Genomic DNA, 115343 nt, shown 5'->3' on the forward strand with positions numbered 1-115343 from the left:
GTCCTTGCCGATCAGGTAGTCGGCCAGCTCATGCACGGCGGCCTCCACCGTCAGCGCGCGGCCCTCGACCACGGGTTCGCCCCAGCCGGTGACGCCCTCATCGGTCTCGATCTTCAGGAAGCACCAGCGCGGCGGGACGATATAGGTGGTCAGCTTGGTGATTTTCATGGTTGTCGGCTCCCATTCGCCTTTCTTGGATCAAAAAGACGCCCTCGCGGATCGTCGCGCCGTTCCGGCGCGCTCCTCCCCGCCTGACGTTCCCATGGGCATCCATAATCCGGCTTCCCCGCCGCGCCAAGCGTGGTTAGTAAAATTTAGGAAATATTTAGTTGCGTTTCTCCAGGAACAGGCTTCCACAGCTGAGCGTTAGCAGGGACGTCGATCTTGCTAGGAGGCCTGAACCATTGTCCCATTTCGCCTATGGTCCCGTCATTCATGAACACGGCGTACTCTTCAGGCTCTGGGCGCCGCTGCGGGAAAGTGTGGGTCTCCGAATCGATGGAGGTCCGGCCCAACCAATGACGACAACAGATGGCGGCTGGCGTATCCTCGATGTGCACGGGGCAAAGGCAGGAACCCGCTATTGTTTCGTGCTGGAGGATGGCCTCGAAATTCCCGATCCAGCATCGCGATATCAACCCGAAGGCCTCAAGGGGCCGAGCGAAGTTGTCGACCCTCTCCACTATCTCTGGCGAACGCCTGACTGGAGTGGTCGCGCCTGGGACGAAACGATCCTTTACGAACTGCATGTCGGCGCCTTCACGCCGGAGGGAACCTTCAGGGCGGCGGCTGACAAGCTCGCCTATCTTGCCGAACTCGGCGTGACGATGATCGAATTGATGCCGCTCGCCGAATTTCCCGGCCGCTGGGGATGGGGCTATGACGGCGTCCTGCACTACGCGCCCTTTTCTGTTTATGGGTCGCCGGATGATCTCAAGGCTTTTGTCGATGAAGCCCATCGGCTTGGGCTCTCGGTCATGCTCGACGTGGTCTATAACCATTTCGGTCCGGACGGAAATTACATGGGTCTCTATGCGCCCCTGTTCACCGAACGCCACCACACACCATGGGGCGCGGGCATCAACTTTGATGACGCCGATTCCAAGCTGGTGCGCGAATATGTCATCCAGAACGCGTTATACTGGATCGACGAATTCCGCATGGACGGATTGAGGCTGGACGCGGTGCATGCGATCGACGACGCCAGCGACGAACATCTGCTCGACGAATTGGCGCGGCGCGTCAGAGCGGGGGCTGGCGACAGAATGATTCATCTCGTCGTCGAAAACGAACATAATGATCCCGACTTGCTCTTGCGCGATGACGATGGCGCGGCCGTCGCTTATACCGCGCAATGGAATGACGACATCCATCACGCCCTACACGTGGCCGCCACCGGCGAAACCATCGGCTATTACGCCGATTATCAGACGCTTCCCGAAGACCTGGGCCGTGCGCTTTGCGAGGGTTTCATCTATCAGGGGCAGGATATGCCCTATCGCGGCTCGGCCCGGGGCGGAGTGAGCGCGCATCTGCCGGCCCAGGCCTTCGTGGCCTTCATCCAGAACCATGACCAGATCGGCAATCGCGCCTTCGGCGATCGCATGGCGGCCTATGTCGAACCGGACGCGTTGCGGGCCATTGCCTCGATCTATCTCCTGTCGCCACAGATCCCGATGCTGTTCATGGGAGAGGAATGGGCAACAACCCGTCCATTTCCCTATGTCTGCGATTTTGGCGAAGAGCTGAACCGAAAAGTCCGCGAGGGCCGCAGTAAGGAAATGTCGCGTCTTCCCGGCTTCGAACCCGAACATGCCGACAAGATCCCTGATCCGACTTCGGAAGAGACATTTCTCTCCGCCAAGCTCGATTGGGAGGAATGCACCGATGATCTCGCTGGCAACTCATTGGACTTCTATAAATCGCTGCTGGCGATCCGACGGGAGAAAATCTTCCCTCTCCTCAAGCAAGCTTGCCGGGCGGCACATTTTCAGTCGGTTGGATCTCGGCTGGATGTTTCCTGGCGCTATGACGACGCGACGCTCGGCTTAAGTGTCAATCTCGGCGCAACGGCCATACCGGCGCGTGACGAAGCGCAGGGCGAAATCATCTGGCGCAGCCATATGGACAGAGACGGTTTGCGCGCGCCGTGGTCCGTCATCTGGACCATCGAACCTATTTGACACTCATTCGGTGCTGGCTGTCGGCTCGGGATCGATGGCGTCGTCACCGCTGATCAGGCTGGACAGGCCATAGATGACGCCCGCCCAGACGAGCAGCGACAAATTCACCGCCAGGATCAGATAGCCCATCCGCCGCGTCATCCGTCCCGCACCTGTCCATATCCTCGTCGTTTGCAGTCATCGAGCATCCGCCCTCATCTGCGGAACATTCCGGGCGGCGAATGGTTCAGGAGAAGCAGGATTTACAGGAGCGAACCGATGTCCGACACCCGCCGCCCCGAACCTCCCCAGCCAAAGCAGGAACAGTCCCCGCCCGGCTTTACGCCGAGCATGGATCCGCCGCCGGATCATGGCGAACAGAGTTATCGCGGAAATGGGCGACTTGAAGGCAAGGTCGCGCTGATCACAGGTGGAGACTCCGGCATCGGCCGCGCTGTGGCCATCGCTTTCGCCCGAGAAGGCGCCGATATCGCCATTGCCTATCTCCGGGAACATCGCGACGCCGATGACACCGCGCGTCTGATCGAGGAAGCCGGGCGGAAGGCGCTGACCATTCCAGGCGACATTTCCGAGCAAGCGCATTCCATTGCAGTGGTCGAGAAAGTGGTCGGCGAGCTCGGCGGGATAGATATCCTCGTCAACAACGCCGCGTTCCAGCGCACCTATGCCGACATCGCCGATATCACGGCGGAGGAATGGGACACGACGTTCCGCACCAATATCTATGCCCCCTTCTACCTGTCGAAGGCGGCAATTCCGCATATGAAGCCGGGCGCCTCGATCATCAACACCACGTCGATCCAGTCGAAGCAGCCCTCGCCGCACTTGCTGGCCTACGCCTCGACGAAAGGCGCGATGCTCAATTTCACCGCTGGCCTGTCGGCCATGGTGGCCGACAAGGGCATCCGCGTCAACGCAGTTGCGCCCGGCCCGATCTGGACGCCGCTCATTCCCTCCACCATGCCGCAGGAAAAAGTAGAGAATTTCGGCAAGCAAACGGCGCTGGGACGGGCGGGGCAGCCAGCCGAACTCGCCGGCGCCTATGTGCTGCTTGCCTCAGAACTCGGCAGCTACATGACCGGCGCAGTCATCCCGGTCACCGGCGGCGAGATCATGATCTGACCGCCCTCCCCGCGCAGTTTGGACACGCCATGACACACCCCACTTCGATTACCGCTTCCAGGGACGCGGCAGCGCCGCCGCGAATCTACTTTGTTCATCCGCTGGCGATGAAGAGCGAAGACCATTGGCGGCGCATCTTCCACCACGCGCATGATCTGGGGTTCGACAAGATACTAACCGCGCCCATTTTCGCGCGGCCTCCTGGCGCCAGCGTGTTTGTGACCTCGGATTATGCACGGGCCGATCCGGAACTCGGTCTCGGATCAGATGCGGATGCAGCCCTGAGCCGGTTGGTCGCCCTCGCCGCGGAAGAAGGGCTTGGGCTCATGCTCGACATCGTCGTCGACGTCGAGCCAGATCCTCGCGGTCCCCGCCCCTTCGATCCACGTATCGGGCCGATTCGCCGCGGCGGCAGTCGGTTGGACATCGCCGACGAAAAGACGGCTGCGATCTGGGGCGACCGGCTAGCCCGCTTCAGCGCTCTGGGTGTTTCCGGCTTTCGCTGCCAGGGAATTGCACATGCGTCGACGTATTTCTGGCGAGCCATTATTGACCGAAGCCGCGCCGAGGACGATAGAGCGATTTTTTTGGCCTGGACGCCTGGAACCGATTTCGACATACGCCGCCGGCTGCGAGGAGCCGGTTTCGATGGATGTTTCTCGTCGTTTGCGTGGTGGGATCTCGAGGCGCCTTGGTTTGCCGAAGAATATGAGTTGCAGAGGGATCTCGGCTGGCAAATCGCCTTTCCCGAAGCGCCCTATGGCAAGCGCGTCGCCCATGGGGCTGAAAGTCGGGAGATTCTTGAACGGAATGCGCTGCGCGGCGTCCGACTAGCCGACCAGATCGGCGATGGCCTCATGATGCCGATGGGTTTCGAATTCGGCGCAACCCGCCCTCTCGATCCGCTACGGGGAGATGGCGGCTTGCAACATCTTCAAGTGTCTGGATGCTTCAATCTCACGTCCACCATTCGAGACCTGAACCGCGCCGCAAAGCGATCCGTTTCAACATCCAAGGGGCCATTGCAGATCCTGGCAGCCTCCGGGACGCCTTGCCTGACGCTCCTCAGAACGGAAGGGCCGAGCTTTTCGACGTCCGACAGGCTCACGGCCATACTCGTCAATCGCGATCTGCGGCTGGGCGTGTCAGCGCCATTCAACGCCTTGCGCGAGGCATCATCCGGCTTCTTGCCGCTCAAGCCGGCTATGGGCGACGGCGCCGCTCTCAATGCGCTGGCGCGGCTGCGGCCCGGCGAGATCAAGATCTATGTCGGCGAGCGCGGCCAGCCGATCCGGGGCGCGATCCGGGTGGCGACTGCCGACACAGCCGTGGAAGATCCGCGACTCGCGATCGAGGCGGTGACACCCAGCGTCGACACCGGACGTTTTCCGGTCAAGCGCATTGTCGGCTCGCTGGTTCGCGTCGAGGCCGATGTTTTCGGCGACGGCCATGATCCCCTTTCGGCGGCGCTTCTTTGGCGCGCCGCCGATGAGGCGGCGTGGCGGGAAACGCCGATGACGCTTCTCGGCAATGATCGCTGGACGGCGGAGTTCACGCCGCAGCGTCTCGGTCGACACGAATTCCAAATCGAGGCCTGGCGCAATCCCTTCGCCATCTATCGCTATGAACTTCAGAAGAAACATGAGGCGCGGCTGGATCTCACGCTGGAATTGCAGGAGGGCGCGGCCCTGATCCGCAAGGCCGAGGATCGGGCGGACGACCCGCTCAAATCCCGCCTTCGAGCTTTTATCGAGCGGCTGGCCCAGACAGACAGCGCCGAAAGGGTGGCGCTGCTGCTGTCCGACAATGCTTTTAAATTGATGGCGGACGCAGATGCGCGCCCGTTCCGCACCCGCTCAAACGTCATTCCTCTTGACGCGGAACGTCGCGAAGCGGCCTTCGCGAGTTGGTACCAGATCTTTCCGCGCTCCCAGAGCGGCGATCCGCATCGGCACGGCACATTCAACGACGTGATTCGACGCTTGCCCGCCATCCGCGACATGGGCTTTGACGTTCTCTACTTTCCGCCGATCCATCCGATCGGCAAGACCAACCGCAAGGGGCGCAACAATTCTCTGACGCCAGCGCCAGATGATCCCGGCAGTCCCTACGCGATCGGATCACCAGAAGGCGGCCATGACGCCATTCATCCCGAACTCGGCACGTTCGAAGATTTCCGTCGACTCGTTGCGGCGGCGCGAGATCACGGGTTGGAAATTGCGTTGGATCTCGCCATCCAGGCCTCACCCGATCATCCCTGGCTCGAAGAGCATCGCGGCTGGTTCGACTGGCGTCCCGACGGCACCGTGCGTTATGCGGAGAACCCGCCGAAGAAATATGAAGACATCGTCAATGTCGATTTCTACGGGCCGGACGCCGCGCCTTCCCTCTGGATCACTTTGCGCGACATCGTCCAGACATGGATTGACAACGGCGTGACACTGTTTCGGGTCGACAACCCGCACACCAAGCCTTTTCCATTTTGGGAATGGCTGATCGCCGACATCCGCAATCGCCATCCCGAAGCGGTGTTCCTGTCGGAAGCCTTCACCAGGCCGAAGGTCATGTATCGATTGGCGAAGATCGGCTTTTCGCAGTCCTACACCTATTTCACCTGGCGAAATCTGAAATGGGAACTGGAAGAGTATATGCGCGAATTGACGGAGAAGCCGCCGCGAGACTTTTTCCGCCCGCATTTCTTTGTCAACACGCACGACATCAATCCGGACTTTCTTCAGAACGCGCCGCGGCCGGCCTATCTGATCCGCGCCGCGCTGGCGGCGACGCTTTCCGGGCTCTGGGGAGTCTATAACGGTTTCGAACTCTGTGAGGGCCGCCCGGACGCCAAGCGCAAGGAATACGCCGACAGCGAGAAATACGAAATCCGCGCCTGGGATTACGATCGGCCCGGCAACATCAAGCGCGAAGTCGCCCTCCTCAACCGCATCAGACGAGAGAACCCGGCGCTGCACTCGCATCTCGGCCTGACGCTGCTGCCTGCCTATAACGACAATGTGATGTTTTTCGAGAAGGCCAGCGAGGGCCGCGAGAACGTGCTGCTCATCGCCGTCAGCCTCGATCCGCATGCGCCGCAGGAGGCCGATGTCGAAATCCCGCTCTGGAAGTGGAACCTCCCGGACGATGGCGCGCTTTCGGTGGAGGACCTGATCGGCGGCCATCGCTTCGCATGGCGCGGAAAATGGCAGCGACTGCGGCTTGATCCGCAGGGGCTGCCCTTCTCGATCTGGCGCGCAAGGTGAGGAGACGCCCATGGACGAACATCTCGATCCGCTCTGGTACAAAGATGCGATCATCTACCAGCTGCATATCAAATCCTTCTGCGACGGCAATGGCGACGGCATTGGCGATTTCACCGGCCTGAACCAGAAGCTCGATCACATCGCCTCGCTCGGCGCGACCGCCATCTGGCTTCTGCCCTTCTTCCCCTCGCCTCGCCGCGACGATGGCTATGACATTGCCGATTACGGCAATGTCAGCCCTGACTACGGCACGATGGAGGATTTCCGCGCCTTCGTGCAGGCCGCCCATGAACGCGGATTGAAGGTGATCATCGAGCTGGTGATCAACCACACGTCCGACCAGCATCCATGGTTCCAGCGCGCGCGGCATTCGCCGCCGGGTTCTCCCGAACGCGATTTCTATGTCTGGTCCGAAAGCGACCAGAAATTTCCGGAAACCCGGATCATCTTCATAGACACCGAGAAATCCAACTGGACCTGGGATCCCCAGGCCGGCGCCTATTATTGGCATCGGTTTTACTCGCATCAACCGGATCTGAATTTCGATAATCCGCGGGTGATGGAAGAGCTTCTGAAGGTAATGCGTTTCTGGCTCGAAACCGGGATCGATGGCTTCCGCCTCGACGCCATTCCCTATCTCGTCGAGCGTGAAGGCACCAACAATGAGAACCTGCCGGAAACCCATGAAATCCTGCGCCGCATTCGCGCAGCCCTTGATTCCACCCATCCGGGCGTGATGCTGCTGGCCGAGGCCAATCAGTGGCCGGAGGACACCCGCGACTATTTCGGCAATGGCGACGAATGCCATATGGCATTCAATTTCCCGCTGATGCCGCGGATGTATATGGCGATCGCCAAGGAAGACCGCTTCCCGATCACCGACATCATGCGCCAGACGCCGGAGATCCCGGACAATTGCCAATGGGCGATCTTCCTGCGCAATCACGACGAACTGACGCTCGAAATGGTCACCGACGCCGAACGCGACTATCTCTGGAACATCTACGCCGCCGATCGCCGCGCCCGCATCAATCTCGGCATCCGACGTCGTCTTGCGCCGCTGATGGAGCGGGACCGCCGCCGCGTCGAACTGATGAACGCGCTGCTGTTGTCGATGCCCGGAACGCCGGTGATCTATTACGGCGACGAGATCGGCATGGGCGACAATATCTATCTCGGCGACCGCGATGGCGTGCGCACGCCGATGCAATGGTCGCCTGACCGAAATGGAGGCTTTTCCCGCGCCGACCCCGCACGGCTGGTGCTGCCCGTGATCATGGACCCGCTCTACGGCTATGAGTCCCTGAATGTCGAGGCGCAAAGCGTCGACGCGCATTCTCTGCTCAACTGGTCCCGGCGGATGCTGGCGCTGAGGCGCAAACATATCGCTTTCGGGCGCGGCAAGCTGACGTTCCTCACCCCGCAAAACCGTCGCCTGCTTGCCTATCTGCGCGAATATGAGGGTGAGACGATCCTTTGCGTGAACAATCTCTCGCGCCTGCCGCAGGCGGTGGAGCTCGACCTCTCAGCTTTTCAGGGGCGAGTGCCGGTGGAGCTTACAGGCATGTCGCCCTTCCCGCCGATCGGCCAACTCACCTATCTCCTGACGCTGCCGCCCTATGGCTTCTATTGGTTCCAGTTGCTCGCGGAAACCGAGGGACCTGCCTGGCGAACCGAGCCGCCGGAGCAATTGCCCGACTTCACCACGCTGGTGATGCGGCGCAGTCTCCTCGACCTGCTCGATGACGGCAATTGCAGGACGACGCTAACCCGCGACATATTGCCGACCTATCTTGGCAAACGACGCTGGTTCGGCTCCAAGGGCGAACCGATGGTGGGCGCAGAGATCGTCGCGGCCACCGAAATGCCCTTCTCCAACGATCTCGTGTTGACCGAACTGCGCGTGCAGCTGGCGGGGCACTCCGAGACCTATCTGCTGCCGCTCGCGGTCGCCTGGGACGACGCCCAGCCACAGGCGCTGGCGCAACAGCTTGCGCTCGCCCGTGTCCGCCATGGCCGGCGGGTCGGCTTCCTGACCGACGGTTTCGCCGCCGAGGCTCTCGCCCGGGGCGTGGTGCGCGGGCTTTGCGAGCGATCCGTGCTGTCGAGCAAGACGGGATCGCTGGAGTTTCTCGGCACGGACGCGCTCGACTGCCTGAGTCTGGTCGACGACATGCCGATCCGCTGGCTGTCGGCGGAGCAGTCCAACAGTTCGCTGATCCTCGGCGACATGGCGATGATCAAGCTCATCCGCCACATTTCCCCGGGCATCCATCCGGAAGTGGAGATGACCCGGCATCTGACCGAGGTTGGCTACGCCAACACGCCACCGTTGCTCGGTGAAGTCGCACGCGTCGACGCTGACGGCGAACGTTACACGCTCGTGATCGTTCAGGGCGCCATCCGCAATCAGGGCGACGCCTGGACTTGGATGCTGAACGAATTGCGCCACCGTCTGGAAGACGTCATCGTCAACGCCTCAGGCGACGAAGAAACCGGCGTGGAAGAACGCGATCCCTTCCGTGGGTTGATAGAGGTCGCGGGCGTGCTTGGCAAACGTCTGGGCGAATTGCACGCCGCCCTAGCGCTGCCGAGCGACGATCCCGATTTTGCGCCCGCGACGGCCGGCGAACACGAAGCGGAGGCCTGGCGGAAACAGCTTCAGACGGAGCTCAGCGGCTGCCTGGATTTGCTGGCCGATATCCGGCCGAATCTCGACCCGGCCTGCGCGCGCTATATCTATCCGCTGCTGGCGCAGCGCGAAAAGCTGATGGCCGCCGCTTCGGCGCTTTCAGGCTCCCTGGTAGGCGCGATCGAGACACGGGTGCACGGCGATTTCCATCTCGGTCAGGTGCTGGTCGCCGAAGACGATGTTTTTATTATCGACTTCGAGGGCGAGCCGGCGCGGGCGCTGTCGGAACGGCGCACCAAGACCAACCCGCTGCGCGATGTCGCCGGTCTGCTGCGCTCGATCAGCTATCTCGCCGCCTCGGCTGACTCTGATCGCGACACGGCGGCTGAGACCAACGAGGAGCATCGCACCCAATTGACCGAACGGTTCGAAAGCGAGGCGGAGACCGCCTTCCTCGAACACTACGCCGCCGCGCTCGAAGGCAATGCGGCTCTTTCGCTTTCGCCCGAACGGCGAGCCCGCTTGATCGATCTCTTCCTGCTTGAGAAAGCGGCGTACGAAATCGGCTACGAGGCCCGCAACCGGCCCCGCTGGCTTCCCATTCCGCTCAAGGGCTTCGCGGCCATTGCCAACCGACTGATGGAGGCGCATCGATGACAGCGCAGAATTACATGGGCGCGATCGATCCGAATGCGGTCGCGGCGCTGCTGGAAGGCCGCCACGGCGACCCCTTCGCCATACTCGGCAAGCACAGGGTTGGCGAACAGAGTGTGCTTCGCGCTCTTCTACCGGGAGCGATGCGCGTCGACATCTTCGACGCGGACACCGGCGCAGAAATCGGCCAGGCGGAACTCGTCCATCCCGGCGGCCTGTTCGCCGGGCCGATGCAGCCGGTCAATCGCTATCTCATGCGCATTCACTGGCCTGACGCAGTGCAGGAAACCGAAGATCCCTATTCCTTCGGCATGCTGCTTGGCGAACTCGACCTGCATCTCCTGGCCCAAGGGACCCATTACGATCTCGGGCGGATCTTGGGCGCGACAGCCATGACGGTCGAGGGCGTCGAGGGCGTCCGGTTCGCCGTCTGGGCGCCGAATGCGCGGCGCGTCTCCGTGGTCGGCGACTTCAACAGTTGGGACGGTCGGCGCCATCCGATGCGGCTTCGCCGCGAAGCAGGCGTGTGGGAACTGTTCGTGCCGCGGCTCGGGCCCGGCGACAGATATAAATACGAGATCATCGCGCCGACAGGCGAGGTCCTGCCGCAAAAGGCGGACCCGGTCGCACGTTCGAGCGAAGCTGCGCCCGCCACAGCGTCGATCGTCGTGTCCAGCCGCCCTTTTGCCTGGACGGACGAGGACTGGATGCGCCGCCATCGCGAACACCGCGATCTCAATGCGCCGATGTCTATCTATGAGGTTCACCTCGCCTCCTGGCTGCGGATCACCGAAGAGGGTGATCGCTCCCTGAATTGGGTGGAACTCGGCCAACGGTTGATCCCCTATGTGCAGGCGCTGGGTTTCACCCATATCGAGATGTTGCCAATCATGGAGCATCCCTTCGGGGGGTCCTGGGGTTATCAGCCGCTCGGACTTTTCTCGCCGACTGGCCGGCATGGCACGCCGGAAGATTTCGCCTATTTCATCGATCGCTGCCATGACGCCGGCATCGGCGTGCTGCTGGACTGGGTGCCTGCGCATTTTCCAACCGATGTCTGGGGACTGGCGCGTTTCGACGGCACCGCGCTCTATGAGCATGAAGACCCGCGCGAAGGTTTCCATCGCGACTGGAACACGCTGATCTACAATCTCGGCCGCAACGAGGTGAAGGGTTTCCTGATCGCCTCGGCGCTCGAATGGCTGGACCGTTTCCATATCGACGGGCTGCGCGTCGACGCGGTCGCCTCCATGCTCTATCGCGACTATTCGAGAAACGCCGGCGAATGGATTCCCAACCAATATGGCGGCCGAGAAAATCTCGAAGCGGTGGAATTCTTCAAACATCTCAACAGCATCATCCGCCAACGCGCGCCGCACGCCCTGACGATCGCCGAGGAATCGACGGCCTGGCCGGGCGTGACCGCGCCCGTGGAACAGGGCGGGCTCGGCTTCGATTTCAAATGGAACATGGGCTGGATGCATGACACGCTGGATTACATGCAGAAGGATCCGCTGTTTCGCGCCTATCATCAGGACCAGATGACCTTCGGCATGGTCTATCAATATTCCGAACACTTCGTTTTGCCGATTTCCCATGACGAAGTGGTTCACGGCAAAGGTTCGCTGTTTGGCAAAATGCCGGGCGACGACTGGCTGAAGCGCGCCAATCTCCGCGCCTATTTCGGCTTCATGTGGGCTCATCCCGGCAAGAAACTGATGTTCATGGGCGGTGAACTCGGCCAGATGACGGAATGGAGCCATGACGGGTCGCTGAATTGGGATCTTCTCGACGACCCCGGCCATGCCGGATTGCAACGCGTCGTCGCCGATCTCAACCATCTCTACGTCCGGGAGCCGGCGCTGCAATTCGGCGATCTCGACAGCCGCGGCTTCGAATGGGCGACGGCTGACGACACACGGAATTCCGTCATCGCGATGCTGCGATACGCCGAGGACCGGAAAGACGCGGTGCTGGCGGTTTCGAGCTTCACGTCGATGCCGAGATCGGGCTATCGCATCGGCGTTCCTTTCCCAGGCCGCTGGCATGTCATCTTCAACAGCGACGCCGAAATTTATGGCGGCTCGAACCAGGGCGACGCCGAAGTTTGGGCAGAAACAATTCCCAGCCATGGCCGTGAATTCTCGATCGCGCTCACGCTTCCGCCGCTGGCGACCGTTTATCTGAAAGACGTCACCGCAAGCTGACGGCGCTGCAGGAACAAATCCAGGCGGATTCCGTTGCTTCACCGCCGAGAGTGGACATCAGGGGGAGACGCGGCCTTTATGCGCATCAGCACTGCGTCGGAGCCCAGCTTACGGCATTTTCTCGCCGGCCTCGGCCGCGCGGCGGGCGGCGCGATCATCTTCGCGCTGCCGATGCTGATGACGATGGAAATGTGGCAACTCGGCTTCACTATGGAAATCTGGCGCTTGTGCCTGCTGCTGATCGCCACGATCCCGCTGCTGCTCGGCCTTTCCTATTTCGGCGGTTTTCGCCGCACGTTTTCGCTAAAGGACGATCTCGCCGATGTCTTCGTGGGATTGCTCGTCGCCGGCCTGATGTCCACCTTCGTGCTCTGGCTTTTTTCCGCGCTGACATTCGAGACATCGCTCCGCGAAGCAATCGGCAAAATCGCTGTCCAGATCGTGCCCGGCGGCATCGGTGCGATGCTGGCGCGCAGCCAGCTCGGAGGGGAATCCTCGACGTCCGACCTCCGACGGGCAAGATCCTCTTACTGGGGCGAAATCTTCCTGATGGCGACAGGCGCGTTGTTCCTGTCTTTCAATGTCGCCCCCACCGAAGAAATCATCCTGATTGCGTTTCAGATGGATGCGGGACGGGAAATCGCCCTGGCGCTGTCGTCGCTGCTGCTCATGCACGTCTTCGTCTACGTTTCCAACTTCAAGGGCGGCTCAGCGCGCGGCGCGGGCTCTCATCTTTCGGTTTTCCTGCGCTTCAGCCTGACCGGATATGTGCTGGCGCTGCTGATCAGCATGGTGATGTTATGGATTTTCGGGCGGAGCGACGGCTTGAGTTTTTACACCTTTCTCGGCGCGACGCTGGTGCTCGGTTTTCCCGCCTCAATCGGCGCCGCTGCGGCGCGGCTGGTGTTGTAGTCACGCGGAACGGAGGTCGACGCAATGAATGACCGGAGTGAAGATCAGGAAGATCTGCCCGATGACACGCCGGTGGTGGAATGGGTGCTCGCCGCCATTTCGGTCATCCTGTTCGCCTCCGGCTTCACCTATCTTGCCGCTCATGGCGTGACCGCCGGGGATGGTCCAGTCGAGTTGCGCATCGTCCACTCGCTTTCGCCGACAGATCCCCGTCGCGTCGATTTCGTGCTGGTGAACATGGGAGAGAAAACGGCAGCGCAGGTGCAAGTAAAGGGTCAGGTGCTGGAGAACGGCGCCGTTGCGGAGGAAAGCCGCGCCGTCATCGACTATGCGCCGGAAGGATCCAGCGAACAGGGAAGCCTGTTGTTTTTCCGTGACGTCCGGGGGCTTGAGTTTCGCGTCACCGCCGAAGGGTTCAACGAACCGTAACACGGAACAAGGATCGATCTTCGCGGTTGTCTCCATCCCAACACAGGAGAAGACAATGACCAACAACACACCGAAAAGCGGACAACCCGGAACCACCGACCAATGGCCGCATTGGGAGGGACCTCAAGAGAACACGCCGCGCGGCTATATCCCCGCCAAGGACGATCCGGAAACAGATCGCGACGCAATGGGCGAGAACAATCAAAACCCCCGCCGAAAGGATACGAGCGATGCGCTGAAAACGCGCGACGCCGATGGTTCCGAATAGAAAGAGAGATCGTCCTCCCCCGCGCCGGGCCAGATGGAGTCCAGACCTGGCCAAGTCCGCATTCCGCGCGGAGGAGGACGATCAATCAACAGGAAGCTCGGGGGAACTAGGGGGCAGTTCGCTTCCTGCGGGCACCGAACTTCTTTGAACCAGGTTGGTTCCCGATTTCTCTGAAAATTTCGCGCGGCTGGCGGCTCACTCCTGCATCAAGCGCTCCGGCATTATCGCCGCCGAATTCCGTTCGCCTTGCGGCGGGCTATCCTCGCAAGGCGCATTTTGCGTCGGAAGGTCGGCGTTTTCTTCCGCAAGCCTAATGTCCTTATCCTCATCCGACTGATCGCACGGACCTTCCGGCCTCGAACTCACATCTTCAGCGCTGGGATCGCCCGCCGTCCCAGTGCCGTTTTCCCAATCCGACACGGGATCGTCGGCGGGATCCGGATCGCAGGCATTGCTCATTTTCAATGTCACGACGACCCGGTCAATCGCGGCAATCGCTTCGTCGGCGCTCCATCCGGCCGCGTTCGCATTGGCGATCATCATATGGATCGCCCGTTCGACGGCTCCCGTCAGCGCCTTTATCCGTCTTTCATTCCAATCATGGGTCATGAACCTCTCCTTTGGCACATGAACCCCGCAGGTTTTCCGAAGTTCCCGATCCACATCTCTTCTGGGGAACCGAACGCATGGGATAGCGGTTTTACTCACAGAAAGACCACGACAATGATGGTCTCGAATAGAAGAGGAAACCCAATGGCGAGCAGAGATGATTTTCGCAACGACCGCAATCGCGAACGGACCAACAGAGATCGCGAGCGTTTCGACGTAGACCCGTTCTACGGCGCTCGCGGCTATCCCGATTGGGACCGGACAGGCTCGTTCCGGGAGCGTGAGGATGTAAACTTCGCCGACGGCGGGAGAAATCCTTCAGGGTTCGGACGCAGTGACTCTGGTTACGCGCAGCCGGAACATCGCTACCGAGAACGCGACCGCGACGATGACGGTCGACGCTACGGTCAGAGCGGTCGTGAGGAAAAGCGGGATTTCATTGATCGCGCTTCCGATGAGGTTGCCTCCTGGTTTGGCGACGAGGGCGCCGAACGTCGGCGAGAACAGGACCAGCACCGCGGCAAGGGACCCAAAGGCTATGTTCGCCGCGACGAACGTATTCTTGAGGACGTCAACGATCGACTGATGCAGGATTCCTATGTGGATGCGTCCGATATCGAGGTGATGGTCGCCGAAGCCGAGGTGACGCTTTCGGGAACGGTGGCGAGCCGTCAGGACAAACGGCGGGCCGAGGATCTCGCCGATTCTGTGTCCGGGGTCGCGCATGTTCAGAATAATATCCGCGTGAAAACCGGAACCATCGCCAACATCGTCAGTTGATGTGGGCGGATTGGCGGGCTCATCGGGCCCGCCTCCCAAGGAGCGAGACATGCCTGCAAAATCAAAAGCCCAGCAAAAGGCCGCCGGCGCAGCTCTTGCCGCAAAAAAACGCGGCGACGCGCCCAAAAGCGCGTTTCGTGGCGCATCCAGGAGCATGGAAGAATCCATGTCCAAAAAGCAGCTCGAAGAATTGGCCTCCACCCCGCGAAAGGGGAAGCCCGACCATGTCTCAAACGACTAGCCCGCGACAAGTTGTGCGTAGCGACGGGAAGGAAACATCATGCCGACTGGCCATTATCCGCAGATCATCTGGGACGTGATCGATCGCAGCATCACGATCATTGACGGAGACCGCGTGGTTGACCTCCGCGAGCGCTTCCGCAGCCGGGAAGACGGGATCCGCGCGGCGGAAGCCTATTGCCGCCGTCACATGCGCCGCGACGCGGACGCGATGCGCGTGGCGGGCTGAACCGCCAGCGTCTCTCGATTTTCAGGAAAGTAAAACCGCGCCGCGACCGATGCGAATGTCTTGAGGCGAGCGCGGCAGACCATACCGCGATCATAGGCGCGGATCACCAGCGAGATGAAGGTCTCCTGCCGGTCCCGGCATTGGGGATACCATGGCTCTCTCTCAAGCTCGCGGATCACGCTGCGCAGAAATGACACTTCCGAACCTGCGAAGACGCCTGGGCTGTGAACTCTGGTGTGCCGCGACATTCATTGTCCTCCACCACCGCTTCAGACGAAGCGTCTCACTGCGGTGGTTCTCTATTTGTCGCTTATTCATGTCGCAAATGAAATAACCAAATTTAGCCCATGGATTTTTAGGGATTAATAAAATTTAAACTTGAAACAGCTCGCGCGCCTCGGACGCGCGAACTGCTACGACATCATTATTTGGCCGAACCAGGCTCGGCCATTTTTCTGTGGGCGCTCGCCAATACGCCAGATGGCGTGACATTGGCGATGGCGGCCTGCAGCTTGTTCTTCACGCCGCTGACCACGTCGCCCTCGCCGTCCAACATCGCCCGGAAGCCGATGCGCGCCACATCGACGGGGTCGTCCTTTTCCGCCTGTCCGACAGACGTGTCGAGCAGACCGGCCCGATCGAAGAACCGCGTCTCGGTCGGCCCAGGCATCAGGCAGGTGATGGTCACGCCGGAATCTTTGAGTTCATCCCGGAGCGCGAAGGAAAAGCTGTTCAAAAACGCCTTGGACGCATTGTAAACCGCCTGGAAGGATCCCGGCATAAAACCGGCGATCGAACCGGTGATCAGGATGCGGCCACGTCGTTGGATGCGCATCATGCCGCCCACCGCATGGATGAGCGCCAAAGTCCCGGTGACGTTGGTGTCCACCACATGCCTGATGTCGACGATATCCTGATCGAGGAACGCGTGACCCAGCCCGCGACCGGCATTGGCCATCAGAATTTCCGGCGCGGCCCGGTTGGCTGTGATCTTGTCGACCAGTTGCGTTACGCCAACGGATGTCGCGAGATCGACGACAATCGAGGTCACCGTCGCGCCTTCGGCGCGTAGCTGTTCGGCGGCAGTGTGAACGGCCTCCTCGTCGGCCGCGATCAGCAGTTCATAACCCTCCCGGGCGGCGACTCTGGCAAGTTCGAAGCCTATGCCAGTCGAGGCGCCGGTGACGACGGCAAGTTTACCAATGCTCATAGCCATGTTCGTTCTCCTTATGGCTTAAGGACGACTTTGATGCAGCCATCCTTCTTGTCGCGGAACGTCTTGTAGAGTTCCGGGCCGTCCTCAAGCGACCCGCGATGGGTGATGACAAAGGACGGGTCGATCTCGCCCTCGACGATGCGGCGCATCAATTCCGGCAGGTAGCGCTGCACCGGCGTCTGGGCCATCCGGAATGTCAGGCCCCGATTGATGGCGGAGCCCATCGGAATCTTGTCGAGAAAGCCGCCATAAACGCCGACGATCGACACGGTTCCGAAGTTGCGGCAGCAATGGATGGCCTGGCGCAACACATGCGGCCGGTCCGTGCCCATGAAGGTCGCCACCTTGATGCGGTCGATCACGGAATCGAGGCTGGCCACCGACGACGCCTCCGTGCCGACGGCGTCGATGCAGGCGTCGGCACCGCGTCCGCTGGTCAGTTCCATGATGCGGTCATAGATGTCTTCATCCATGAAGTTGAGAGTGACCGCTCCCGCTTCGCGCGCGAGGTCCAGCCGTTCCGCCACAGTGTCGATGGCGATGACGCGTTCAGCGCCCAAAAGAAAGGCTGAACGGATAGCCATCTGGCCGACAGGACCGCAGCCCCAGATCGCGATCGTGTCGCCGCGCTGAATGTTGCAGAAATCGGCCGCCATATAGCCGGTGGGAAAAATATCGGAAAGGAACAATACCTGCTCATCGGTCAAACCGTCCGGCACTTTGATGGGGCCAAAATCCGCGAAGGGAACGCGGAGATATTCGGCCTGGCCACCGGAATAGCCGCCGAGAAGATGCGAATAGCCGAACAGGCCGGAGGGCGAATTGCCCCACATGGCCCGCGCCTTCTCGTGATCGGGATTGGAGCGCTCGCAGGCGGAGAAATAACCGCGCTTGCAGAAAAAGCATTCGCCGCAGGAAATGGTGAACGGCACGACGATGCGATCGCCGACCTTCAGGCTGGTATTGTCCTTGCCGACCTCGACCACCTCGCCCATGGTTTCGTGACCGACGATGTCGCCGCTGTGCATGTCGGGGATCATGCCGTCGAAGATATGCAGGTCGGAGCCACAGATGGCGCAGGCCGTCACCTTGATGATGGCGTCGCGGCCATGCTGAATTTTTGGGTCCGGCACGCTTTCGCAGCGTATGTCGGACTTTCCGTGCCAGGTCAGGGCTTTCATCACTCTCTCCTCGGTTGCGGCGGCAGTAGCTCGAAGCCGCCCAACCGGAGAGCCGTCAAAGCGTTCCCGCCTGCGCCATGCGATCAGCCGGAAATGCAAAAGCGCACCGGGTGGGCGGCGCGCTTTGCATGAGGGACAATGGCTTTTCGCCCTCAGGATCAGTGGGCGCGATCGCCTGACTGTTCTTCTTCCTGAATTATGGCGGTGTCGGCGGAAACCGAGAGGTGAACGCGGTTTTCCTGAACCGTTTCGACCAGCGACATCTCGATGAAGTGATGATGGCCTTCATGGCCGGCGCCGTGGCTATCGGCCTTGGTGAGCTTGATGCGATCGCCTTCCACGCGGTCGACCGTGCCGACATGGCGACCGTCCTTGCCGATGACGTCCGCATGTTCTCTGATATCGTGAATGGTCATGGTCGTTCTCCTTGAGGTTTTACCTCGGGAAAACGCAGGATCGGTCGTTTTGATCCGTCCTGTCAGATGATTGTAGGACGGCCGCCATTCTTCGGAATGAATTCGAGCGTCAGCCGGATCTCGACGATCGGTCGGCGGTTTTCGTCGAAAACCTCCACCGTGATCATGTTCAATGGTTCGCCGGGCAGTCCATCCAGCGCCATTTCGGCCAGCGCCTTGCGACCCTCCTCGACGGCCTGGGAATCGTTGTCGAATTCATAGGCGCGTTCGGCTGGGGACGCGCCGTCCCGGTCTAAGACAGAAAAGAAATATTTCGGCATGGGCGACACTCCTGGCATCACCCGTAAACACCTGACGCGGAAGGCGGTTCCGTTTTTAGCGCGCGGCGAGAGCCGCCTTGAGCGCCCGCACGGTGGCTTCGTCGGTGCGGCGGGTCTGGCGGGGGCTGAAGCCCAGGGCCACGACGCGTTCATCGGCCTCTTCCGCTTGTGTGGAAAGAGAGCCATGCACCTCGCGCACCGGCAGCCGATCAAGGATCTGGCCGATTGTATCTGGGGTCACCCCCGAACCGGGCATGATCGAAATACGCCCATCGGCGAGCCTGATAGCCTCGGCCAGATCATCGAGCCCCTCGGGCGCGGTCTTTGCGCGGCCGGAGGTGAGGATACGCTCGAAACCGTAGTCGACGGCGAGCTCGATCGCCAATGCGATATCCGGCACGAAATCGAAGGCGCGATGCAGGGTGCGCGGCATGCGGCCCACCGCGTTGGACAATTGCCTCAGCGCCTTGGCGTCGAGCGCTCCGCCGGCAAGATTGGCGCCGATCACCACGCCGGAAATTCCCGCCGAGGCGGCAAATTGGATATCCTCGCACATCAGTTCGATTTCACGCTGGGTGTAGACGAAAGCGCCGATGCGGGGGCGGATCATCGCATAGACCGGGACCGGCGATTTCGCCGCCGCGCTCATCAGACCGGCTGACGGCGTCAATCCGCCGGTTGAAAGCGCGCTGCACAACTCGATGCGGTCGGCTCCGCCTGAAATGGCGGCTTCAAGCCCCGCCAGATCATCCACGCACACTTCCAGCAGAATTTCGCTCATCCGCGTTCATGCTCCATCCCAACGCCGCCGCGCCGATCAAGCCCGCATCGGGTCCGCATTGCGCCTGGACCACCAGCGGCCTTTCGGAAACGCCGAGTACTCCGGGTTTCGTTTTCCGGTCGATGTTAGATAGGAGCTTTTCGGAATTTGCAAGGCCTCCGCCCACGGGTGCGATTTCGGCGCCGGTGATGTTGATGGCGAGCGCCAGAAGGCGGGCGACGAGATCACTGTAAATGTCCACTGTCCGCGCCGCTGCCGGATCATCCGCCTCCCAAGCTGCGAGAATCGCGTGACTGTCGGCGTTTGTTCCATGAAGATGGCGATGCAGGGCTTCCAGTCCTCGCGCACCGCCCACGGTGTTCAAACAGCCTTTGCGGCCGCAACCACACTCGAAGGCGGGAATGCGTTCCGGCGGATCGCCGGCTACGGCGGGGAGAAAAGCGCCATGACCCCATTCTCCGGCATAGCCGCCAGCGCTGTTGACGAGCCGCCCACCGCTGACGAGGCCGCCGCCGACGCCGGAGCCGAGAATCACCCCGAACACGACATGGCGTCCGCGGCCCGCCCCACGCGCAGCTTCCGCGAGCGCGAAACAATCCGCGTCATTGGCGATCAGAACCGGCAGTCCGAGCGCCGCTTCCAGCGCCGGAGCAAGAATCGTCTGGTGAAGCGCCGGGATGTTGGCGCAGGTCAGGCGTCCGCTATCGCGATCCACGATCCCCGTCAGGGAAATCGCCAGAGCCTGGGGACTCGACGGCGCAGCCTTGGTCAGGTCCACGATGGCGGAGACGAAAGCGTCAAGCGAATCGGATGGCGTCGCGATCCGACCGATGGGCTCAAGCTTCCCCGGCTCCGGAGACCAAGCCGCCTTGATGAAACTGCCGCCGATATCGAGAGCGAGGATCATGCCCCGTTTACCTGATCGCCTTGCCGGCTGCGTCGAAGCGATGGAGCGATTTGGCGTCAGGCGTCATATGGACGATCTCATCGGGCGCATAGGGATGCTCGCCGAACATGCGGACAGTGACCGTGCCCAGCTTCTCGGATTCGATATAGACGATGGTGTCGGCGCCGAGATGTTCGACATGCACGACCTTGCCGGACCACAATCCGCTGTCACGGGACAAGGTAATGTGTTCCGGGCGGACGCCGAGCGTCTGGTAACCGCTCTCGCCCAGACGGGCGGCTTCGATCAAGTTCATCTGCGGCGAGCCGATGAAGCCGGCGACGAACAGATTGGCGGGCCTGTTATAGAGCTCCATGGGAGAGCCCACTTGTTCGACGGCGCCGGCGCTCAACACGACGATTTTGTCGGCCAGCGTCATCGCCTCGACCTGGTCATGCGTCACATAGATCATGGTCGCCTTGAGGCGACGATGGAGCGCTGCGATTTCAAGCCGGGTCTGCACGCGCAGCGCCGCGTCAAGGTTCGAAAGCGGCTCATCGAAGAGGAAGAGGCTCGGCTCGCGCACGATGGCGCGACCAATGGCGACGCGCTGACGCTGGCCGCCGGACAATTCGGCCGGCCGACGCTCAAGGTAAGGCTCAAGCGACAGCATCGTCGACGCCTTCTTGACCTGCTCGGCGATCACGCCCGCCTCGACGCCGGCCTGCTTGAGGCCGAGCGTCATGTTGTCGCGCACGGTGAGATGCGGATAGAGCGCATAGGACTGGAAGACCATGGCGATGCCGCGTTTCGCCGGCGGCGTGACGGTCACATCCTTGCCGTCGATCAGGATCTGGCCGGACGAGATGTCTTCGAGACCGGCGATGGAGCGCAGAAGCGTGGACTTGCCGCAGCCGGAGGGGCCGACAAAGATCACGAATTCGCCGTCCGCCACGTCGAGGTCGATGCCCTTGAGCACTTCGAGCGGGCCATAGGCCTTGCGGATGGATTTGAGTTTCAGATTGCCCACTGGAAGTCTCCGTTCAAAGCGCGATCTGCTGGCCGGTGCGCACGCTCTCGTCGGCGGCGAGGCAGATGCGCAGCGATTGCACCGCGTCCTGCATATGCCGGTCGAGATCGAGATCCTCGCGGATCGCCCTGAGCACGAAAGCCTGTTCGAGATCGCAAAGGTCCTGATGGCCGGGTTCGCCCGCCATCTGCAGGAATTCGTCGCCGCTGACGAAGCGGCCATCGGGGCCGGTCTTGGCCGGATGGCGGCGGATCACCGAGGTCTTGGTGTGTGTGTCGATATCGTCGGACTTGGCGTTCTGGTCCATGACGATCGAGACGCAGCCCTTGGGGGTGATGATATCCTTCACGAAGAAGGCCGTCTCCGACATCATCGGACCCCAGCCGGCCTCATACCAGCCGACCGAGCCGTCCTCGAAGGTCACCTGAAGATGGCCGTAATTGTACATGTCGGCAGCGATCTCGTCCGAGAGCCGCACGCCCATGCCGCGCACACTGACAGGCTTGGCATCGGTGATCTGGCACATGACATCGACATAATGCACGCCGCAATCGACGATCGGCGATGTCGTCTGCATCAGCGCTTTATGCGTTTCCCAGGCCTTGCCGGAGGATTGCTGGTTGAGGTTCATCCGGAAGACGTAAGGCGGGCCCATCTCGCGGGCGAGCTCGATCAGCTTGATCCAGGAGGGGTGATGGCGCAGGATATAGCCGATCACCAGTTTTCTGCCGGTGGCGCGGGCGCAGGCGACGACGCGCTCGGCGTCGGCCACGGTCGTCGCAAGCGGCTTTTCGAGAAAGACATGGCAGCCCGCCTCCATCGCCTTGATCGCATAGGCGGCGTGACTGTCGGAATAGGTGTTGATCGAGCAGAGATCCGGCTTCAGCTCGGCGAGCGCCTCGTCGAAATTGGGACGGATCGCATGCCCGGCCAGCAGGTCCGGCAGTTGCACCGACGAGCGATTGACCAGGCCGACAATCTCGAAGCCGTCATTCTTGGCATAGGACTGGGCGTGGCTGAGGCCCATATTGCCGAGGCCGGCGACGAGAACTTTAATGGGAGAGGGCATTTCCGGTCTCCTTAGTGGGCTTTGCCAAGCGCTTTACGGCCGCGCCGATATCGTGTGCCAGAGCGAGCGACGTCGCTTCCGTGGTGCACTTGGCCAAATGAGCGAAGGCATGCGTGTAAGTCTGGTCCCGTATAATCTGGCGCCTACTCACATCCGTTAGACTGGCTTCCGAATCGAGGGCATTGCTCAGCGGCGAGTTGTCCTGGATGACAGAATCCGCACGCCAGAGAATGTGCAGGCCCGACACTTTGGGTCTACGCGTTGGCGACAATCGAAAGAATGACACGCCCGCATTTATGTAATGCTGCGGGCCCCATTGCGACTTCTGCAAATTGACGACACAGGTTATTTCCGGATGCGCTTTGTAGAAATAGACACTACCGACAGGTTTGAAGCCGTTGGCCAAAGCTGTCTCGGTCAATGCATCTATCACAATGCTCACCTCGACACTCATTTGACTGCTCCTGCCGTGATGCCGCGAATGAGCTGGCGCGAGAAAATCATGTAGAGGACGAGAACGGGCGCGATGGCGAGCGACAAGGCCGCGAGCACCGCGTTCCAATTGGTGACGAACTGGCCGATGAAGATCTGCGCGCCCAACGTGATCGTCTTGGTCGCTTCGGAGGAGGCAAGAATCAGCGGGAACCAGAGATCGTTCCAGATCGGGATCATGGTGAAGACCGCGACCGTGGCCATGGTGGGCCGGACCAACGGCAGCACCAGCCGAAAGAAGATCTTGTATTCGCTGAGCCCGTCGATGCGCCCGGCATTTTTCAGATCGTCGGAGACCGTGCGCATGAATTCCGACAGGATGAAGATGGCGAGCGGCAGACCCTGGGCGGTATAGACAAGGATCAGCGCCGTCCGCGTATTGACCAGATTGAACGCCACCATGCCCTGGAGAATGCCGATCGTGCCCAGGCGGATCGGGATCATGATGCCGAGCGCCATGTAAAGACCGAGCAGCGTGTTGCCGCGGAAGCGATATTCCGACAGCGCGAAGGCCGCCATGGCGCCGAACAGCAGGACGAGGAAAATCGACACTATGGTCACGATCAGCGAGTTCATCAGATAAATCTGAAAACTGCCGCCGCTCAGCACGGTGGTGTAGCCGACGAGATCGAAGGTGCCCGGCAGCGGCGGCTGCATCGGATTGCGGAAAATGGCGTTGCGCGACTTGAAGGAGTTCATAATGGTCAGGACCACCGGAAACAGCGCGATGGCCGTATAGGCGATCAGCACGGCGTGGGCGGCGGCGGCGCGGCCGAGGGAGGAGCGGGTTTTCGACATCGTGATCTCCTCAGAACTGATAGCGGCGCATGCGGCGCTGGATGGCGAAGAGATAGAAAGCGACGCCGGCGAGAATGATCAGGAACATCACCGTGGCGATGGTCGCGCCCATGGAGCGGTCACCGAGCTGCAGCTGGAAACCGAAGAAGGTGCGGTAGAGCAGCGTGCCGAGAATGTCTGTCGATCCATCCGGCCCGGCGAGCGCGCCCTGCACGGTGTAGATCAGGTCGAAGGCGTTGAAATTGCCGACGAAGGTCAGGATCGAAATGATGCCGATCGAGGGCAGGATCAGCGGCAGCTTGATCTTCCAGAACTGGCTGAAGCCGGTGATCCCGTCGAGTTCGGCCGCTTCGATCACTTCATCGGGAATGTTCAGCAGCGCGGCATAGATCAGCATCATGGGGATGCCGACATATTGCCAGACCGAGATCAGCGATACGGCAATTAGCGCGGAATTGGGCTTGCCGAGCCAGGGGCCGAACAGGAATTTGAGGCCGACAGTATCGAGCAAGAAAGGCGTCACGCCCCAGATCGGCGAGAGAATGAGCTTCCAGATGAAGCCGACGATCACGAAGGACAATAGCGTCGGCATGAAGATGGCGGTGCGGTAGAAGGTGGCGAAGCGCAGCTTCGGGATCGACAGAAGCGCGGCCAGCGCCACGCCGATCGGGTTCTGCACCAGCATATGGATGATGAAGAAGATGACGTTGTTCTTGAGCGCATTCCAGAAGCCATCAGACCATTTGGCTTCACCAAACAAAGTGGCGAAATTGCCAAGACCGACGAACGTCTTTTGACCCTCGACTTCGTTGAAGAAGGAGAGCCAGAGCGTGCTCGCAAGCGGGATGATCATCACCGCCGTATAGACCAGCACCGCCGGCAGCAGGAAAACAGCGATGTGCCAGCGGACGGGCCGCCGCGGCGCGGCTTCGGGAAGTGTGTCGACGTCCATTTGGCTCGTCCAGGTCAAGAGAAGATGTGGAAGGCGGCGATGGCCCCTCATCCCCCTGCCGGGACCTTCTCCCCGCTGGCGGGGAGAAGGAGGATGTGGCAAGGCCGGCGCTCCATCAGCCTTCTCCCCGCGTGCGGGGAGAAGGTGGCGGCAGCCGGATGAGGGGCATGTTCGCAGATCAGGAGGCGGCGGCGAAAGCCGCCTTCTCTTAGCTATTTACTTCGCGGGCTTGTACCAGCTGTCGAGGCCCTTCTGGAGCTTCTCGGCGGCGACCTCAGGCGTATCGGTGCCGTTGATCACATTGGCGGATTCGACCCAGGTCTCGTTTTCGAGGTTGGGCGTGCCGCGCGACAGGATCTGATAGGTCGAGCGGATGGTCGACTGGCACTTTTCGCGCCAGGAGACGAATTCCTGCGCGAGCGGATCCTGCATCTTCACGGCCGTCTTGTTGAGGCTGAAGAAGCCCGGCAGCGAATTGGCGTAGAGATCGGCGAATTCAGGCGAAGCGACCCAGGTGAGGAAGGTCTTGGCCTGTTCCGCATGCGCCGACTTGGCGTTCATGCCGACGGCGATGTCGGTGTGGTCGGAGATGTAGCAGGTGTCGCCATCCTTCTTCACCGGCGGCGCGAAAGCGCCCATCTTGAACTGGGCCTGGGTGTTGAAACCGCCGATTTCCCAGGAGCCGGCCGGATAGATGGCGGCGCGGCCGAGGGTGAACAGGTTCTGGCTGTCCGGATAGGTCTGGGCTTCAAAACCGTCGCCGAGATAGGGCTTCCACTTGGCGAGCGTCTTGTAGGGCTCGATCCACTGGGCGTCGGTCAGTTTCTGCTCGCCCTTGATCAGCGCGAGACGGCCTTCTTCGCCCTTCCAGTAGTTCGGGCCGATATTCTGGTAGCCCATGGTCGCGGCTTCCCAGAGATCCTTGGTGCCCATGGCCATCGGGATGTAGTTGCCGTCGGCCTTGATCTTTTCGAGCGCGGCGAAGAATTCGTCCTCGGTCTTCGGCGGGGTGATGCCGAGCTGGTCGAAGGCGTCCTTGTTGTAGATGAAGCCGTGGATGACCGAGGCCATCGGCACGCAGAAGGTGGCGGCGCCGTCATCCGTGGTCCAGGCGGACTTGGCGACGTCGGAGAAATTCTCCATGCCGGCATTCTTGGTGATGTCGGCGAGATAGCCCTTCTTGTAGAGATCGAGCGAAGCGTCGAACGGGCGGCAGGTGATCAGGTCGCCGGCGGAACCGGATTCCAGCTTGGCGTTGATGGCCGAGTTGTATTCGGTCGGCGCCATCGGCGAGAAGACCACCTTGATGCCGGGATGCTTGGCTTCGAAAGCCGGAATGAGCTTGTCCTTCCAGATCGCCAGGTCGTCGTTGCGCCAGCTCTCGATGGTGAGCGTGACGTCCTCGGCGCTCGCCGCCCCGGCATAGCCGAGGATGCTCGCGCTCAGGAGCAGAGCCTTGATTGTGGTGCGGGTCATGTTGTTCTCCCTCTTGTTGACGCCACTATGGCGTTTTTGAACCCAGTTTTAAGCACGTCCGAGGAGTTTGAGCGCGGCGCGCACATTTGCGCTTGTCCGGCTCAGGATCGCCTCGGCTTCGGATCTATCTTTAGCGCCAGCTGCAAGCAGGATGGCGGTCTTGACCGCGCCATCCGCCGCTTCAATGCATCCAGCTGCGTTGTCTGAATCGACGCCGGCGATATCGGCAACGATGCCGGCGGCGCGCTGACGCAATTTCATATTGTCCGCGACCAAATTGACCATGCGCCCGTCATGCACATGACCGAGATGGATCGCCATCAAGGTCGAGAACATGTTGAGCGCGATCTTCTGCGCGGTGCCGGCGCCCATGCGGGTCGAGCCGGAAATCATTTCGGGCGGCGTCTCCAGAAGGATCGCGGCGTCGGCGAGCGTGAGCAACGGCGTGCCGGCATTGTTGGCGATAGAGACGACGCATGCCTCCAGAGCCTTGGCCTCCTGCGCCAACGCCAGCGTATAGGGGGTCGAGCCGCTGGCCGACACGCAGATCACGCAATCGCCTTTGGAAATCTCCCGTCGGGCATCGGCGCGGGCAGCATCGAGATCGTCTTCCGGCGCGCCGGCCAGATTGAGCAGGCTTTCAGCGCCGCCGGCCAGCAACACGGCGATCCGTTCGCGCGGAATTCCGAACGTGCCGGGCAGTTCGAGCGCATCAGCCATGGCCATCAACCCGGAACTGCCGGCGCCGGCATAGACAAGGCGACGCCCCGCCTGAAGCGCATCGGCCGCGAGGCGAGCGCCTGCGGAGATGGCATTCACCGACGCAGCGGGCGTCAGGGCGGCCTCGGCTTGGGCGGAGGCGAGCAGCAAAAGCGCATCAAGCGGCGCGAGAGCGTCAATGCCCCTCGCCTTCTCATGCAACGCCTCTGTCTTCCGCTCAGCCATGCAATCCGTCTCCTCAGCGCCGGCATTTAATGCCAAAAAAATACCAATTGTCCAGCAGGAATTTACGAAAGGTAAAAATCCGTGATCTTCAGCGCGTGATCCCCACGATTTTATCTTTGAATAGCTTGGTTAATTTTCTTTCGTCGATTTTTTTGAAAGGGCCGCTTGGATATTGGTATTTTTTTGGTATTGTCTCTTCAGGAGGCGAGCAATGGCCAGATATTTCGTTGGAATTGACGGAGGCGGCACAAGTTGCCGCGCGGCGGTCGCGGATGCAACCGGCCGCATCCTTGGCATGGGCAAAAGCGGCTCCGCCAATATCATGACGTCAGCCGACATCGCTCTCGCCAGCATTTCAAACGCCACGCGCGAGGCTTTTTCCAACGCCGGCCTGAGTGAGAGCCTGATTGCAGAGACCCCGGCCTTTCTCGGCCTCGCCGGCAACAATGTCGAAGACGCGGTGATCGCCGTTTCCTCGCGCCTGCCCTTCGCCCGCGCGGTGGTCGATTCCGACGGGCTGATCGCGCTCGAAGGCGCATTGGGCGAAGGCGACGGCTCGGTGGCCATTCTCGGCACCGGCAGCATCTTCATCACCCGGCTGGGGACGGACATCCGCTATCTCGGCGGCTGGGGCTTCGTGATCGGCGACTTCGGCTCCGGCGCGCGGCTGGGGCACGCTGCCCTGCAGGAAGCGCTGCTCGCCTATGACGGCATTGCGCCCGCTTCGCCGCTGACAACCTCCATCTTAGTGGAATTCGATCACAGCCCACCGCGCATGGTCGCCTTCGCGAAGAAAGCGAGCCCCGGGGAATTTGGCCGTTTCGCGCCGCGCATTTTCGAATTCGCCAAACTGGGAGACGAGACCGCATCCCGGTTGCTGGCCACCGCGGCCGCCCAGATCGACGCCGGCCTCGACCGGCAGGCGGAGATCAGCCACGGCGGTCGACTGGCGCTGCTCGGCGGCCTTGCCGCCCTTTACGCAGATCATCTCGCGCCCCGTCATCGGTCGCGGCTCATGGATCCTAAGGCGGATGCGCTGACGGGCGCCGTGGCTCTCGCGGTCCGACGCTTCCAGGCGGAGACGGCCCATGGGTGAGCCACTCGCTGATCTTCTGCCGCTCGGCGCGCTGCAAAGCGAGGGTTCCGGCCCGCTCTATGTCAAGCTGCGGCAATGGCTGGAGGACGCCATCCATGAAGGGCGCCTCGCGCACGGCCAGGCTCTGCCGGCCGAACGCGATCTCGCCGAATATGCCCAGGTCAGTCGCGTCACCGTGCGCAAGGCGGTGGACGAGTTGGTGCGCGACGGCCTCTTGAGCCGCAGACACGGCTCGGGCACCTTCGTGATGAAGCCGGTGGCGCGGATGCAGCAACCGTTGTCGAGGCTGACGTCCTTTTCCGAAGATATGGCGCGGCGTGGCTATTCCACCCGGTCAGAATGGCTGGAGCGCGGTCTCTTTCACCCCTCGCCGGATGAAATGATGAAGCTCGGGCTCAAGGTGGACATGATGGTGGCGCGGCTCGCGCGCCTTCGCATCGCCAACGAATTGCCGCTCGCCATCGAGCGGGCCTGCCTCTCCTCCGACATTCTGCCCGATCCGATGATGGTCACCACTTCGCTCTATGCCGAACTGCAGCGGCTGAACGCCAGCCCGGCGCGGGCCGTGCAGCGCATCTGGGCGGTGAATGTCGGACGCGAAGAAGCCGGCCTTCTCGGCGTGCCCGAAGGCTCCGCCGGTTTGGCCATCGAGCGCCTCTCCTATCTTGCTTCGGGGCGGGTGGTGGAATTCACCCGCTCCCTCTATCGCGGCGACGCCTATGACTTCGTCGCCGAAATGACGCTCACCGATGCGTGAGCACGACAACAGGATGACCACCATGACCACCCATATGCGCCAGGAAATCAATGAGATCCCGACCGCTGTTTCCCGGCTCCTCGATCAGTCGGGCCAGAGCCTGCGCGACGCCGGACTGGCGCTGAAGGCCACTGATCCGGCCTTTCTGGTGACCATCGCCCGCGGCTCGTCCGACCACGCCTGCCATTTCCTCAAATATGCGGTGGAGCAATATGCCGGCCGCGCCGTGGCCTCGATCGGCCCATCGCTCGCCTCGATCTATGGCAAGTCTTTGCGGTTGAAGGGCGCCGCAGCCATCGCCGTTTCCCAATCCGGTAAGAGCCCCGATATCGTCGCTATGACAAAGTCGGCGCGGGACGCTGGCGCGACCACGATCGCGCTGACCAACACCCTGCCCTCGCCTTTGTCTGACGCGGCTGATCACGCGATCGACATCCAGGCGGGCCCCGAACTCGCAGTCGCCGCCACCAAGTCCTATGTCAGCTCGATCGTGGCGGGTCTCGCCATTCTCGGTGAATGGACCGATGATATCGATCTCGCCCGCGCCGTTCGCGACCTGCCGGAAACCCTGAACCGGGCGCTGGCGCTGGATTGGAGCCCGCTGCAGGCGGCGCTTGAGGGCGCCGATTCGCTCTATATGCTCGGTCGTGGGCCTGCGCTCGCCATCGCCTCGGAAGCGGCGCTGAAATTCAAGGAAACCTCGGAGATTCACGCCGAGGCCTATTCCAGCGCCGAAGTGTTGCACGGACCGGTGGCGCTGGTTGGCAAGAAATTCCCAGTGGTCGGTTTCGCCTCTCGCGACGCCGCCACCGCCTCCACCGTCGCCACGCTCGACGATCTCGCGCGCAAGGGCGCTGCGGCCTTCGTGACCGGCGACGGCGCGGAAGCCGCTTTGGAACTGCCGGCGGCCCGCACTGGTCATCCGCTGACCGACGCATTAGCGCTGATCATTCCTTTCTACGGTTTCGTGGAGGCGTTTTCGCGGTCGCGGGGCTTCAATCCCGATGCGCCGGCGGCGCTGAAGAAAGTGACGGAGACGCATTGATGACCCTGACCGCGATCGAGAACGGCCGGATCTTCGACGGCGAGATCTGGCGTGACGGCCAAGCGCTTCTCATCAGCGACGGGCGCTTCGAAGGCATCCGCCCGGCAGGCGAATCGCCGCGGGAGGCTGATGTCATCGACGCGCAAGGCGGCGTCATCGCCCCCGGCTTCATCGATCTCCAGGTCAATGGCGGCGGCGGCGTCATGTTCAACGACGATCAGAGCGTCGAGGGCATTCGCACAATCTGTGAAGCGCATGCCCGCTTCGGCACGACGGCGCTGTTGCCGACGTTGATTACAGATACGCCCGAAATCACAGCCGCCGCTATCGAGGCCGGTTTGCAGGCCAAGGCGGAGCATGTGCCGGGCTTTCTGGGTCTGCATCTTGAAGGGCCGCATCTGTCGACGGCACGCAAAGGCGCTCATGATCCCAGCCTCATCCGACCGATGACGGAGGAGGACTTGACCCGGCTCGAATCCGTCGGCCAGCGTTTCGACGCAATTATGATCACGATCGCGCCGGAGAATGTCACTGAAGACCAGGTAACGCGACTGAAGGCGGCGGGCTTTACCGTCAGCCTCGGCCACACCAATGCGAGCTATGAGACTGCGGGCAAGTATGCAGACGCGGGCGCGAGTTGCGCGACGCATCTCTTCAACGCCATGAGCCAGATGGAAAATCGCAGTCCTGGTCTGGTCGGCGCGGCGCTGGATATCGGCGCGCTCAATGCCGGGATCATTGCCGACGGGTTTCATGTCCACAAGGGCACGATGTCGGCGGCGCTGCGGGCGAAACGTGGGCCCGGCCATATTTTCGTCGTCACTGACGCCATGTCAACGATTGGCACTGATCTGAGCGGCTTCACCTTGAACGGCCGGCAGATCTATCGGACCGAAGGAAAATTGACATTGGCCGACGGCACGCTGGCCGGCGCTGACATCGACATGTTCTCCTCGGTGCGTTTCCTGATCGAGATCGTCGGACTTCCCTTCGAGGAAGCTGTCAGAATGGCCAGCCTCTATCCGGCGAATGTAATGGGCGTCAGTGACAGGAAGGGTCGCATCGCAGCAGGATACGACGCGGATTTCGTGATCTTGAGCGCGGATGCCGCGCATCTGACCTCGACCTGGATCGGCGGCTCCTGCGTCCATGTGACCTGAATGGAGCGGCTGACGGCCGTTGCAAACGAAAATTATGTGCTATAGTCGGGATTAAGTGTTTACGGGACAGGTAGATTTCATGACGTCGGGATTGGGGAGAAAGCTTCTGCGCCTTTTATGCGCGCTGCTGCTCGTCATGCTCGGCTTCGCGCATAAGCCTGTTCAGACATTCGCGGCGGGCAGCACGCCCGGCGCATTCTATACGCTGCCCGACGGCTCCATCGCCGATATCTGCTATGGCGATGACGAGGATGGAGCCAAGAAGCACGCCTATGATCAGGGCTGCGACGCCTGCCGATTGGTCGCGAGCACTCTTCTTCCGATCGTCGACATCGACATGCATGCGCCGCGGCCGGAGCTTCGCTCGACCGTATTGGCCTGGGACGCGGCGTTTCAGCGTCTGCTTATGCCTCCCTCCGCCTCTCCGCGCGGACCGCCTTCCCGATCCGATCTCGTTTGAGCCCGGCGCTTCATCGCGCCGAATTCTGAGATCCGGATCCGGCAACGCGGGCTAACCTGGCGTTCCGGCATCCAAGGCCGGATGACGCCATGCATATGCTCGCTATCGCCACCCCGGGCGCAAGCCCCACTACACGACGCCTCCGCACTGCGTCTAAACACAATCAATTTCTTGAACCTAGGCAAGCCGTGTCCGCAGACCCGCTAGCGGAGATGATGACCGTCGAAAGCGGTTGCCTCGCCCTGTCTCACTATCTCCCGGACGGCCGGCGACAAATATCGGACATTGTCGGGCCGGGTCGAATTTTTTCTATCGGAGCTGATTGTCGGGCTGAATCCCTGACCTACAGCTCTGTTGCGCCTGCAGACGTCTCGCAAGACGCCTATTCATCCCAAGGCCGGATGCTGCTGGCGCGCATGCAGGCGCATGCGCTTTTGCTGGGGCGAAAAACGGCGGCGGAACGCGTGGCGACCGCAGTGCTGGATCTGGCGCGGCAGTTCGCACCGGCTGAACGCGCCAGCAGGCAGACGCGACCCACATTCATTCTCTATCCGACCCGCGCCGACCTCGCCGACTGGCTGGGCCTGACGATCGAAACGATCAGCCGGACGCTGAACAGCTTCAAACGGATGGGGCTGATTGGTTTCGACAGGCCGGAGCGCATCACCATTCTCAACCAGATCGCTCTCGAACGGACGGCCGGTGGCCATACCGCCTGAGAGCGGCGATTTTTCCGTCAAAGACAAAGGGGACGTCATGACAGTTGGAACGCTTGACAGCGCACCGCCCAAGGACAGGGCCATTGCGCAGAAATTCTACTTCGCAGCATGGAGATGGCATTTCTATGCCGGCCTCTATGTCGCGCCATTCATGCTCATGCTCGCGATCACCGGCATGATCATTCTCTGGTTCACGACCGTCGCGCCCGAATATGGCGATCGCATCCGCATTCCGGTAGCGGAAAAGGCGCTCAGCATCGCCGACCAGGCGAAGGCGGCGTTGCAATCCTATCCGGAAGGCAGCATCGGTAAATATGTCGCGCCTTATGGCCCCGCAAATCCCGCTCTCTTCCAGGTCAATCTCGACGGCGGCAACCGAATGATCGCGCTGGATCCCTATAGCGGCAAAGTGGTGCAGGACAGGGCGCAAGACGGCACCTGGAACGAGTTCGCCACGTCGATCCACGGAGAACTGATGATCGGCGACAATGGCGGCTTCGGCGACCTGCTCATTGAGATCGCCGCCTCACTCGGCATCATCCTGCTGGTAACGGGGATCTATCTCTGGTGGCCGCGAAACCGGCAGAACTGGCGCGATGTGCTCGTTCTCAATCTCGCAGCGCGTGGACGCGCCTTCTGGAAGTCGCTGCATATGACAACCGGCTTCTGGATGTCGGTCATCCTCCTGTTCTTCCTGATCTCGGGCCTGTCCTGGGCCGGCGTGTGGGGCGGCAAATATGTGCAGGCCTGGAGCACCTTTCCGGCGGCGAAATGGGACAATGTTCCCCTGTCCGACAAGACCCATGCCGAGATGAACCACGGCGCGCTCAAGGAAGTTCCCTGGGCGCTTGAGCAGACACTGATGCCGAAATCGGACGCAACCGGTGTCGCATCCGGCTTGCCCGAGGGTACGCCTGTGGTGCTGGAAAGTGTGGTTTCGCTCGGCAGGGCGATCGGTTTCGACGGCCGTTTCCAGGTGAGCGCGCCCGCAGACGCCAGTGGCGTCTGGACCCTGAGCCGGGATTCGATGAGCTATGACAGCGCTGATCCGACCTCGGACAAAACCGTGCATATCGATCAGTATACCGGCAAGGTTCTGGCGACGGTGAACTATGAAGACTATTCGACAGCGGGCAAGGCGATGGCGGTAGGCATCGCGCTGCACGAGGGTCAAATGGGCTGGTGGAACATCGCACTCAACGCCCTGTTCTGTCTCTCCATTATCCTGATCGCTGTTTCCGGCGTCGTTATGTGGTGGAAGCGCAGGCCTTCCGGCAGCTTCCGCCTGGGCGCGCCGCCAATGCCTGACTCCATGCCGATGTGGAAGGGCGCGGTGTTCATCATGCTGGCGCTCAGCTTCCTCTTCCCTGTCGCGGGGCTCACGCTTCTTGCCGTGCTGGCGCTTGACGTCATCGTCATCGCCAATCTGCCCCGCCTGAAGGCCGTACTGAACTAAAACTCCACCCGCGGGCCGGTCACATCCGGCCCGCGCGTCTATCGCGCCCAGCGTCTATCGCCTGACTTTCTGCGGCGACGTCTTCCTGGCAGAGAAACTGCCGCTTGGACCGATCGAAGAGCTTCACGGGCTCGCGCCAGCTATCGTGGTGAGATTTACTGCAGCTCACTGAAATCGATCGCCACTATTCCGCCTTCAGTTGCGATCTTTGCGAACCGCCCGCCTCGGGCTTTCACCCAATTGCGTATCCGCTTGAGATCCCGAAGCCCGCTGCTGATAGCGACGGCGTTTCCCACACTCTCGTTTCCGGCGGCGTTGGGGAGCAAGTTAGCCATCCTGCCTACGATCCGAAGCGCAAAGGCGACGCAAAATTGTTTGAGCAACACTGCGGCATAACGCCACATATCCGAACAAGTGTCAGATTTCGCCATCGCTCGTCAGGCGCCGGGGCGAAATGTTTTTCCACGCCCTGGCCTGAAATCCATATTCCGCAAAACAACGCAAACAGCAGCGACACGTTGTGTTCAGCCGGTTTCGCTTCTTTTTGTTGCATGCGACGCGTCCGACTTACTGCGCCAATGAGAATATTTTGCTCTCTGTTCAAGGAAACTGGCGTGAGTTTTGGAACAGCATCGCTGGATTTGACGGATTGCAATAGTGTTCAGCGTCATCTAACCACGGATAGGTTTCCCTTTCGGTTATTCCGTGTAAAGTTGGGTATATGACGAAGTTAGTTACAAAGAAGCCAACCGCAACCGGCCCGCGACGAAATCTTCCGGCGCATGAGCGCCGACAAGAGCTTTTGGAAGCTGCGATTGATATTTATTCCCAGAAGGGAATGGCCATCACGGTACAGGAACTCGCGGATCGGGTTCATGTCACGCAACCGTTAGTCCATCGTTATTTCCCGACCAAGCTGGATCTTCTCTCGGCGATATCCGACGTAGTTCAAAATGGGCATTGGGATGCCCGATGGCGCGAAATACTCATCGATCAAACGGCGCCCCTGATCGAAAGGCTCGATGCGTTTTACAGCTACTATCTACCAATCATCTATAAACCGCGATGGTTTCGCGCCTTCATGTTCCTCTCCTTGAGCGATCCCACTTTCGCGCAGGCCTATCTCAAGAAATTCAAAGACACATTATTTAGCGAGATCGTCGAGGGCGCTCGATTGCAATATGGCTTTCCGTCGACACAGGACCGCGCTGCGACCGAACGGGAATATGAACTTGTATGGAGCATGCACTCGTCGCTCATCTATGCAGGCATCCGCTTCTGCATTTACGAGATGCCCCCCGTCGCCGATATGCAAATCGTGATGAAGGATCAGGTGAAAGCCTATCTCGCCCTTGCCAAAGACGTAATCCCGCAGGAACTCGCCGTCTGACGATCATGCCTGGTTCTTGACGCCGGCGCTCTTGTGGCGCTCGGACAACAGAGCCAGTGCGCCGGCCGCCACGATGAACCCAGCCCCGCCGAATACATGCCATTGCGGTTTGTCGCCCCAGATGACGTAACCGAGGACGAACGCCCAGACCAGCGACGTGTATTCGAATGGCGCAAGCAGCGAGACCGGCGCGCGACGAATGCTCTCGAAATAGGCGAACTGGGCGACGCCCGCAAAAATTCCGACGCCCGCCATCAAGGCCAGGCTCATAAAGCTGATCGGCATCCAAAGAAAGACACAGGCGGCTCCCGTCATCAGGATGAAGAAGCCGCTGGAAATCGCCATTTGCACCAGCGTTCGTTCCGCCATCGCCGTCTTGCGCAGCAGAATGGCCGAAAGCGCCCAAAACACCGCCGCCGAAAAGGCCAGCATGACCGGACGCGACACGCCCAACCCATCGGCAAATGGGTCGCTTGCCAGCAGCACGCCGACAAAGCCCACCCCGACCGCGAGCCATCGCAAGGGCGGCACATGTTCTTTCAACATCGGCGCGGCGAGCAGCGTCACGATGACGGGCGAGGCGTAGTAGATCGTGGTCAGTTGCGCCAGTCCGAGATCGCGCGAAGCGGTGTAGAAGGTCAACCACGCAAGAAGCAGCAGCACGTTCCGCGACAGCATGGGAAACAACACCGGCGAGCGCGCCATGGCGACCGGCAGTTTCCTGCCGCCGACCGCGAGGCACAAAGCCAGGATCACCACGCTGCGGACGAACAGGATCTGAGCGATCGGCAGCCCCGCCGCCAACAGCTTGACCGACGCATCCTGCATGGAGAAGAGGAAATAGGCGAAAACAGTCAGCGCCACGCCGGACAACACAGTCTTGTTCACGACGGCCTCGCTAGATCACGATTCACAGCGCCAAAGCTCATTAACGCCGGGCGGCGGAACCAGCACAAGCTAAAATTTTCGGGGCTCACGCCAACTCGCACGAATGCGTCAGCGGAAGCGCGTTTCCCCGAGCGGCGCGCCGCGCGCACGCGCCGCAGCGATTGCCGCGCGCTGGGCCGGCACGATTTCCACCAGCGGGGCAAGTAGCGGGGAGATATTGGGATAGGCCCAATCGCGGTCCGGCCCGATCAGACGCACGGCGCCGCCAGCGCTGCGGATATCCTCGGCAAGAGCGAGATTGGAGGCGAGATCGATATCCTTCGGCGCAAAGCCTAACACCTGGACGCCGTCATTCATCGCCTCGATCGGGCCATGGCGAAAGATACCGCCGGTCATGGGCGTCGCCGACATGCGGGCAAATTCATGAAACCACAGCGCGGCTGCACGGGCGGATCCCACAGAAGGGCCGCGGCCGAGCAGATAGAGCGGGCCGCCTGACGCCGGGAAATCGCTTTCCATAGGCGCGCCAACAAGCGCCTCGACCGCCTGCAACGCCGGTTCAAAATCACCACGCTCCAGCAGTCCGGGCCGCCCCGATAGCGACAGCAACACCGCCATAGCGCCCATATAGGTTTGCACGGCAAAAATTGTGTCGCGCGGGCTGCCGACGATCAGCGGCAGATGCGCGCGGCGGGCGAGCGCGCCCGGCTCCTCATTGGTGACGCCGATGGTGATGGCGTTCAACTCGGTCATCGCATCCAGCAGTTCGACCGTCTCGTTGGTCTGACCAGACTGAGATATGACAACGACCACGGCATTGCGGCAAAGCAGCAAGCGATGCCGGACGAGTTCGCCCGTCTCGATCAGATTGGCGTTCACACCCATGGCGGAGAGGTGATAGACGAGAGGCACCGCGACATGGAAAGAGGCGCCCATGCCGGTGACGATGACCGGCCGTCCGCTGAGAACCGTTGCCCGCGCGCCATCCAGCGCCATCCGGCCTTCACTGAACATTCGGTCCAGAACGATCGACAGCGCCTGAGGTTGATCCTGGACATCGCGTTCGACAGTTCTAGGCGTTTTGGACATGAAGACAGGGCCTTTGCATATCGGGCTTTGGCGGCGGCAAGACGCATGCCGGCAGCTTTCGCCAGAAATAGCGGAAAGTCGAAACGAACACAAAGCGCGCAGGCGCATGTGACATATGCAGGAAATGCAGCCATTCGGCCTTGAGTTCCACGGTCTCCCGTCCGCAGGCTTATCCGAACAACGCTTCGATGGCGCCGCCAATGGCCAGGACCTGTTCGTCCTGGAAACGGTGGCCGACGATCTGCAATCCGACCGGCAACCCCGCCTCCGCGACGCCAACCGGTATCGATAGAGCCGGACTTTGGGGCAGAAGATTGAAAGGACAGGTCATGTCGAGCCCCCTCAACCGGCCATGCTCGTCCTCGCCGATATAGTCGTCATCAATGCGGTCGACGCTGGGCGCGGAGATGGCGCATGTTGGACAGAGCAGAGCCTCACGGCCATGGAGAACCGCAGCGAGCCTCTGCCACATATCGGTCCTGAGATGTTCGATTCGCTTGATGTCGACGGCGTTCAGCGTCAGTCCGCGCTCGATGATCTTGACGATTTCGGGGTCCATTCGGCCGCGAAAGGGTTCGAGCCGATCGCCAAAAAAGCCAGCCATGAACACGCACCAGAGATCGTACCAGCGATCGTTGACGGCGCGCGTCCAGCCAAGATCGACCTCATCAACGATCGCGCCGGCTGCGCGCATACGCTCGATGGCCTCGTCGACCGCATGGCGGACGCCGGGCTCGATGCGGTAATAGCCCAGATCATATGACAGCGCGAAATGGCGACCACGGAGATCGAGAGGGCTGCTGCTGGCGCTATCGAAACCGATCGGCGCGGACGAGATATCTTCGTCACTCGGTCCCGACGCTGCGGCCATAAAGGCGACCGCGTCTTGTATGCGGCGCGCAAGCGGACCGAAATGCGAGATATTGTCGAACTGGCTCGGCAGGATGGTCATGGGGATACGGCCGAGGCTCGGCTTGAGACCGACAACGCCGCAGAAGGCGGCGGGGATGCGCACTGAGCCGCCCATATCGGTGCCTTCGGCAAAGGGCACGACGCCCGTGGCCACCGCCACCGCCGACCCACCCGAGGAGCCGCCGGAGGTTCGCGACAGATCCCAGGGATTGCGGGTGACCCCGAAACGGGGGCTGACGGTGAAGCTCGAAAAGGCGAATTCCGGCGTCGTCGTCTTGCCCATCAGGATCGCGCCGGCCGCTTCCAGCCGCCGGACCACAAGAGCGCTTTCCTCGGGGACCCAGTCCCCTGATGACCAGGAGCCGAGCGTGGTGATATCGCCCTTGGTGGGAGTCAGATCCTTGGCGGCGAAAGGCACGCCGAGCAGCGCGCCGATCGCTTCGCCCCGCGCCACGGCGGCATCGGTTGTTTTGGCTGCCGCCATCGCCTGGTCTTCACGGATCAATGCAAAGCAGTTGGCGGCGTCCTGGGCAATGTGCGCCCGGCGGAGGCTTTCGGCCATGAGATCCACGGCTTTCAGGCGGCCCGACCGCACGCCCTCGGCGATTTCGGTGGCCGGAAGATCGAGCGCATGGCGATCGAAAGTGATTTTGATTGCCTTTTGCATGAGAGAGTTCCAAAGCATCCCGGAAGCGATGATGCGTCCTGAGGTCGGGGGTGAAGCGGATGGATCAATCCGCGACGGTGAATGAGGCGAGGTTCAGTGCTTTCGCGACGGCGCTTGCTGCGGCTGTGACGGCGATCGGAGAGACGGCATTCCCCGATCTCCTGGCGCAAGCGCTTCAGACGCTGGCCCCCTTCGGCATGATGAACGGCTTTTACTACACGTCCGACGGCAAAGCTGGCGATCTTCACAATCTGCATGACCGCAAACGCCAGGGCGTGATCGTCGATCATTATCTCGACGGCGCCTATGTGCTCGACCCGTTTTACGACGCCGTTGGAAACGATAAAAGCGAGCGTCTGCTGGCCATGCGGGCGCTCGCCCCAGATGACTTCTTCGACAGCGAATATTTCCGCCGGCACTATCGGACGACCGGGATCATCGACGAACTGGGGTTCGTTCTCGACCTCGGCCCCACATCCGTCGCCGTCCTGTCGGTGTCGCGGATGAAAGGCGAACCGCTTTTCGGCGCCGAAGAGATCAGCCTTATCGGCCTGTTCACGCCGCTCGTCTGCGCCACCGCGCGGCGTCATTGGCGCGGAACGGGAGACAATACCGAGGCAACCAGCGGCCGCGCGCGCATCGCGCATCCGCTTCTGACCAAGCGGGAAACCGAAATCGTCACCCTGATCCTCAAAGGCCATTCCAACCTCTCGATTTCGGCCGTTCTCGATCTGTCGCCGAACACGGTCAAAGTGCATCGGCGGCAGATCTATGCGAAGCTGAAGATCTCCAGTCAGGCGGAACTTTTCCATCTGTTTCTCGCCTGACCGAAGTTTTTCCCGGTTTATTCGGCAAAATCCATCTCTGGCGGGGCCTTGCGCAGTCCACCCGTCAGGTAAACGAGATAGACGGCGCCGATGGCCAGCCAGGCGAGGCCCAGAACCTTCGCGTTCCCGTCGAGATTGCCGAGCAGGTAGAGATCGCACACCGCCGCGACGGCGGGAACAACCAGTCCTATCAGGACGCCCGAAGCCCGCACCTGCGCCTCGCCGCGCAGATAGAGCGAAATCACCGAAAGATTGACGGCGGTGAAAGCGAGGAAAGCGCCGAAATTGATGAAGGAGGTCGAGGTGGTGATGTCCATGAACAGCGCCAGCAGACCGACGACGCCGACCATGACCAGATTGATCACCGGCGTGCGCCAGCGCGGATGAAGCCGCGCGAAGATCGCCTTCGGCAGCACATCGTCGCGGCCCATGGCGAAGAGCAGCCGTCCGACGCTCGCCTGGGCGGCGAGGCCCGAGGTGAACTGCGCCACAATGAGGGTGGCGAGGAAGATCGCCACAAACGCGTCGCCGCCGATCTTGGCTGCGATTTCGGTGGCGGCGGAATCGACAGACTGGAAAACCGCGCCGGGATGGGCGAGCTGCGTGACATAGGACGACAGCACGAAGATCGCCCCGCCGGCCACCGCCGTGATCAGGATTGCCCTGGGCATGGTGCGCGCGGGATTACGGGTTTCCTCGGTCAGCGTCGAGACGGCGTCGAAACCGAGGAAGGAATAGGCCGCGATCGCCGCGCCGGCGATGGAGGCCGAGAAGGGCACATCAGCCTTGAAGAATGGCTCGACCGACAGCAGGCCGCCCGGGCCTTGGGCCGCTACAACATACCGCGCCGCCAGCGCCACGAAGGCGATGAGCACGACGAGCTGCACAGCCATCAGGATCAGATTGACGCGGCTTGCGAACACGACGCCAACGAGATTGACCAGAGTGGTCAGAAGGATAAAGGCCAGGATCCAGACAAAGGCCGGCACATCCGGAAAGGCGGACGACAGATAAGCTCCGCCGATCAACCAGATGACCATCGGCAGGAAGAAATAGTCGAGCAGCACCGCCCAGCCGACCAGAAAGCCGACATGGCCGTTCAGCGAGCGGCGAGCGTAGGTGTAGGCGGAGCCCGCGACGGGATAGACGCGCGCCATCACGCCATAGCTGATGGCGGTCAGGAGAATGGCGCCGGCAGCGATCAGATAGGCCATCGGCGTGGTGCCGCCGCTGGTGGTCGCAAGCGCGCCGAATGTGCCGAACACGATCATCGGCGTCATGTAAGCAAGGCCGAACAGAACGACCGACCACAGGCCGAGCGCGCGTTCGAGTTTGATAGGCTGGTTCATCTTCGCCTCCGGAGTTTTTCTTGGCGCCGTTTGGCGCAGTCCTTCGAATGCCTCTCCCGTAGCGAGCGAGGCAGGCGGCGATGATGTCGAAAATGCGGCAACGGCGACATAACACCAAGGGGTTATGTCGCCGCATCAGGCCTTCATCTCACGAAGGGGTTGCCCGCTTCGCGCAGGCCAAAGGAGGAGTCTAGTGATCACACCTCGCTTGCGGCAATCACGCCCTGGGCGAGCAACTGGTCGATCCGCGCCTCGTCATAACCGGCTTCCTTGAGAATCTCGCGGCTGTGCTCGCCGGCAAGCGGCGCGCCGCGCTCGACAACAGACGGCGTCTTGGAGAATCGGATCGGAAAACCGGGGGTCTTCACGCGTCCTTCGGTCGGGTGATCATACTCGACGAAGGAGCCGTTATGCTTGATTTGCGGATCGTCGACGAGATCGGCGTAACCATAGACAGGTCCACACCAGATGTCGGCGGCGCGCAGCAGGTCCAGCCATTCCGCTGAGGTCTTGGTCTTCAGCCTGTCGCGCGTCTTGGCGAAGATCTCGTCGCGGCGACTCCAGGTGTCGACCTCATCATTCATGGTCAGGAAACTGTCCTCGCCGATTACCTCGCCCAGCGTCTTGAGCTTGGGGAAAGCGACGATGATGAATCCGTCGGATGTAGCGAAGGCGCCATAGGGCGCGCGGATATAGACATGGGCATGCGGCTCGGACGAACGCTTCTGCTCTTTCTTGCCGACTGTGAAAACCGAAAGCTCCTGCATCTGGATGGTGGTGATGGCGTCGAGCATGTTGACCTGCACCAACTGCCCCTCACCTGTGCGCTCGCGATGCAGCAGGGCTGCGAGCACGCCTTCGAAGGCAGTGTAGGCGGTGATGGCGTCGACCAGATATTGGCCGGCGGCGGTAGGCGGCTCGCCTTCGCGGCCCGCCGACAGCATGGCGCCGGACATGCCCTGCAATACGAGATCCTGGCCGGGACGGTCGACATAGGGGCCCGTCTCGCCATAGCCCGACATCGAGACATAGATGATGGAAGGATTGATCGCCGACAGGCTCTCGTAATCTACGCCCAGCCGCTTGGCGACGCCCGGCCGATAGTTCTGCAGAAAGACATCGCTGTCGCGCACGAGATCCATCAGGATCGCCTTGCCTTCGGGGGATTTGAGATCCACCGCGAGCGAGCGCTTGTTGCGGTTCAGCGACAGAAACGAAACATTGACACGGTTGCCGCTCGCGCCGCCCGCCGAAACATGCCGCTGCCATTCGCCGGTGACAGGCTCCACCTTGACCACGTCGGCGCCGAGATCGCCCAGACGCTGGGCCGCGAACGGCCCCGCCATGGCGATCGAACAATCGAGGACACGGTAACCGCTGAGAACGCCCATAAATTCCTCCCGAAGATCATCTTGATTGCCGCCAAGCCTACCGGCATCCGCGCCAAGGTCAAGAGTGAGCGCTAACATTTTTGATGTGTTCTTCCCGACCTTGATGTTTCAAGCACTTTGCCGGATGACGAGTTCATAGCCGACGTCTACGCGTTTTTCGGCCGGCGCCTGGCCAAGCATGGCGGCCAGCAGCATTTCGCCCGCCTTGCGGCCAATGTCGGAAGCGGGAATCCGGATCGTGGTCAGAGCGGGGTTGAGATGGCGCGCCAGTTCGAAATCGCCGAAACCGGTGATCGCCAGCGCGCCAGGCACAGAAATCCCGCGCCGCTGGCTGGTCAATAGCGCGCCAGACGCCAGAATATCGCTGGAAAAGACCAGGGCGTCAGCGTCGGGGAAATCCCGGAGCGCACGTTCGAACAGCCGCGCGCCCGCCTCCATGTCGGATCCCCGATCTTGTTCCAGAACCAGCCTGGGTTCAATCTCGGGGATTAGCGCACGCATCGCCTCGACAAAGCCGTCGCGGCGTTCCTCGGCGCGAACATCGCCATGGATCAAAGCGCCGCAAAACACGATGCGCCGCCGCCCCCGGCCCAACAGATGCTCGATGAGGGATTGCATCGGTTTACGGTTGGAAAAGCCGACGACGCCATCAAGCGGGTGATCGACAAGATCCCAACCTTCCACCACCGGAATAGCCGCCCGCTTCAACAGAGCGGTGGTCTGCCGGCTATGCCGGGCGCCGATGATGAAGATCCCGTCGGGGCGTCGGCCAAGCAGGCCTCGGATGACTTTCTCTTCGCGGTCGGGGTCGTAATTGGTGGCGCCGAGAAAAATCTGATAGCCGCCGGCATCGAGAACGTCGGAAAAACTCTGGATCGTATCGGCGAAAACCGAAGCGGAGATGGTGGGAATAATTGCTGCAACCGTACGGCTGCGCTGGGACGCGAGATGGCTTGCGGCAAGATTGTGCACATAGTGCGTGCCAGCGATGGCCGCGCGAATGGCTTCGGCGGTTTTTTCCGTCACCGTGTCCGGGGAACGGAGAAATCGCGAGACCGTCTGCATGGACACATCGGCGACGCGGGCGACGTCCGCCATGGTCGCAGCCTCGCTCTTGCGGCGCGGCCGGCGTTTCGGCGTCTCCTTTTCCATCAGACCTCTTGCCTCGTTTCGCCCAAAATCAGCTCCATGCCAGTTGCTGAGGCTTGCAACAAATGGAGGCGCTGCGCAACTCGCTCGCACAAGCCAAGATTTCACGCGCCGCGTGAACGGATTGTTTAGGTCGTAGGACGATGATCCATCTTTCTTAACGCAGGACGCATTCATGCCATGCAGCACCGAACGGATCAGTGAGCCAACGGCATGAGATCTTTGACGAGCCCGCGCGCGCTACCGGATTGGATTGTGACGGAGATTCTCTCCGCTCTTGATCTGCTGCCGGCGCCAGCGATCCTGGTCGACGAACGGTTGCGCGTCTACGGCGCCAATGAAGCCACGGGCCTAATCCTGCCGACACTCAAAGCGCCGTCTTCGCTGGTGGAACAGTGTGCTGAAGAAGACGGGGACAAACTGCTGAACCTTCTCATCCTATCGCCTGATAGTCCGGGATGCCCAGCAGGCCTTGATATTGAGCTCGGATCGGAGAAGGACGGTCGGCGATGGCGTAATCTGCAGGCGAAGCAGGTCGCAGGCTTCGCCGGATTTTTCGTCGTGACTATTCTCGACATTCACGCAGCCAAGACGACGCAGATCGAGACCAGACGCTGGGAAGAACGGTGGAATGCGGCCCTGGTCGGCTCCGATCTCGGCGTGTGGGATCACGACATCCGGCGCGGCGACTATTTCTATTCCGGCAAATGGAAGGAAATCCGGGGAATACCGCGCGATAGCGAGGTCAACGCGGACTATGAAAGCTGGATCGAAGCGGTCCATCCCGATGATCGTGAGCATGTTCGCACCTATATCGAGAAGCAAGCGGCAGGCGATCTTTCGGTAACAGCCTGCGAATATCGCGAGCGGCACACTGACGGAACCTATGTCTGGGTAGAGTGCCGCGGCGCCTGCGTCGAGACATTTCAGGATGGAACCGCAGCCCGCATTATCGGCACCGATCTCGACATCACCGCGCGAAAAGAAGCGGAAGGTCAGATCCAGCGCCTGAAACAGCGCTTCGAGCTCGCGCTAGAGGCCACCCGCATTGGCGTTTTCGAAGCCGATATCGTTGATCATACGGTGCAGTTCGACGATACGCTCCTGGAGATTTTCGGCTTGACCGGCTCGCCAGCCATCATGGGCGGCGACGACTGGCTCAGCGTCATTCACCCAGACGACCGGCACTCGGCGTTGCGGCGGATCGAGAAGGGCTTGGCGTCCGGGAATGATTTTTCCAACGAGTTCCGCATCATACGCGCTAGTGACCAGACGTTGCGGCACATACGGTCACGCGCGGCCCGTTTCATTGACGCCAATGGCCGCCAGAAAATCATCGGCGCCAATTGGGACGTGACGGACGACATTTCGGTTCGCGACGAGTTGGAGCGCGCCAAGACCCTTGCCGAAGCGCGCAACACCGAACTCGAAGCCATTCGCTCCCGTCTGGAATTCAACGCTCTTCATGACGACTTGACCGGCCTTCCAAATCGGCGCTTCCTCGACGAGACGCTTGCGCGCCGTTCGGAGGCCGCTGGTCTGTCCATTCTGCATATCGATCTCGACCGCTTCAAACAGATCAATGATACGCTCGGTCATCGCGCCGGCGATTTCATGCTCACCCACACCAGCTCCGTCCTGCGATCAACTGCAGCGTCGGAGGATTTTGTCGCCCGCATCGGCGGCGACGAGTTCGTGGTCGTCTCTCCGTTCCAGGGCGATTTGTGCCGATTGCAGGCGATGGCGCAGCGAATCATCGAACAGCTTCGCGCGCCTGTCTATGTCGACAAGACGCCATGCCGCGTCGGAGCCAGCGTCGGCATCGCCTTCGACGCGCGCCCGGATTGCGACGCCACGCAATTGCTCCAAAATGCGGACATGGCGCTCTACCGCGCCAAGAGCAACGGCAAAAATCGCTACGAATTCTTCACCAGCGAGTTGCAGGACCAGATCGTCGTCAAGAAACGCGTCTCCGACGAAATTCTCGCCTCGCTGGAAAGAGGGGAGTTCATCCCTTACTTCCAGCCGCAGTTCGACGCGCGGAGCCTGGACCTCGCAGGGGTCGAAACGCTGGCGCGTTGGGCGCATCCCTTGAAAGGGGTGTTGCCGCCGGCGACGTTCCTCGCCATTGCCGAAGAATTGGACGTGGTCTCCGCCATCGACGCGATGATCATGGAGAAATCGCTTGAGCACATGACGGCGCTCGGGTCGTCGGCTCCGAAGATTTCCTTCAACATCTCGGTGCGACGGCTGAGCGATCCGGAATTGCTGACCAAGCTGGACAGGCTGCCGATACCGCCGGAGAAAATCTCGTTCGAATTGCTCGAGACAATTTTCCTTGATGACAGCGAGGGGGATCTCGCCGCCAATATCGAGGCGCTGCGGAGCCGGGGTTTCGGGCTTGAAATCGACGATTTCGGTTCCGGCCACGCCTCGGTCATCGGCCTTCTCAAGGTCAAGCCCAACACGCTCAAAGTGGACCGGGCGCTGATCAAGCCGATCGTGGAGAACCGTGAACAACGGCAACTGGTGCAGGCGATCATTGAGATCGGCCATTCCCTGGGCATGAAAGTCACTGCGGAAGGCGTGGAGACCGCAGCCCATATCGATATGCTGCGCGACATGAACTGCGATATGCTTCAGGGTTTTGCGCTCGCCAAACCGATGAGCTACACCGACCTTCTCGGCTTCATCGCCCGGGAAGACTGGCGGCGATGACGCCGCCAGTCGAGGTCAAGATCAATCGCCGTAGCCGATGATCGACTTGATTTCGAGGAAGTCGTGGATGCCGAAATCGGCATATTCGCGTCCATTGCCCGACTGCTTGTAGCCGCCGAACGACGAGAAGACGTCCCAGTCCGGATAGTTGAGATAGACAGAGCCGGCGCGCATTTCGGCCGCGACGGCGCGGGCATGATTGATATCGCCGGACTGGATATAGGCGGCGAGGCCGTAGACCGTGTCATTGGCGATATCGATGGCTTCGGCTTCGTCCTTGTAAGGAAGGATAGACAGAACAGGCCCGAAGATCTCTTCGCGGGCGATGGTCATGTCGCGGGTGACGCCACCGAACACGGTCGGGCGAATGTAATAGCCGCGATTGAGATGTTCAGGACGACCAGTTCCACCGGTCACGAGCGTCGCGCCTTCGTCGATGCCCGCCTGGATGAGGCGCTGGATCTTGTCATATTGCAGCTGGCTGACAACAGGACCGAGATCGGTGTCAGCGGATTTGGGATCGCCGGTCTTGAAGGCTTCGGCCGCGAGCTTTGCGAAACCAAGCGCTTCGTCATGGCGATCAGCCGGCACGAGCATGCGGGTCGGCGCATCGCAGGACTGGCCGGTATTGCCGAAGCAGCCTTGAACGCCCTTGGTGACGGCCTCTTCGAGATCGGCGTCAGGCAGAACGATATTGGCCGATTTGCCGCCGAGTTCCTGGGCGAGGCGCTTGACCGTGTCGGCCGCCGTCTTGGCGACGATGATGCCGGCGCGGGTCGAGCCAGTGAACGAGACCATGTCGACATCGGGATGGCCGGCCATGACCTGGCCGACATTCGGGCCATCGCCATTGACGAGGTTGAACACGCCCTTGGGTACGCCCGCCGCATGCATGACTTCGGCGAAGACAATACCGCTGATCGGCGCGATTTCCGACGGCTTGAGCACGACGGTGCAGCCGGCGGCGATTGCCGGGGCGACCTTGCAGACGATCTGGTTGAGCGGCCAGTTCCAGGGCGTGATCAGCGCGCAGACGCCGATCGGCTCTTTGACGACAGTGGTCGTGCCGCGCTTTTCGCTGAACGAGTAATCTTCCAGCGCCTTGATCGTGGCTTCCATATGGGCGCGGCCAGCCCAGGCCTGGGCGTCGAGAGCGAAAGACATGGGCGCACCCATCTCATCCGACACGGCCTTGCCGATATCTTCGAAGCGCTCGTTATAGACTTCGAGAATGCGGCGGAGAAGCGCCAGCCGATCGGCATGGCTGGTCTTGGAAAAGGTCTTGAAGGCGGCCTTTGCGGCGGCCACAGCCTTGTCGACATCGGCCTTCGAGCCGACGGAAATCTTGGTGTAGGCCTCTTCGGTAGCCGGATTGATCACGTCCAGCGTGGCGGGGACGACAGGGGCAACCCATTCGCCGGTGATGTAGAAGAGTTCGTGATTGCTCATGCTTGCTTTCCTCTGCTTGCGCGTTCAGCCCGCCATCATCGGGCAGGTCGCCCCGGGACGCAGCGACAGAGCCACGGTTGCGCCCGGTTCGACGATTTTTTGTTCCCCTTGCCGCGGCACATCCACGGACAGCGTCTTGCCATGGCCGGTTTCGACGCGAAGTCGAAGCGATTTGCCATGGAAGACGACGCTGACTGCTGTTCCTAGCAAATCGCCAGCGGCGGCGTCACGCGAAACGAACAGGTCCTCAGGCCTGACGCCGATTGTGACATCGTCTCCGAGCCTGTTTGTCGACGCCCCATCGGAAGGTATGGTCAAGGTCCAGCCATCGACGTCGACACTGACCCCGGAAGCGGAGACCCCGACCACCCGCGCCGGCAACAGGTTCATGGTGCCGATAAAGCCGGCGACGAAACGGGTGGCGGGCCGGTCATAGAGTTCGGCGGGAGAGGCGGCCTGCTCTATTCGGCCCTTGTTCATCACCACGATGCGATCGGAGATCGACAGCGCCTCGGTTTGGTCATGGGTGACCATCACGAATGTCGCGCCAATCTCGTGCTGCAGGCGCTTCAATTCCACCTGCATCTGTTCGCGCAGATGCGCGTCGAGGGCTGAAAGCGGCTCGTCGAGCAAGAGGAGTTTCGGTTCGCAGACGATGGCGCGAGCGAGCGCCACGCGCTGACGCTGACCGCCGGAAAGAGCGCCCACCCTGGCCTGCGCCTTATCCGGAAGGCCGACCATCTCCAGCGCCGCCTCGACCTTCTTGCGGCGCTCGACAGAAGGGATCTTTCGCAGCGACAGGCCGAACTCAATATTCTCCGTGACATTCATATGCGGAAACAGCGCATAGTCCTGAAAGACGGTGTTTACGGGTCGATCATAGGGTCGGAGCGCGGTGATGTCGCGCCCTTCAAGCAACACTTTGCCCGACGTCGGGCTTTCGAACCCAGCGATCACGCGCAGCGTGGTGGTCTTGCCGCAGCCGGAGGGGCCGAGTAGGCTCAGGAATTCGCCCGGTGCGATCTCGAGATCGATATCGTCGAGGCCGACCAGTCCGCCGGGAAACACCTTGCGGACCTTGTCGAGCGACAGCAAGGGCTCAGCCATTGTCGGCCTCCGGCGGCTTGTTGGTGTTGACCCAAAGGATCTCGGCGCGGACGGCGCCTCTGTTGGTGAAAGCGTGCATCAGCGTGCTCTTGAAGGCGAAACTGTCGCCCTGCTTCAATTGATAGGTTCCGCCGTCGATTTCGAGTTCCACATCGCCCGTCAGCACATAGCCGAATTCATGGCCGCTATGGGCATAGGCTTCGGCGGTGCCGCCGCCCGGCTCGACCGTCACCAGCATGCCGGTGAGTTGCGAACCCGGCGGCGACAGCAGCCATTTTCCGATACCTTCCGAATGAACCGGCAGCGGCCGGCGCGACTGTGCCCGGACGCAATAGAGATCGTTGGAATTGTCGGTCCCCTCGCCGATCAGCGCGCCAGGCTCCACCGACAGCGCCGCCGCGAGCGGCCAGATGACCTTGACGCGCAGAGAACTCAGGCCGCGCTCAATCTGGCTCAGCGCCCCGATCGAAATGCCGGTGCGGGAGGCAAGCTCCGTCAGCGACATGTTGCGCTCGAGCCGGAGGGCGCGCACCCGCCGGCCGACAATGACGTCGGCCTCCGTCGCATCCCGCATCTGTCTTGCCGTCATCTCTTGCACTCTGGCGTCCTTTCTCTCCGGTCGCCGCCGCCCTTTGGGGGACGGCGGCGGCGCATGGGCTCAGCCGCCCGCCTTGACCTTTTCGAACATCTTGGCGAGATCGTCATTCTGCTTCATCGGCCCGGTGAAAACCGTGGTCTTGAGCATGTCGTCGGGATTGGACGGCAATTCAAGCGTCTTCAGCGTATCGGCCGGAACTTCGGCGAAAGCGGTGCTGGTCGAGGCGCCATAGCCATAGGCCTCGATCAGATATTTGCCGGAATCGGCTTCCAGACGGCTGTTGATGAAGTCATAGGCCAGATCGACATTCTTGGCGTCCTTCAGCAGCACATAGCCGCAGGTCCAGGTGAGCATGCCCTCTTTCGGCTTCATGAATTCCACCGGCACGCCCTGTTTCTTGAGCGCCACGGCGGAGGCGTTCCAGGTCATGGCCGCGACCAGTTCGCCGCTCGCCAGCGACTGCTCCACCGAGGTCATGTCGGTGGTGTAGGTGGAGATCAGCGGCCGCTGTTCGCGGAGCTTCTCGGCGACCTTGTCGAGATCGGCCGCGCTCATGTCAAAGGGGTTGACGCCCGCAAGAAGGGCGGCGACCAGCGGCGTGTCATGCACGGCGTCGATCGTGGCCATACGACCGGCATATTGCTTGTCCCAGAGGAGCGACCAGCTCTTTTCCGGATTCTCGACCAGATCGGTCCGGTAGAGGATGGAGGTGTTGCCCCAGTCCCAGGGCACCATCCACACCTTGCCGTCGCCGGCCTGGAGGTCCGGAAGATTGCGGAAGGTCGGGAAGATCTTGTCCCAGTTCTTGATGCGCTTGGTGTCGATCGGCTGCAGTAGGCCTTCCTTGTTCCAGCGGGCGATCTTGTCATAGCAGGGATGGGCGACATCCGGTCGGAAGCCGGCCTTGACCTTGGTGAAGGCGTCGTCGTCATCGCCGAACATCGCATATTCGATCGCGTCGGGATGGGCGGCGAGATAGGACTTGCTGAATTCCGGCAGTTCATAGCCGGACCAGGTGAAGTAGGACAGCTTGTCGGCGGCCTGCGCCAATCCGCTCGTCGTGATCAGAGCCGCCGCGAGCGCGCCGCTCAGGATCTTGGTCAGTCTTCCAGTTTTCATGCGCGTTCTCCTCTTGGGTTTTATGATTGGACCATTCACGTCTGGCCGCGCCGTCGGAGCAGTTCCGCAGCGGCGGCAATGGCGATGCTGACCGCCAGGATGACGCTGCCGAGCGCCATCACCATCGGCAGCGATTTCGGAAAGCGCAGCTGGCTCCAGATGAACAGAGGCAGCGTCTGATCGGAGCCGGCGAGGAAAAAGGCGATGATGAATTCGTCGAAACTGGTCAGGAAGGCGAGCATGAAGGCCGAGCCGATGGCCGAGGCCGAGAGCGGCAGCATGACTTTCCAGAGCACCAGGAATTCGCGCGCGCCGAGATCCTCGGCGGCTTCGGGAATGCTGCGGGGAATGTTCTGGAAGCGCGACCGCATCACCATGACGGTCGTGGGCAGGCCGGCCAGCACATGCCCCGCCACCATGGCCGTCAGCGATGGGCCGAGACCGGCGAGATTGACGAGGATCAGCAGCGAAATGCCGAGGATGACGCCCGGAATCAGGATGGGCAGGCGGGCGATGGCCGAGACGAGATTGGCGAAGACCGATTGCCCGAACACATCCATATAGGCGATCGCGCCGCCGCAGAGCGTCGCCAGAAAAGCCGAGGTCAGGCCGACGATCAGGCTATTGGCGACAGCGGCAGCCAGCGCTTCATTGCCGACAAGCGCCTTGTACCAATCGAGCGTAAAACCCTTGAGCGGAAAGGATGCCTGCACTGCGTCGTTGAAGGAGAACAGCGGGATCAGGCAGACCGGCAAATAGAGGAACACCAGATAGGCTGCGACATAGAGCCAGAGCAGCCCGCCGGCATTGAGGCGTGGAGCGTGCGCGGTCATTGGCGGCTCCCGTAACGACGATCGACCATGCGGGCGACGAGGATCAGCACAAGGATCAAGGCCATCACCGAGGCAGCGAGCGCCGCGCCGAACGGCCAGTCATTGGCCTTGCCGAACTGCGCCTGGATCAGCGAGCCGATCATCACGCTTTGCGGCCCGCCGACCAGCGCGGGCGTCACATAGTCGCCGACGGTGGGCACGAAGACGACCAGCGCGCCGGAGAGCACGCCCGGCATGGAGTAAGGAAGCACAACACGCCGAAAAGCGGTGAAGGGCTTGGCGCCGAGATCAGCGGCCGCCTCGAACAGCGATCTCGGCATGGTGTCGAGCGCCACGAAAATCGGCAGGATCGCGAAAGGCGCATAGGCATGCGCGAGCGTCAGCACCACGGCGGCGGGCGTATTGAGAAAAGCCAGCGACGGCTCGCTGAGCAGACCGCTGCCGACCAGCGCCGAATTCAGGACGCCATTATAAGCGAGCACGATCTTCCAGGCGAAGACCCTGAGCAGATAGCTGGTCCAGAATGGCAATGTCACCAGAAAAAGGATGAGGCCGCGATGGCGACCGGCATGGAAGGCGAGGAAATAGGCAATGGGATAGGCGGTGACAACCGTGGCTGCCGTGACCAATCCGGCGATAACCAGCGACCTGACCGCCACCATGACATAGAGCGGATCGGTGGCGACAGTGACATAGTTTGCAAGAGTGCCCCCTGCCCCGGTCAGCGAGCCGTCATTGACGCGCAGCGACAAAAACAGCACCAGCGCCAGCGAGAAGAGGATCAGAACGAAAGCCACGAAGGAGCCGGGCGTCAGCATGACAGCGCGGAACACCGCGCGCGATCCGCCTCCCTGCTGCACCCTTTCCCGCATCGCCATCATGGCCGCTCACTCAAACATGAAATTCAGTTCATCATTTTCATTTTTTAGAAAGAGTCAAGCTCGCTTCACCGCTCCAAAGCGTCCAGCATGCGATACCAGGCTATTGCAGCTCCAACGCCGACCTGCCGGAAACGGTGGAAAGGAATGGGCGCGATTGGCGTCAGCGGCAAAGGCAGCCGGTCCGGATCACCGCTCAGGAGATAGTCAACCAGGCGCGGACCCGACGCGGTCATCAAGCCGACGCCGCGTCCTTGGCAGCCCACCATCGTCACCAGCCCCGGCGCAGGCTCATGCACATGCGGCAGATGATCGAGTGTGACGGCGACGCGACCGAACCAGCGTCTTTCGATCGCCACGCCGCGCAAGGACGGGAACAAGCGGACGAGAGCCCGCTCAAGATGCGCCCAATCCTCGGGCCCGCGCGGCAGACGCATCGGACCCCGACCGCCGAGAATGAGGCGATTGCCGGCGGCGCGGCGGTAGTAGACCAGGATACGCCGGGAATCCGACACCGCCTGCCCGGCCGGCAGGATCGATCTCAGCACGTCCTCGGCAATCGGCGCGGTGGCGATCTGCAGGGAATGAAGCGGCACGAGCGTGGCCGCGAGGCCCGGGATCAGAGTGTCGGAATAGGCGTTGGCGGCCAACAGCACCTTGCCTGCCCGGATCTCGGAGCCATCGGCGAGCCGGGCGATCCAGACATTGTCGCGGCGTGCAAGGCTGGTGCAACGGCTGTTTTCCTGGATCTCGACGCCGTTTTCGCGAGCCAGTCGCGCCAGTTCCAGCGTGAGCGCCAGCGGATTGATGACGCCGGCGCGGCGATCGTGAAAGCCGCCGAGATAATTATCGGCGCCGATTGCGGACTGAATGCCCGTTGCGTCCAGCATCTCGACCTGATCGCTGTAGCCGCGCCATTGTTTGTAGCGCGCGGTCGCGGCGGCGAGCGCCTTTTCCGTATGACAGGCCTGAATCCAGCCCGAGCGCGACCGGGGAACGTCGAGCTTTTCCCGCTCGATGAGATCGAACACGGCGTCGGCCGTGCGCGAGACGAAATCCACCACTGCGGCGCCGCGCTTGTCGCCGAAATGCTGGAGAAGCCAATCCGGATCATATTTCAGGCCGGGAATAACTTGGCCGCCATTCAGCCCGCTTGCGCCCTCGCCGATCCGGCCGGCATCCACCAATCGAACGCCGAGCCCTTGGCGCGCGGCATGAAGCGCACCGGTCAACCCGCAGAAACCGCCGCCGATCACCAGCAGATCGACGCTGCCGCTGCTCGCTGTCGCCTGCGGCGTCTCCCGCCGTTGCGCCTCATAGGACCAGACCGGATCGTTGGTCAGCATCATCACGCCCCTGTTTCCAAGTTTTCATCAGCATATCGCTGAAAAATGAAATTGAAACAGGAATTTTCATTTATTTGAAGCGCTGCGTCAGCCGCCAATCTGGACCAGCGGGCGATAGCCGGCCTTGAGCGCAGCGAGAATGGGCGGAGGCGTCAGCACATCGACCCTGGTTGCGGGATCGAAGACAGTCGGCGCGCCATAGCCGGCGTGGCTCCAAGGGTGAAGATTGCCATACCACAGGAGATGCGGCGCTTGATCATGGAGTACGAACCCGCCGTCGGGCAGGTCTCCGAGTGTTTCCACATGCGGCCCCGCGCTTCGCCAGTGCCGCGCCTGATGCAGGATCTGATCCATGCGGGCGGCTGAAAGCGTCTGCTCCGCCTCACCCAGACCTTCCGCCAGCGCAGTGCGAAAAGCTTTGTAAGCCGGGCGGCGGCAAAGCGCGCAGGGGCGATGCCCTGCCGAGAGCGCCACGGCCTCGTCGAGAAAGAAGAGCGGCGTATAGTGACCGCGTTGATCGAAGATCACCCGATAACCCGGCGACCGGGGTTCAAGCGTGCAACTGATCCACGCCTTGCTGCGCCAGGGTCTGACGATGCGGCCTTGCCTGTCATGCAGATCGCCGCGATTGCCCATCAGAGACCCGCGCGCCGGGGACGCTTCGATGTTTCCGAAGGGCGTCACCCGGTTGGCGCGCGGCATGAGGGGTCACCAGCCTTCGTCGAGCACGCGAGCCAGCATATCGACGAAATAGTCGGCGCTGGCTTTCGACAGGCACATCGGCGGCTTGATTTTCAAGACATTCAGGTGATCGCCCGTCGGCTGCATGATCACCCCGAGATCGAGCAGGCGGTCGCAGATCCGCGCCGTCTCGACGGTGGCGGGGGCAAGCGTCTGGCGGTCGCGGACGAATTCGAGGCCGAGATAGAGGCCCATGCCATGCACCGCGCCGACGAGATCGAAACGCTGGCCGAGCGCCTCCAGCCGCGCCTTAAGATGATCGCCCACCTCGCGCGCATTGTCCTGCAGTTTTTCCTCGAACAGCGCGTCGAGCACGGTCATGCCGACCACGCAGGACACCGGGCTGCCGCCGGCGGAGGAGAAGAAGTAGCCCTCCTTCTCCAGACTGTCGGCAATGGCGCGGCTGGTGATGACGGCGCCGAGCGGATGACCATTGCCCATGCCCTTGGCGATGGTGATGATATCGGGCGTGACGCCCTGCTCCTCAAAACCCCAGAAGTAATGGCCGAGACGACCGTAACCGACTTGCACCTCATCGGCGATGGTCACGCCGCCCCGGGCGCGGACCATCTCGTAAACAGCCTTGAGATAGCCCTTGGGCAGGGGAATGCCGCCGGAATTGCCATAGACGCTTTCGCAGATGAAGCCCGCCAGGGCTTCGCCCTTTTCATCCAGCCGCGCCAGCGCCTTTTCCACTTCGGTGACGTAACCGGGGGCGGAATCCGGCCCACGATGGGGTCCGCGATAGGTGTTGGGCGAGGTGACGGCATGCACCCAGGAGGGCCGCGTGGTCAGTGCCTGCGGATTGTCGGCGATCGAGGTGGACACGGCGTCGGACGCCACCGTCCAGCCGTGATAGGCCTCAAGCAGGCAGAGCATGTTGCGCGCGCCGGAATGCGCCCAGGCGAGCCGGAGCGCGAGATCATTGGCCTCCGAGCCGGAATTGACGAGGAAGACGGTGTCCAAGCCCTCGGGCGCGAGATCGACGAGCCGTTTGGAAAAGTCGGCAATGCCGGCATAATGGAAGCGGGAATTGGTGTTGAGCAGGCTCCATTGCCGGCCGACCGCCGCCGAGAGCTTCTCGTGGCCATGGCCGAGGATGGCGACATTGTTGACCATGTCGAGATAGGCGCGGCCATTGGTGCCGTACATCTGCTCGCGCCAGCCGCGCTCGATCTGCGGCGGGTTCTGGTAGTAATTCTTCTGCGGCTTGGCGAAATGCGCCTGCCGCACCGCCATCAGATCCTCGCTGGCCAGCGCCGGCGCATCGAGATCACGTCCCAGGAGCGCAGAGGGCGACGGACAGAGTTGCATCCAGGCTCTCGCCTGATGATCAGCGACGAAGGCGGGCGGCCTCTCCTCGCCGAGGCGGCTCAATTGGACGCCGACCACACCCTCCTCGCCCACGGCTGCATACTGGTCGCCGATGTCCAGTGGTGTATCTGGTGCGGCGAGCGCGTCGGCGCCGGTCAGCCACACAGTGAGGTCCTGTCCAACCAGCGCCAGCGCGCCGGCCGTGTGCAAAACCCGTCCAGCGAACGGCGCTTGAAGCCGGGTTCCTGCCGGAGCGGCCAGTTCCACCGTCAAGGCTGTGGACGCCGGCGCTTGCGGCGTATGATGCACAGCCCGGCTCAGGCGGCGTTCGCCGTAACGCGTCGCAGCAAAGCCGGTCCTGACGGCAGCGTCTTTGAGCAACCGGCGATCGATGTCGGCTTCCAGCCAGTTTCCGGAACGATAGACTTCCGAGAGCGCATCGAGACGCAGAGGCGTCAGCGCGGACGGGGCGAGATCACCGATCAGCGGCGCCACGGCCGGCGCGGGCGCGGCATTCGATTTTCCAAGAACATCGAGAATTGCCGCCTGCATCACTGCGATCGGCAGGCTGGTCGCAACGCGAAAGATTTCCCGCTCGTGGTCGATATTGCCGGCGACATAGGCGTTGTCGGGCTCCACCGCCAATTGCTGCTCGCCGGAGGCTGCGAGAACGCAGGCGCGCTGCACGACCAGCGGCCAGAGCGCCTGCAACTCCTCATCCGTCAGGGGATAGGTCGCATGAAAAGCCTCGACTGCCGGCAGGATGAAGAACGGATCGCCATCGGCGTGATGCAGCAGCGCCGCGCAGGTAACGGCGAGATCGCCGATCACCCAGCCGCGCATGAGATCGCCGAAATCGATGACGCCGGCGGGGATGGGATGGCCGTCAGCATCCATGCGAGCGACGACATTGTCGTCGGTGACGTCGTGATGCACGGCCTGCAATCGCAACCTGTCGCGGACAGGCGCGAGATGGGCTTCCGCGGCTTCCGTCGCCGTGAGCACCGCCGCGCGCCGTGCGGGATCGGGAATGGCCGAGGCCATGGCGAGCGTGACGCTGTAAGCGGCTCGCATGTCCCATTGCAGCGCCCGGTCGAGGCCGGGATGATCGAAACCGGCGAGCGTCGCCGCCACATCCGCCGAGAGGCGACCGAGGGCGCGGCGGGTGACCTCGGACAGATGTTTGCGACGGGTCAGCGGCTCGCCTTCGAGATAGGTGAGAAGTCGGACGCGGCAGGGCATATCGCCGACCGTCAGTTCGATGATCTCTTTCCCCGAACGCGCGGCCACCGGGCGCGGCGCTTCGAAGCCTGTCGCCTTGGCGGCGAGCGCTTGCATGGCGGCGTTCTGGGCCTCCAATTCGGCCAGCGAATACTCCGTCCGGGCGATCTTCAGCACGAAGGCCTCGCCAATGGCGGTCCGGATGCGAAAATTGCGGTCCTGCTGGCTGCCGAGCTCGACGATTTGCCCCTCCAGACCATACGCGTCTCGCAGAATCGCCGCCGCCTGATCGATGCTGACGTCAGGGCGCGGAAGGTCTGCGCGTTGAGCGGCGTTCTGGTGGGTCATGGCCGTTTCTCCCGAGTAAGGCGACATGGCCTGGTTTCTTAATCTCTGGAATGATTTAGGGCAATCACCAGAAGAGCAGCGGCCTTGCCAGAGGACCGACGCCCCCTTAAATGGAGGCAGGCGAGCGGTCGCGCCGGTTTGGAACTCAGCGCCTGATGGAAAAGTCTCCCATCCGCAGACGCGGAACCCTGTTTTTCTGGCTCGCCTTCGCTGTCATCGCCGGCGCGATCGGCGCAACGGTGTTGCTCGCCCGCGACGGGGCCAATCTGAAGCAGATTATCGCGGCGTTGGGGCTTTCGCCAGTCCCGCAACAGATCGCCGCCGGCACATCCGCCACCAAGACGAAGCGCCTGCGAAATCTCTCTATCCCGCTCGATCCGATTGTCTTTCGCCGTGAAATCAAGGACGCGGAAAGCGCCTTTCTGCGCCGCCTCAGCATCGACGCAAAGGCGCTTTGTGAGAGTTTTGCCGAAGCGGGTTTCGCCATGAGCGGCTGGGCGCCGGGCGTGTTCAGCAGCAAAACCTATGAATGCTGGGGCGAGCAGATCTTCAACGCGACTGCGGAGCCGGACAAGCAATCCAGCTTCTTTCTGATGGTCAAGGGCCTGCCGGACGGCGATCTGCTGTCGGCGCGCGTCAAATTCATCTTCACAAGCCCCGAAATGCGCGACCGCTTGACAAACGACGCTGTGCGGATGTTGACGCTTTTGGCGGAAAAGACCCGCTGGGGCGACCTCGCCGACCATGCCGCCGATATCAGGGCGCTCAAACCGTTTACGCTCGACGCTTTCGGTCTCAGGGTGAAGTTTTCCAACGAATTCAGCGGTCTCGGCCGCTATAATCTGGTGGTGTCGCGCGACGGGTCGTTAACCGACGCCGAAAAGAGAACCCGCGCCTATTTCAATCGCGCCGCCTATTTACCCCTGCCGCCGGATATGGCTGAGAAAAAGCCAGCGGCTGCGCATGACGCAAAGAAGCAAGACGAGAGCAATGACTGATTTCACCCCCTTGCAATCCCTGATCGGCGGAGGCCTGATCGGCCTTAGCGCCGTGTTGTTGATGGCCTTTCACGGCCGCATCGCCGGCATGACCGGACTTCTCGCCGGCGTCCTGCCGCCTTTGGCCGCGGACTGGCCGTGGCGGGCGGCGTTTCTCGCCGGCGCGGCGCTTTCACCAATTCTTTGGCTCGCAAGCGGCAGGGAGATCGCCTTCTCATCGCCCGCGACGCCCTGGGCGTTGGCAACAGGCGGTTTCGTCGTCGGTCTCGGCGTGGTGCTGGGCGGCGGCTGCCCGTCGGGACACGGCGTGTGCGGCATCGCCCGCTTTTCAAAACGATCGATCGCAGCCACGCTCACCTTCATGGCGACGGCCTTTGTCAGCGTCTTCGTTCTGCGCCATCTGATCGGAGCCGCATGATGAGAGAGCTTTTCGCCCTCGCCTTCGGCGCGATCTTCGGCCTGGGAATCGCCATTTCGGGCATGATCAACCCGGCCAAGGTGATGAATTTCTTCGATGTCATGGGGAGTTGGGATCCGAGCCTCGCTTTCGTGATGATCGGCGCGCTCGCGGTCGCTATTCCAGGCTATGCGCTGGTCTTCCGGATGCGCCGCGCGCCAGTTCTCAACGCGCAATTCGCCCAGCCGACCAAGACGGCGCTCGACCGCAGGCTGATCGGCGGGGCGGCGCTGTTCGGGCTCGGCTGGGGCGCAGCGGGCTTCTGCCCCGGCGGCGCCATTCCGGCGATCGGTCTGGGTGAAGCCTCAGTCTATGTGTTTCTGCTGGCGATGATCGCGGGCATGGTGGTCATGCGGTTGATGCTTGCCCGCCGGGATTGAGGCGAGATCACCGATGCATGTGGGCGCCCTTGGAAATTTTGTCGGCGATCTTTTTGGGCGCGCGATAGGCGAGACCGACGAATTTTGCGTCATCGGAGCCGAATTCCGAGAAGACGGCGCGGTTGGCGGCGTCGTGACCGGTCGAGAACATCTCTTCGATATAGGCCGAACCCTCCACGCCCTGCTCCTGCATGCGCGCGGCTGCCTTGCGGATCGTCTCGCCATCGGCTTCCAGCACGATCACCGGCTGGCCGCTGATGGGCAGGAAACGCCTGCTGTCGCGGTCGAGATAGGGCTCGCCGATGATCTCGGGCACGCCGGCCGTCACGCCGCTCATCAGAAAGGCGGCGACATTCAGCGCTTGCCAGGACGGCAGATCCTCGCGCAGGATCAGGACGATTTTGGTGTCGAACATGGGGACTCCCTTGGCTGGCAATAAAGACAGGCGCTTAGCAAGGACGGAGAGTGCTGGTCTTGAACGTCTGTGCGCGGAAGGCGATCATATTCGCCGCGCGCCGGACGCCGAGGCGCTCGAACGGATCGAAGTGGTGATGTCGCGCTTCACCTATGCGGCGCATCGCCATGACAGTTATGCGCTTGGGTTGACGATCAGCGGCGCGCAGACGTTCTTCTATCGCGGCGAGCGCCGGCTCAGCCTGCCCGGCCAGTGGCTGGCGCTGCATCCTGATGAGCTTCATGACGGCCAGGCCGGCGATGACGCCGGCCTGCGCTACCGCATGCTTTATCTCGAACCTTCAAGGCTCTATGACGCGCTGCCCGAGGGGATCATGACCCTGCCCTTTCTCCAGCAGCCGGTCGGCGACGATCCCTTGGTGACACGCCTTCTTGCAGGGCTCCTGAGCGGCATGGAGGACGGCATCGACCCACTGGCGCTCGATGGTTGCCTCGCCGAACTCGCCGCACGGCTTGCGACGCTTGCAGGCCTTGCCAAGGGCCGCAGCGTAAAAACGACGCCCGACATGCGCCAGATACGGGATTATCTGGTGGAGCACGCTTTCGAGCAGGTTACTTCCGACGATCTGGAGAGGGTGTCGGGGCTCAACCGTTACCAGATCGCCCGCGCTTTCCGGCGGATGCATGGATCTAGCCCGCACCGGTTTCTGGTGATGCGGCGGCTGCAGGCGGCGCGCAAACGAATTGGCGAAGGCGCTGATATCGCCGATGTGGCGGCCGAAACAGGCTTCGCCGATCAGGCGCATCTGACGCGCTGGTTTCGCAACGCCTATGGAACGACGCCGGCGCGATGGGCGCAGATGGCGAGGGCGCGGACGGCCTGAGGCGCCAAAGTTTTGCGGCCTTCGCCCTTCCCTTTGCCAAAAAAACCGCCTAAGACAGCGCCCATCATGGATCGCGCGCGGCTTTGGATCATATCGCGAATTATTTGCCCGGCCTTTGCAGCCTGAACGGCGACAGCAGAGGTCCGGGATTTTGGCGTTTGCGCCACTCCAATCCACGATATTCCCATTTTTCGCAGGCGCTGTCCGCCCCTCCCCCGCGACCGGGCGCGAGCGCATAAGACGGTATGACGATGAACGACACCGCAGACAAGAACGACTATTCCTCGACGCTCTATCTTCCGCAGACGGATTTCCCGATGCGCGCCGGCCTGCCGCAGAAGGAGCCGGAGATCGCCAAGCGCTGGAAGGAGCAGGATCTCTATAAGCAGTTGCGCGCCTCCGCCGCCGGCCGGCAGAAATTCGTGCTGCATGACGGCCCTCCCTACGCCAATGGCAATATCCATATCGGCCATGCGCTCAACAAGGTGCTGAAAGACGTCATCACCCGCTCGTTCCAGATGCGCGGGCGCGACGCCAATTACGTGCCGGGCTGGGATTGCCACGGCCTGCCGATCGAATGGAAGATCGAGGAAAAGTATCGCGAAAAAGGCAAGGACAAGAACGAGGTCCCGGTCAACGAATTCCGCCGCGAATGCCGCGAGTTCGCGCAGGGCTGGATCAATATCCAGTCTGAAGAATTCCGTCGCCTGGGCATCGAGGGCGATTTCGACAATCCCTACACGACCATGGCCTATCATTCCGAAGCCCGCATCGCCGGCGAGCTTCTGAAGATCGCCATGTCAGGCCAACTCTATCGCGGCTCCAAGCCGATCATGTGGTCGGTGGTCGAGCGCACGGCGCTTGCCGAGGCCGAGGTCGAGTATCACGAGGTCGAGAGCGATACGATCTGGGTGAAGTTCCCGATTCCGCACCGCCTCGTAGAGCCGACTCCGCGAGGAGAACCTGGTCAGCAAACAACAAGTCAGGACGAATTGGCTGGTGCTTCGGTAGTCATCTGGACCACTACGCCCTGGACCATCCCGGGCAATCGCGCCATCTCCTTCTCGTCCCGTATCGAATACGGCCTTTATGAAGTGACCGCAGCCGCCAATGACTTTGGCCCGCAGCCAGGCGAGAAGCTCATTTTCGCCGACAAACTGGCGGCTGACGCCTTCACCAAGGCCAAGCTTGAATTCACCCGCCTTCGCGGCGTCACCGGCGATGAACTCGGCGCCATCATTTGCGCCCACCCCCTTGCCGACATGGGTTACGACTTCGACGTGCCCCTGCTCGATGGCGACCATGTGACCGACGACGCCGGCACAGGCTTCGTGCATACCGCGCCGAGCCATGGCCGCGAAGACTTTGACGCCTGGATGGCCAATGCCCGGGCGCTTGAAGCGCGCGGCATCTCGTCCAAGATTCCGTTCACCGTTGGCGACGACGGCTTCTACACCGACGAAGCCCCTGGCTTCGGCCCCTCGGCCGAAGGCGGCGCGGCGCGCGTGATGGATGACAACGGCAAGAAGGGCGACGCCAACAAGCGCGTCATCGAAGCGCTGATCGCCGCGAACAATCTCTTCGCCCGCGGCCGTATCAAGCATGACTATCCGCATAGCTGGCGCTCCAAGAAGCCGGTGATCTTCCGCAACACGCCGCAATGGTTCGTCTATATGGACAAGGACCTCGGCGATAGCGCCACGCTGCGCTCGCGCGCGCTCAACGCTATCGACCAGACCCGCTTCGTGCCGGCGGGCGGCCAGAACCGTCTGCGCGCCATGATCGAGCAGCGCCCGGACTGGGTGCTGTCGCGCCAGCGCGCCTGGGGCGTGCCGATCTGCGTCTTCGCCGACAAGGACGGTACTGTCTTGAAGGACGAGGCGGTCAACGCCCGCATTCTCGAAGCCTTCGAGAAGGAAGGCGCCGACGCCTGGTTCGCCGAGGGCGCCAAGGAGCGCTTCCTGGGCTCCGAGCATGACGGCGAGACCTGGCAGATGGTCACCGACATTCTCGACGTCTGGTTCGATTCTGGCTCCACCCACACCTTCACGCTTGAAGACCGTCCGGACCTGAAATGGCCCGCCGACGTCTATCTCGAAGGCTCGGACCAGCATCGCGGCTGGTTCCATTCCTCGCTGCTTGAAAGCTGCGCCACGCGCGGCCGCGCGCCCTATGACACGGTCATCACCCATGGCTTCACCATGGCTGAGGACGGCCGCAAGATGTCGAAGTCGCTCGGCAACACCGTGACGCCGCAGGAAGTGATGGGCCAGTCGGGCGCCGATATTCTGCGCCTTTGGGTGATGAACACCGATTATTGGGAAGATCAGCGTCTCGGCAAGACGATCATCCAGACCAATATCGACGCCTATCGCAAGATCCGCAACACGATCCGCTGGATGCTCGGCACACTCGCCCATGACCAGGGCGAGGACATCGCTTACGCCGATCTGCCGGAACTCGAAAAGCTGATGCTGCATCGCCTCGCCGAACTCGATGCGGTGGTGCGCCAGGGCTATGACGAATTCGACTTCAAGCGCATCGTCCGCTCGCTGTCTGATTTCGCCAATGTCGAATTGTCGGCCTTCTATTTCGACATCCGCAAGGACACGCTCTATTGCGACGCCCCGTCGAGCCTGAAGCGGCGCTCGGCCCTGTTCGTGATCCGCAAGCTGTTCGATTGCCTCGTCACCTGGTTTGCGCCGATGATGCCCTTCACCATGGAAGAGGCCTGGCTGTCGCGCGATCCCTCGGCCGCCTCGGTGCATCTCGAACAGTTCCCGGAAATCCCGGCTGACTGGTCGAACGAGGCGCTGGCGGAGAAGTGGAAGAAGGTGCGCGCCGTGCGCCGCGCCGTAACAGGCGCGCTAGAAATCGAGCGCAAGGACAAGCGCATCGGCTCTTCGCTCGAAGCGGCGCCCGTGGTCCACATCGCCGACACTGAGCTGATGGCGGCCGTGGAAGGTCTGGATTTCGCGGAAATCTGCATCACCTCCGACATTTCACTGGTGGCGGGCGACGGTCCGGCCGAAGCGTTCCGTTCGGAAGACGTCGCCCATGTGGCGGTAGAGCCGACACGGGCGGAAGGCGCCAAATGCGCCCGCTCCTGGAAAATCACCCGCGACGTGGGCTCCGACCCCGATTATCCCGACGTGTCTCAGCGCGATGCGCAGGCGCTTCGTGAACTGGCCGCGCTCAAGGCCTGACAACAATCCAAAACGGCGCCTTCGGGCGCCGTTTTCCATACAGGACTGCGTCGCCCCGAATTGACGGGATGCAATTCCGGATCGGAATCATTTGCGCTTGACGCCCATCTCCGGTAAAAGCTGCCTGAAAATGGCCGGAATTTTCGTTAAACCGATTATTCCACTCCACTTCGATTGAGCATCTTTCGCCGGAAAGGCTTGGACGGCATGACAAAGTTGTATCGCGTGGCTGTCGCGTTCGCGGCGCTTTCCCTTATCGGCCTGGCGGCGTCCGGCTGCATGGGGCCGACTTACGGCACCGGGAAATCGTCCAATGAACAGCTGTTCGACGATCTCGGCGACGCGATTTCGCTGAAGCCGCAGAAGCAGCCAGATCTCGCCTATCAGCCGCGCGGTCAGCTGGTGAAGCCAGCCAATGTCAGTGCACTGGTGGAGCCTGAAAAGAACATCGCCAGCAAGGACAATCCGCAATGGGTGGAAAGCCCTGAGGAACTGCGCAAGCGTCTGCGCAATGAAGCCGACGCTAATGCGAACAATTCCAGCTATCGCTCGCCGCTCGCCGTGTCCGTGACCGATGGCAAGACGATGTCGCCCGAGCAACAGGCGGCAGCCTTCCGCGAAGCCCGCAAGATCCAGGACGGTCGTTACTCCGACCAGCGCCGCTTCATGAGCGATCCGCCGCTCGACTATCGTCGCGTCGACGATCCTTCCAAGCTGACCGATCTCGGCACGCCCGAGACCAAGAAGGAAAAAGAACGCAAGAAGGAAGCCGAGATTGCCGGCAGCGGCAAGAAATGGTGGCAGGTTTTCGATTGACGAGGAGCGGCCTGCGGGCCGCTTTTTTGTTTCAACGTCCCATTGTGTTTTTCGTTCTTTCATTAAGTTTTTACGAAAATATCAATTTTATTCGCTGCGCTTCCGGGGAAAATTTCTTGTTAACTTTCCCAGCCTAACGCTACGGCATGACGGTGAGCAAAAAAACAGTTCTAAAAGCCAGCGCGGTGACGATCATCTCGATGATCGTCTCGGTGTCCATTTGCCTCTTGGTCGTCCCGCTGCTCGGCGGCACGCCGGATGGACCCGGCTTCTGGATGAGCCTCGTTTGTCCGCTGGTGATCGCCTGGCCCGCCAGCGCCTATCAATTCACCCAGACCGAAAGGATCCGGCAAGCGCGCGACGAACTCGCCCAGGCGCATGCCGAGCTTGATCGCCTGCATGGCGAACTGACGCAAGCGCATGATTTGATGGCTCACAAGGCGCGGATCGACGGCCTGACCGGCGGGCTGAACCGCGACACATTCCTGCTCATGTTCGAGGAAGCCTGCGGCAAGGCCGGCTGCGCGGCCCTGCTGCTGTGCGACGCCGATCATTTCAAGACAATCAACGATATACACGGCCATCTTGCCGGAGACGAGGCCTTGCGCGGCATCGCCAAGGCCATTTCACACTCGCTGCGGCCGCTGGATTTCTGGGGTCGGGTTGGCGGCGAGGAATTCGCGGTCTTCCTCGACGGCGCGGATGCGGAAGAAGCGCTGCATGTGGCCGACCGCATCCGCCAGGCGACACAGGACCTCGGCCTGATCTATGAAGGACGCACGGTCAAGACGACGCTCAGCATCGGCGCGACAGTGTTTGAGGGATCCGGCGAGGCGCTCGCCCGCTATCGTGTTGCGGACCGCCGTCTGTATCGCGCCAAATCCGGCGGTCGCAATCGCGTCGTGCTGCATGACGCCAACGAGGCCGAGGCTGCCTGATCAGTCGCGGCGATCCCGAAAGAAGGATCTGAGCAGTTCGGCCGACTGTCTTTCCGAAAAACCGGAATAGACGTCGGGCGCATGATGGCAGGTGGGCTGCGCAAAAAAGCGCACGCCGCTGTCAACAGCCCCGCCCTTTGGATCGGACGCGCCATAATAGAGCCGGCGGATGCGGGCGAAGGAGATGGCGGCGGCGCAGAGGGTGCAGGGTTCGAGCGTCACATAGAGATCGGCATCGGTGAGCCGTTCGTCGCCAATCTCCGCACAGGCCATGCGAATGGCTTCGATTTCGGCATGGGCGGTGGGGTCGTTCTTCTCGCGCGTGCGGTTTCCGGCCCGCGCGATAATCAGGCCCGACTTGACAATCACGGCGCCGACCGGCACTTCCCCGCGGCTTGCGGCGGCGCGTGCTTCCTCGAATGCGACCTCCATGAATGGTTTTGCCGGCTTCACACGGTATTTCCTCTTAACCCGGGCATGATGTCCTGATAGGAGAGCGTAAGAACAAAGGCAAGGACAGATGAAAGACAACAATAAACCGGCTGGCCGGAAACCGACGCGGGCCAAAACCGGCGCAGACAAAGGCGGGAAATTCGCCTCTGGCAAGGGCCCGGGCGCGCGACCGGCCAAAGGTCCCGTTGGCAAGGACAAGAACCCCGCTCATCTCGAAGTGACCGGCGAGGGCGAACGCATCTCCAAGATCATGGCGCGCGCCGGCGTCGCCTCTCGCCGCGATTGCGAGCGCATGATCCTGGAAGGCCGGGTGTCTCTGAACGGCAAGGTGCTGACCACGCCCGCCGTCAACTGTACGCCTGATGACACGATCGAAGTCGACGGCCAGCCGATCAGCGCGATCGAGCGAACCCGTCTGTGGATCTATTACAAGCCCAGCGGGCTGGTGACCACCAATTACGATCCCGAGGGCCGCCCGACCGTATTCGACAACCTGCCGGAAGATCTGCCGCGAGTGATCTCCGTCGGTCGTCTCGACATCAACACCGAAGGCCTGCTGCTGCTGACCAATGACGGCGGTCTGGCGCGCATGCTGGAACTGCCTACCACCGGCTGGCTGCGCCGCTACCGCGTGCGCGCCTATGGCGCGATCGACCAGGAGAAGCTCGACAGCCTCAAAGAGGGCATCGCGGTCGACGGCGTGTTCTATGGCGCGATCGAAGCCACGCTCGACCGCCAGCAGGGTCACAATGTCTGGATCACCATGGGTCTGCGCGAAGGCAAGAACCGCGAGATCAAGAATGTGCTCGGCGCGCTCGGCCTTGACGTCAACCGCCTGATCCGCATCTCCTACGGCCCTTTCCAGCTCGGCGAACTCGAAGACGGCGATGTCGTCGAAGTGCGCAGCCGCACGCTGCGCGACCAGCTCGGCCCGCGCCTGATCGCAGAAGCCAACGCCAATTTCGAAGCGCCGATCAACACGCTTCCCAAGGAGGCGGGCGAAGAGCCGAAGGCGGACAAGCCAGAAGCCACTGAGAGGCCGCGGCGCGAAAGCCGCGAGGAGCGGCGCGACCGCGATCTCGCCAGCATCGACACCAAGCGTCCGCCGAAGGGCGAGGCGCGCGGCAAGGGCGACTGGGCCAAGGGCGACCGCGACAAGAGCGACCGCCCGAGAGGCGATCGAGAGCGCGGTGGCGATCGCGATCGTGGTGGGGATCGGGATCGCGGTGGCGATCGGGAACGTCGGGGACGCGATGACGACCGTCGCAGCGACAAGCCCAAGCGTCCGCCGCTCGGCACGATCCGCACGGCCAATGTCTGGATCGCGCCCGGTGGGCGACCCGCGGACACCGAAACCGCCAGCGATACGATCACCGATCGCGCCGGACGCCAGATCCTGCGGGTGCGCAAGCCCAAGGTGGACGGCGCCGACAAGAAACCCTCAAAGCCAAAGCGTCCCGCCGCCGCCAAGGCGCGCCGCGACGACCGTGGCGACGCAGCGCGGGATGATCGTGACGCAAGGCCGCCGCGGCGCGGACGCGAAGACGGCGCTGCCAGCGATCGCCCCCGTGCGCGCACAGCAAAGCCCGGCGGCAAGCCGGACTTCAAGGAACGTGGCGACGGCCCCAAGCGCGCTTTCGGCAAGGGCAAGCCCGAGTTCGCACGCGATGGCGACAAGCGCCGGGACGACAGGCCAAGGGATGACAGACCCCGTGACGGCAAGCCGAGGGCTGAAAGACCCAGGGATGATAGGCCCAGGGAAGACAGGCCGAGGGATGACAAACGCCGTGACGAAGGCCGTCGGGATGATCAGCGCAAGCCGGAAGGACGCCGTCCTGACGCTCGCTCAGGCGAAGGCCGCAAGGATGACAGAAGCGGCCCCCGCAAGGGTGGACCGGGCGGAAAGGGCGTGAGGGGCGGCAGTGCGGATCGTCGGCGGTGAGTTTCGCGGCCGGGCGCTTGCAACCCCGAAAAGCCAGGACATCAGGCCGACCACTGACCGGAGCCGCGAGAGCCTGTTCAACATCCTGAACCACAAATATCCCGAGGCGCTTGACGGCGCCCGGGTGATGGATGTGTTCGCAGGCACCGGCGCGGTGGGGCTGGAAGCTTTGTCGCGCGGCTGTTCGCAGGCCATGTTCGTGGAAATGTCGGTGGAAGGCCGCGGCCTCATCCGCAGCAATATCGAGGCCTTGGGACTGCAGGGACGCACGCGCATCCTGAGGCGCGATGCGACCGATCTTGGGCAAAGCGGCACGATAGACTCATTTGACTTTGTCTTTGCCGACCCTCCTTATGACAAGGGCCTCGGCGAAAAGGCGCTCGCCTCGGCGGCGGCTGGCGGCTGGCTGAAGCCCGGCGCGCTCGCCATTCTCGAAGAGCGGGCATCTGTCGATCCCCATGTCCAAGCGCCGTTCGTCTTTCTCGAAATTCGTGAATTCGGCGATACGCGCATGCATTTCTATCGCTACACGCCCACACACTGAGGATGACATGATTCCTCAAGGCTCTTCAGCGCCAAGAGTGGCGATCGCCTTCGGCGGGGGCGGCGCGCGGGGTCTTGCGCATATCCACATCATCGAAGCGCTGGACGAACTCGGCATCCGCCCGGTGCGGATCACCGGCTCCTCGATCGGCGCGATCATGGGCGCGGGCATGGCGGCCGGGCTTTCCGGCGCAGAAATCCGTGACTTCACTCTGAAGACGGTGGGAGACCCCCGCGCGGTGATGAACCGCATCTGGTCGCTGCGGCCGACGACGCTGCAGGAATTCGTCTCCGGCGGCGGCTTCCGGGTCGGCCAATACAATCTTGAACGCATCCTGAAAGCATTCCTGCCGGAATCCTTGCCCGAGGATTTTTCCAGCCTGACGATCCCGTTTGGCGCTATCGCCACCGATTATTATGGCGAGCGGGAGGTGCTTGTGGAACAGGGGCCGCTCTATCCGGCGCTTGCCGCCTCGGCCGCCATACCGGCCGTGTTCATGCCGGTGATGCTTGAGGGGCGGGTGATGATCGATGGCGGCATCTACAATCCCGTGCCGTTCGATTATCTGTTTGACGACGCCGATATCGTCATCGGCGTCGATGTGGTCGGGGCGCCCGCAGGCGAAGACCAGCAAATCCCGCGTCGCATCGAAAGCCTGTTCGGGGCGAGCCAGTTGATGATGCAATCGATCATCGCGACCAAACTCAAGATCCGCAAACCGGATATCCTGCTCAGGCCCAATGTCGGCAAGATCGCCGTCCTCGACTTCCTCAAAGCGGCCGACATTCTCGCCATGTCGGCCGACGTTAAGGACGAACTCAAACGGGCGCTCGACGCGGCGATCACATTCCGCGCCTGAGCGCCTTACTTGGCCTTCAGGAGATCGCGGATCTCGGTCAACAGCACCACATCTTCGGACGGACCAGCCGGCGCGGCGGGCGCTTCCTTCTTTGGAATGGCGCGGTTGACGACCTTGATGAGCAGGAAAATGATCCAGGCGACGATCAGGAAGTTGATCAGGATCGTGATGAAATTGCCATAGGCGAACACCGCGCCCTGTTCACGCGCTGCAGCCAACGACGTCGCCGTTACCGCGCTGGACAGCGGGATAAAATAATTGGAAAAATCGACATTGCCGATAATCGCGCCGACGACCGGCATGATCAGATCCTCGACCAGCGATTTGACGATGGCGCCGAAAGAGGCTCCGATGATCACGCCGACGGCGAGATCGAGCACATTGCCGCGCGCGATGAAGGTCTTGAATTCGTTTAGCATGGGCCTCTCCTTGCTTGTCCACCCGGATAAAGTAAACGCTAATAATCAGTTAACCGCAAGACTGCCGACGCCCCATACCGGAACGCACCATCCTAAGGAATGACTTTTCCACCGCCCGGCTTCGGCCTATGCTCCAGACTGCGCGGGAGGCGCATCAAGGAGAAGGCATGCTTCCAGGCTGGCTGATTTTCGGCTCGGCGATCGGTTATCTCGGACTGTTGTTCGCGGTGGCCTGGATCGGTGATCGCAAGGCGCGAGGACCAGAGGCGGTCGAGCGCAGCCGGCCGATCGTCTATGCGCTCAGTCTCGCCATCTATTGCACCTCCTGGACCTATTTCGGCGGCGTGGGGCTCGCCGCCGAGCGCGGATGGGAATTTCTCGGCATCTATATCGGCCCGATGCTGATGTTTACGCTGGGCCTGCCGCTGATCCGGCGGATCACCGTGATCGCCAAGCGCGAAAGGCTGACCTCGATCGCCGATTTCATCGCCGCCCGCTATGGCAAGAACCCCGTGGTCGCCATGATCGTGGCGCTGGTGGCGCTGGCCGGCGCCGTGCCCTATATCGCCCTGCAGCTAAAGGCCGTCTCAGCCTCCGTCGCCGCGCTGGTTGATACATCCGATTATGCGATCGGGCTTGATTCGCATCAGTTGATCGACCTGCCGCTGTTGGTGTCGCTATCGCTGGCTCTATTCGCCGTGGTGTTCGGCACTCGCCATGCCGACGCGACCGAACACCAGAACGGCTTGATGGTGGCGATCGCCACGGAATCTCTGGTGAAACTGCTGGCCATCGGCACGGTGGGCGTCACCGTGGCCTTCTTCCTGTTCGATGGCCCCGCCGACCTCTTCACAGCCGCTGGACGCCATGCGGAAGCCGCTGCAGCGCTGGCTTATCAGACACCGCCTGGACGCTGGATCACGTTGATCGCACTCTCGGCCTTTGCGATCGTCATGTTGCCCAGACAGTTCCATGTCACCGTGGTGGAAAACCGCAGCCATGGCGAACTGAAGCTCGCGGCGCTGTTCTTTCCGCTCTACCTGATCGCCATCAACCTGTTCGTGCTGCCGATCGCGCTAGGCGGCGTGATCCTGTTCAACGGCGCCGGCGACGCCGATCTCTATGTGCTGACCGTGCCGCTGCAATCGGGACTTAAAACGATCACTCTGATCGCCTTCATCGGCGGCTTCTCGGCGGCGACCGCGATGGTGATTGTCGCCTCAGTGGCCCTGGCGATTATGATTTCCAACGACATCGTGCTGCCGGTGCTCTTGAGGCGCAATCTGGTCGGCGCGCCCAGCGACACGACCGCAGATCTCGGCCGACTGGTGCTGATGGTCCGGCGCGGATCAATCTTCGGCGTCATGCTGCTCGGCTATCTCTATTATCGGGCGGCGGGCGCTTCGAACGGCCTGGCCTCGATCGGCCTTATCGCCTTTGCCGCAATCGGGCAGATGGCGCCGGCCATGCTCGGCGGGCTGTTCTGGCGGCGCGCCAATGCGCGCGGCGCCATCGCTGGCATTGCGTCTGGATTCATGGTCTGGGCCTGGCTGCTGTTCATCCCCTCGCTCGGCGGCACCGACACCTCTTCCGACGCCGGGCTCATTCTCGATGCGCTGCTGCCGTCGTCGAAATTCTTTTCCGGCCCGGGCAGCGATCCCTTTATCAATTCGGTGCTGCTCAGCCTGATCATCAACACCGCCTGTTTCATCATTGGCTCGATGAGCCGCAACGCCAAGCTCATTGAGCGGCAGCAGGCGGCGGTGTTTATTCCGCAATCAGAAAATCCGCGTCTGTTGATGCGCAGTTGGCGCACGGGCCTGACCGTCGGCGATCTGAAGACCGTCATAGGGCGCTATCTGGGCGAAGAGCGGATGCAGCGCTCCTTCGCCAATTTCGAGATACGCCGCGGCAGGCCGCTTGATCCCAGGCAGGTCGCAGACGCCGATCTGCTGAATTTCTCCGAACAATTGCTGGGCTCGGCGATCGGCTCATCCTCGGCGCGGCTGGTGATGACGCTGACCATGCGCCGCCACGATGCCCAGCCCGACGACACAGCGCTGTTGCTCGACCAGGCATCGGAAGCAATCGAATACAATCAGGGTGTGCTGCAGACGGCGCTCGCGCAGATGGACCAGGGCGTGGCGGTGTTCGACGCCGAAAACCGCCTGTCGATCTGGAACAGGCGGTTTCGCGCTTTGCTCGATCTGCCGGAAAGCGTCGGACAGGTCGGCTATCCGCTTTCCGCCATCGTCGCCCAATTGGCCGAACGCGGCGATATCACCGCCGGAAGCGAAGTCGATGTCATGGAAACGATCCTTACGCCGGAGACGGGCATCGTTCTGCATCTCGATCACGGCGCCCGCATCGTCGAACTTCGCTCCAACGCCATGCCGGATCGCGGCATCGTGACGACTGTCACCGATATCAGCGAACAGGTGAAGGCTGCGCGCGAACTTGAAGTCGCCAATGAGACGCTGGAGGCGCGGGTGAGCGCGCGCACCCAGGAACTGACCACGGTCAACCAGCAGCTCGCCGAAGCGCGCGCCGCCGCCGAAGAGGCCAATCTTGGCAAGACACGCTTCTTCGCCGCCGCCGGCCACGACATTCTGCAGCCGCTGAATGCGGCGCGGCTCTACTCGTCGACACTGGTCGAACGGCTGGGCCATTCGTCCAACAGCGACCTGGTGCTCAATATCGATTCGGCGTTGGAATCGGTCGAATCCATTCTTGGCGCCGTGCTCGACATTTCCCGGCTCGACACCGGCGCGATGAAGCCTAGACTGACCGCCTTGCCGCTTGCTCCCTTTTTGAAGCGCGTCGAGACGGATTATCAGCCGCTCGCCCAGGCGCGCGGGCTGAAACTCACCTTCCTGCCGACATCTCTGAAAGTGACATCCGACGGCATGCTGCTGCGCCGGCTGGTTCAAAATCTGGTGTCCAACGCCATTAAATATACGGTGACGGGCCGGGTGCTGGTGGGCGCGCGAAAGCGCGGCCAGGAAGTGTGGATCGAGGTGCATGACACCGGCATCGGCATTCCCAAATCGAAATTCCGCACCGTGTTCAAGGAATTCGCCCGGCTCGACGAGGGCGCCCGCACAGCGTCCGGCCTCGGCCTGGGCTTGTCGATCGTCGACCGTATCGGCCGTGTGCTCAACCATCCGGTCGAACTCCAGTCGACGCCCGGCAAGGGCACGGTGTTTCGGGTGCGGCTGCCGCTCATCGAACAGGTTCCTGACGCGAAAAACGCATCCGCCAGCGACGGGCCGCAGACCGCGCTCGCGCGGCTGGACCATCTCAGCATTCTCTGCATCGACAATGAGCCGGCAATCCTCGACGGCATGGGGCTCCTTCTCGAAGGCTGGGGCGCGCGCGTCGCCAAGGCGGCAGGGCGCGTAGAGGCCGAAGCCCTTCTGCAGACGGATAGCGTGGTTTTCGACATGGTCATCGCCGACTATCATCTCGATGACTCCACCGGCATCGAGGCGATCGAGGCGGTCAGAGCGCGGCTGCCGGATCTGCCCGCCATTCTCGTCACCGCCGACCGGACGGCAGAGGTTCGTGCCGCGGCGGACAGGCTGGGCGCGGTGCTGCTCAACAAGCCGGTAAAGCCTGCGGCGCTCAGGGCCAATCTCATGCGCATTCCCGTCCGACAAAAAGACGCGGCCGAATAGGATTTTGCTTTCGCGAGAGGCGCGAATCCGGGAAAAGGCTCCATGACCATCAAGCTCCTGCCAGAAACGCTGATCAACCAGATCGCCGCCGGCGAAGTGATCGAACGCCCCGCCAGCGCCGCCAAGGAACTGATCGAAAACGCCATCGACGCCGGCGCGACGCGCATCGAGATCGCCACCAGCGGCGGCGGCAAGTCGTTGCTGCGCATCGTCGACAACGGGTCGGGCATGGGGCCGGAGGATCTGGCGCTGGCCGTGCGCCGGCATTGCACCTCCAAGCTCGAACGGGGGCTTGAGGATATCCGCACGCTCGGTTTTCGCGGCGAGGCGCTGCCGTCGATCGGTTCGGTCGCCAAACTGTCGATCGTCTCGCGGCTGAAGGATGCAAACGATGCGTTCGAGGTCAGCGTGCATGGCGGCAAGATGTCGGACATCAGACCCAAGGCCGCTAATGCCGGCACGGTGGTCGAGGTGCGCGACCTGTTCTTCGCCACGCCCGCGCGGTTGAAATTCCTCAAGACGGAAAAGGCTGAGGCCGGCGCGATCACCGAAGTGGTCAGGCGCATGGCCATCGCCTTCCCGCATATCCGCTTTACGCTGTCGGGCACCGACCGGTCGCTTCTCGAATTTCCCGCGACGCCGGGCGACAAACTGGCGCGCATTGCCCAGGTGATCGGCAAGGATTTCGAGGACAATTCCATCGAAATCGACGCAGAGCGCGAAGGCGTGCGCCTGTCAGGCTATGCCGGCGTGCCGACATTCCATCGCGGCAACAGCGCCCATCAATTCGCCTTCGTCAATGGCCGGCCGGTCAATGACAAGCTGATCATCTCGGCGCTGCGCGGCGCCTATGCCGAGACCGTGCCGTCGGGCCGATATCCGGCGGCGGTGCTGGATATCGAGCTCGATCCGGCGCTGGTCGACGTCAATGTGCATCCGGCAAAATCGGATGTGCGCTTCCGCGATCCGGGTCTGGTGCGCGGCTTGATCGTCGGCGCAATACGGCAGGCGCTGCTGCGGGAAGGCGACCGCTCTTCCACGACCGCGACCCGGTCGATGATGGACGCGTTCCGCCCAGGCTTTTCCGGCTATCGCGCGCCGCCTGCCCAGAACTGGACGGCCCAGCAATCGCCGTCGCGGCCTTTCGAGCCCATGGGTTTTGCCGAGCAGCCGCAGACCTCGCCGCTACGCCAGCAGGGCTTCGCCGATTTTGCCGCGCCCTCTGCACGCACTGAGGCGCCCATCATCGCTGCAGCCGAGACCGCCCAACCGGACCTGACACGGCATCCGCTCGGCGCAGCGCGGGCGCAATTGCATGAAAACTATATCGTGGCGCAGACGGAAAACGGCGTCGTCATCGTCGATCAGCACGCCGCCCATGAGCGGCTGGTGTTTGAGGACATGCGCAAGGCGCTGAGGGATCGGGACCTGCCGACCCAGGCGCTGCTGATCCCGGAAATCATTGACCTGCCCGAAGAAGATTGCGACCGGTTGATGGAACATGCCAATGATCTCAAACGGCTCGGCCTGGTGTATGAACGCTTCGGCCCCGGCGCGATCCTGATCCGCGAGACGCCGGCCATGCTCGGCGAGACCGATATTCAGGGCCTGGTGAAGGATCTCGTCGATGAGATCGGCGAATGGGACACGTCACGCGGCCTGCATGCCCGGCTCGAGCATGTGGCTGCGACCATGGCTTGCCACGGTTCGGTGCGCTCCGGTCGTCGTCTCAGGGTCGAGGAGATGAATGCACTTCTGCGGCAGATGGAGGCGACGCCGGGATCCGGCCAATGCAATCACGGTCGCCCGACCTATATCGAATTGAAGCTCGCGGATATCGAACGGTTGTTCGGCCGAAGCTGATTTTTGTGGCGCGATGCGCAGCACCTCTGTATATCGGCCCGACACAGATGATCAGCAGGATTGCATATGAACCGGTTTGAAGGAAGCGGAAGCCGCGAAGCCAAGATTCGCTATCTCGACGGCGATTTCCAAATCCTGTTGCCCGGCGGTTACGTCGTCTGCGCCGTCACCGGCCAGCAGATCCCACTCGACGAGTTGAAATACTGGAGCGTCGACCGCCAGGAAGCCTATGCTGACGCCGATGCGTCGCTCGAAGCGGAAAAGCGCGCGGGCCACATCCGGGCGAACTGACGCTTACGCCTTGTTCGCCTTGGCCCGCCTGCGCCGCGCCGTCTCCACCGCCTCACGAACAATGAGCGTCGGCGCCTGCGGATTGTCGAAGGCCATGTCGACATCAATGACCTGCATGCGGCGGGCCAATTCCTCAGCGCGGCCGTGATGGCCAATGAGCCGCACGGCATCCTTGGCCGTGGTGACAATCTGCAATTCTTCGCTATCCGCCGTCGACAGGATGTCTTCGATCTCGTCATCGGTCAGGTGCTGATGATCGCCGAAGGAGCGGGTCGCGACAGGCTCCGCACCGATCTCGCGGACAGTGCGGAAGAATTTTTCCGGATCGGCGATGCCGGCAAACGCCAGGACGCGCATTCCGTCGAGATTGTCCGCCTGGCGGGGCGCGATCTTCGCCTCCATCACCGGCTTGCCGATCCGAGCCGCAAGCCGGATGAAGGGATCGGCAGCCACGCCCTCCCCCACCTTCAGAAGCGCGGTGGCGTATTTTAATTGCAACGAGGTCGGCGCGCGCACTGGCCCCGACGGCACGATACGACCATTGCCGATGCCGCGCCGGGCGTCGATCACCATCAATGCATAGTCGACATGAAGTCGTGCGCTCTGAAACCCGTCATCCATGATGATGAGGTTGGCGCCTTCGGCGATCAACCTGTTGGCGCCATCGATTCGCCGCCGGGCGATCACCGTCAACGCCTCCCGGGCGATCAACAACGGCTCGTCGCCCACATCGCGCGCGCGGTGGTGGTGAGGATCGACGACGGTGGTCCGATCGATACTACCGCCATATCCCCGACTTAGAACGCCCGGCTTCATTCCAATAGCTTTTGCGGCCTTGGCGAGCGCAATGACAGTGGGCGTCTTGCCGGCGCCGCCGACGGTGAAATTGCCGACGCAGATGACGGGAACAGGAAGCGGCGCGCGCGCGCCACGCCGCAGATTGCGTGCGGCCACCGCTCCGTAGATCCAGGAGAAAGGCGCGAGCGCCAAGGCCTCCCATCCGGTCTTCCGCCACCAGAAGGGCGGTGAATCCGATACCATCGCTTCCGTCTCGCGTCTTCGCGAGACCCTGTTTTTCGCGTTGAAGGTGAATTGCGACATCAGAGAACGCGAAAATGCGTGGAAAAGCAAGGAGAGGCGGAAAGAGATGCGCACTTGACGCGGCGAAGGCCGTTAAAGGCGATCCAACAGCGCTTCCAGGTCATCGATGCTGGCCAAGACATGATCCGCATCGGGCGCGAGCGCGTCGCGACCGCTGGTTCCGGTCAGCACGCCGACAGCGAGACCGGCCCGGGCGTTGCGCGCCATGTGGAGATCATGGGTATTGTCGCCGACCATCACGATCTCCGAAAGGGGCACGCCGGCCTGACGCGCGAAACCCTCAATCATGCCAGGCCCGGGCTTGACGCCATGACCACTGTCATATCCCGCGATGTAATCCAGAAATCCAATGACGCCCAACCGTTCCGCCATCAGGCGGATCGAGGCTTCGTTGTCGGAGGAAGCGACGCCCAGTTTCAGCCCCCTGCTCCTGAGCCTTGAGAACAAGGCCGGAAGATCTGTGACAGGAACGGAATTGGCGGCGCCTTCAAGAAAGAACCGGTCAAGATGGACGGTCAGTTCCTCGGCGTCATAAGGAGAACCGCCTTGGGCCATGGCGGCGGCGATTTCGCTGGAGGCGGCGGCGGCGAACAAGCTGCCGGCCGAGACCTTGCCGGTCTTTGGATCCATGCCGCAGATGACCATCAGACGATCGGCCAGCATCGCATCGCCATCAGCGGCGAACAGGCTGGCGCGGCGGTTGATGGGCTCCCATGTCTTGTCGAAATCGAGCAGCGTGCCGTCCTTGTCGAACAGGACCGCGGAAAATCTGGTCATCGTGTCATCCGCCATTGGCGCTGGCGCGCGGCATCAGCCGGGCCTTCATGGTCAAAGGATTGATATAGGGCTCAAGCCCACGCAGCGTCGCCGAGAGCGCGCCGCGCATCTGATGCACCGTCTGCAGGCCGGCGTCGATCATCTGATGCCGCGCCGGTTCGTTGGTGATCAGATAATAGACGCCCTTGGCCAGCATCTCGGTATCGCGCACCATGCGGGCCGAGCCATTGCGGGCCAGCATTTGATAGCTTTCGCGAAAATTCCCCACATGCCCCCCCGACAAAATCGCGCAGCCCATCATCGCCGGCTCCAGCGGATTCTGTCCGCCTTCCGCCGTCAGCGAACGTCCCACGAACGCCACTTCCGTCAGCTGAAGATAAAGGCTCATTTCGCCGATCGTATCGCCGAGATAGATGTCGGTGTCGGCGGCGATCTGGTCACCGCGGCTGCGGCGCGCAACCGTCAATCCCTGCTCCTTGAACAAGGCTTCGATATCATCGCCGCGCTCGGGATGGCGCGGCACGACGATGCTCAGGAGATCGAGACGAGACTTCAGCGCCTTGTGGACCTGACCCGCCGCCTTTTCCTCGCCATCGAAGGTCGAGATCGCCGCCCAGGTCGAACGCCCGCCGATCTGCTGGCGCAGGCGCATCAGGGCGACGGCGTCGGCTTCCGGCATGTCGCTGTCAGCCTTCAGATTGCCGGAGACCAGCACTGGCAAGGCGCCGAGATCCTGCATGCGGCTGGCGTCGAGCTCGGATTGAGCGATGACCAGCGCCAGATTTTCAAACAAGGCCGAGGCGACATTCGGAAAGGACGACCATCGCCTGAAGGAGCGATCCGACATGCGCGCATTGACGAGGATCTGCGGAATATGCCGCCTGCCGAGCGCCATGATCGTATTGGGCCAGATTTCAGATTCGGCGAACAAGGCCAGATCGGGCTGCCAATATTCCAGGAACCGTTCGACCACCGTCTTGAGATCCAGCGGCACATATTGGTGGATCACATAGCCGGACAGGCGGGCGTTCACCACGGTCGCCGACGTGACCGTGCCAGTGGTCAGTAGCACAGTGATGCCGCGCCGGGAGATTTCCTTGATCAGGGGAACCATGGCGTTGGTTTCGCCGACGCTGGCGGCGTGAACCCAGACCAATGGCCCTTCCGGGCGCGGCGCGCTCGCATAGCCGTAGCGTTCCGAACGGCGCGCCCGTTCCTCCTTGCCGCGAGCCGAGCGGACCGCCACGAGCGTATTGATCGCCGGGTAGGCGACCACGCCCGCCCAGCGGTAAGCCCAGAGGGCCGCCCGAGCGCGCAGACTGCTCATGCGCCTGTTCCCCTTTTCATCCGTCAGCCTTGGGACGGCTCGAGGAGGCGGTGCAGATGCACGATGAAATAGCGCATATGGGCATTGTCAACCGTCTGCTGGGCCTTCGACTTCCAGGCGGTCAGCGCCGAGGCGTAGTCAGGAAAGATGCCGACAATGTCGAGTTCATTGAGGTTCTTGAACTCGGTCGCGCCAAGCGTGGTAAGTTCGCCGCCGAAAACCAGGTGAAGGAGTTGCTTGGAGCCCGCTGCTTCGGACATGGATGCTTCCTCTTCTTATCGAATTTTTATGGACCGAATGGATACGCACGTGGACATGGAATTGCGGCAATCCGATGCAAAGTCAATGGAGACCCGACCGGATTTGCGCTCAATCCCATATTGAGTCCGTCAATAGGAAAGCGCCCCGGTCACCTGCCGATGCAAATCGGTTCGCGCGGCGACCAAGAGGCCGTGGCTGGGGTTCGGCTTGTTGTACACAATGGCCGCGCCGAGCGCGTCGCTCAGAACGCCCCCGGCATTGGAGAGAATAAGGTCCGCCGCCGCCAGGTCCCAATCATGGGCGTCCGGCTTGACCAGTGTCGCATCGAGACGTCCATCCGCGATCATCGCCAACCGATAAGCGAGAGACGGAATGCGACCCACCTTGTCCATGCGTGCGCGCAGATTGGCGTCGAGACTGCCCATCACATCATCGGCGGCGCTGACGGTGAAGCGACCCGCGGCGTCGCTGGAAGCCACATGGATCGTCTGGCCGTTTTTCTCGGTCCGGCCGCTCGCATCGGCGAGAAAAAGCTCCTTGAGCGCCGGCGCGAAGAGTACGCCCGCCACAGGCTTTCCGCCTTCGACCACAGCGGCGCTCACCGCCCAGGTTTCCCGGCCTGTCATGAAGGCGCGCGTTCCGTCGATCGGATCGATGACGAAGACGCGGGCGGCGCTCAGGCGTGACGCATCGTCCTCGCTCTCCTCGGACAGCCAGCCGTAGTCGGGCCGGGCGCGGAGAAGATGTTCCTTCAAGACGTCATTGGCGGCATGATCGGCTGCGGTGACCGGCGAGGCTCCGTCATTTTTCCAGAACACTTGGACATCATTCCGGAAATAGCCGAGCGCAACGCGACCGGCGGCGAGCGCTGCCACGCGCAGGAGTTCGAGATCATCGGCAAGGGAAAATGTCAAAGGACCTTCGCTTTCACTTTCCCGCAATGGTCATGTTTTCAATGAGCACGGTCGGGGCCGCCACGCCGTATTTACGGTCGATGTCGTCAGCCGGGATCATCGAGAGGAACATGTCCTTCATGTTTGACGCGATCGTGACTTCGGAGACGGGATAGGTCAACTCGCCATTCTCGATCCAGAAGCCGGAAGCGCCGCGCGAATATTCGCCGGTGACCAGATTTGCGCCATGGCCGATCATTTCGGTGACGTAAAAACCTGAGGTCACCCCCTTGATCAGATCTTCCGGCGAGATGTCGCCCGGCTCAAGCGCCAGATTGGTGGAGGACGGCGAGACGGAATTGCCGCCGCGCACGCCGCGGCCATTGGTCTTGAGGCCAAGTTCGCGGGCGGCCGAGGTCGCCAGAAACCAATGCTTGAGCACGCCGTCTTCGACCATGACCATGGCCTCGCCACGCACGCCTTCGCCATCGAAAGGTCGAGAAGACGACCCCTTGCGGACGAGCGGATTGTCGGTGACGTTCAGCCCGCGCGCCAGGATCTGCTGTCCCATCTTGTCCATCAGGAACGAGGTCTTGCGGGCGATCGCCGCGCCGTTGATGGCGGAAGCGATATGGCCGACGAGACCGCGCGAAACGCGCGGATCGTAGATGACGGTCAGGCCAGCGCCGGTGTCGGCCTTGCGCGGATTGAGGCGACGGACCGCCCTCTCGCCAGCCTTGCGGCCGATCTCTTCGGCGGCGTCGAGATCGCTGAAGTGCAGACGGCTGTCGCCCTCGTAATCGCGCTGCATGTTGACGCCTTCGCCGGCGATGGCGCTGACGCCTCGGCCGAAGCGTGTGGCCATATAGGAACCGGAAAAGCCGTGCGAGGTGACCAGCACCAGACCGCCCATCGAGGCGGAGGCGCCGGCGCCGCTGGAATTGGTGACGCCGGGCACCGCAAGCGCGGCGGCTTCGGCGGCGAGCGCCGCGTCGGTCAGATGCGCGGAGTCGACGTCGGTCGGATCAAACAGGCCGAGATCCAGCGCATCACGCGAAAGATCCGCCTCATCGGCGAGGCAGGCGAAGGGATCTTCCGGTGAGGCCTTGGCCATCGCCACCGCCCGCTCGGCGAGCGTCTTGAGATCGAAGCCGGGATTGGCCGACACGCTCGCCACGCGCTTGCCGAGAAAAACGCGCAGGGAGAAATCGTCGCTTTCCGAGGATTCGACGCCCTCGACCTTGCCCAGGCGCACGGACACGGATCGGGATCGGGATCGCACGACCACCGCGTCGGCGGCGTCAGCGCCGGCCTTTCGGGCGAGATCGACGAGTTCGGAGGCGCGTTCGAGAAGATGACGGGAATCAATGGGCTCTTGCATGGTCGGCCTTTCTGCTCTGACCCATTTATGGCGCTCAGGCGAAATCATCAAGGGTTGGCAGGCTTATCTTGACGGGGAAGCGGCCCGCCCGGCTATATGGCGGCAACGAATCCCGAACTGGACCCCATTCATGAGCCAATCCCATGCCGTCATCAGCGAAGCGCTGCTTCTTCTCGGCGCCGCAGTCGTCTCCGCGCCGCTGTTCAAGCGGCTGGGCCTGGGCACAGTGCTCGGCTATCTCGCGGCTGGCGTGCTGATCGGCCCCGTGCTCAATCACATCACTGATGGCGAGGAGATCCTCTCCTTCGCGGAACTCGGGGTGGTGTTCCTGTTGTTCATTATCGGGCTGGAACTGAAGCCGGCGCGATTGTGGCAGATGCGCCGGGATATTTTCGGGCTCGGCAGCGCCCAGGTCCTGATTTCCGGAGCCATCCTCAGTTCGTTGGTTCATTGGTCCGGCCTGCTTGGCTGGCAAGGCGCTGTCGTCGCCGGATTCGGCCTGGCTTTGTCCTCGACCGCTTTTGCGCTGCAGATCCTTGAGGAGCGCAGCGATCTCAATACCGCCCATGGGCAACGGGCCTTCTCCATCCTGCTGTTCCAGGACATCGCCATCGTGCCGCTCCTGGCGCTGACCAGTTTCATAGCGCCCGACAGCGGCGAAAGCTTCACGGTGACAGGCGCAGCCGTCGCCATCGGCGCGGTGGGCGCGCTCATTCTCGCCGGACGCTTTCTACTAACACCGTTGTTCCAGATTATCGGCCGCACTGGCGCGCGCGAAGCAATGATCGCGGCGGCTCTGTTCGTGGTACTGGGCGCCGGCGCCCTGATGGAAATGGCGGGACTGTCGATGGCGATGGGCGCTTTCCTGGCCGGGCTGATGCTGGCGGAATCGTCGTTCCGTCATGAATTGGAGGCGGATATCGAGCCGTTCCGCGGCATTCTTCTTGGTCTGTTCTTCATGGCTGTCGGCCTGTCGCTCGACTTGAAGGTGGTTCTTGAGAACTGGCTGGTCATTCTGATCAGCGTGCCCGTGATCATGGGCGTCAAGGCGGCGACGATCTACGCGCTGTGTCGCATTGGCCGCTCTTCCTATGGCGACAGCGCCCGAATCGGCTTCCTGCTGTCGCAGGGGGGCGAGTTCGGTTTTGTTCTGTTCACCACCGCTGCGGGCGCGGCGGTGTTTCCGCAGAGTTCGGCCTCGCTGCTCATCGCCATCGTCACCATGACCATGGCGCTGACGCCGTTGGTCGCCGCCCTGCCGAAGCTGCTCATCAGGGCCGAGCGCAGGGAACAACTGGAAGAGGACTTCGAAGGCGCCGGCGCGGAAGTGTTCATCATCGGCTTTTCCCGCTTCGCCCAGATTGCTGCGCAGATCCTCCTCGCCGCCGGTCGAGAAGTGACGATCATCGATCATTCCGCAGATCGTATTCGCCAGGCGTCGCGTTTCGGTTTCCGGATCTATTTCGGCGACGGCACCCGAAAGGACGTGCTGGTGTCGGCCGGTATCGCCAAGGCGAAAATCATCGCCGTCTGCACCCACAATCGCGAATTGACCGACCGCATCGTCGATCTCGTCAAGTCGGAATATCCCGACGCCAAGATCTTCGTCCGCTCCTATGACCGTGTCCACAGCCTGTCGCTGCTCGCCAAGGGCGTGGATTACGAATTGCGCGAAACGCTCGAATCCGGCCTGCTGTTCGGACAAAAGACGCTCGAAGCCCTGGGGATGACCGAAGCCGACGCAGCCGACATCAAGGACGACATCCGCAAGCGCGACGAGATGCGGTTGGCCATCCAGGCGCAGGACGGCATTTCTGCGGGCCGAGAGATGCTTTATTCGAACTATCCGGTGCAGCCGGAGCCGTTGGTTAAGCCGAAACAGGAACCGGCCGAATGAACTGGCGCTTGATAACCACATGAAATTTTTCAATTTTCATACCGACGCGCCATACCGGATTAAATTCGAATTAATCTTCTTGTGACAATTGTTCAGATCTTGAAATGACGATGGGCGTCGGCGCGTGCCGATACCGCGCGGGTTCGGATCACCGGCTGGGGTGATCGCTGGAGAACTCGCCGACAGCCCCTTCAGGCGTGGCCAGCATGCATCGATGACACCGCCGCCAGCGGGAGCCTGATATGGACGATGCCGCGTCCTTCGACGCCGTTCTGCAATGTAATCTGCTCGAGATTTTCTGCGAGGGACTCGGCGCGGCGTTGTTCGTGACCGACAGACTTGACAACATCGCCTTTGCGAGTGTGCGTTTACTGCATTATTTTCCAATGCCCGAAAGCGCGATAAGGCCCGGCGGACGCATCAGAGATTTCTACGCGGCGCTCTATGAGGCCGGATGCAGGTTTGGAGCGCAGCAAAGCCTGAAGGACGTCTCGAAAGAGGACTGGATCAGCGACCGCGTCGCCACCGGTTGGAAGGAACGCGTCGACAAGATCGAACATGGACCGGGAAACCGCTGGTTCCACATCGTCAGTCGTCGGTTTTCATCAGGCCTGGGCCTGACCGTGCTGCAGGACGTCACCGAACACAAAAAGAGGGAACGTCTGTGGAACGCGGACAAGGAACGCGTTCGTTTGACGGAGGAAATCCTTGACGCCCTGCCGATCGGCATCGCGGTGAAGGACCGCAATCTGAATTATGCCGCCGTGAACAGGCGCTTTTGTGAATTTTTCGACCTGAAGCCGGAGCGCCTGATCGGCAAATCGGTGTGGGAGGTCTTCGAGCCGAAAACCGCGAGCGCGCTCGAAGAAGCGAACTGGCGACTGCTCAGCAGCGGCGATGACCAGAAGGTGATCATCGAGATCCACAACCAGCAAGACGAGGCGACCCGTATTCTGCATCGCTCGCGGCGGATCGGACGAGCGGGCGGGCATTACATTGTGATGACCTTCGAGACGGCGCCGGAACCGGAAACCGTCCCCTCCATGTTTGCCGATGCAAGCGCCATTCTCGACAGCGCCCGCGATGGCGGTGGCGGCACGGCGCCGCGACCAGGGCAGTCGCTGAGGGTCGTGCTGGCCACGACACGCTCGATCGATGAAGGCCGGTATGTGGCAGGCGCCGCCGACCTCGGCGTCGAACTCTGCATCGTCAGGTCACCGACGGAACTCAGCAGTTTTTTGCCCGCTTTGGAAAAAGCGGGCATCGGACTCGACCTGATTCTTCTCGACGAAAGCGCTGTTCATTTTGCGCCGATCGCCGCCATCAGCAAGACGCCTGCGCGCGTCTTGTCGTCGTTAAGCGCGCTGATGAGCGACCTTGCCCTGTTTCTCGCCGCGCGCGAGCGGCGGCAGGACGATGTGATCGACGCCGCAGCGGCATCCGTCGCTCAACTGGAGCAGCAGATCGACGTGCTCGCCGTGGAGGACCGCGAGGTGAACCGTCTGGCGCTTGCGCAGATTCTTGACAGTCTGGGGCTCGTTCATGCGCTGGCGGAAACCGGTCAAGCCGCCCTCGCGGTCCTTGCGCAACGACAGGTCGGGCTGGTTCTGGCTGACACGACCTTGCCCGACATGAGCCTGACGGAATTCATGGACAAGGGGCGCGCGCTGGCCGGCGAAACACCTTTTCTGGCGATGGCTCCGCCTTCGGCGCACGAAAACACCGAGGATCTGCGCAAGGCGGGTTTTCTGGACGTCGCCGTCAAACCGATCAGTCCGGAGGGCATCGACCAGTTGCTGAAGCGCCATTTCCCACCGCGCGGCAAACCGAAAAATCAACCGTTCAATGCCGCAATCCGCGCGCGATCAGCGCGATAAGCGGCCGAAATTCGCACGAAGGCAAAAATCCACACAAAGCCGGAGGTGTTTATTAACACTTCAGCGGCAGTCTCAGCACAACAGGGGCGCATTCAAGCAGGACACACTTATGACCGTTGCTGACACGGGTAATTTGCCAGCCAGCCAAAGCGAATTACATCGATTGGCGTTCACCGACGCCCTGACCGGACTCGGAAACAAGTATAGACTTAAAGAAAAACTGCGCCAGTTGATCATGGAGCGTGCGTCCGACCCTGCTCCTTTTACCGTCGGCATCGCCAATCTGGATGGTTTCAAGCCCATCAACGACCTGTTCGGCCCCTCTGCCGGTGACCAAATCCTCTGTCAGGTCGCGCATCGACTGAAAGCCTGCATCCCCGACGGCGCAACGGTGGTGCGTTATGAAGGCGACGAGTTCGCATTTCTTCTGCCCCTCGTTTTTGAACGCCGCAGCGCTGAAAAAATGGGCTCCATGCTCAAGGAGGTCCTGTCGGCGCCCTATGATCTCGGAGAGCGCAATGTCCGACTTTCCGCATCCTTCGGTTTCGCCATCCATCCCTTCGCCGGCGCGGAATTCGACGACCTGCTGAAAAGCGCTGAGACGGCGCTTTACCGATCGAAGCGGCGTGGACGCGGACAGATTACCGTCTATTCAGCCGAGATGGCCGAGCAGATGAAAAGAGCGACGCAGATCGAACAAGCGCTGAGAAACGCCATCATTGCCGATGAGGTGGATGTTCACTTCCAGCCGATCGTGTCGCTCAAAGACGATTCCGTGCTCGGATTTGAGGCTTTGGCGCGTTGGCAGGACAAGGATCTCGGCTTTGTTTCACCAGCAGTCTTCGTGCCGCTCGCCGAAGAACGAGGTTTTATCGACGCGCTGTCTGAAACACTGCTGCGCAAAGCGGCCGAGGCGGCGTTATCCTGGCCGAAAGAGTTGTTTCTGTCGTTCAACCTCTCCTCCGCACAACTCCTGGATCCGGCCACCGCATTCAACATTCTTGCGGTGATCAATCGTACAGGCCTCGATCTTCGACGGCTGGAGTTGGAGATCACGGAAACTGCGGTGATGTCCGATCCCGAGACGGCGGACAAGATCATCTCGGAACTCAGGGCTGCGGGCGTGCGCATTTCGCTCGACGATTTCGGCACCGGCCAATCGAGTCTCAGCCGCCTCTGCGATTTCAGGTTCGACAAGGTGAAGATCGACCGCGCATTCGTCTCGCGCATGCTGACCGATTCCGCGTCCGAACATATCGTCAAGGCAATCGTGACCATGTGCCATGGCCTGGAATTGACGGTTGTGGCCGAAGGCATCGAGGACTTCGCCGAGGCGCTGAAGCTGAAGGGGCTCGGCTGCGACATGGGCCAGGGCTATTTCTATGGCAAGCCCGCGCCGGCCCGCGTCACGTTGGACTATATCGGTCGCCGCTATTTCGGCGAAGATGGCGACGACCGCAGGCTGGTCAACGGACAATAGCCCCACCGCTGGCGATCAACCAGTCCTTCACGCGACGCGCGGACGCGCTCAATTCGATCCCACGCGGCCAGACGACATAGAAGGCCTGCCCCGTCGCCAGAACATGATCGCCAACCGGAATCAGCGCGCCCGAACGAATCTGCGGATCGATGAGATGGCTCCAGCCGAGCGCGATGCCTTCGCCGGCCAGCACCGCCTGGATGACCAGCACGTAATCGTTGATGATCAACGGCCGGTAGGGCTTGGCGTAAGCGATGCCAGCGCTTTCAAACCATTCGCGCCAGTTGCACGCCTCGCGCACCGGCTCTTCGAGATGAATGAGACGCAGCTTGGGCATGTCGGCAAGCGCGGGCGAGCCGCCGATGGACTCGATATAGGCAGGGCTCGCCACCGCATTCACCACTTCCGGCGCAAGCATTGCGGCATGATAAGCAGGCCATTGCGACGGCTCGCCGCCACGGATCCCCAAGGGAATTCCTTCATCTTCGAGATCGAGATCGCGCACCGACGTCTGGATGCGAAGATCGATATCCGGAAGATCTTCCCGCAACTTGTTGATGCGCGGCAACATCCACATTGAAGCGAAGGCGGTGGACGCCGCAAGTGTGACATTGGCTTCGCGCCCCTTGGCGCGCAATTGTTCCGCCGATTTCTGGATGCGGGCAAGCCCGGCTGAAACGTCAGCGTGAAAGCGCGCTCCGGTCTCGCTCAGGCTGACAGCTCGATGGCTGCGGTTGAACAGGGCGGCGCCCAACTGTGTTTCCAGCGTTCTCACCGCATAGGATACCGCAGCCTGCGTCATGCCAAGCTCCTCGGCGGCGCGCGTGAAATTCTCATGCCGCCCGGCAGCCTCGAAGACAATGAGCGCGGATGCGGAAGGCAGAAGACGTTTTAAATTTTGCATAAGGCATACTTATACTAAGTCACGAAATTTAGGAAGGATACAAAAGCCGGCGCTCGACCTAAACTCCGCGGATAAACACAGGGAACAGACGCATGAGCCAGCCCGACGCCGTCCTCGATCCGCAAGTCCAGACCAGACGCGAACGCGGCAAGCGCCGCGATCCGGCCGCCCGTCCGCTCGGCATTCCCTATATCGTTCGAAATATTCCAACCTATGACATCCTCAGCGAGGAATCGCTCTTGCGCATCGAGGCGACCGGGGAACGCATCCTTGCCGAGATCGGCATCGAATTCCGCGACGATCCGGAAGCCTTGGAACTCTGGCGTCAGGCGGGCGCGAAAGTCGACGGGCTGCGCGTGACTTTTGAACCGAGCATGTTGCTGGAGATCGTCTCCTCGGCTCCGGCAACCTTCACCCAATATGCGCGCAACCCGGCCCGAAATGTCGAAATAGGCGGCCGCAATGTGGTGTTTTCACCCGCCTATGGCTCGCCTTTCGTGATGGATCTCGATCGCGGCCGGCGCTACGGAACGATCGACGATTTCCGGAATTTCATCAAACTGGCTTATTCGAGCCCCTGGCTGCACCATTCCGGCGGCACGATCTGCGAGCCGGTCGATCTGCCGGTCAACAAGCGTCATCTCGACATGGTCTACAGCCATATCAAATATTCCGACCGCGCCTTCATGGGGTCGGTAACGGCTGAATCGCGGGCCGAAGAGTCCATCGACATGGCGCGGATCGTGTTCGGGCGCGATTTCGTCGACCGGCATTGCGTGATCCTCGGCAATGTCAACGTCAACTCGCCGCTGGTCTGGGATGGAACCATGACCAAGGCGCTGCGCGCCTATGCCCGCGCCAACCAGGCTGCGATCATCGTACCCTTCATTCTCGGCGGCGCGATGGGTCCGGTCACCAACGCGGGAGCGATCGCGCAAGCCTGGGCGGAAACCTTAGCGGGCTGCGCGCTGACCCAATTGGAGCGACCCGGCGCGCCGGTGATCTTCGGCAACTTCCTGTCGTCAATGTCGCTGCGCTCGGGTTCACCCACCTTCGGCACGCCGGAGCCGGCGATCGGCTCGATGGTTGTGGGGCAATTGGCGCGAAGGCTTAAGCTGCCGTTGCGCTGCGCCGGCAATTTCTCCAACTCCAAGCTTCCGGACGCGCAGGCGATGCAGGAAGGCGTCATGTCGATGATGTCGGCCGTGCATTGCGGCGCCAATTTCATTCTGCATTCGGCGGGCTTCCTCGATGGGCTCTTGTCGATGTCCTACGAAAAATTCGTCATGGATATGGACTTCTGCGGCGCGCTGCATTCCTACCTCAAGGGCGTGGAGGTGGATGACAATGCCTTAGCGATGGACGCCTTCCAGGAAGTCGGTCCCGGCAGTCATTTTCTCGGCAGCGGCCATACGCTGCGCAACTACCAGACCGCTTTCTGGGACACCGAAGTTTCCGACAACGAGCCTTTCGAGAAATGGTCGCAGGAAGGCGGCTCCACCGACATGGCGACGCGGGCCAACAAGCGCTGGAAGCGCATGCTTGATGAATACCAGGCGCCGCCACTCGACGAGGCGGTCGACGAGGAATTGCTCGATTTCATGGCGCGCAAGAAGGCCGATACGGCTGACGCCTGGCATTGAGGATCAGACGGTCGGCGAAGACCAACAAAGTCTTTGCCGACCGGTCACTGACGTTGAAGCTCCATTCAACAATTCTCATGAGATCTGCCGGACAAATCGGGCTATGAGGTCTCACCCAATGGAGCCGACCTCATGTCCTTGCTTGAAAGTCTTTCGCCGCAATCACTCGCTGCCCCGGAAAGCGGCATCGTCGAAATCGTCAATTACGCCCGCACACGCGATAATTTGATCCCGTTGTGGGTCGGCGAAGGCGACAGCCCGACGCCACAATTCATCGCGGATGCGGCGATCGGGTCACTGAACGCCGGCCAGACTTTCTACACCTATCAGCGCGGCATTCCGGAATTGCGCCGGGCTCTGTCGGATTACTACGCCCGGCATTTCAACAAGCGGCTGCCGGCCGAGCATTTCTACGTGGTCGGCTCTGGCATGCAGGCGATCAAGCTGGCGATCGAGGCCGTGGTGAAGCCCGGCGACGAAGCGATTTATCTGTCTCCCGCCTGGCCCAATTTTGCCGCCGCCCTTGAAATCTCCGGCGGCAAGGCGGTTCCCGCCGTGCTCAATTTCGTCGACGGCACCTGGAGCATCGATATCGCCAAGGTCGAGAAGGCGATCACGGCGAAGACCCGGGCGCTATTCATCAACACGCCGTCCAACCCCTGCGGCTGGACCGCGACGCGCGCCGATCTTGAAGCCCTGCTCACCCTCGCCCGCGCCCATGATCTCTGGATCATCGCCGACGAGATCTATGCGCTCTATTCCTTTTCCGCCGCGCGGGCGCCGTCGTTTCTCGACGTCATGACCGAGAGCGACAAGATCCTGTTCGTCAATTCCTTCTCAAAGAACTGGTCGATGACCGGCTGGCGGATCGGCTGGATCGTCGCGCCGCCCGAAACTGGTCAGGTGTTTGAAAACCTCGTGCAATACGCCACCTCGGGCGTCGCAGAATTCATCCAGCGCGGCGGCGTCGCAGCGCTCGACGAGGGCGACCACATCATCAAAGCGAATTTCGAAAAGGCCCGAATGTCCCGCGACATTCTCTGTGAGGCGCTGATCGCCACCAACCGTGTCGCCACGCTCAAGCCAGACGGCGCGCTCTACACATTCCTGAAAATCGACGGTGTGACAGATTCCAAGAAGGCGGCCTTCGACATCGTCGACAAAGCAGGCGTCGGGCTTGCGCCCGGCGCGGCCTTCGGCCCTGGCGGCGAGAGCTTCCTGCGCGCCTGCTTCCTCCGCGATCCATCAATCATCTCGCAAGCGGCCGATCGTCTCTCGACCTATATCCGCAGCCTCTGAGGTCGGCCTGTTTGACGGCTGTATCCTCGCAGCTTCGGTATATTCTCTCTTGTGTTCCGCGCCTCATTTTGCGATTTGGGGCGCGGTCGTAATTTCTGGAGAATGGAATGGCAGAGCGCATCGAGTCCCTCAGAGACATCGTCTCGCATTACGACGTGATCCTCTGCGATGTCTGGGGTGTTTTGCACAATGGCGTCAGCCCCTTCCCGGAAGCGCCCATGGCGCTGAAGGCCGCCCGCGACGCCGGCGCGACGGTGGTGCTGATCACCAATTCGCCCCGTCCGGGCAAGGATGTCGTCGCCCAGCTCGACGCGATCGGCGTCGCCCGCGACGCCTATGACCGGATCGTCAGCTCTGGCGACGTGACCCGTAAACTTATCTCCGAAGGTCCCAAGAATATCGCCTTCATCGGCGCCGATCGCGACACACCGCTTCTTGAGGGGCTGGGCGTCAACGTCGTGTCCGACGAGGAAGGAGAAATCGTCGTTTGCAGCGGCTTTAGGGATGACGAGACCGAGACGCCGGAGATGTATCGCGACCGTCTGGCGGCGCTCGTTGCGCGCGGCCTGACAATGATCTGCGCCAATCCCGATCTCGTGGTCGAGCGCGGCCACAGGCTCATCCCGTGCGCGGGCGCGCTTGCCGCGCTTTACGCCGACCTCGGCGGCGCGACCAGCATCGCCGGCAAGCCGCATGCGCCGATCTATGCCGCCTCTCTCCTTGAGGCGGAAGCCGCTCGCGGTCCCGTCGATCGCGCACGCGTGCTGGCTGTTGGAGATGGCATGCCGACCGACGTCAAGGGCGCGATCAGCCAGGGTCTCGACCTTCTCTACATTTCCGCCGGCATCCATGCCCGCGACTACATGACCGGCGATGTGACCGATATCGACCGGATGAACGCCTTCCTCGCCGCCCACCAGGCCGAACCGCGCTGGTGGATGCCGCGCCTCGCCTGAGAGGGATATGCCGCGCATGACCGTGTTTCACCGAAACGAAAATCGCGGCGATCTGCCCGAGTCGCTGGAAGGCGGCGTGCTGGCGATCGGCAATTTCGACGGCGTACATCGCGGACATCAGGCGGTGTTGTCGCGCGCGCTGGAGATCGCAAGCCTGGAAGGCGCGCCGACGCTCGCATTGACCTTCGAGCCACATCCCCGCACGGTCTTCAATCCTGACAAGCCTGTCTTCCGTCTGACGCCTGCGCCTCTCAAGGCGCGGCTTCTGGAATCCATGGGCTTCAACGCCGTTCTCGAATATCCCTTCGACCGCGCCTTTTCCGGCCGCTCGGCGGAGGAGTTCATCCAGTCCATCCTGAAGGACTGGATCGGCGTGCGCCATGTGGTGACCGGCTTCGATTTCCATTTCGGCAAGGGGCGCGAGGGCGGCCCCGCTTTCCTGCTTGAAGCCGGCGGTCGCCATGGCTTCGGCGTCACGCTTGTCGACGCCTTTCGCGACGAGAATACGGAAGTCGTCTCCTCTAGCCGCATTCGGACGCTGATCGGCGAAGGCGATGTCTCCCAGGCTGCTGGCCTGCTCGGCTATCGCTACACGGTTGAAGCGCCTGTTATCCATGGCAAGAAGCTTGGCCGCACCATCGGCTTTCCAACCGCCAATATGGCTTTGCCATCCGAATGCGGTCTTAAGCCCGGCGTCTATGCCGTGCGCTTCCGCAAGCAAGACGGTGTGATCCATGACGGCGTCGCAAGCTTCGGCTATAGGCCGACCGTGACGGATAATGGCGCAGCGCTGCTTGAAACCATGCTGTTCGATTTTTCCGGCGATCTCTATGGGCAAAACTGTTCGGTGTCTTTCTTCGGGTTTCTGCGCCCGGAAGAGAAATATGACGGGCTCGACCCTTTGATCGTCCAAATGAATCGCGATGTCGAGGAGGCGCGCGCACTCCTCGCGCGCGTCCAGCCGCTTGGCGAACTTGACCGCATGGCGGCATTTTGAGCATTCGGCGTCGCGTCAAGGCTCATGCAAGCCAGCCGCCGAAAGCCTAAGCTTCGCTCAAGATAGACGCCTTACCAACAGGCCCATGGACAGCCCGCCACGGCCAAAAGCCGCGCGTGGGATGCGAACCGCCTTCGCATCTCTCCACGGCTGGTCTGTCCTACTTCTTTTTCTGGAGCAGGTTTTGGCCACACTTTCCCTGATCATTCCGGTGGAAACGCGCGACGAAAGTCCGGCCGAACTCCTGTTATCTCTGGCCGAGAACCTGAAAGCGGATCTCGAAATCCTGCTCGCCGCGCCTGACCGGCAGACGGCGGATGCGCTCGATCTCGACCAACTCATCGTGCAGGATTCAAGAGCGCGCATCTTCATTCCGGCGTCTCCACCGACTTCGTCGCTATCGCTGTGGTCCTCGGCCATCGAAGCCTCCAAAGGCGCATGGATCTCCGTCGTCAAGCCGAAGGACGGCTTCGAACCGGAAGCAGGGCGGATAGCCGACGCGGTGAAGGCCAAGATCGGTAAGGTCGACGCGCTGGCCTGGAACGCCATTCCGATCAGCGCCGACGCGGACCCGACAAGGGAAGAATCCGTCGGGCTGCCCACAGGCTTCGACCCCTTCCCTTATGAGAAGACCAATCTCCTCAAAGCGTTCTTTCTCTGGGAAGGCAGTCTCGCCACACCGAAAGCGCCATTCGGCCTCTATCACGGCATCCTGTCGCGCGAGTTGGCGAACAACATCGCCTCAACGATCAAAGCCGCAGGCCGTGATCACGATCTGCCGCAATGGGAATGGGCGGCGCGGGTGATGCTGATCGGCGAAAACTTCGTCTTCTGCCCTCGTCCGCTCTCCATTGTCGACCAGCGGCCCTATGCGCCGCCAGCGCGCTATGTCCAGCGCGCCGATTTCCCAATCCATGCCGGACTCGGCGTAACGGGCGGCATCATCGAAATCCAGAGCGCGCTGTTTGCCGAAATGGGCGCAGCCTGGACCGGCGCGCCCGAGCATGTCATCCGCGCGATCCTGATCGATTGCGTCGGTGAGACCGACCCCGCCCGGTTCGGCGCCAAATGCTACGGCTATCGCCAGGCGCTCGCGGCTTGGGAGGGCGGCCGGCATGCGCATCTGTTCCAGCCGACATTTACCGGCCCTCGCCCGCTTGAACGCCGCCGCGGTCTGCATGGCACGACGCTGATGGTGGATCGCCATATCGGCGGGGCGCGCAACGCCATCGAATTCTATCGGGTGATCCGCAATTTCCTGGCCCCGATTGGCCTTATGTGCGGCGGCGTGGCTGTCTGAGAGCGCTCAGCCGGCAAGTTCACGCCAGCAGGGATGATCGGGAAAGGCGGCGCGGAAATGGGCGAGCGTGCCCTTGGCGGCGCGTTCGGCTGTCGGTGTCGCCATAGTCTCCGACCCGCCTTGAGTGCTGCGCAGCCAATCCAGCGGCGTCTTGCCGACAATAGCGGAAAAATCTGGTTTCCGTTTGTCCTCTCGCAGGACCTCGGACCAGAGACGGATGAAAGCCGTCGCCGAGTTCGCTGGGGAAAAAGCGCGCGCACGCTCGACCGCCGCGCGACCGAGCGCGTCGCACTGGGCTGCATCATCCAACACGCCATCCAGCAATGCCGCGCAGTCCGCGAGCGAGCTTGCGACGAGGCCGTCCTTGCCGTGACTGACGATCGCTTTTTCCGCCGGATTGGCCAGAACGGCGGGAGCCAGACCCAGCGACATCGCCTCGATCAGCGCGTTTTCGGCAGTGCCATAGTGATCGGGTTGCAAGGGATAAAAGAAGATATGGGAGGCCGACAGCGCCGCTGCGGGGTTTTCGGTCTGGCCCATGAAGGCCACACGCTCGGGGTGGCGCATGGCGCGGGCGCGGGCCGCAACCTCGCCCTGGGGATCGAAGGCGCCCCAGATGGCGACAACGACATCATGCTGCATGGCGTCGATAGCATCGAAGAAACCCGGATGCATCTTCACGAAATCCACCGTGCCGAGATAGCAGATGGGCGCGCCTTGAGGCACGTCATCAGCGCCGGTCTCGAAGCCGAAGCCGCTGCCGATGCTGGACAGGCGCGCCCTTGTCGCCGCAGGCAAGGCCTCGGCAAGCGCGAGCGACGCCGGCGTCGTGAAGACGAAGCGATGAGCGGCGCTGAACAGCCGTGGATCGATCACCGGACGAAACAGGCCGGAGACATGCGACCAGAACACCGTGCGCATCGGCGGCAGGAGATCGCTGGCCAGGCATTCATAGAGACGCGGATGGTTCCAGAACTCGAACTGGACGATGTCGGCTCCCGCCGCCTGCGCCGCGACATCTTCCATCCCTCTGGCAAACCGCACCTCGGCGCCGCTTTCGGCTATGGCATCCGCGTAGCGCTTGTCACGTGGTTCTTCCAGGAGCAGATAAGTTTGCTGGACGGAAGAAGGCATGGCGGCGCTCAGGGCGGCATGCGCCTTGCCGACGCCGCCGCCCAGATGGGCCGTCACATGCAGGATATTCATTCAGCGGCGACGGGCGTCGGCATGTTCAGGCCGCCGGGAGCGGGAACCGCCGGATTGATCTTGACCTTGGCGCGGAAGCGCTCGAGCAGCATTTCGCGGTGATCGTCGATATTGTCGGGCAGGCAGTGGGTGAGCTGGCCGCAGGAACCGCAGACCTTGTTTTCGCAGCGGCGGCCTTCGAGATGCTGCAGCCGGAGCGAATTCATCTTGTCCGACATCCAGATCTTCGACAGCGGCTCGGTGCGGACATCACCGATGATCAGCTTGCGGCTCCAGTCGAGGAAGCAGGACGACACCAGGCCGTCGGCATTCACGCTCATGGCGTAGAAGATATAAGGGCAGGTGTCGGTGGGACGCAGTTGCTGCTGATAGATGCCGACATCGCCGATCTTGATGCCGGAACGCTCTTCGACATTGAACTCGGGCCAACAGGGCGCGAAATTCTCGATGAAGATGCGGTCGCAATAATCGCCGAACGTGTCGAAGAATTCCTGGCGCTGCGCCTCGGTGATCAACTCGCCGGGGATCTTGATCGACACTTCCATGTCGCCCTTGTTGTCATAGAGCCATTTCACGCCCTCGACGAATTTCGGGAAATCGAAATTGAAGCCGGTAAACTTCTGATAGGTCTCATTGGTCATGCCGTCGACGGAGATGTTGATCTTGTCGAGGCCGGCCTCGATGACGGGCGCGAGCCGTTCGGGCGTGAGGAAAGTGCCATTTGTGGTGGTGTCGATATAGTCGACATAACCCGACTGCTTGGCGTAGCGGATCATGTCGGCCAAGCGCTTGTTAAGGAAGGGCTCGCCATCCTTATACATGCGCAGCACCTTGATCGGCTTGCCGAAGGCGGCGAGGTCGTCGATCACCTTGGTGAAGACCTCATATTTCATCGCGCCCTGATAACGGCCGGTATCGGCGATCAGCTGGCGGTGCCCTGTCGGGCAAAAGGTGCATTTGAAATTGCAGGAACTCGCGGGATCCACGAACACGATGAAGGGCGTCTCGAGCGGGATCACCGTCTCTAGAGCCGTGCGCCCTTCCAGATTAATTCTCGGCTTCAACTGCGCTTTCATCAGGCCATCACTCCGGTGAGCGATCCGGTTCAAGGCCGAATCGACCAAATGCACTGTAATCGTGCCCCATAATAGTTAACCTATTTCACAACAGGGTGGCGCGAGGCTGACCGCGAATTATGCTAAAGCGCCGCCTTGACGGCAGCCACGATCTCGCCGATCCGCTTGTCGCCCTCATGCTCCGGCTTGCGCGCCCGCACGAGGCAGGCCTCGGAGCGGAGGATAAGCCCGTCAGAGAGGATCTTGAGGTGATTGGCGCGAAGCGTCGATCCCGTGGTGGTGATGTCGACGATGATGTCGGCCTGGCCTGCGGCCGGCGCGCCTTCGGTGGCGCCGAGGCTCTCCACGATCCGGTAGAGCTGGATGCCATGGGTGCGGGAGAAGAACTGCTGCGTCAGCCGCCAGTATTTGGTGGCGATGGCGAGGCGGCGGCCGTGGCGGGCGCGGAAATCGGCGGCGACATCGGCCAGATCGGCCATGGAATCGACATCCAGCCAGATCTCTGGCGCCGCGACGACGACATCCGCATGGCCGAAGCCGAGCCGAACGCAGAATTCGGCGCGCCTGTCGACATCGGCGACGTCTTCGCGCATCAGGTCTTCGCCGGTGACGCCGAAATCGACGGTTCCGGCGCCGATTTCGCGGGCGATTTCAGACGCCGAGAGAAAGGCGATCTCGACATCGTCGACGCCTTCGACGCGACCCCGATAGGAGCGGTCATTGCCGACCTGCACGATCTTCATGCCGGCGCGCTCAAAGATCGCCGACGCGTCGTCCTTCATCCGGCCCTTGGAGGGCAGCGCGATGGTGATCATCTCGTCTCTCCCTTCACCGCCTCGATGCGGTCGAGCCAGAGGGCGAAGCCCACGGCGGGAATGTGATCGGCGGCGCCGAGCAGCGTCAGCATGCGGTCATAGCGACCGCCGCCGGCCAATACCCGGTGGTCGCCGCGCTCGGTGATCTCGAAGACAAGGCCGGTGTAATAATCGAGCGGACGGCCAAAGGCGGCGCGCCATGTGATGTCGGCCAAGGACACGCCGGCCTGGGCGAAGGCCGCCACGCGCGCGTCGAAGCCTGAGATCGCTTTCTCCAGCGGCAGACCAGCGGCGCTGGCGAAATCGGCCAGCACGCCCGGCGCATAGCGCAGGCTGACATTGAGCGACAGGAATTCCTTGAGCGCATCGAGCTTGGCGGTATCCAGCGAAGCGCCGGCCAGCGTCCGCTTTTCCTTGAGACGGCGGAGGATATCCATAGGCGAGCGGCTGGCATTGGTGAGATAGCCGGTGCGCTCCATCTCTGCTTCGAGATAGGAGGCTAGCCCTTCGTCGTCGCCAGCCTCCAGCATCGCCTCGACCTTAGGGTCGAGACCGGCGATCGGTTCGGGCCGCGCGAGACGCGCAATCATGGCTTCGAGCAGATCGGTCTGGCCGAAGGCGCGCACGAGCCGCTTCTGCCAGCCCGTCGGCAGGCCGAGTGCTGCCACAACCGCTTCGAACACCGCCTGATCGCCGATGGTGACGGCGAAGGCCTTGCCCCTAAGCGTGCGCGTCAGACAGGCGATCGCGTCAGCCACGGTGCGGGCGTCGGCGCGGGCGAAATCCTGATCGCCGAGATCCTCGATGCCCGCCTGATAAAACTCATTGCCGCCTTCGCGACGCTGGCGGAAGACTTCGCCGAGATAGGCGTAACGCTTGGGCGTGCCGGTGGCCGTCTCGATATGACGGAGACAGACGGGGATAGTGAATTCCGGCCTGAGGCAGAGGCTTTCGCCGGTTTCGCTCTCGGTGAGGAAAATGCGCCGACGCAGATCCTCGCCGGCCATATCGAGAAAGGGCGCGGCGGGCTGGATGATCGGCGTGTCGACGCGCTCAGTGCCGAGTTCCGTAAAAAGCGCAAAGAGATCCGCTGCGAAAGCGGGGCTATTGATTAGAGGCATGCGAGCAGTCCTTCTGCGCAAGCGGCATATCCCCCTCTGTCGCTGCGCGACATCTCCTCCTCAAGGGGGGAGATTGGAGGTAGAATACCGCGATCTCGGCTGGCCAATCTCCCCCCTTGAGGGGGAGATGCCCGGCAGGGCAGAGGGGGGTAAGCCGCAAGCATCACGTCAATCGCCTTTCGCCCGACGGCGATCTTCGGCCTGAGCGGCGAGCATGTCGCGGACCCGCTCGACCAGTTCACTCTCGGCCACGGCGACCTGCGCCACGCGGGCTTCGCGCCAGGCGACATTGTCGGTGATTTCGCCCGACAGACGCTTGCCCTCGATGAGATCCTTGATCTGCACCTCGCCGGCCTCGCGTTCACTCGACCCCTGGATGAGGGCGAGCGGGGCTGAGCGGCGATCGGCATATTTCAGCTGGTCGCCGAAATTCTTCTTGTTGCCCTGATACATTTCGGCGCGGATGCCGGCATGGCGCAGGTCCTGGACGAATTTCTGGTAGCGGCCGAGGCTTTCGACGTCGCGATCCATGACGCAGACGACCACGGGGGCGACCACTTCATCGGCGCCGAGCTTGCCGAGATTCTTCAGCGCCGTCATCAGACGAGAGACGCCGATGGAAAAGCCTGTCGCCGGCACGGGCTGGCCCATGAAGCGGGAAACAAGACCGTCATATCGCCCGCCGCCGCCGACCGAACCGAAAACGACCTTTTCGCCTTTTTCGTTGGTCACGTCGAAGGTGAGTTCGGCCTCATAGACGGGGCCGGTGTAATATTCGAGGCCGCGGACAACGGAGGGGTCGATTAGGATGCGTTGAGAACCGTAGCCAGCGGCTTCAGCCAAAACGGCTATGGTACGCAGTTCGCTGAGACCTTCTGTTAATCTCTGATTCTTATCTCGCCCATAGAAAAATGTATCTATGTTCAGCAGATTGTCTTTATAGCCGTCACCTACGATTTTCATGTCTTCTAAGCTTCGGTCACCAGCAGCCGCGGCAGGGCTTAGGTGCGAGTAATTAGAGAACACCGCAAGTACTGTGTCTATTTGGTCATCAGATAAACCGGCCCCCTTTGTGAAATCGCCCGACTCGTCTTTTCGTCCCGCACCAAGAAGAAGTCGAACTCCCTCCACACCGAACTTATCGAACTTATCCATCGCCCTGAGCACGCCAAGCCGCCGCCCGGCATTCTCCTCACCGCCGAGACCGATGGCTTCCATAACGCCATCAAGCACCTTGCGATTGTTCACCCGGATAACATAGTCACCGCGCTTGATGCCGAGCGCTTCCAGCGTATCGGCCATCATCATGCACATTTCGGCATCGGCCTGCACACCGGCTGCGCCGACCGTGTCGGCGTCGAACTGCATGAACTGGCGGAAACGGCCGGGGCCGGGCTTTTCGTTGCGGAACACATAGCCGGCCCGATAGGTGCGGTAGGGCAGCTGGATGTTCTGGAAATTTTCCGCCACATGACGGGCGAGCGGCGCGGTCAGGTCATAACGCAGGCTCATCCACTGTTCGTCATCATCCTGCAGCGAAAACACGCCTTCGTTGGGGCGGTCGCTGTCCGGCAGGAATTTTCCCAGCGCATCGGTATATTCGAAGAGCGGCGTCTCGATGGGATCGAAACCATAGCGCTCATAGACCTCGCGGATCTTCGCCGTCATCTCGTTGACGGCCCGGATATCGGCCGCCTCGCGATCGACGAAGCCGCGCGGCAGGCGGGCCTTGAGCTTCTGCGGTTTCTTGGGCTTGTCATTCATGGCGGGCTAATCCGGAGGTCGGTTTTCTCAAGGCCCTCGCTCTAACGGATCATCCGGGGAGCGGCAAGGGGCAGATGCGCCGCACTGAGCGGCCATCGTTGCGGAATAACGGGAATTCGACTATATCTGGAGTGGAAGGCGAGCTTTCGCCCGCCTTCCGTTTCGTTATCTATAAAGCTGGATGCGGACAATGAGCTGCCAACTCGTCCGCGTTCTCTTTATTTCGAACGTTATGCGCACTGGCAGATGCCACATGACGCATATCTCCTGTTCGCAGGCGAGGCTCTCGCCACAGCCGGGGAGCCCATCTCCCACGGTCGCGCCGGTTGGCTCGGCGCTGCTGCTTCCGCTGGGAACGATGAATCTTCTCATTTTACTTTGATCGCATCAACGACATTCGCGCCATGAGTGCAACGCATCCATGCAAGCGATCCACAATAGTTGCAGTTTCGGTGGGACGGTGATAATCTGACCGAGTGGAAGGCGAGCTCTCGCCCGCCTTCCTTTTGCTCAGAATATGAATTGGACGCGGATAACGAGGGACCAGTTCGTCCGCGTCCTTTTCACTTCAAGCGTGATGCGCACTGGCAATTGCCACATGGCATGCACCTCCTGTTCACAGGCGAGGATCTCGCCACAGCCGGAGAGCCCATCTCCCACGGCCGCACCGGCTGGCTCGGCGCTGCTGCTTCCGCTGAGAACGATGAAGCTTCTCATCAAGGCTCGGACTCATCAATCCCATTCTCGCATTGCGTGTATTTTTCACATTAAGGCGGGATGCGTTGGTTGCTGATGGATGTCGGATGATGATAATCTCGGGAGTGGAAGGCGAGCTTTCGCCCGCCTTCCTGGATCAGTAGTCGAATTGGATGCGGACAATGAGCTGCCAACTCGTCCGCATCCTCTTCACTTCCAACGTGGTGCGCACTGGCAAACGCCACATGGCAACACCCTCCGTTCATGAGGCGAGGCTCTCGCCACAGCCGGGGAGCCCATCTCCCACGGTCGCGCCGGCTGGCTCGACGCTGCTGCTTCCGCCTTGAACGAGACATCATTTCATGTCCATAGGCGAGCCTCAATATATTTCCCGTTATAAGAGAGTGACTGTCCCGGATTGCGTCGGCGGCAAAATTGCGGCTATCAACGGCCAGCCCGTGTCGGGCAAGGGGTGACCGTGGACCATGATTCTGGAAGCGCTGAATTTTGCTGCGACCTATCCGCTGACGCCGAGGCGGCGGAGACACGAAATATCCTCCTCCGTCAGCCTCTGGGCACGGTCGCGACGGGCGGCGCGGCATTGGCGGACGCATGAGGAGGCCTGCCACCAGGAGGTCTCAGCAATCGTTGCGACGCTGCCCAATACCCGCGCGGTCGCGGTGCTTGGCTCTGGGCTTTTGCGCGACGTGCCGATCTCGCTGCTCTCGAAAGAGTTCGACCGGGTCTATCTCTTCGATCTGCAGCATCTGGCGAGCGTGCGGATATGGGCGAGGCTTAACCGGCTCGCCAATCTCGAATTTCAAACCCGAGATCTTTCGGGCGTCGAGCAATTGAAAGCAAAGCCGGAGGCTGAGCCTCGCCCCCTCGCCTTTCTCACCGAGATCCCCAAGCTCGATCTGGTGGTCTCCGCCAATCTGCTCAGCCAGATTGGCGTGGGGATAGGCAGAATGGCCGCGACGGACGCAAAGCTTCCGCCTCAGGCGCCAGAACGCCTGATTGCCGCGCATGTGGATGGGCTGCAGAGACTGAGTTGTCCTAGCCTGCTGCTCACCGACCAATCCTATGAGGTCATCGACAAGACAGGCAAAGTGCTCGAACGCGACGACCTCATGAAAGGTGTGCGCCTTCCGCCGGCGCGCGCCGAATGGTCCTGGACAGTCGCGCCCTATGGCGAATTATCTCCGGATTACCAGGCGGTGCATCGGGTCGCCTCGATCCCGATCAACGCGTCCTGAGAGGCCAGCCCTCGGGACGCTCCGCCACGACCGTCACCGCATCGCCCACGGATACGCGGCCCTCGGCGCGCGGCACGGCATTCCAGCCGAACAGAACGCCCGCCACGCGGCGGTCTCCCGACATGCGGATGCGGCGCATTGCCGGCATCGGATCCGGGCCGCCACGTTCGCCGGTCATCTGGTCCTGGGTGGTCATGATGCAGCGGGTGCAGGGTTTGACGAGATCGTAGCGGATGCCGGAGATCTCGATCGCCTGCCAATAGTCATCGGCGAAAGGCCTGTCGTCCTCGATGACGATATTGGGGCGGAACCGGTCCATGCCAAAGCCAACGCCGCCCTGGCGTTCCGCCTCTTCGGCCAGCGCCTTCAGCGAACCGGTGGTGGCGACGAGGATGGGATAGCCATCCGCAAACCCGGTTTCGACGCCCTCGCCCGCCCAGGCCGGATTGCAAGCGCGATGGCTGAGCGCATCGGCATGAACGAGCCGCACCTCGCGGCCCAGCCAGTGGCTGAGTTCAGCGTCGACCTCGGGCGTGGAGAGACTGGCGCTGAGCGGATCATCCCAGACTCGCACGTCGAGACGCCGCTCGGGATCGAAGGTCGCATGAATCGGAGTGGCTTCCCCTTGTTTCGTCAGGGTCAGAACACCGTTCTCCACGCGAGCAGTCACCTGCGCCAGCGCCTTGACCTCGCGTTGCGTCACCAGCGAACCTTCGGGATCGCAAACCATGTAGCGACGGTCACCCGAAAGCCCCCAACCGCTCACCTCGACCTCATTGAGAACGATCGCTCGGGCGCTTTTCAGCGGATAAACATGCAGCGAGGCAACCTTCATGCGTTGATCTCCTCTAAAAACAGATCGCGGAACAGATGCAGCCGGCGATGGCGTTCGGCCGCCATCCGTCGACCCGTCTCGGTCTTGAAACCATCCGCAAGGGTGAAAAGCTTGGCGGGGAAATGATCGAGGGCGAAAGTCTTGTCGTCGAGCGACCGATGCTCGGCGCGGGGATCGGCGGACTCGTACAATTGCGAACCCATGCGACCGCCGATGTAGAAAAGCCTGGCGACGCCCACCATGCCAATCGCATCGAGACGGTCGGCGTCCTGCAGGATTTTCGCCTCAAGCGTCTCCGGCTCAATCGCTGCGGAAAAACTGTGCGCGGCGATGGCGTGGGCGCAAGCGGCGATCCGCGCCTTGTCCCAGCCGAGTTCAGCGAGAATGCCGCTCGCCTTCTCCGCCGCCAGCCGCGAGGCCTGCGACCGGAGCGGAGAGTTCTTCTCGACGGACACGCAGTCATGCAGGAGAACGGCGGCTGCGAGCAGTTCGCCATCGCCGCCCTCCTCCGCATGGATGCGCATGGCGTTGGCGAAGACGCGGGCGATATGGGCGATGTCATGGGCGCCGTCGTCGCTCGCCACCGCATGCGGCAGAAGCGTGACGGCGAGCGCCTCATGAGGCGCGAAGCGGGATCCGGTGTCTGTCATCAGGCGGTTTTATCCGTTTCGCCCTGATCCGCAACCGGTTCTGTTGCAGGAGGCGCCACTGCGCCCGCACGCTCCCCCGGAGTCTGCAGTCCGCCAAGAATGGTCTGGTAGAAGCGGCCAATGCCGATCAGCACCACGCCCAGACCGACGAAAGACAGGACGCGGAACAGGCCTTCGAGATTGGCCATGTCAATCAAAAAGACTTTCAGCACCACCACCAACATCAGGCCTGCCGAAGCGAGCCGTATGCTTTTCGCCCTGAAACGATAACCGATCGCCAGAAGCGCGGCGGCGAGCGCCAGCCAGACGGCGGAATAGGTGTAAAGCTCGGGCTGCAGGAAGCCCTTCCAGTCGGAAATATCGGCGCCGTGATAAAGCCTGCGCACCGACAGCGTCACATAGCCGAACAAGAGCGCCGACCCCGTGAGCGCAAGCGCCATGACATAATGCAGCGGGCGCCGCGCCCGAGCGTAATGCGCCGCCGCGCCATAGGCGAGCCCCGGCAGGAGATAGGCGAGAAAGAGCAGGTTGAAGAACGGGATAGTGCCGGTGGGCTCGCCGATGAAATAGGGATTGAGCCCGATAAAATGCGCAGAGAGAACCGAGAGCATCGACACATAGCCCACGGCCATGGAGCCGGTACGGAAGACGATGCTGGGCTGACGCAGATCGAGCGCCATCAAGGTGGCGGAGGCGCCGATAGTCAACAAGGTGTAGATCGCCTGCTCCGACAAGGTCGGCGCGCCGCTGTCGAGCACGCCGCCATTCATGGCGTGACGCACGAGAACGCCGAGCGTCAGCAGCGTGAACAGGCTCGCCAGCGCTTCGAGCACGCTGCGCAGGCGAATGTCCTCGCTCCTGCGCATCATCCAGGCCGATAGAATGAGCAGCAACGCCGGGCCGCCGTAACCGATCAGCAGCGCATTGAAGACCGGCGTCTTGCCGAGCAGGCTCGCCCCGACGATGGTCGGCTGCCATGCGATGCGGCCGGCGACGAAGATAGCCGAGGCGGCCATGGCCCAGGGCAGGATCGGCCAGGGTTTGACGCGATGGCCGAGAAGATAGGCGAAGCCGATGATGGCCGCGCCAAGCGTCGTCGCCGCGCCCTCGGTCAGCATCACCAAAGCGAAGAGCAGCGCCGCCCAGGACGAGGCGACCCAGATATCGCGATTGACATGATAGCGGCCTTCCAGGGTTGGCCCCGACAAACGCCAGGCCACGGCGAAATAGAGGGCGGCGAGGAAAAGGCCATAGACGCCATGCGAGAGATCAAAGGCGTAATTGCCGAGGAAGACGAAGCTCAGCCCCGCCAGTGCGAGCGGCGTGACCCCCGCCAAACCGCTCCACAGCACTGAGCGCGGCAGCAGGCGCTCGCCCAGCCGCCAGTTCACCGCGCCGCCGAGCAGGACGAACGCCAACCCCAGGCCAAAAGCAAGGCCGATGACGAGATTGGGCTCGAAAGGCGCGTGATAGCTTTCGCCAGCCGCGTCGATAGTCGTGGAGACGGCATTTTCCGCCATGGCGCGAATGCCGCCGAAGGCTGCAAGCGCCGAGATAATGGCCGCGTATGCGCCGTATCTGCGTCCAGCGCCCAGCAGCGCGAGCGCGGTTACCAGGCAAACAAACACCCATTCGGCGCCCGCGATCCTGTGATCGTCAGACACCATGGCGATGACATTGACGAGGACACCGAGGGCGGCGATCAGCACCGCCGCGCCATGGCTGGGGAAGAGGTAGACCTCCCATGGCGAGCGCGCCGTCTTGACGATGGCGGGCTTGGGCATCCTAGGCCCGGGCCAGACAAAGGCCATGCCGGCCAACATCACCAACATCGCAAAGCCGGGCGCGAAAACTGTTTCCATCGGGAAGAAGAGCGTTTGCGCGAGACACCAGAGCGTCAGGCCGGCATTGGCGAGCGCCGGCGCAAACCGCCAGTCGCGCATGCGGGAGGCAAAAGCGTTGCTGAGCCATACGATTGACAGGAATCCGAACAGAAACCACGGACTCGGCGCGTCGCTATCGACCATAAGCGGCGTCGCGAAGGAGGCGAGCAGACCAAGCCCGGCAAGCCCCTGACCGTGGATCAACGCCAAAGCGAGCGTGCAGAGTGAAACCAACCCTAGAAGGAAGAAGGCGAAACCCGGACCGACATAACCATAAACCGCATGCGCGACAAATACCGCGCCGAGGAGCGTCAACGAGCCCGCCGCAGTCAGGACTCCGGGGATCAGCGCGTTCTGGAAAGCGCTCTGGACGAGGGGCTCGGTCCTGCGCCGCACCCATTCGCCGGCCGCGACCAACGCCAGACCGAAAAGAGCGGCGAGGGCGAGACGGACGGCTGGGCTGAGCAGTCCCTGCTCGATCGAATATTTGACGGCGAAGACGCCGGCGAAAGCGAGCGCGACGCCGCCCACCCAGACCGACCAGCGCCCCGCCAATCGGCTTTCCAAGCTTTCGCGGGCGACGGCGGGAATCTCAGGTTCATGAGGCAGCGAGGCGGCTTCTCCGGCAGGCGTCTCCTCAGCGGGATGCGCCTGTTCGGCACGATCGGCAATAGCGATTGCTTCGCTCGCCGACCCGCTTTCCGCAGCTTCAACCTCCTGATGCGCGGCAACCGGCGCACCCTGTTGAAGCCGCGTCACCTCCTCTCGCAAGGCCGCGATGTCCCGTTCGAATTTACGGTTGAGACCACTGATCCTGAACATCGCAAGCACCGCGATCAGCAAAGCGGCTAGAGCCGTCAATTCCAACATGACTGTTTCCACCCCCAAGGCTGGCAAAATGCCGATACCTGCAGCAACGTTTCACAGTCCCACATTATGCATATCTTGGGGACGAATGACCGAATGCGGCATTTTCATCCGGACAATGACCGAGTTCAGCCGCTTCGACAACGTCCAGACGCTGCCGCAAAGCAGGGCCGGCCTCTGGAAATTCCGCCTTTGAGCGCGGCGTCACTCTTGCCCCAGGACGCGCGGCAATTTTGCGAGCACCGCTTGCACGAAACCGTCGCGCACCTCGACCGGCTCAAGGCCGCGCGGCTCATAGACGTGGCGATGCAGGAAAAACTGCGTCATGCGGAAGGCTTCGATGAGCCCATCTCGATCCGCCGCACGCTTCGACTGCGCCTTGAGAAATTCCGGTAGGCGAAACAGCCGGTCGGCAAAGGGCAGGCCAGCGTCACGGCAAACGGCGCGTCCAGATTTCGGCGAAACATAATCGAGCGCGTCGCGCGAGCCGGTGGCGGCGCATTGAGCCAGATCCAGACCGAAGCCGAGATCCTCCAGCACCGCGAGTTCGAAGCGGACATAGAGTTCGCCGGCTTCGGCGGCTGCGCCGAGATGATCGAGCGTGATATTGAGCATGTCATAGAGATGCGGATGCGGATCGCGCTCCGGCAGAAGCCGCAGCAGCGCCCCGATCGCCTGCACGCCATTGAGGCTGATCGCGTCCTCCATCAGCTGCGCGGCGCGGAAGTTCAGCGGCTCCATCGAGAAATGGCCGAGATGCTCTTCGAGCCTGGCGCGCCAGGTAGCCTCCACGAGATTGCCGGGCTGCAGCAGCGGTTGCATGCTGCGCGATCGGCCGTTGCGCAACACGCCGAGATGGCGGCCGCGCGTCTTCGTCATCACTTCGGCGATGACAGAGCCCTCGCCATGTCGCTTGACGCCGAGGATGACGGCTTCATCCGTCCACTGCATGAAGCGACCGTTTCTCTTCTGCGGCGGCGCGGCGCCAGCAGCCATCCATATGATCATTGACCAGACCCATCGCCTGCATGAAGGCGTAGATGGTGGTGGGACCGACAAAACTCCAGCCGCGCTTTTTCAGATCCTTGGAGAGACGGATCGAGGTCGGCGAAGTCGGATTGGCGCGAGCCCAATCCAGCGTCATGATTTCGGGACGTTCGCCATCGGGCGGGACGAAGCCCCAGAAATAGTCCGTCAGCGACCCGAATTCGGCTTTGAGGTCTAGAGCGCGGCGGGCATTGTTAATGGTCGAGACGATCTTGCCGCGGTGGCGAACGATGCCGGCATCCGCCAGAAGCCGTTCGATATCGGCCTCATCGAATGCCGCCACGCGTTCGGGCTCGAAATTGGCGAAAGCGGCGCGAAAATTATCTCGCTTGCGAAGAATGGTCAGCCAGGACAGGCCCGACTGAAAACCTTCAAGGCAGATTTTTTCAAATAGCCGCCGGTCATCGCGCACCGGATAGCCCCATTCCTCGTCATGATAGCGCATATAGTCGTCAAGGCCGCCGCACCAGCTGCAGCGATGCCTGCCATCCTCGCCTTCGATCAGGCCTGCGCCCGCCATTTTCGCCTCCGAATCCGCTTTATCCGCCTGTTTAGCATTGCCTAACCATGTTTCAAAACCCGGCGCTAACCCTGACAAAAGCTTTCCGGCCTCGTTCGAATTGGAATGAACGGGCGTTAACCATTCGCTTGCCGGCGGGGCGGATGGTGAAACTCCATACGTCAAACCTTTCCGCGAGTCGCGTTCATGACCAGATCGAGATTGCTTCTGACAGCATTGCTTTCCCTTGCCGCCTCCACTGTAATCGCCGAAGATCGCTACAAGGTGGTTCGCCCCGTCATCATCGAATCCGGCATCGCCGGCCAATGGATGATGCAGCTCGGCGGTCCGGTGCGCGGACAGGTGGTGAGGCGCGTGGAACAGGGTCAGCCGATGCGCATGACCCAGCCGCGCAGGCTCAAGCGGCAATTGGCTGTCGAACCGCAGGCGCAGATGCAGCAGGCCGCCTATCATCCCGAGCGTCCGGCCGTGAACGCCATCGAGCCGCAATTCCTGCCACAAACACTGGCCTATGAAACCAAGTACAAGCCTGGCACGATCATCATCGACACCAACAATCGCTTTCTCTACCTGGTCATGAGCAATGGTCAGGCGCGCCGCTATGGCGTCGGCGTCGGAAAGCCCGGTTTCGAATGGGCGGGCGAGCACAAGATCACCCGTAAGGCGGAATGGCCGGAATGGCATCCGCCCAAGGAAATGATCGAGCGCGAGGCGGCCAAGGGCCACTATCTGCCTGTCAGCATGGAAGGCGGCGAAGCCAATCCGCTCGGCGCCCGCGCCATGTATCTCGGTTCGACGCTGTATCGCATCCACGGCACCAATGCGCCCTGGACGATCGGCTACGCCGTGTCCTCGGGCTGCATCCGCATGCGCAACGAAGATGTAGTCGACCTATACGAGCGGGTGAAGGTCGGAACACGCGTCATCGTTTTGTAAACTCTGACTTTTCACGGCATCGTGAAGCCGTAGTTCTGATCGGACTGCGGCTGAAGCGCTTGAATTTGCCGCGGCAACAGGTAGTTTCTTAACAAATCCTAAACTTCGGGGGAATTTCCATGAACGTCCGAACCTTTACCGCCGCCGCCATGGGCGTGGCGATGTCCGCATTCCTGACCGCCGGCGCGGCGCAGGCCTTCACCCTGTCGCAGAGCGCGACCCCGGCGCGGACCACCGGCGACGTGCAGCTTGTCGCGGTGCAGAAGCAGCCAGCGCAGAAATTCCAGCGTCGCGTCGTCAAGCTCGACACCACGGAAAAGCCGGGCACGATCATTATCGACACCAACAACAAGTTCCTCTACCTCGTCGAAAGCAAGGGCAAGGCGACGCGCTACGGCATTGGCGTCGGCCGCGAAGGCTACGGCTGGTCGGGCGTGGTCAAGGTGCAGCGTAAGGCGGAATGGCCGCGCTGGGTGCCGCCGAAGGAAATGATCGCGCGCGAGCGCAAAAAGGGCCATATTCTCCCCGAATATCAGGACGGCGGCATCGACAATCCGCTCGGCGCTCGCGCCCTCTATCTCTACAAGGGCAAGTCGGACACCGGTTTCCGCATCCACGGCACCAACCAGCCCTGGACGATTGGCCTCAATATGTCGTCAGGCTGCATCCGCATGATGAACAAGGATGTCGAACATCTCTATTCGCGCGCATCCATCGGCACGAAGGTCATCGTCGTCGGCCCCGGCAACAAGCAGGGCAAAGTGCAGTTCGCCGATAAGGGCGTCGATCATTTCCGCCAGCTCTTCGCAGCCTTCGGCGGCTGATACGCGCGACGCGTCCGGATGATCACGCGCGTCAGTCGCGCGTGATGTTCGACAATTTTTACGGAAACCCAGCTTGTTGTCGCAATCGTCTGTCACGAATCAGTCCTAGCCTCTTCGTCATGGGAAAGTGAAGCCGGGCAAAGCAGGGATTGGCGATGGCGAACAAGACGATGATGGCGGTGATCGCAGTCGGCGCGACCGTAATGTCGGTTTCTCCGGCTTTGGCCGATCCTGTGATTTCTGTTTACGGCGGATTGCAGTCGGCGACCGACAGCGATGTCGACACCACCGACGGCGTGCATTTCTCGGCGGATTGGGAAGGAAAATCCTTTTCCAACCCGCCTTATTGGGGTGTGCGCGGCACTTACTGGCTCGACGATTTCGGTTATGATGCGTTCGGCGTCAGCCTCGATTACAGCCATACGAAAGTGTACGCCGGCAAATCGACCCTGCGCGACGAAACGCCCGGCTGGACCCACCTCGAATTCACCGATGGCCTGAACCTGGTGACGCTGAACGCGCTTTATCGCTTTCAGGACAAAGGCCGCGCATGGACGCCCTATATCGGTGCGGGCGCGGGCGTGAATATTCCGCATGTCGAGGTTATCAGGCCGTCCGGCAAGACATGGGATTACCAGCTTGGCGGCATGACGGCGCAGGCGCTGGCGGGAGTGGATTACAAGGTCACCGAGCGCATTTCCGTCTTCACGGAATACAAATTCGATTATTCGCATGTGGATGTCGACATCGATTCCGGCGCAGGTCTCAAAACCAACATTCTGAGCAACGCCGTCAATTTCGGCCTGTCCTATAGGTTCTGACGGCGGCGCGCTCAGCCAAGGGCGGCGGGTTTTTCGCCGCCATAGGCCCAGTTCAACAGTTGCACCGTGTGGACAATAGGCGCGCCCGCGGCGTCGGCGATCTGGGTGATGCAGCCGAGATTGCCGGCGGCGATCACATCAGGTTTCACCGCTTTGAGATTGCGAACCTTGCGCTCCTTCAGCGCGGAGGAGATCTCAGGCTGCAGCATGTTGTAGGTGCCGGCGGAGCCGCAGCAGAGATGCCCCTCGGCGGGATCGACAACGGTAAATCCTGCTTTACGCAGGAGGGACTTCGGCTGCAGCGTGATCTTCTGGCCATGTTGAAGCGAACAGGCGGCGTGATAGGCGACGCGGGTCCCCTGCTGTTCCAACTCCGGCAGGTCGAGGAGATCGAGCATCTCGGTCACATCGCGCGCGAGCGCCGCCACGCGGCTGGCCTTGGCGGCATAGACGGGATCGGATTTGAGCATATGGCCGTAATCCTTGATGGTCGTGCCGCAGCCCGAACCGGTGATCACGATCGCATCAAGGCCATCGCCATCCATCTCGGCGATCCAGGCGTCGATATTGCGGCGAGCCGAGGCCAGCGCCGGCTCCTCATGGCCCATATGGTGGCGAAGCGAGCCGCAGCAGCCCTCCCCTTTCGGCAGCACGACCTCGACGCCGAAACGCGTCATCAGTTCGATCGCCGCCTTGTTGATCCCGGGATCCATCACGGATTGGACGCAGCCGGTCAAAAGCGCGACCCGCTTCCGCTTCTCGCCTTCAGCTGCAAATCGTCCAGGCACAGCATAAGGTGATGGCGCAGGAAGGCTTGCGGGCGCAAGATCGAGCATTGCGCCGAAGGGGCGCAGGGCCGGAACGCGCTTCATCACGCCCGCAAAGGGCTTTGCCAGTTTCGCCGCCGTCATGGCGCTGCGGAACAATCTTGGCGATGGCATCAGCCAGGCGAGAACCGCCCGTTGCAGGCGCGTCATCAGCGGGCGTCTATAGGTCTTTTCGACATGCACGCGGGCATGGTCGATGAGATGCATGTAATCCACGCCTGACGGACAGGTGGTGGTGCAGGCAAGACAAGAGAGACAGCGATCGACATGGGTCGCTACCGTCTCATCTGCCTGCCGGTCGTTCTCCAGCATGTCCTTGATCAGATAGATGCGCCCGCGCGGACTGTCGAGTTCGTTGCCGAGCGTTACATAGGTCGGACAGGTGGCGGTGCAGAAGCCGCAATGCACGCATTTGCGCAGGATCGCCTCGGCCTCCGCCGTCTTGGGATCGGCGAGTTGGGCGAGAGAGAAATTAGTCTGCATCAGGCGGCCCTCGCGCTGGCGGCTGGGCCGGTCATGCGGCCGGGATTGAAGAGGCCCATGGGATCGAAGCTCGTCCGCACGCGCTCAGTGAGAGCGGCAAGCGCCGGCGGCTGCGGTTCGAAGACCGGGATTGCGTCACGTTGAGAGGCTGTCGCCCGGACCAAAGTCGCATGCCCGCCGCCGACATGGCTAATGCCGGCGCGCAACAAATCCGCTTCGGGCTCGGCCTCCATTCTCAACCAGACAAGACCGCCCTGCCAATCGTAATAGCCATCGACGCCCGTTTGCATCCGCAGCATCGACAAGAGCTTTTCTCCGGCCATAGGCGCAACCGAGACTTTCCAGATCGGGCGCTCCAGGCCATCGGCATGAAAGGGCTTGATGTCACGGATTTCTCGCCAGAGGGCTTGGCTTTCCTCACGACCTAGTTCGGAAAGAGGACAGAGACGTTCGAAAGCAGCCTTGAGTTTCGCCATTCTCTCGGAAACCGAGAAAGCCAGCCCCTCGAGCCTGAGGGCCACCGCTGCGCCTTCCGGCAGCGCGCCAGTCAGAAATCTGCCCTTGCAGCTTTCCGGAAGGTAAGCGGCGCCTGAAATTTCGAGCGGCAGGGCCATGGCCTTTGCCATCGCCGCGGAAGCAGCTTCATCGTCGAGTCCGGAGAGGATCAGACTCGCGCTCGTCTCGGGACGAGGCAACACTTTGAAGGTCAGTTCGGTCATCAGCCCGAGCGTGCCGAAGGCGCCGGCCATCAGTTTGACGAGATCAAGGCCGGTGACATTCTTCATCACCCGCCCGCCCGCCTGGACGATTTCGCCGCGGCCATTGACGACGCGCAGCCCCAAAAGATGATCGCGCGCGGCGCCCGACTGGAATCGACGAGGACCCGAGAGATTGCAAGCGAACAGGCCGCCGATGGTCGGCTCGCCTGAAGACCCCAAAAGCGCCCGGTAATCCGGCGGCTCGAAGGCCAGCATCTGGCCTTTGTCCGCAAGCGCCGCCTCGATCTCCGCAAGCGGCGTTCCCGCCTTGGCGGTCATCACCATCTCGGCGGGATTGTAAGACAGAATGCCGGTCATGCCGCGCATGGAGAGCGTCGCGTCGGCTTGAACGCGATGGCCGATGCCGCGCTTGGTTCCGCCGCCGGTGATCTCCACTGTCGTCTTGCCGGCGAGGCAGGCGCGAACAGTCTCGACGCATTCGATTTCGTGGCGAGGTTCAAGGCGCGTCATCGCTGCCGTCCTTCGAGGGGAAACACTTTGGAGGGGTTCATCAGCCATTGCGGATCAAAGGCGTCGCGGGTGCGCATCTGCTGGACCAGATCGGCCTCTGCATATTGATGCCGCATCAGATCGCGCTTTTCGACGCCGACGCCATGCTCGCCAGTCAGGCAGCCGCCGTGATCAACGCAGAGGCGAAGAATGTCGTTGCCGGCGGCTTCGGCTTTGGCCGCCTCTTCGGGGTCGTTGATGTTGTAAAGGATCAGCGGATGCATGTTGCCGTCACCGGCATGGAAGACATTGGCGACGCGCAGGCCATAGCGGGCGCAGATGTCATAGGTGCCCTTGAGCACATTGGTGAGTTCCGACAGCGGCACGGTGCCGTCCATGCAGATGTAATCGGCGATGCGGCCCGTGGCGCCGAAAGCGGATTTGCGGCCTTTCCAGATCGCCGCGGCCTCCATCGCCGATTGGCTCTCCTTGACGGTCTTGACGCCGTGGCGGCGGGCGATGTCTATGATGCTTTTCAGCATCGCATCCATCTCGGTCTCGGAGCCCTCGACCTCGACGATCAGCAGCGCATCGACATCCATGGGATAGCCGGCCTTAGCGAAAGCTTCGCAGATCTCGATCGCCGGCTTGTCCATGAATTCGATCGCGACGGGGATCACGCCCGCGCCGATGATGTCAGAGACGCAGGCCGTCGCCTCCTCCGCGCTCGGAAAGCCGAACAGCACCGGACGCGCGCCTTCCGGCTTGGCGAGCAGCCGCACCGTCGCTTCGGTAACGATGCCCAACTGCCCCTCGGAGCCGCAGACCAGGCCGATGAGATCGAGACCGCCCGCATCGAGCGCCTTGCCACCGAGTTCGATCACCGTTCCGTCGAACAGCACGACCCTGACGCCGAGGAGATTGTTGGTTGTCACGCCATATTTCAGGCAGTGGGCGCCGCCGGAATTCATGCCGATATTGCCGCCGATGGTGCAGGCGAGCTGCGAACTCGGATCGGGCGCATAAAAAAAGCCATCGCCGCCGACCGCATCGGAAATCGACAGATTGGTAACGCCGGCCTGCACGCGGGCGCAGCGATTGGGCAGATCCACCTCCAGAATGCGGTTCATGCGGGTGAGCGCGACGACCACCGCATCCTGCTGCGGAATGGCGCCGCCCGACAGCGAGGTTCCCGCCCCGCGCGGCACCACCGGCACGGAATAGCGCGCGCAATATTTCATCAGCGCAGCGACATCTTCCGTGCTGCGCGGCAAGGCCACGGCAAGCGGCAGATTGCGGCAGGCGATGAAGCCGTCGGTCTCGAAGGGAGTCAGCTCGCGCGGATCGGAGAGGATGCAATCCTTGCCGATGAGATCCTTGAGGTCGGCGACGATCATGTCGCGTTTGGACAGCACCGCCGGATCCGGCGGCAGAAATGCGAGCGATGTCATGGTCAGACCTCCCCTTGTTGCGCCAGTGTCCCGATCCCATCGGGCGCGTCAACTGCTTCATCGTCGCAATCGACCAGACCTTGGTCCAATCCACGACAATGCTCTCTTGCCTCAACGGGAAACAATCGGCTTAAACTATGGCCGACTTGGGGAGAATGTCATGACCAATCTCGGCGATCTCGAAATCTTCACGCGCGTCGTCGCCTCTGGCTCGATGTCGGAGGCCGCCCGCGAGCTCGGATTGCAGACGCCTGTTATCTCCAAGCGCATCAAGCGGCTGGAAGAGCGGCTGGGGTCGCGGCTGTTTCATCGCACCACGCGTCAGATTTCACTGACCGAGGCAGGGGAAGGTTTTCATGAGCGGGTGCTTGCGGCGCTGGCCGGGCTGGAGGAGGCGGAGGCCTTTCTCGCCGGACGGTCGAGCGCCGTGACAGGACGTCTGCGCGTTTCTGCGCCGACGTCCTTCGGCCGCATGCATATCGCGCCTTATCTCACCCGCTTCTTCTCGCTCTATCCTGACGTCGAACTGCAACTGACGCTGACCGACGCCTTTCAGGATCTCGTCGCAGAAGGCTTCGATCTCGCTATCCGCATCGGCGAATTGCCGAGTTCGAGCCTGGTCGCCCGCAAGCTCGCGGCTGTCAGGCGCATCCTCTGCGCCACGCCAGACTATGTTGAGCGCCATGGGACGCCGGCGGCGATTGAGGATCTGGAACAGCATGTCTGTATTCCCGCCCACAACAATGCCTACTGGCATCTGAGCGGGCCGAATGGGCCTGTGGCGCTCAGGCCCGTCGGGCCTCTGTCCACCAATTCCAGCGAAGTGGTGCGCGAGGCGGTGCTGTCGGGTTTGGGCATCGCTTTTCGGTCCACCTGGGATGTCGGGCCCGATGTGCGCGCCGGCAGACTTGTTCAGGTCTTGCCGGATTGGGAGGGATCGTCGGATGTCGGCCTCTATGCGGTCTATCCGTCACGCCAGCATCTGCCAGCCAAGGTGCGCGCTTTCATCGATTTCCTCGCGGATCTCTATGGCCCACAGCCTTACTGGGACAAATCCTCGCTATAGAGTCGCGCATCGCTCAACAGGCGCCAATAGCCGTATTTGCGTGCGTGCTTGGTCTCCAGCGCATCCATGAAGTCGTCATGGCTGACAACCGGCGCATTCGCTGGAAGTTTCTCGTCGAATATATCGAGGCTCAGCGTCCACATCGCGGCGTCGGCATAAGAATCCATCAGCGAACGATCGAGCACGCTGGTGATGAGCGCCCGGTAGAGTATGGTGGCGGCCAGAGGCGAGCTTTCGCCCAGTTGTTCGGCGGCGGGTTCGAGCGCGCGTTCGCGACGCCCATCCCAGGCGCTCCTATGCCGCAGCACATGCTGTTCGGCGAGATCCATGCGCGGCCAATCGAGATAGAAGCGGAGCGCGTCATAGATGCGATCGCTGGACGCCACCAACTTCAGCGCCCTGTCCATTTCGTCGAATTCATCGAAATCGTCGAGCTTGGCGATGTGCCGGCGCAGCATGTCGGCGTCGAAGCTTTCGAGGAAGAATTTCCATCGCGCCTCGCGCGCTTCGTCCTTGCGCTTGAGGCCATCGAGAATGTCGGCTTCCAGCAGGCGAAGCTCCCGCAATTGATGATTGCCGGCCACCTGATGGAATTCGCCCTCGGCATAGATCAGCCTGGGACCCTTGATGATCTTGCGGGCCC

Annotated in this window: 102 protein-coding genes and 1 pseudogene (1 of these 103 running past the window's edge); 47 read left to right on the plus strand and 56 right to left on the minus strand. The window is 61.9% G+C overall.

All coding sequences use genetic code 11. The features are described 5' to 3' along the window. Positions 1 to 168: pseudogene (locus tag M2360_RS00005) on the minus strand (D-galactonate dehydratase); the annotation flags it as partial. Positions 169 to 404: 236 nt separating this feature from the next. Here M2360_RS00005 and treZ point away from each other — a divergent pair. Then, on the plus strand, positions 405 to 2183 hold the full coding sequence (gene treZ, locus M2360_RS00010) for a malto-oligosyltrehalose trehalohydrolase (protein WP_280772317.1): 1779 nt from the start codon (positions 405 to 407) through the stop codon (positions 2181 to 2183). A 3-nt stretch (positions 2184 to 2186) separates the two neighbouring features. Here treZ and M2360_RS00015 read toward each other — a convergent pair whose 3' ends face one another. Then, the gene (locus tag M2360_RS00015; RefSeq protein WP_280772318.1) at positions 2187 to 2324 is read right to left on the minus strand and encodes a hypothetical protein; all 138 of its coding nucleotides are present in this window, start codon (positions 2322 to 2324) and stop codon (positions 2187 to 2189) included. 117 nt (positions 2325 to 2441) lie between these two features. On the opposite strand from M2360_RS00015, the gene M2360_RS00020 reads away from it, so the two are divergent. From M2360_RS00020 to M2360_RS00050, 7 genes are all read left to right on the plus strand, one after another. Continuing rightward, positions 2442 to 3305 (plus strand): SDR family oxidoreductase, encoded by an 864-nt coding sequence (locus tag M2360_RS00020; protein ID WP_280772319.1) that lies wholly within the window; start codon positions 2442 to 2444, stop codon positions 3303 to 3305. A 29-nt stretch (positions 3306 to 3334) separates the two neighbouring features. Continuing rightward, a complete protein-coding gene (locus tag M2360_RS00025) occupies positions 3335 to 6565 on the plus strand; it encodes a maltotransferase domain-containing protein (protein WP_280772320.1) in 3231 nt (1076 codons plus the stop codon). 10 nt (positions 6566 to 6575) lie between these two features. Continuing rightward, a complete protein-coding gene (treS, locus tag M2360_RS00030) occupies positions 6576 to 9854 on the plus strand; it encodes a maltose alpha-D-glucosyltransferase (RefSeq protein ID WP_280772321.1) in 3279 nt (1092 codons plus the stop codon). Further along, positions 9851 to 12058 carry a 1,4-alpha-glucan branching protein GlgB gene (gene glgB / locus M2360_RS00035; RefSeq protein ID WP_280772322.1) on the plus strand — a complete coding sequence of 736 codons (2208 nt, stop codon included), beginning with the start codon at positions 9851 to 9853 and terminating at the stop codon, positions 12056 to 12058. Before treS ends, glgB begins: the two co-directional genes overlap by 4 nt. Before the next feature lie 78 nt (positions 12059 to 12136). Beyond that, positions 12137 to 12970, plus strand: a complete 834-nt coding sequence (locus M2360_RS00040; RefSeq protein ID WP_280772323.1) for a TIGR02587 family membrane protein — start codon at positions 12137 to 12139, stop codon at positions 12968 to 12970. A gap of 24 nt (positions 12971 to 12994) precedes the next feature. Beyond that, on the plus strand, positions 12995 to 13399 hold the full coding sequence (locus M2360_RS00045; protein ID WP_280772324.1) for a hypothetical protein: 405 nt from the start codon (positions 12995 to 12997) through the stop codon (positions 13397 to 13399). 55 nt (positions 13400 to 13454) lie between these two features. Continuing rightward, complete coding sequence (locus M2360_RS00050; RefSeq protein WP_280772325.1) at positions 13455 to 13667, plus strand: hypothetical protein; 213 nt, start codon at positions 13455 to 13457, stop codon at positions 13665 to 13667. A gap of 195 nt (positions 13668 to 13862) precedes the next feature. Here M2360_RS00050 and M2360_RS00055 read toward each other — a convergent pair whose 3' ends face one another. Then, the gene (locus M2360_RS00055; protein WP_280772326.1) at positions 13863 to 14276 is read right to left on the minus strand and encodes a hypothetical protein; all 414 of its coding nucleotides are present in this window, start codon (positions 14274 to 14276) and stop codon (positions 13863 to 13865) included. A 144-nt stretch (positions 14277 to 14420) separates the two neighbouring features. Here M2360_RS00055 and M2360_RS00060 point away from each other — a divergent pair, with 144 nt between their 5' ends. Genes M2360_RS00060 through M2360_RS00070 form a run of 3 tightly spaced genes read left to right on the plus strand, consistent with a single transcriptional unit; the run spans position 14421 to position 15525 of the window. Next, entirely contained in the window at positions 14421 to 15056 is a 636-nt protein-coding gene (locus tag M2360_RS00060; RefSeq protein WP_280772327.1) for a BON domain-containing protein, read from the plus strand. A 49-nt stretch (positions 15057 to 15105) separates the two neighbouring features. Beyond that, the gene (locus M2360_RS00065; RefSeq protein WP_280772328.1) at positions 15106 to 15297 is read left to right on the plus strand and encodes a DUF3008 family protein; all 192 of its coding nucleotides are present in this window, start codon (positions 15106 to 15108) and stop codon (positions 15295 to 15297) included. A gap of 39 nt (positions 15298 to 15336) precedes the next feature. Continuing rightward, positions 15337 to 15525 carry a hypothetical protein gene (locus M2360_RS00070; protein ID WP_280772329.1) on the plus strand — a complete coding sequence of 63 codons (189 nt, stop codon included), beginning with the start codon at positions 15337 to 15339 and terminating at the stop codon, positions 15523 to 15525. Here the strand turns inward: M2360_RS00070 and M2360_RS00075 are convergent. The 14 genes from M2360_RS00075 to M2360_RS00140 form a co-directional block, all read right to left on the minus strand. Further along, on the minus strand, positions 15483 to 15773 hold the full coding sequence (locus tag M2360_RS00075) for a hypothetical protein (protein ID WP_280772330.1): 291 nt from the start codon (positions 15771 to 15773) through the stop codon (positions 15483 to 15485). The genes M2360_RS00070 and M2360_RS00075 overlap by 43 nt on opposite strands. A 176-nt stretch (positions 15774 to 15949) precedes the next feature. Further along, a complete protein-coding gene (locus M2360_RS00080; RefSeq protein ID WP_280772331.1) occupies positions 15950 to 16741 on the minus strand; it encodes an SDR family NAD(P)-dependent oxidoreductase in 792 nt (263 codons plus the stop codon). Positions 16742 to 16752: 11 nt separating this feature from the next. Then, the gene (locus tag M2360_RS00085) at positions 16753 to 17922 is read right to left on the minus strand and encodes a zinc-dependent alcohol dehydrogenase (protein WP_280772332.1); all 1170 of its coding nucleotides are present in this window, start codon (positions 17920 to 17922) and stop codon (positions 16753 to 16755) included. Positions 17923 to 18080: 158 nt separating this feature from the next. Next, positions 18081 to 18338, minus strand: a complete 258-nt coding sequence (locus M2360_RS00090) for a DUF2171 domain-containing protein (RefSeq protein ID WP_280772333.1) — start codon at positions 18336 to 18338, stop codon at positions 18081 to 18083. Positions 18339 to 18400: 62 nt separating this feature from the next. Beyond that, positions 18401 to 18658 carry a hypothetical protein gene (locus M2360_RS00095; protein ID WP_280772334.1) on the minus strand — a complete coding sequence of 86 codons (258 nt, stop codon included), beginning with the start codon at positions 18656 to 18658 and terminating at the stop codon, positions 18401 to 18403. A 55-nt stretch (positions 18659 to 18713) separates the two neighbouring features. Beyond that, positions 18714 to 19439 carry a copper homeostasis protein CutC gene (locus M2360_RS00100; protein ID WP_280772335.1) on the minus strand — a complete coding sequence of 242 codons (726 nt, stop codon included), beginning with the start codon at positions 19437 to 19439 and terminating at the stop codon, positions 18714 to 18716. Then, positions 19405 to 20346: an ROK family protein gene (locus M2360_RS00105; RefSeq protein ID WP_280772336.1), complete on the minus strand. Its 942-nt coding sequence runs from the start codon at positions 20344 to 20346 to the stop codon at positions 19405 to 19407. The genes M2360_RS00100 and M2360_RS00105 overlap by 35 nt, the downstream gene beginning before the upstream one ends. Before the next feature lie 7 nt (positions 20347 to 20353). Next, positions 20354 to 21355 carry an ATP-binding cassette domain-containing protein gene (locus tag M2360_RS00110; protein ID WP_280772337.1) on the minus strand — a complete coding sequence of 334 codons (1002 nt, stop codon included), beginning with the start codon at positions 21353 to 21355 and terminating at the stop codon, positions 20354 to 20356. Between the two features lie 13 nt (positions 21356 to 21368). Continuing rightward, complete coding sequence (locus M2360_RS00115; RefSeq protein ID WP_280772338.1) at positions 21369 to 22424, minus strand: Gfo/Idh/MocA family oxidoreductase; 1056 nt, start codon at positions 22422 to 22424, stop codon at positions 21369 to 21371. Beyond that, positions 22408 to 22878 (minus strand): DUF4304 domain-containing protein, encoded by a 471-nt coding sequence (locus M2360_RS00120; protein ID WP_280772339.1) that lies wholly within the window; start codon positions 22876 to 22878, stop codon positions 22408 to 22410. Before M2360_RS00120 ends, M2360_RS00115 begins: the two co-directional genes overlap by 17 nt. Then, positions 22875 to 23714, minus strand: coding sequence for a carbohydrate ABC transporter permease (locus M2360_RS00125; RefSeq protein ID WP_280772340.1), 840 nt, complete (start codon positions 23712 to 23714; stop codon positions 22875 to 22877). Before M2360_RS00125 ends, M2360_RS00120 begins: the two co-directional genes overlap by 4 nt. A 10-nt stretch (positions 23715 to 23724) precedes the next feature. Further along, positions 23725 to 24666: a sugar ABC transporter permease gene (locus tag M2360_RS00130; RefSeq protein WP_280772341.1), complete on the minus strand. Its 942-nt coding sequence runs from the start codon at positions 24664 to 24666 to the stop codon at positions 23725 to 23727. Positions 24667 to 24882: 216 nt separating this feature from the next. Further along, positions 24883 to 26142, minus strand: a complete 1260-nt coding sequence (locus M2360_RS00135) for an ABC transporter substrate-binding protein (RefSeq protein WP_280772342.1) — start codon at positions 26140 to 26142, stop codon at positions 24883 to 24885. Positions 26143 to 26190: 48 nt separating this feature from the next. Beyond that, on the minus strand, positions 26191 to 27087 hold the full coding sequence (locus M2360_RS00140; RefSeq protein ID WP_280772343.1) for an N-acetylmuramic acid 6-phosphate etherase: 897 nt from the start codon (positions 27085 to 27087) through the stop codon (positions 26191 to 26193). Positions 27088 to 27298: 211 nt separating this feature from the next. Here M2360_RS00140 and M2360_RS00145 point away from each other — a divergent pair, with 211 nt between their 5' ends. The 8 genes from M2360_RS00145 to M2360_RS00180 all read left to right on the plus strand — a co-directional run bounded on the left by M2360_RS00145 (position 27299) and on the right by M2360_RS00180 (position 35170). Then, complete coding sequence (locus tag M2360_RS00145; protein WP_280772344.1) at positions 27299 to 28183, plus strand: BadF/BadG/BcrA/BcrD ATPase family protein; 885 nt, start codon at positions 27299 to 27301, stop codon at positions 28181 to 28183. After that, positions 28176 to 28940 (plus strand): GntR family transcriptional regulator, encoded by a 765-nt coding sequence (locus M2360_RS00150; protein ID WP_280772345.1) that lies wholly within the window; start codon positions 28176 to 28178, stop codon positions 28938 to 28940. Before M2360_RS00145 ends, M2360_RS00150 begins: the two co-directional genes overlap by 8 nt. Before the next feature lie 22 nt (positions 28941 to 28962). Then, on the plus strand, positions 28963 to 29985 hold the full coding sequence (locus M2360_RS00155) for an SIS domain-containing protein (RefSeq protein WP_280773045.1): 1023 nt from the start codon (positions 28963 to 28965) through the stop codon (positions 29983 to 29985). After that, a complete protein-coding gene (gene nagA, locus M2360_RS00160) occupies positions 29985 to 31145 on the plus strand; it encodes an N-acetylglucosamine-6-phosphate deacetylase (protein ID WP_280772346.1) in 1161 nt (386 codons plus the stop codon). The genes M2360_RS00155 and nagA overlap by 1 nt, the downstream gene beginning before the upstream one ends. Positions 31146 to 31224: 79 nt before the next feature. Further along, positions 31225 to 31605, plus strand: coding sequence for a hypothetical protein (locus M2360_RS00165; RefSeq protein ID WP_280772347.1), 381 nt, complete (start codon positions 31225 to 31227; stop codon positions 31603 to 31605). A gap of 401 nt (positions 31606 to 32006) precedes the next feature. Then, positions 32007 to 32324, plus strand: coding sequence for a helix-turn-helix domain-containing protein (locus M2360_RS00170; RefSeq protein ID WP_280772348.1), 318 nt, complete (start codon positions 32007 to 32009; stop codon positions 32322 to 32324). Positions 32325 to 32361: 37 nt separating this feature from the next. Continuing rightward, complete coding sequence (locus tag M2360_RS00175; RefSeq protein WP_280772349.1) at positions 32362 to 33780, plus strand: PepSY domain-containing protein; 1419 nt, start codon at positions 32362 to 32364, stop codon at positions 33778 to 33780. Between the two features lie 721 nt (positions 33781 to 34501). Further along, positions 34502 to 35170, plus strand: coding sequence for a helix-turn-helix domain-containing protein (locus M2360_RS00180; protein WP_280772350.1), 669 nt, complete (start codon positions 34502 to 34504; stop codon positions 35168 to 35170). A gap of 3 nt (positions 35171 to 35173) precedes the next feature. Here the strand turns inward: M2360_RS00180 and M2360_RS00185 are convergent, their stop codons facing one another. From M2360_RS00185 to M2360_RS00195, 3 genes are all read right to left on the minus strand, one after another. Then, complete coding sequence (locus M2360_RS00185) at positions 35174 to 36058, minus strand: DMT family transporter (protein WP_280772351.1); 885 nt, start codon at positions 36056 to 36058, stop codon at positions 35174 to 35176. 108 nt (positions 36059 to 36166) lie between these two features. Continuing rightward, positions 36167 to 37147, minus strand: coding sequence for an SIS domain-containing protein (locus M2360_RS00190; protein ID WP_280772352.1), 981 nt, complete (start codon positions 37145 to 37147; stop codon positions 36167 to 36169). Between the two features lie 169 nt (positions 37148 to 37316). After that, positions 37317 to 38726 (minus strand): amidase, encoded by a 1410-nt coding sequence (locus M2360_RS00195; RefSeq protein WP_280772353.1) that lies wholly within the window; start codon positions 38724 to 38726, stop codon positions 37317 to 37319. Positions 38727 to 38785: 59 nt separating this feature from the next. Between M2360_RS00195 and M2360_RS00200 the strand changes: the two genes are divergently transcribed. Then, positions 38786 to 39553, plus strand: coding sequence for a helix-turn-helix transcriptional regulator (locus M2360_RS00200; RefSeq protein ID WP_280772354.1), 768 nt, complete (start codon positions 38786 to 38788; stop codon positions 39551 to 39553). A 17-nt stretch (positions 39554 to 39570) separates the two neighbouring features. On the opposite strand, the gene M2360_RS00205 is transcribed toward M2360_RS00200, so the two are convergent. The 3 genes from M2360_RS00205 to M2360_RS00215 form a co-directional block, all read right to left on the minus strand. After that, a complete protein-coding gene (locus M2360_RS00205; protein WP_280772355.1) occupies positions 39571 to 40902 on the minus strand; it encodes an APC family permease in 1332 nt (443 codons plus the stop codon). Positions 40903 to 41099: 197 nt separating this feature from the next. Beyond that, entirely contained in the window at positions 41100 to 42293 is a 1194-nt protein-coding gene (locus M2360_RS00210; RefSeq protein WP_280772356.1) for a CoA transferase, read from the minus strand. A gap of 108 nt (positions 42294 to 42401) precedes the next feature. Further along, the gene (locus M2360_RS00215; protein ID WP_280772357.1) at positions 42402 to 43445 is read right to left on the minus strand and encodes a LacI family DNA-binding transcriptional regulator; all 1044 of its coding nucleotides are present in this window, start codon (positions 43443 to 43445) and stop codon (positions 42402 to 42404) included. 252 nt (positions 43446 to 43697) lie between these two features. Between M2360_RS00215 and M2360_RS00220 the strand changes: the two genes are divergently transcribed. After that, positions 43698 to 46160 carry a bifunctional diguanylate cyclase/phosphodiesterase gene (locus tag M2360_RS00220; protein ID WP_280772358.1) on the plus strand — a complete coding sequence of 821 codons (2463 nt, stop codon included), beginning with the start codon at positions 43698 to 43700 and terminating at the stop codon, positions 46158 to 46160. Positions 46161 to 46181: 21 nt separating this feature from the next. Here the strand turns inward: M2360_RS00220 and M2360_RS00225 are convergent, their stop codons facing one another. The 9 genes from M2360_RS00225 to M2360_RS00265 form a co-directional block, all read right to left on the minus strand. Further along, complete coding sequence (locus M2360_RS00225; protein ID WP_280772359.1) at positions 46182 to 47609, minus strand: aldehyde dehydrogenase family protein; 1428 nt, start codon at positions 47607 to 47609, stop codon at positions 46182 to 46184. A gap of 24 nt (positions 47610 to 47633) precedes the next feature. Continuing rightward, positions 47634 to 48716 (minus strand): ABC transporter ATP-binding protein, encoded by a 1083-nt coding sequence (locus M2360_RS00230; RefSeq protein ID WP_280772360.1) that lies wholly within the window; start codon positions 48714 to 48716, stop codon positions 47634 to 47636. After that, a complete protein-coding gene (locus tag M2360_RS00235) occupies positions 48709 to 49305 on the minus strand; it encodes a cupin domain-containing protein (RefSeq protein ID WP_280773046.1) in 597 nt (198 codons plus the stop codon). The genes M2360_RS00230 and M2360_RS00235 overlap by 8 nt, the downstream gene beginning before the upstream one ends. 69 nt (positions 49306 to 49374) lie before the next feature. Continuing rightward, the gene (locus tag M2360_RS00240) at positions 49375 to 50433 is read right to left on the minus strand and encodes an ABC transporter substrate-binding protein (protein WP_280772361.1); all 1059 of its coding nucleotides are present in this window, start codon (positions 50431 to 50433) and stop codon (positions 49375 to 49377) included. A 35-nt stretch (positions 50434 to 50468) separates the two neighbouring features. Next, on the minus strand, positions 50469 to 51266 hold the full coding sequence (locus tag M2360_RS00245) for an ABC transporter permease (RefSeq protein WP_280772362.1): 798 nt from the start codon (positions 51264 to 51266) through the stop codon (positions 50469 to 50471). Then, entirely contained in the window at positions 51263 to 52144 is an 882-nt protein-coding gene (locus tag M2360_RS00250; RefSeq protein ID WP_280773047.1) for an ABC transporter permease, read from the minus strand. Before M2360_RS00250 ends, M2360_RS00245 begins: the two co-directional genes overlap by 4 nt. A gap of 68 nt (positions 52145 to 52212) precedes the next feature. Beyond that, positions 52213 to 53493 carry an FAD-binding oxidoreductase gene (locus M2360_RS00255; protein ID WP_280772363.1) on the minus strand — a complete coding sequence of 427 codons (1281 nt, stop codon included), beginning with the start codon at positions 53491 to 53493 and terminating at the stop codon, positions 52213 to 52215. An 84-nt stretch (positions 53494 to 53577) separates the two neighbouring features. Then, complete coding sequence (locus M2360_RS00260; RefSeq protein ID WP_280772364.1) at positions 53578 to 54192, minus strand: hypothetical protein; 615 nt, start codon at positions 54190 to 54192, stop codon at positions 53578 to 53580. Between the two features lie 6 nt (positions 54193 to 54198). Then, a complete protein-coding gene (locus M2360_RS00265; RefSeq protein ID WP_280772365.1) occupies positions 54199 to 57114 on the minus strand; it encodes an aminotransferase in 2916 nt (971 codons plus the stop codon). Positions 57115 to 57269: 155 nt separating this feature from the next. Between M2360_RS00265 and M2360_RS00270 the strand changes: the two genes are divergently transcribed. From M2360_RS00270 to M2360_RS00280, 3 genes are read left to right on the plus strand one after another with little or no spacing between them, the layout of a single operon-like run. After that, positions 57270 to 58112: a DUF6030 family protein gene (locus tag M2360_RS00270; protein WP_280772366.1), complete on the plus strand. Its 843-nt coding sequence runs from the start codon at positions 57270 to 57272 to the stop codon at positions 58110 to 58112. Continuing rightward, entirely contained in the window at positions 58105 to 58530 is a 426-nt protein-coding gene (locus tag M2360_RS00275; protein ID WP_280772367.1) for a YeeE/YedE family protein, read from the plus strand. The genes M2360_RS00270 and M2360_RS00275 overlap by 8 nt, the downstream gene beginning before the upstream one ends. Beyond that, positions 58530 to 58949 carry a DUF6691 family protein gene (locus M2360_RS00280; RefSeq protein ID WP_348529516.1) on the plus strand — a complete coding sequence of 140 codons (420 nt, stop codon included), beginning with the start codon at positions 58530 to 58532 and terminating at the stop codon, positions 58947 to 58949. The genes M2360_RS00275 and M2360_RS00280 overlap by 1 nt, the downstream gene beginning before the upstream one ends. Before the next feature lie 7 nt (positions 58950 to 58956). Here M2360_RS00280 and M2360_RS00285 read toward each other — a convergent pair whose 3' ends face one another. Continuing rightward, entirely contained in the window at positions 58957 to 59364 is a 408-nt protein-coding gene (locus M2360_RS00285; protein ID WP_280772369.1) for a DUF2000 family protein, read from the minus strand. A gap of 10 nt (positions 59365 to 59374) precedes the next feature. On the opposite strand from M2360_RS00285, the gene M2360_RS00290 reads away from it, so the two are divergent. The 4 genes from M2360_RS00290 to M2360_RS00305 all read left to right on the plus strand — a co-directional run bounded on the left by M2360_RS00290 (position 59375) and on the right by M2360_RS00305 (position 65207). After that, positions 59375 to 60247 (plus strand): AraC family transcriptional regulator, encoded by an 873-nt coding sequence (locus M2360_RS00290; protein ID WP_280772370.1) that lies wholly within the window; start codon positions 59375 to 59377, stop codon positions 60245 to 60247. A gap of 251 nt (positions 60248 to 60498) precedes the next feature. After that, a complete protein-coding gene (gene ileS / locus M2360_RS00295; RefSeq protein ID WP_280772371.1) occupies positions 60499 to 63453 on the plus strand; it encodes an isoleucine--tRNA ligase in 2955 nt (984 codons plus the stop codon). Positions 63454 to 63660: 207 nt separating this feature from the next. After that, positions 63661 to 64269, plus strand: a complete 609-nt coding sequence (locus M2360_RS00300; RefSeq protein ID WP_280772372.1) for a hypothetical protein — start codon at positions 63661 to 63663, stop codon at positions 64267 to 64269. Positions 64270 to 64421: 152 nt separating this feature from the next. Beyond that, complete coding sequence (locus M2360_RS00305; protein WP_280772373.1) at positions 64422 to 65207, plus strand: GGDEF domain-containing protein; 786 nt, start codon at positions 64422 to 64424, stop codon at positions 65205 to 65207. Here the strand turns inward: M2360_RS00305 and M2360_RS00310 are convergent, their stop codons facing one another. After that, positions 65208 to 65639, minus strand: coding sequence for a nucleoside deaminase (locus tag M2360_RS00310; RefSeq protein WP_280773048.1), 432 nt, complete (start codon positions 65637 to 65639; stop codon positions 65208 to 65210). 88 nt (positions 65640 to 65727) lie between these two features. Between M2360_RS00310 and M2360_RS00315 the strand changes: the two genes are divergently transcribed. The 3 genes from M2360_RS00315 to M2360_RS00325 are packed head-to-tail and all read left to right on the plus strand — an operon-like array spanning position 65728 to position 69005. Continuing rightward, a complete protein-coding gene (locus tag M2360_RS00315; protein ID WP_280772374.1) occupies positions 65728 to 67602 on the plus strand; it encodes a pseudouridine synthase in 1875 nt (624 codons plus the stop codon). Next, entirely contained in the window at positions 67583 to 68146 is a 564-nt protein-coding gene (gene rsmD / locus M2360_RS00320) for a 16S rRNA (guanine(966)-N(2))-methyltransferase RsmD (RefSeq protein ID WP_280772375.1), read from the plus strand. The genes M2360_RS00315 and rsmD overlap by 20 nt, the downstream gene beginning before the upstream one ends. A 7-nt stretch (positions 68147 to 68153) precedes the next feature. Then, positions 68154 to 69005 (plus strand): patatin-like phospholipase family protein, encoded by an 852-nt coding sequence (locus M2360_RS00325; RefSeq protein ID WP_280772376.1) that lies wholly within the window; start codon positions 68154 to 68156, stop codon positions 69003 to 69005. Positions 69006 to 69010: 5 nt separating this feature from the next. On the opposite strand, the gene mscL is transcribed toward M2360_RS00325, so the two are convergent. Beyond that, the gene (gene mscL, locus M2360_RS00330; RefSeq protein ID WP_280772377.1) at positions 69011 to 69424 is read right to left on the minus strand and encodes a large conductance mechanosensitive channel protein MscL; all 414 of its coding nucleotides are present in this window, start codon (positions 69422 to 69424) and stop codon (positions 69011 to 69013) included. A gap of 167 nt (positions 69425 to 69591) precedes the next feature. On the opposite strand from mscL, the gene M2360_RS00335 reads away from it, so the two are divergent. The 3 genes from M2360_RS00335 to M2360_RS00345 all read left to right on the plus strand — a co-directional run bounded on the left by M2360_RS00335 (position 69592) and on the right by M2360_RS00345 (position 75255). Then, a complete protein-coding gene (locus M2360_RS00335) occupies positions 69592 to 73101 on the plus strand; it encodes a PAS domain-containing hybrid sensor histidine kinase/response regulator (RefSeq protein ID WP_280772378.1) in 3510 nt (1169 codons plus the stop codon). Positions 73102 to 73143: 42 nt separating this feature from the next. After that, complete coding sequence (mutL, locus tag M2360_RS00340) at positions 73144 to 74964, plus strand: DNA mismatch repair endonuclease MutL (RefSeq protein WP_280772379.1); 1821 nt, start codon at positions 73144 to 73146, stop codon at positions 74962 to 74964. A 66-nt stretch (positions 74965 to 75030) separates the two neighbouring features. Continuing rightward, positions 75031 to 75255, plus strand: a complete 225-nt coding sequence (locus M2360_RS00345; RefSeq protein ID WP_280772380.1) for a DUF2093 domain-containing protein — start codon at positions 75031 to 75033, stop codon at positions 75253 to 75255. A 3-nt stretch (positions 75256 to 75258) separates the two neighbouring features. Here M2360_RS00345 and lpxK read toward each other — a convergent pair whose 3' ends face one another. The 6 genes from lpxK to M2360_RS00375 all read right to left on the minus strand — a co-directional run bounded on the left by lpxK (position 75259) and on the right by M2360_RS00375 (position 80995). Then, complete coding sequence (gene lpxK / locus M2360_RS00350; protein WP_280772381.1) at positions 75259 to 76296, minus strand: tetraacyldisaccharide 4'-kinase; 1038 nt, start codon at positions 76294 to 76296, stop codon at positions 75259 to 75261. A gap of 132 nt (positions 76297 to 76428) precedes the next feature. Then, positions 76429 to 77133, minus strand: a complete 705-nt coding sequence (locus tag M2360_RS00355; protein WP_280772382.1) for an HAD family hydrolase — start codon at positions 77131 to 77133, stop codon at positions 76429 to 76431. Between the two features lie 4 nt (positions 77134 to 77137). Then, on the minus strand, positions 77138 to 78460 hold the full coding sequence (gene waaA / locus M2360_RS00360; RefSeq protein WP_280772383.1) for a lipid IV(A) 3-deoxy-D-manno-octulosonic acid transferase: 1323 nt from the start codon (positions 78458 to 78460) through the stop codon (positions 77138 to 77140). 23 nt (positions 78461 to 78483) lie between these two features. Continuing rightward, the gene (locus tag M2360_RS00365) at positions 78484 to 78720 is read right to left on the minus strand and encodes a DUF4170 domain-containing protein (protein ID WP_280772384.1); all 237 of its coding nucleotides are present in this window, start codon (positions 78718 to 78720) and stop codon (positions 78484 to 78486) included. Positions 78721 to 78849: 129 nt separating this feature from the next. Then, positions 78850 to 79635, minus strand: a complete 786-nt coding sequence (locus M2360_RS00370) for a 3'(2'),5'-bisphosphate nucleotidase CysQ (protein ID WP_280772385.1) — start codon at positions 79633 to 79635, stop codon at positions 78850 to 78852. Positions 79636 to 79648: 13 nt separating this feature from the next. Beyond that, positions 79649 to 80995 (minus strand): TldD/PmbA family protein, encoded by a 1347-nt coding sequence (locus M2360_RS00375; protein ID WP_280772386.1) that lies wholly within the window; start codon positions 80993 to 80995, stop codon positions 79649 to 79651. 130 nt (positions 80996 to 81125) lie between these two features. On the opposite strand from M2360_RS00375, the gene M2360_RS00380 reads away from it, so the two are divergent. The 3 genes from M2360_RS00380 to M2360_RS00390 all read left to right on the plus strand — a co-directional run bounded on the left by M2360_RS00380 (position 81126) and on the right by M2360_RS00390 (position 86249). Further along, a complete protein-coding gene (locus tag M2360_RS00380; protein WP_280772387.1) occupies positions 81126 to 82892 on the plus strand; it encodes a monovalent cation:proton antiporter-2 (CPA2) family protein in 1767 nt (588 codons plus the stop codon). Positions 82893 to 83134: 242 nt separating this feature from the next. Beyond that, complete coding sequence (locus tag M2360_RS00385; RefSeq protein WP_280772388.1) at positions 83135 to 84769, plus strand: response regulator; 1635 nt, start codon at positions 83135 to 83137, stop codon at positions 84767 to 84769. Between the two features lie 109 nt (positions 84770 to 84878). Then, positions 84879 to 86249 carry an EAL domain-containing protein gene (locus M2360_RS00390; protein WP_280772389.1) on the plus strand — a complete coding sequence of 457 codons (1371 nt, stop codon included), beginning with the start codon at positions 84879 to 84881 and terminating at the stop codon, positions 86247 to 86249. Here the strand turns inward: M2360_RS00390 and M2360_RS00395 are convergent. Continuing rightward, entirely contained in the window at positions 86236 to 87153 is a 918-nt protein-coding gene (locus M2360_RS00395) for a LysR substrate-binding domain-containing protein (RefSeq protein ID WP_280772390.1), read from the minus strand. The two genes, M2360_RS00390 and M2360_RS00395, sit on opposite strands and share 14 nt — an antisense overlap. A 92-nt stretch (positions 87154 to 87245) precedes the next feature. Between M2360_RS00395 and M2360_RS00400 the strand changes: the two genes are divergently transcribed. The 5 genes from M2360_RS00400 (at position 87246) to M2360_RS00420 (ending at position 93348) form a co-directional block, all read left to right on the plus strand. After that, on the plus strand, positions 87246 to 88796 hold the full coding sequence (locus tag M2360_RS00400) for a trimethylamine methyltransferase family protein (protein WP_280772391.1): 1551 nt from the start codon (positions 87246 to 87248) through the stop codon (positions 88794 to 88796). Between the two features lie 132 nt (positions 88797 to 88928). After that, positions 88929 to 90095, plus strand: coding sequence for a pyridoxal phosphate-dependent aminotransferase (locus M2360_RS00405; protein WP_280772392.1), 1167 nt, complete (start codon positions 88929 to 88931; stop codon positions 90093 to 90095). Between the two features lie 107 nt (positions 90096 to 90202). Further along, complete coding sequence (locus tag M2360_RS00410; protein WP_280772393.1) at positions 90203 to 91051, plus strand: TIGR01459 family HAD-type hydrolase; 849 nt, start codon at positions 90203 to 90205, stop codon at positions 91049 to 91051. Between the two features lie 16 nt (positions 91052 to 91067). Beyond that, positions 91068 to 92048: a bifunctional riboflavin kinase/FAD synthetase gene (locus tag M2360_RS00415; protein WP_280772394.1), complete on the plus strand. Its 981-nt coding sequence runs from the start codon at positions 91068 to 91070 to the stop codon at positions 92046 to 92048. A gap of 184 nt (positions 92049 to 92232) precedes the next feature. Then, positions 92233 to 93348: a hypothetical protein gene (locus tag M2360_RS00420; protein WP_280772395.1), complete on the plus strand. Its 1116-nt coding sequence runs from the start codon at positions 92233 to 92235 to the stop codon at positions 93346 to 93348. Between the two features lie 6 nt (positions 93349 to 93354). Here the strand turns inward: M2360_RS00420 and M2360_RS00425 are convergent, their stop codons facing one another. The 5 genes from M2360_RS00425 to hisS all read right to left on the minus strand — a co-directional run bounded on the left by M2360_RS00425 (position 93355) and on the right by hisS (position 99330). Then, entirely contained in the window at positions 93355 to 94554 is a 1200-nt protein-coding gene (locus M2360_RS00425; protein WP_280772396.1) for a glycosyltransferase, read from the minus strand. Continuing rightward, positions 94551 to 95630: a radical SAM protein gene (locus tag M2360_RS00430; RefSeq protein WP_280772397.1), complete on the minus strand. Its 1080-nt coding sequence runs from the start codon at positions 95628 to 95630 to the stop codon at positions 94551 to 94553. The genes M2360_RS00425 and M2360_RS00430 overlap by 4 nt, the downstream gene beginning before the upstream one ends. A gap of 122 nt (positions 95631 to 95752) precedes the next feature. Continuing rightward, positions 95753 to 96445, minus strand: a complete 693-nt coding sequence (gene hisG, locus M2360_RS00435; protein ID WP_280772398.1) for an ATP phosphoribosyltransferase — start codon at positions 96443 to 96445, stop codon at positions 95753 to 95755. After that, on the minus strand, positions 96442 to 97566 hold the full coding sequence (locus tag M2360_RS00440; RefSeq protein ID WP_280772399.1) for an ATP phosphoribosyltransferase regulatory subunit: 1125 nt from the start codon (positions 97564 to 97566) through the stop codon (positions 96442 to 96444). The genes hisG and M2360_RS00440 overlap by 4 nt, the downstream gene beginning before the upstream one ends. A gap of 168 nt (positions 97567 to 97734) precedes the next feature. Then, the gene (gene hisS, locus M2360_RS00445; RefSeq protein WP_280772400.1) at positions 97735 to 99330 is read right to left on the minus strand and encodes a histidine--tRNA ligase; all 1596 of its coding nucleotides are present in this window, start codon (positions 99328 to 99330) and stop codon (positions 97735 to 97737) included. 1181 nt (positions 99331 to 100511) lie between these two features. Between hisS and M2360_RS00450 the strand changes: the two genes are divergently transcribed. Further along, positions 100512 to 101282 (plus strand): hypothetical protein, encoded by a 771-nt coding sequence (locus M2360_RS00450; protein ID WP_280772401.1) that lies wholly within the window; start codon positions 100512 to 100514, stop codon positions 101280 to 101282. Here the strand turns inward: M2360_RS00450 and M2360_RS00455 are convergent. The 5 genes from M2360_RS00455 to M2360_RS00475 form a co-directional block, all read right to left on the minus strand. Then, positions 101269 to 102117: an MOSC N-terminal beta barrel domain-containing protein gene (locus tag M2360_RS00455; protein ID WP_280772402.1), complete on the minus strand. Its 849-nt coding sequence runs from the start codon at positions 102115 to 102117 to the stop codon at positions 101269 to 101271. The genes M2360_RS00450 and M2360_RS00455 overlap by 14 nt on opposite strands. After that, complete coding sequence (locus M2360_RS00460; RefSeq protein WP_280772403.1) at positions 102114 to 102767, minus strand: HD domain-containing protein; 654 nt, start codon at positions 102765 to 102767, stop codon at positions 102114 to 102116. Before M2360_RS00460 ends, M2360_RS00455 begins: the two co-directional genes overlap by 4 nt. Continuing rightward, a complete protein-coding gene (locus M2360_RS00465; protein ID WP_280772404.1) occupies positions 102767 to 105520 on the minus strand; it encodes a DUF2339 domain-containing protein in 2754 nt (917 codons plus the stop codon). Before M2360_RS00465 ends, M2360_RS00460 begins: the two co-directional genes overlap by 1 nt. 201 nt (positions 105521 to 105721) lie before the next feature. Continuing rightward, on the minus strand, positions 105722 to 106468 hold the full coding sequence (gene recO / locus M2360_RS00470; protein WP_280772405.1) for a DNA repair protein RecO: 747 nt from the start codon (positions 106466 to 106468) through the stop codon (positions 105722 to 105724). Continuing rightward, positions 106452 to 107084, minus strand: a complete 633-nt coding sequence (locus tag M2360_RS00475) for a DNA-3-methyladenine glycosylase I (protein ID WP_280772406.1) — start codon at positions 107082 to 107084, stop codon at positions 106452 to 106454. The genes recO and M2360_RS00475 overlap by 17 nt, the downstream gene beginning before the upstream one ends. A 186-nt stretch (positions 107085 to 107270) precedes the next feature. On the opposite strand from M2360_RS00475, the gene M2360_RS00480 reads away from it, so the two are divergent. The 3 genes from M2360_RS00480 (at position 107271) to M2360_RS00490 (ending at position 109665) form a co-directional block, all read left to right on the plus strand. After that, on the plus strand, positions 107271 to 108020 hold the full coding sequence (locus M2360_RS00480; protein WP_280772407.1) for a L,D-transpeptidase: 750 nt from the start codon (positions 107271 to 107273) through the stop codon (positions 108018 to 108020). Between the two features lie 119 nt (positions 108021 to 108139). Continuing rightward, complete coding sequence (locus M2360_RS00485) at positions 108140 to 108844, plus strand: L,D-transpeptidase (protein WP_280772408.1); 705 nt, start codon at positions 108140 to 108142, stop codon at positions 108842 to 108844. 155 nt (positions 108845 to 108999) lie between these two features. Continuing rightward, a complete protein-coding gene (locus tag M2360_RS00490; protein ID WP_280772409.1) occupies positions 109000 to 109665 on the plus strand; it encodes an outer membrane beta-barrel protein in 666 nt (221 codons plus the stop codon). A gap of 11 nt (positions 109666 to 109676) precedes the next feature. Here the strand turns inward: M2360_RS00490 and glcF are convergent, their stop codons facing one another. Genes glcF through M2360_RS00505 form a run of 3 tightly spaced genes read right to left on the minus strand, consistent with a single transcriptional unit; the run spans position 109677 to position 113634 of the window. Continuing rightward, positions 109677 to 110975 carry a glycolate oxidase subunit GlcF gene (gene glcF / locus M2360_RS00495; protein ID WP_280772410.1) on the minus strand — a complete coding sequence of 433 codons (1299 nt, stop codon included), beginning with the start codon at positions 110973 to 110975 and terminating at the stop codon, positions 109677 to 109679. Further along, positions 110975 to 112204, minus strand: a complete 1230-nt coding sequence (gene glcE, locus M2360_RS00500; protein WP_280772411.1) for a glycolate oxidase subunit GlcE — start codon at positions 112202 to 112204, stop codon at positions 110975 to 110977. Before glcE ends, glcF begins: the two co-directional genes overlap by 1 nt. After that, positions 112201 to 113634 carry an FAD-linked oxidase C-terminal domain-containing protein gene (locus M2360_RS00505; protein ID WP_280772412.1) on the minus strand — a complete coding sequence of 478 codons (1434 nt, stop codon included), beginning with the start codon at positions 113632 to 113634 and terminating at the stop codon, positions 112201 to 112203. The genes glcE and M2360_RS00505 overlap by 4 nt, the downstream gene beginning before the upstream one ends. Positions 113635 to 113794: 160 nt before the next feature. Between M2360_RS00505 and M2360_RS00510 the strand changes: the two genes are divergently transcribed. Next, positions 113795 to 114700, plus strand: a complete 906-nt coding sequence (locus M2360_RS00510; protein ID WP_280772413.1) for a LysR family transcriptional regulator — start codon at positions 113795 to 113797, stop codon at positions 114698 to 114700. Here the strand turns inward: M2360_RS00510 and M2360_RS00515 are convergent. Further along, a protein-coding gene (locus tag M2360_RS00515; RefSeq protein ID WP_280772414.1) for a DUF6880 family protein crosses the window boundary here: on the minus strand, positions 114676 to 115343 show its final stretch. Its footprint extends 757 nt past the window's final position; the window shows 668 of its 1425 coding nt (coding positions 758–1425); its start codon lies off the right edge, out of view; the stop codon is at positions 114676 to 114678. The genes M2360_RS00510 and M2360_RS00515 overlap by 25 nt on opposite strands.

This window comes from Rhizobium sp. SG_E_25_P2 (assembly GCF_029892285.1).
Taxonomy (GTDB): domain Bacteria; phylum Pseudomonadota; class Alphaproteobacteria; order Rhizobiales; family Rhizobiaceae; genus Rhizobium_E.

Excerpts from the sequence above, each read along its gene's own strand:
- M2360_RS00065 (WP_280772328.1), top strand. The coding sequence starts at position 15,106 with ATGCCTGCAAAATCAAAAGCCCAGCAAAAGGCCGCCGGCGCAGCTCTT.
- M2360_RS00480 (WP_280772407.1), top strand. The coding sequence starts at position 107,271 with ATGACCAGATCGAGATTGCTTCTGACAGCATTGCTTTCCCTTGCCGCC.
- M2360_RS00015 (WP_280772318.1), bottom strand. The coding sequence starts at position 2,324 with ATGACGCGGCGGATGGGCTATCTGATCCTGGCGGTGAATTTGTCGCTG.
- M2360_RS00205 (WP_280772355.1), bottom strand. The coding sequence starts at position 40,902 with ATGAACCAGCCTATCAAACTCGAACGCGCGCTCGGCCTGTGGTCGGTC.
- M2360_RS00415 (WP_280772394.1), top strand. The coding sequence starts at position 91,068 with ATGACCGTGTTTCACCGAAACGAAAATCGCGGCGATCTGCCCGAGTCG.
- treS (WP_280772321.1), top strand. The coding sequence starts at position 6,576 with ATGGACGAACATCTCGATCCGCTCTGGTACAAAGATGCGATCATCTAC.
- M2360_RS00215 (WP_280772357.1), bottom strand. The coding sequence starts at position 43,445 with ATGGAAAAGGAGACGCCGAAACGCCGGCCGCGCCGCAAGAGCGAGGCT.
- M2360_RS00175 (WP_280772349.1), top strand. The coding sequence starts at position 32,362 with ATGACAGTTGGAACGCTTGACAGCGCACCGCCCAAGGACAGGGCCATT.
- M2360_RS00365 (WP_280772384.1), bottom strand. The coding sequence starts at position 78,720 with ATGTCCGAAGCAGCGGGCTCCAAGCAACTCCTTCACCTGGTTTTCGGC.
- M2360_RS00425 (WP_280772396.1), bottom strand. The coding sequence starts at position 94,554 with ATGAATATCCTGCATGTGACGGCCCATCTGGGCGGCGGCGTCGGCAAG.
- M2360_RS00050 (WP_280772325.1), top strand. The coding sequence starts at position 13,455 with ATGACCAACAACACACCGAAAAGCGGACAACCCGGAACCACCGACCAA.
- M2360_RS00020 (WP_280772319.1), top strand. The coding sequence starts at position 2,442 with ATGTCCGACACCCGCCGCCCCGAACCTCCCCAGCCAAAGCAGGAACAG.
- hisS (WP_280772400.1), bottom strand. The coding sequence starts at position 99,330 with ATGAATGACAAGCCCAAGAAACCGCAGAAGCTCAAGGCCCGCCTGCCG.
- M2360_RS00390 (WP_280772389.1), top strand. The coding sequence starts at position 84,879 with ATGACCGTTGCTGACACGGGTAATTTGCCAGCCAGCCAAAGCGAATTA.
- M2360_RS00180 (WP_280772350.1), top strand. The coding sequence starts at position 34,502 with ATGACGAAGTTAGTTACAAAGAAGCCAACCGCAACCGGCCCGCGACGA.
- M2360_RS00410 (WP_280772393.1), top strand. The coding sequence starts at position 90,203 with ATGGCAGAGCGCATCGAGTCCCTCAGAGACATCGTCTCGCATTACGAC.
- M2360_RS00085 (WP_280772332.1), bottom strand. The coding sequence starts at position 17,922 with ATGAAAGCCCTGACCTGGCACGGAAAGTCCGACATACGCTGCGAAAGC.
- M2360_RS00250 (WP_280773047.1), bottom strand. The coding sequence starts at position 52,144 with ATGGCGATGCGGGAAAGGGTGCAGCAGGGAGGCGGATCGCGCGCGGTG.
- M2360_RS00300 (WP_280772372.1), top strand. The coding sequence starts at position 63,661 with ATGACAAAGTTGTATCGCGTGGCTGTCGCGTTCGCGGCGCTTTCCCTT.
- M2360_RS00245 (WP_280772362.1), bottom strand. The coding sequence starts at position 51,266 with ATGACCGCGCACGCTCCACGCCTCAATGCCGGCGGGCTGCTCTGGCTC.
- M2360_RS00455 (WP_280772402.1), bottom strand. The coding sequence starts at position 102,117 with ATGAAGGTTGCCTCGCTGCATGTTTATCCGCTGAAAAGCGCCCGAGCG.
- M2360_RS00120 (WP_280772339.1), bottom strand. The coding sequence starts at position 22,878 with ATGAGTGTCGAGGTGAGCATTGTGATAGATGCATTGACCGAGACAGCT.
- M2360_RS00275 (WP_280772367.1), top strand. The coding sequence starts at position 58,105 with ATGACTGATTTCACCCCCTTGCAATCCCTGATCGGCGGAGGCCTGATC.
- M2360_RS00485 (WP_280772408.1), top strand. The coding sequence starts at position 108,140 with ATGAACGTCCGAACCTTTACCGCCGCCGCCATGGGCGTGGCGATGTCC.
- M2360_RS00490 (WP_280772409.1), top strand. The coding sequence starts at position 109,000 with ATGGCGAACAAGACGATGATGGCGGTGATCGCAGTCGGCGCGACCGTA.
- M2360_RS00260 (WP_280772364.1), bottom strand. The coding sequence starts at position 54,192 with ATGCCGCGCGCCAACCGGGTGACGCCCTTCGGAAACATCGAAGCGTCC.
- M2360_RS00450 (WP_280772401.1), top strand. The coding sequence starts at position 100,512 with ATGATTCTGGAAGCGCTGAATTTTGCTGCGACCTATCCGCTGACGCCG.
- M2360_RS00235 (WP_280773046.1), bottom strand. The coding sequence starts at position 49,305 with ATGACGGCAAGACAGATGCGGGATGCGACGGAGGCCGACGTCATTGTC.
- M2360_RS00115 (WP_280772338.1), bottom strand. The coding sequence starts at position 22,424 with ATGCCCTCTCCCATTAAAGTTCTCGTCGCCGGCCTCGGCAATATGGGC.
- M2360_RS00080 (WP_280772331.1), bottom strand. The coding sequence starts at position 16,741 with ATGGCTATGAGCATTGGTAAACTTGCCGTCGTCACCGGCGCCTCGACT.
- M2360_RS00150 (WP_280772345.1), top strand. The coding sequence starts at position 28,176 with ATGGGTGAGCCACTCGCTGATCTTCTGCCGCTCGGCGCGCTGCAAAGC.
- M2360_RS00025 (WP_280772320.1), top strand. The coding sequence starts at position 3,335 with ATGACACACCCCACTTCGATTACCGCTTCCAGGGACGCGGCAGCGCCG.
- M2360_RS00100 (WP_280772335.1), bottom strand. The coding sequence starts at position 19,439 with ATGAGCGAAATTCTGCTGGAAGTGTGCGTGGATGATCTGGCGGGGCTT.
- M2360_RS00195 (WP_280772353.1), bottom strand. The coding sequence starts at position 38,726 with ATGCAAAAGGCAATCAAAATCACTTTCGATCGCCATGCGCTCGATCTT.
- M2360_RS00510 (WP_280772413.1), top strand. The coding sequence starts at position 113,795 with ATGACCAATCTCGGCGATCTCGAAATCTTCACGCGCGTCGTCGCCTCT.
- M2360_RS00310 (WP_280773048.1), bottom strand. The coding sequence starts at position 65,639 with ATGGAGGTCGCATTCGAGGAAGCACGCGCCGCCGCAAGCCGCGGGGAA.
- M2360_RS00230 (WP_280772360.1), bottom strand. The coding sequence starts at position 48,716 with ATGGCTGAGCCCTTGCTGTCGCTCGACAAGGTCCGCAAGGTGTTTCCC.
- M2360_RS00400 (WP_280772391.1), top strand. The coding sequence starts at position 87,246 with ATGAGCCAGCCCGACGCCGTCCTCGATCCGCAAGTCCAGACCAGACGC.
- M2360_RS00280 (WP_348529516.1), top strand. The coding sequence starts at position 58,530 with ATGAGAGAGCTTTTCGCCCTCGCCTTCGGCGCGATCTTCGGCCTGGGA.
- M2360_RS00255 (WP_280772363.1), bottom strand. The coding sequence starts at position 53,493 with ATGATGCTGACCAACGATCCGGTCTGGTCCTATGAGGCGCAACGGCGG.
- M2360_RS00315 (WP_280772374.1), top strand. The coding sequence starts at position 65,728 with ATGAAAGACAACAATAAACCGGCTGGCCGGAAACCGACGCGGGCCAAA.
- waaA (WP_280772383.1), bottom strand. The coding sequence starts at position 78,460 with ATGAGCAGTCTGCGCGCTCGGGCGGCCCTCTGGGCTTACCGCTGGGCG.
- hisG (WP_280772398.1), bottom strand. The coding sequence starts at position 96,445 with ATGATCACCATCGCGCTGCCCTCCAAGGGCCGGATGAAGGACGACGCG.
- M2360_RS00105 (WP_280772336.1), bottom strand. The coding sequence starts at position 20,346 with ATGATCCTCGCTCTCGATATCGGCGGCAGTTTCATCAAGGCGGCTTGG.
- M2360_RS00040 (WP_280772323.1), top strand. The coding sequence starts at position 12,137 with ATGCGCATCAGCACTGCGTCGGAGCCCAGCTTACGGCATTTTCTCGCC.
- lpxK (WP_280772381.1), bottom strand. The coding sequence starts at position 76,296 with ATGGTATCGGATTCACCGCCCTTCTGGTGGCGGAAGACCGGATGGGAG.
- glgB (WP_280772322.1), top strand. The coding sequence starts at position 9,851 with ATGACAGCGCAGAATTACATGGGCGCGATCGATCCGAATGCGGTCGCG.
- M2360_RS00095 (WP_280772334.1), bottom strand. The coding sequence starts at position 18,658 with ATGCCGAAATATTTCTTTTCTGTCTTAGACCGGGACGGCGCGTCCCCA.
- ileS (WP_280772371.1), top strand. The coding sequence starts at position 60,499 with ATGAACGACACCGCAGACAAGAACGACTATTCCTCGACGCTCTATCTT.
- M2360_RS00405 (WP_280772392.1), top strand. The coding sequence starts at position 88,929 with ATGTCCTTGCTTGAAAGTCTTTCGCCGCAATCACTCGCTGCCCCGGAA.
- glcF (WP_280772410.1), bottom strand. The coding sequence starts at position 110,975 with ATGCAGACTAATTTCTCTCTCGCCCAACTCGCCGATCCCAAGACGGCG.
- M2360_RS00475 (WP_280772406.1), bottom strand. The coding sequence starts at position 107,084 with ATGGCGGGCGCAGGCCTGATCGAAGGCGAGGATGGCAGGCATCGCTGC.
- M2360_RS00145 (WP_280772344.1), top strand. The coding sequence starts at position 27,299 with ATGGCCAGATATTTCGTTGGAATTGACGGAGGCGGCACAAGTTGCCGC.
- M2360_RS00345 (WP_280772380.1), top strand. The coding sequence starts at position 75,031 with ATGAACCGGTTTGAAGGAAGCGGAAGCCGCGAAGCCAAGATTCGCTAT.
- M2360_RS00265 (WP_280772365.1), bottom strand. The coding sequence starts at position 57,114 with ATGACCCACCAGAACGCCGCTCAACGCGCAGACCTTCCGCGCCCTGAC.
- M2360_RS00130 (WP_280772341.1), bottom strand. The coding sequence starts at position 24,666 with ATGGACGTCGACACACTTCCCGAAGCCGCGCCGCGGCGGCCCGTCCGC.
- M2360_RS00385 (WP_280772388.1), top strand. The coding sequence starts at position 83,135 with ATGGACGATGCCGCGTCCTTCGACGCCGTTCTGCAATGTAATCTGCTC.
- M2360_RS00070 (WP_280772329.1), top strand. The coding sequence starts at position 15,337 with ATGCCGACTGGCCATTATCCGCAGATCATCTGGGACGTGATCGATCGC.
- M2360_RS00335 (WP_280772378.1), top strand. The coding sequence starts at position 69,592 with ATGCTTCCAGGCTGGCTGATTTTCGGCTCGGCGATCGGTTATCTCGGA.
- recO (WP_280772405.1), bottom strand. The coding sequence starts at position 106,468 with ATGCAGTGGACGGATGAAGCCGTCATCCTCGGCGTCAAGCGACATGGC.
- M2360_RS00225 (WP_280772359.1), bottom strand. The coding sequence starts at position 47,609 with ATGAGCAATCACGAACTCTTCTACATCACCGGCGAATGGGTTGCCCCT.
- M2360_RS00045 (WP_280772324.1), top strand. The coding sequence starts at position 12,995 with ATGAATGACCGGAGTGAAGATCAGGAAGATCTGCCCGATGACACGCCG.
- M2360_RS00325 (WP_280772376.1), top strand. The coding sequence starts at position 68,154 with ATGATTCCTCAAGGCTCTTCAGCGCCAAGAGTGGCGATCGCCTTCGGC.
- nagA (WP_280772346.1), top strand. The coding sequence starts at position 29,985 with ATGACCCTGACCGCGATCGAGAACGGCCGGATCTTCGACGGCGAGATC.
- M2360_RS00075 (WP_280772330.1), bottom strand. The coding sequence starts at position 15,773 with ATGTCGCGGCACACCAGAGTTCACAGCCCAGGCGTCTTCGCAGGTTCG.
- M2360_RS00380 (WP_280772387.1), top strand. The coding sequence starts at position 81,126 with ATGAGCCAATCCCATGCCGTCATCAGCGAAGCGCTGCTTCTTCTCGGC.
- M2360_RS00240 (WP_280772361.1), bottom strand. The coding sequence starts at position 50,433 with ATGAAAACTGGAAGACTGACCAAGATCCTGAGCGGCGCGCTCGCGGCG.
- mutL (WP_280772379.1), top strand. The coding sequence starts at position 73,144 with ATGACCATCAAGCTCCTGCCAGAAACGCTGATCAACCAGATCGCCGCC.
- M2360_RS00285 (WP_280772369.1), bottom strand. The coding sequence starts at position 59,364 with ATGTTCGACACCAAAATCGTCCTGATCCTGCGCGAGGATCTGCCGTCC.
- M2360_RS00155 (WP_280773045.1), top strand. The coding sequence starts at position 28,963 with ATGACCACCCATATGCGCCAGGAAATCAATGAGATCCCGACCGCTGTT.
- M2360_RS00355 (WP_280772382.1), bottom strand. The coding sequence starts at position 77,133 with ATGACCAGATTTTCCGCGGTCCTGTTCGACAAGGACGGCACGCTGCTC.
- glcE (WP_280772411.1), bottom strand. The coding sequence starts at position 112,204 with ATGACGCGCCTTGAACCTCGCCACGAAATCGAATGCGTCGAGACTGTT.
- M2360_RS00270 (WP_280772366.1), top strand. The coding sequence starts at position 57,270 with ATGGAAAAGTCTCCCATCCGCAGACGCGGAACCCTGTTTTTCTGGCTC.
- M2360_RS00395 (WP_280772390.1), bottom strand. The coding sequence starts at position 87,153 with ATGCAAAATTTAAAACGTCTTCTGCCTTCCGCATCCGCGCTCATTGTC.
- M2360_RS00140 (WP_280772343.1), bottom strand. The coding sequence starts at position 27,087 with ATGGCTGAGCGGAAGACAGAGGCGTTGCATGAGAAGGCGAGGGGCATT.
- M2360_RS00460 (WP_280772403.1), bottom strand. The coding sequence starts at position 102,767 with ATGACAGACACCGGATCCCGCTTCGCGCCTCATGAGGCGCTCGCCGTC.
- M2360_RS00190 (WP_280772352.1), bottom strand. The coding sequence starts at position 37,147 with ATGTCCAAAACGCCTAGAACTGTCGAACGCGATGTCCAGGATCAACCT.
- M2360_RS00125 (WP_280772340.1), bottom strand. The coding sequence starts at position 23,714 with ATGTCGAAAACCCGCTCCTCCCTCGGCCGCGCCGCCGCCGCCCACGCC.
- M2360_RS00440 (WP_280772399.1), bottom strand. The coding sequence starts at position 97,566 with ATGCCTCTAATCAATAGCCCCGCTTTCGCAGCGGATCTCTTTGCGCTT.
- M2360_RS00505 (WP_280772412.1), bottom strand. The coding sequence starts at position 113,634 with ATGACATCGCTCGCATTTCTGCCGCCGGATCCGGCGGTGCTGTCCAAA.
- M2360_RS00165 (WP_280772347.1), top strand. The coding sequence starts at position 31,225 with ATGACGTCGGGATTGGGGAGAAAGCTTCTGCGCCTTTTATGCGCGCTG.
- M2360_RS00060 (WP_280772327.1), top strand. The coding sequence starts at position 14,421 with ATGGCGAGCAGAGATGATTTTCGCAACGACCGCAATCGCGAACGGACC.
- M2360_RS00210 (WP_280772356.1), bottom strand. The coding sequence starts at position 42,293 with ATGGGCGTTCTCAGCGGTTACCGTGTCCTCGATTGTTCGATCGCCATG.
- M2360_RS00375 (WP_280772386.1), bottom strand. The coding sequence starts at position 80,995 with ATGCAAGAGCCCATTGATTCCCGTCATCTTCTCGAACGCGCCTCCGAA.
- M2360_RS00430 (WP_280772397.1), bottom strand. The coding sequence starts at position 95,630 with ATGAAAGCGCAGTTGAAGCCGAGAATTAATCTGGAAGGGCGCACGGCT.
- M2360_RS00170 (WP_280772348.1), top strand. The coding sequence starts at position 32,007 with ATGCTGCTGGCGCGCATGCAGGCGCATGCGCTTTTGCTGGGGCGAAAA.
- M2360_RS00055 (WP_280772326.1), bottom strand. The coding sequence starts at position 14,276 with ATGACCCATGATTGGAATGAAAGACGGATAAAGGCGCTGACGGGAGCC.
- M2360_RS00200 (WP_280772354.1), top strand. The coding sequence starts at position 38,786 with ATGGATCAATCCGCGACGGTGAATGAGGCGAGGTTCAGTGCTTTCGCG.
- M2360_RS00465 (WP_280772404.1), bottom strand. The coding sequence starts at position 105,520 with ATGTTGGAATTGACGGCTCTAGCCGCTTTGCTGATCGCGGTGCTTGCG.
- mscL (WP_280772377.1), bottom strand. The coding sequence starts at position 69,424 with ATGCTAAACGAATTCAAGACCTTCATCGCGCGCGGCAATGTGCTCGAT.
- M2360_RS00090 (WP_280772333.1), bottom strand. The coding sequence starts at position 18,338 with ATGACCATTCACGATATCAGAGAACATGCGGACGTCATCGGCAAGGAC.
- M2360_RS00135 (WP_280772342.1), bottom strand. The coding sequence starts at position 26,142 with ATGACCCGCACCACAATCAAGGCTCTGCTCCTGAGCGCGAGCATCCTC.